Origin of the sequence: Conyzicola nivalis (assembly GCF_040548875.1) — a bacterium.
GTDB lineage: Bacteria > Actinomycetota > Actinomycetes > Actinomycetales > Microbacteriaceae > Conyzicola > Conyzicola nivalis_A.
In genome coordinates this window covers 1-92,039 of sequence record NZ_JBEPSJ010000006.1, presented here as the reverse complement: position 1 = coordinate 92,039, position 92,039 = coordinate 1, and the positions used below count along the sequence as shown (strand labels likewise).

At 68.1% G+C, this 92,039-nt stretch carries 93 protein-coding genes and 1 tRNA gene; 39 read left to right on the top strand and 55 right to left on the bottom strand.

Annotated features, from left to right (window positions below; genetic code table 11):
• The 4 genes from ABIE21_RS18330 to ABIE21_RS18315 form a co-directional block, all read right to left on the bottom strand.
• Window positions 1–291 (bottom strand): hypothetical protein (locus ABIE21_RS18330; protein ID WP_354026299.1); only part of this gene is annotated, 291 nt, incomplete at its 3' end.
• 122 nt (window positions 292–413) lie between these two features.
• Window positions 414–1,454: a hemolysin family protein gene (locus tag ABIE21_RS18325; protein WP_354026298.1), complete on the bottom strand. Its 1,041-nt coding sequence runs from the start codon at window positions 1,452–1,454 to the stop codon at window positions 414–416.
• Window positions 1,451–2,809, bottom strand: coding sequence for a hemolysin family protein (locus ABIE21_RS18320; RefSeq protein ID WP_354026297.1), 1,359 nt, complete (start codon window positions 2,807–2,809; stop codon window positions 1,451–1,453). The genes ABIE21_RS18325 and ABIE21_RS18320 overlap by 4 nt, the downstream gene beginning before the upstream one ends.
• A 185-nt stretch (window positions 2,810–2,994) precedes the next feature.
• Complete coding sequence (locus ABIE21_RS18315) at window positions 2,995–3,651, bottom strand: response regulator transcription factor (protein ID WP_354026296.1); 657 nt, start codon at window positions 3,649–3,651, stop codon at window positions 2,995–2,997.
• Between the two features lie 146 nt (window positions 3,652–3,797).
• On the opposite strand from ABIE21_RS18315, the gene ABIE21_RS18310 reads away from it, so the two are divergent.
• Window positions 3,798–4,076 (top strand): GlsB/YeaQ/YmgE family stress response membrane protein, encoded by a 279-nt coding sequence (locus ABIE21_RS18310; RefSeq protein WP_354026295.1) that lies wholly within the window; start codon window positions 3,798–3,800, stop codon window positions 4,074–4,076.
• Between the two features lie 93 nt (window positions 4,077–4,169).
• Here the strand turns inward: ABIE21_RS18310 and ABIE21_RS18305 are convergent, their stop codons facing one another.
• The 4 genes from ABIE21_RS18305 to ABIE21_RS18290 form a co-directional block, all read right to left on the bottom strand.
• Window positions 4,170–5,348, bottom strand: coding sequence for an ROK family transcriptional regulator (locus ABIE21_RS18305; protein WP_354026294.1), 1,179 nt, complete (start codon window positions 5,346–5,348; stop codon window positions 4,170–4,172).
• An 8-nt stretch (window positions 5,349–5,356) separates the two neighbouring features.
• Window positions 5,357–6,268: a carbohydrate ABC transporter permease gene (locus ABIE21_RS18300; RefSeq protein ID WP_354026293.1), complete on the bottom strand. Its 912-nt coding sequence runs from the start codon at window positions 6,266–6,268 to the stop codon at window positions 5,357–5,359.
• The gene (locus ABIE21_RS18295) at window positions 6,265–7,152 is read right to left on the bottom strand and encodes a carbohydrate ABC transporter permease (RefSeq protein WP_354026292.1); all 888 of its coding nucleotides are present in this window, start codon (window positions 7,150–7,152) and stop codon (window positions 6,265–6,267) included. Before ABIE21_RS18295 ends, ABIE21_RS18300 begins: the two co-directional genes overlap by 4 nt.
• Window positions 7,153–7,292: 140 nt before the next feature.
• On the bottom strand, window positions 7,293–8,687 hold the full coding sequence (locus ABIE21_RS18290) for an ABC transporter substrate-binding protein (RefSeq protein WP_354026291.1): 1,395 nt from the start codon (window positions 8,685–8,687) through the stop codon (window positions 7,293–7,295).
• A 316-nt stretch (window positions 8,688–9,003) separates the two neighbouring features.
• On the opposite strand from ABIE21_RS18290, the gene ABIE21_RS18285 reads away from it, so the two are divergent.
• The 5 genes from ABIE21_RS18285 (at window position 9,004) to ABIE21_RS18265 (ending at window position 13,663) form a co-directional block, all read left to right on the top strand.
• Window positions 9,004–10,005 (top strand): zinc-binding dehydrogenase, encoded by a 1,002-nt coding sequence (locus tag ABIE21_RS18285; RefSeq protein ID WP_354026290.1) that lies wholly within the window; start codon window positions 9,004–9,006, stop codon window positions 10,003–10,005.
• Window positions 10,005–10,811 carry a sugar phosphate isomerase/epimerase family protein gene (locus ABIE21_RS18280; protein ID WP_354026289.1) on the top strand — a complete coding sequence of 269 codons (807 nt, stop codon included), beginning with the start codon at window positions 10,005–10,007 and terminating at the stop codon, window positions 10,809–10,811. Before ABIE21_RS18285 ends, ABIE21_RS18280 begins: the two co-directional genes overlap by 1 nt.
• A complete protein-coding gene (locus ABIE21_RS18275; RefSeq protein ID WP_354026288.1) occupies window positions 10,808–12,094 on the top strand; it encodes an MGH1-like glycoside hydrolase domain-containing protein in 1,287 nt (428 codons plus the stop codon). The genes ABIE21_RS18280 and ABIE21_RS18275 overlap by 4 nt, the downstream gene beginning before the upstream one ends.
• On the top strand, window positions 12,091–12,834 hold the full coding sequence (locus tag ABIE21_RS18270; RefSeq protein ID WP_354026287.1) for a ThuA domain-containing protein: 744 nt from the start codon (window positions 12,091–12,093) through the stop codon (window positions 12,832–12,834). Before ABIE21_RS18275 ends, ABIE21_RS18270 begins: the two co-directional genes overlap by 4 nt.
• A gap of 70 nt (window positions 12,835–12,904) precedes the next feature.
• On the top strand, window positions 12,905–13,663 hold the full coding sequence (locus ABIE21_RS18265) for a hypothetical protein (RefSeq protein WP_354026286.1): 759 nt from the start codon (window positions 12,905–12,907) through the stop codon (window positions 13,661–13,663).
• Window positions 13,664–13,719: 56 nt separating this feature from the next.
• Here the strand turns inward: ABIE21_RS18265 and ABIE21_RS18260 are convergent, their stop codons facing one another.
• Window positions 13,720–14,337, bottom strand: coding sequence for a TetR/AcrR family transcriptional regulator (locus tag ABIE21_RS18260; protein ID WP_354026285.1), 618 nt, complete (start codon window positions 14,335–14,337; stop codon window positions 13,720–13,722).
• A gap of 142 nt (window positions 14,338–14,479) precedes the next feature.
• Between ABIE21_RS18260 and ABIE21_RS18255 the strand changes: the two genes are divergently transcribed.
• The 3 genes from ABIE21_RS18255 to ABIE21_RS18245 all read left to right on the top strand — a co-directional run bounded on the left by ABIE21_RS18255 (window position 14,480) and on the right by ABIE21_RS18245 (window position 17,530).
• A complete protein-coding gene (locus ABIE21_RS18255; protein WP_354026284.1) occupies window positions 14,480–15,370 on the top strand; it encodes an SDR family NAD(P)-dependent oxidoreductase in 891 nt (296 codons plus the stop codon).
• 185 nt (window positions 15,371–15,555) lie between these two features.
• On the top strand, window positions 15,556–15,828 hold the full coding sequence (locus tag ABIE21_RS18250) for a hypothetical protein (RefSeq protein WP_354026283.1): 273 nt from the start codon (window positions 15,556–15,558) through the stop codon (window positions 15,826–15,828).
• A gap of 805 nt (window positions 15,829–16,633) precedes the next feature.
• The gene (locus ABIE21_RS18245; protein ID WP_354026282.1) at window positions 16,634–17,530 is read left to right on the top strand and encodes a helix-turn-helix transcriptional regulator; all 897 of its coding nucleotides are present in this window, start codon (window positions 16,634–16,636) and stop codon (window positions 17,528–17,530) included.
• 21 nt (window positions 17,531–17,551) lie between these two features.
• Here ABIE21_RS18245 and ABIE21_RS18240 read toward each other — a convergent pair whose 3' ends face one another.
• The 6 genes from ABIE21_RS18240 to ABIE21_RS18215 form a co-directional block, all read right to left on the bottom strand.
• On the bottom strand, window positions 17,552–18,502 hold the full coding sequence (locus ABIE21_RS18240; RefSeq protein WP_354026281.1) for a helix-turn-helix transcriptional regulator: 951 nt from the start codon (window positions 18,500–18,502) through the stop codon (window positions 17,552–17,554).
• 123 nt (window positions 18,503–18,625) lie between these two features.
• A complete protein-coding gene (locus tag ABIE21_RS18235) occupies window positions 18,626–21,463 on the bottom strand; it encodes a helix-turn-helix transcriptional regulator (RefSeq protein WP_354026280.1) in 2,838 nt (945 codons plus the stop codon).
• Between the two features lie 185 nt (window positions 21,464–21,648).
• On the bottom strand, window positions 21,649–22,008 hold the full coding sequence (locus tag ABIE21_RS18230; RefSeq protein WP_354026279.1) for a UBP-type zinc finger domain-containing protein: 360 nt from the start codon (window positions 22,006–22,008) through the stop codon (window positions 21,649–21,651).
• 65 nt (window positions 22,009–22,073) lie between these two features.
• On the bottom strand, window positions 22,074–23,036 hold the full coding sequence (locus ABIE21_RS18225) for an alpha/beta hydrolase (protein ID WP_354026278.1): 963 nt from the start codon (window positions 23,034–23,036) through the stop codon (window positions 22,074–22,076).
• A 37-nt stretch (window positions 23,037–23,073) separates the two neighbouring features.
• Window positions 23,074–23,790 carry an alpha/beta fold hydrolase gene (locus tag ABIE21_RS18220; RefSeq protein ID WP_354026277.1) on the bottom strand — a complete coding sequence of 239 codons (717 nt, stop codon included), beginning with the start codon at window positions 23,788–23,790 and terminating at the stop codon, window positions 23,074–23,076.
• A 251-nt stretch (window positions 23,791–24,041) separates the two neighbouring features.
• Window positions 24,042–25,265 carry a helix-turn-helix domain-containing protein gene (locus ABIE21_RS18215; RefSeq protein WP_354026276.1) on the bottom strand — a complete coding sequence of 408 codons (1,224 nt, stop codon included), beginning with the start codon at window positions 25,263–25,265 and terminating at the stop codon, window positions 24,042–24,044.
• A gap of 153 nt (window positions 25,266–25,418) precedes the next feature.
• Here ABIE21_RS18215 and ABIE21_RS18210 point away from each other — a divergent pair, with 153 nt between their 5' ends.
• The 5 genes from ABIE21_RS18210 to ABIE21_RS18190 all read left to right on the top strand — a co-directional run bounded on the left by ABIE21_RS18210 (window position 25,419) and on the right by ABIE21_RS18190 (window position 30,079).
• Window positions 25,419–25,979, top strand: coding sequence for an MmyB family transcriptional regulator (locus ABIE21_RS18210; RefSeq protein WP_354026275.1), 561 nt, complete (start codon window positions 25,419–25,421; stop codon window positions 25,977–25,979).
• Between the two features lie 187 nt (window positions 25,980–26,166).
• On the top strand, window positions 26,167–27,618 hold the full coding sequence (fumC, locus tag ABIE21_RS18205; RefSeq protein WP_354026274.1) for a class II fumarate hydratase: 1,452 nt from the start codon (window positions 26,167–26,169) through the stop codon (window positions 27,616–27,618).
• Window positions 27,618–28,901 carry a threonine/serine ThrE exporter family protein gene (locus ABIE21_RS18200; protein ID WP_354026273.1) on the top strand — a complete coding sequence of 428 codons (1,284 nt, stop codon included), beginning with the start codon at window positions 27,618–27,620 and terminating at the stop codon, window positions 28,899–28,901. Before fumC ends, ABIE21_RS18200 begins: the two co-directional genes overlap by 1 nt.
• Complete coding sequence (locus ABIE21_RS18195; protein WP_354026272.1) at window positions 28,894–29,610, top strand: YoaK family protein; 717 nt, start codon at window positions 28,894–28,896, stop codon at window positions 29,608–29,610. Before ABIE21_RS18200 ends, ABIE21_RS18195 begins: the two co-directional genes overlap by 8 nt.
• Window positions 29,611–29,626: 16 nt before the next feature.
• Window positions 29,627–30,079, top strand: coding sequence for a lipocalin-like domain-containing protein (locus ABIE21_RS18190; RefSeq protein ID WP_354026271.1), 453 nt, complete (start codon window positions 29,627–29,629; stop codon window positions 30,077–30,079).
• Between the two features lie 205 nt (window positions 30,080–30,284).
• Here the strand turns inward: ABIE21_RS18190 and ABIE21_RS18185 are convergent, their stop codons facing one another.
• The 4 genes from ABIE21_RS18185 to ABIE21_RS18170 all read right to left on the bottom strand — a co-directional run bounded on the left by ABIE21_RS18185 (window position 30,285) and on the right by ABIE21_RS18170 (window position 33,009).
• The gene (locus tag ABIE21_RS18185; RefSeq protein ID WP_354026270.1) at window positions 30,285–30,644 is read right to left on the bottom strand and encodes an acetolactate decarboxylase; all 360 of its coding nucleotides are present in this window, start codon (window positions 30,642–30,644) and stop codon (window positions 30,285–30,287) included.
• The gene (locus tag ABIE21_RS18180; protein WP_354026301.1) at window positions 30,641–32,296 is read right to left on the bottom strand and encodes an MFS transporter; all 1,656 of its coding nucleotides are present in this window, start codon (window positions 32,294–32,296) and stop codon (window positions 30,641–30,643) included. The genes ABIE21_RS18185 and ABIE21_RS18180 overlap by 4 nt, the downstream gene beginning before the upstream one ends.
• 6 nt (window positions 32,297–32,302) lie before the next feature.
• The gene (locus tag ABIE21_RS18175) at window positions 32,303–32,440 is read right to left on the bottom strand and encodes a hypothetical protein (protein ID WP_354026269.1); all 138 of its coding nucleotides are present in this window, start codon (window positions 32,438–32,440) and stop codon (window positions 32,303–32,305) included.
• A gap of 68 nt (window positions 32,441–32,508) precedes the next feature.
• Window positions 32,509–33,009 carry a MaoC family dehydratase gene (locus tag ABIE21_RS18170; RefSeq protein ID WP_354026268.1) on the bottom strand — a complete coding sequence of 167 codons (501 nt, stop codon included), beginning with the start codon at window positions 33,007–33,009 and terminating at the stop codon, window positions 32,509–32,511.
• 300 nt (window positions 33,010–33,309) lie between these two features.
• Between ABIE21_RS18170 and ABIE21_RS18165 the strand changes: the two genes are divergently transcribed.
• The gene (locus tag ABIE21_RS18165; RefSeq protein ID WP_354026267.1) at window positions 33,310–34,017 is read left to right on the top strand and encodes a hypothetical protein; all 708 of its coding nucleotides are present in this window, start codon (window positions 33,310–33,312) and stop codon (window positions 34,015–34,017) included.
• 69 nt (window positions 34,018–34,086) lie between these two features.
• Here ABIE21_RS18165 and ABIE21_RS18160 read toward each other — a convergent pair whose 3' ends face one another.
• Both ABIE21_RS18160 and ABIE21_RS18155 read right to left on the bottom strand, forming a co-directional pair.
• Entirely contained in the window at window positions 34,087–35,070 is a 984-nt protein-coding gene (locus ABIE21_RS18160; RefSeq protein WP_354026266.1) for a zinc-binding dehydrogenase, read from the bottom strand.
• Window positions 35,067–35,510 (bottom strand): MarR family winged helix-turn-helix transcriptional regulator, encoded by a 444-nt coding sequence (locus tag ABIE21_RS18155; protein WP_354026265.1) that lies wholly within the window; start codon window positions 35,508–35,510, stop codon window positions 35,067–35,069. The genes ABIE21_RS18160 and ABIE21_RS18155 overlap by 4 nt, the downstream gene beginning before the upstream one ends.
• 155 nt (window positions 35,511–35,665) lie before the next feature.
• Between ABIE21_RS18155 and ABIE21_RS18150 the strand changes: the two genes are divergently transcribed.
• A complete protein-coding gene (locus ABIE21_RS18150; protein WP_354026264.1) occupies window positions 35,666–36,265 on the top strand; it encodes an isochorismatase family cysteine hydrolase in 600 nt (199 codons plus the stop codon).
• 312 nt (window positions 36,266–36,577) lie between these two features.
• Here the strand turns inward: ABIE21_RS18150 and ABIE21_RS18145 are convergent.
• The 5 genes from ABIE21_RS18145 to ABIE21_RS18125 form a co-directional block, all read right to left on the bottom strand.
• Window positions 36,578–36,649 (bottom strand) — tRNA-Gln (locus tag ABIE21_RS18145).
• A 67-nt stretch (window positions 36,650–36,716) separates the two neighbouring features.
• Window positions 36,717–37,562, bottom strand: coding sequence for an NAD(P)/FAD-dependent oxidoreductase (locus ABIE21_RS18140; protein ID WP_436232363.1), 846 nt, complete (start codon window positions 37,560–37,562; stop codon window positions 36,717–36,719).
• Window positions 37,563–37,654: 92 nt separating this feature from the next.
• Complete coding sequence (gltX, locus tag ABIE21_RS18135; RefSeq protein WP_354026262.1) at window positions 37,655–39,130, bottom strand: glutamate--tRNA ligase; 1,476 nt, start codon at window positions 39,128–39,130, stop codon at window positions 37,655–37,657.
• A 49-nt stretch (window positions 39,131–39,179) separates the two neighbouring features.
• Window positions 39,180–40,412, bottom strand: coding sequence for an MFS transporter (locus tag ABIE21_RS18130; RefSeq protein WP_354026261.1), 1,233 nt, complete (start codon window positions 40,410–40,412; stop codon window positions 39,180–39,182).
• Window positions 40,409–41,176 carry a fumarylacetoacetate hydrolase family protein gene (locus tag ABIE21_RS18125; protein WP_354026260.1) on the bottom strand — a complete coding sequence of 256 codons (768 nt, stop codon included), beginning with the start codon at window positions 41,174–41,176 and terminating at the stop codon, window positions 40,409–40,411. The genes ABIE21_RS18130 and ABIE21_RS18125 overlap by 4 nt, the downstream gene beginning before the upstream one ends.
• 66 nt (window positions 41,177–41,242) lie before the next feature.
• Between ABIE21_RS18125 and ABIE21_RS18120 the strand changes: the two genes are divergently transcribed.
• Window positions 41,243–42,253: an aldo/keto reductase family protein gene (locus ABIE21_RS18120; protein WP_354026259.1), complete on the top strand. Its 1,011-nt coding sequence runs from the start codon at window positions 41,243–41,245 to the stop codon at window positions 42,251–42,253.
• A gap of 34 nt (window positions 42,254–42,287) precedes the next feature.
• Here the strand turns inward: ABIE21_RS18120 and ABIE21_RS18115 are convergent, their stop codons facing one another.
• A complete protein-coding gene (locus ABIE21_RS18115; RefSeq protein ID WP_354026258.1) occupies window positions 42,288–43,400 on the bottom strand; it encodes a branched-chain amino acid aminotransferase in 1,113 nt (370 codons plus the stop codon).
• Between the two features lie 26 nt (window positions 43,401–43,426).
• Complete coding sequence (locus tag ABIE21_RS18110) at window positions 43,427–44,482, bottom strand: 3-isopropylmalate dehydrogenase (protein ID WP_354026257.1); 1,056 nt, start codon at window positions 44,480–44,482, stop codon at window positions 43,427–43,429.
• 113 nt (window positions 44,483–44,595) lie between these two features.
• Here ABIE21_RS18110 and ABIE21_RS18105 point away from each other — a divergent pair, with 113 nt between their 5' ends.
• Window positions 44,596–44,853, top strand: coding sequence for a DUF6458 family protein (locus tag ABIE21_RS18105; RefSeq protein ID WP_354026256.1), 258 nt, complete (start codon window positions 44,596–44,598; stop codon window positions 44,851–44,853).
• An 80-nt stretch (window positions 44,854–44,933) separates the two neighbouring features.
• On the opposite strand, the gene ABIE21_RS18100 is transcribed toward ABIE21_RS18105, so the two are convergent.
• Window positions 44,934–46,451 (bottom strand): MFS transporter, encoded by a 1,518-nt coding sequence (locus ABIE21_RS18100; protein ID WP_354026255.1) that lies wholly within the window; start codon window positions 46,449–46,451, stop codon window positions 44,934–44,936.
• A gap of 37 nt (window positions 46,452–46,488) precedes the next feature.
• Between ABIE21_RS18100 and ABIE21_RS18095 the strand changes: the two genes are divergently transcribed.
• Window positions 46,489–47,040 (top strand): TetR/AcrR family transcriptional regulator, encoded by a 552-nt coding sequence (locus ABIE21_RS18095; RefSeq protein ID WP_354026254.1) that lies wholly within the window; start codon window positions 46,489–46,491, stop codon window positions 47,038–47,040.
• Window positions 47,041–47,139: 99 nt separating this feature from the next.
• Here the strand turns inward: ABIE21_RS18095 and serA are convergent, their stop codons facing one another.
• Window positions 47,140–48,729 carry a phosphoglycerate dehydrogenase gene (gene serA, locus ABIE21_RS18090; protein ID WP_354026253.1) on the bottom strand — a complete coding sequence of 530 codons (1,590 nt, stop codon included), beginning with the start codon at window positions 48,727–48,729 and terminating at the stop codon, window positions 47,140–47,142.
• A gap of 80 nt (window positions 48,730–48,809) precedes the next feature.
• Between serA and ABIE21_RS18085 the strand changes: the two genes are divergently transcribed.
• The 4 genes from ABIE21_RS18085 to ABIE21_RS18070 all read left to right on the top strand — a co-directional run bounded on the left by ABIE21_RS18085 (window position 48,810) and on the right by ABIE21_RS18070 (window position 52,665).
• Window positions 48,810–49,205, top strand: a complete 396-nt coding sequence (locus tag ABIE21_RS18085; RefSeq protein WP_354026252.1) for a DoxX family protein — start codon at window positions 48,810–48,812, stop codon at window positions 49,203–49,205.
• A gap of 295 nt (window positions 49,206–49,500) precedes the next feature.
• A complete protein-coding gene (locus tag ABIE21_RS18080; RefSeq protein WP_354026300.1) occupies window positions 49,501–50,724 on the top strand; it encodes a quaternary amine ABC transporter ATP-binding protein in 1,224 nt (407 codons plus the stop codon).
• Window positions 50,721–51,662 (top strand): ABC transporter permease, encoded by a 942-nt coding sequence (locus tag ABIE21_RS18075; protein WP_354026251.1) that lies wholly within the window; start codon window positions 50,721–50,723, stop codon window positions 51,660–51,662. The genes ABIE21_RS18080 and ABIE21_RS18075 overlap by 4 nt, the downstream gene beginning before the upstream one ends.
• Before the next feature lie 106 nt (window positions 51,663–51,768).
• Window positions 51,769–52,665 carry a glycine betaine ABC transporter substrate-binding protein gene (locus tag ABIE21_RS18070; protein ID WP_354026250.1) on the top strand — a complete coding sequence of 299 codons (897 nt, stop codon included), beginning with the start codon at window positions 51,769–51,771 and terminating at the stop codon, window positions 52,663–52,665.
• Between the two features lie 102 nt (window positions 52,666–52,767).
• On the opposite strand, the gene ABIE21_RS18065 is transcribed toward ABIE21_RS18070, so the two are convergent.
• The 3 genes from ABIE21_RS18065 to ABIE21_RS18055 all read right to left on the bottom strand — a co-directional run bounded on the left by ABIE21_RS18065 (window position 52,768) and on the right by ABIE21_RS18055 (window position 57,045).
• Complete coding sequence (locus ABIE21_RS18065) at window positions 52,768–53,124, bottom strand: hypothetical protein (protein ID WP_354026249.1); 357 nt, start codon at window positions 53,122–53,124, stop codon at window positions 52,768–52,770.
• 2 nt (window positions 53,125–53,126) lie between these two features.
• Window positions 53,127–53,627 carry a hypothetical protein gene (locus tag ABIE21_RS18060; protein ID WP_354026248.1) on the bottom strand — a complete coding sequence of 167 codons (501 nt, stop codon included), beginning with the start codon at window positions 53,625–53,627 and terminating at the stop codon, window positions 53,127–53,129.
• A 61-nt stretch (window positions 53,628–53,688) separates the two neighbouring features.
• On the bottom strand, window positions 53,689–57,045 hold the full coding sequence (locus ABIE21_RS18055; protein WP_354026247.1) for a lamin tail domain-containing protein: 3,357 nt from the start codon (window positions 57,043–57,045) through the stop codon (window positions 53,689–53,691).
• Between the two features lie 199 nt (window positions 57,046–57,244).
• Here ABIE21_RS18055 and ABIE21_RS18050 point away from each other — a divergent pair, with 199 nt between their 5' ends.
• The 3 genes from ABIE21_RS18050 (at window position 57,245) to ABIE21_RS18040 (ending at window position 61,398) form a co-directional block, all read left to right on the top strand.
• Window positions 57,245–57,664 carry a VOC family protein gene (locus ABIE21_RS18050; RefSeq protein WP_354026246.1) on the top strand — a complete coding sequence of 140 codons (420 nt, stop codon included), beginning with the start codon at window positions 57,245–57,247 and terminating at the stop codon, window positions 57,662–57,664.
• 198 nt (window positions 57,665–57,862) lie between these two features.
• On the top strand, window positions 57,863–58,678 hold the full coding sequence (locus ABIE21_RS18045; protein ID WP_354026245.1) for an FAD binding domain-containing protein: 816 nt from the start codon (window positions 57,863–57,865) through the stop codon (window positions 58,676–58,678).
• Window positions 58,675–61,398 (top strand): molybdopterin-dependent oxidoreductase, encoded by a 2,724-nt coding sequence (locus ABIE21_RS18040; RefSeq protein WP_354026244.1) that lies wholly within the window; start codon window positions 58,675–58,677, stop codon window positions 61,396–61,398. The genes ABIE21_RS18045 and ABIE21_RS18040 overlap by 4 nt, the downstream gene beginning before the upstream one ends.
• On the opposite strand, the gene ABIE21_RS18035 is transcribed toward ABIE21_RS18040, so the two are convergent.
• The 5 genes from ABIE21_RS18035 to ABIE21_RS18015 form a co-directional block, all read right to left on the bottom strand.
• Complete coding sequence (locus ABIE21_RS18035) at window positions 61,395–61,724, bottom strand: DUF3467 domain-containing protein (RefSeq protein WP_354026243.1); 330 nt, start codon at window positions 61,722–61,724, stop codon at window positions 61,395–61,397. The genes ABIE21_RS18040 and ABIE21_RS18035 overlap by 4 nt on opposite strands.
• A gap of 5 nt (window positions 61,725–61,729) precedes the next feature.
• Complete coding sequence (locus ABIE21_RS18030) at window positions 61,730–62,764, bottom strand: XdhC family protein (protein ID WP_354026242.1); 1,035 nt, start codon at window positions 62,762–62,764, stop codon at window positions 61,730–61,732.
• A 62-nt stretch (window positions 62,765–62,826) separates the two neighbouring features.
• The gene (locus ABIE21_RS18025) at window positions 62,827–63,570 is read right to left on the bottom strand and encodes a phosphotransferase (protein ID WP_354026241.1); all 744 of its coding nucleotides are present in this window, start codon (window positions 63,568–63,570) and stop codon (window positions 62,827–62,829) included.
• 9 nt (window positions 63,571–63,579) lie between these two features.
• The gene (locus tag ABIE21_RS18020; protein ID WP_354026240.1) at window positions 63,580–64,407 is read right to left on the bottom strand and encodes an SDR family NAD(P)-dependent oxidoreductase; all 828 of its coding nucleotides are present in this window, start codon (window positions 64,405–64,407) and stop codon (window positions 63,580–63,582) included.
• Between the two features lie 69 nt (window positions 64,408–64,476).
• Window positions 64,477–65,319: an alpha/beta fold hydrolase gene (locus ABIE21_RS18015; protein ID WP_354026239.1), complete on the bottom strand. Its 843-nt coding sequence runs from the start codon at window positions 65,317–65,319 to the stop codon at window positions 64,477–64,479.
• 96 nt (window positions 65,320–65,415) lie between these two features.
• Here ABIE21_RS18015 and ABIE21_RS18010 point away from each other — a divergent pair, with 96 nt between their 5' ends.
• The 5 genes from ABIE21_RS18010 to ABIE21_RS17990 all read left to right on the top strand — a co-directional run bounded on the left by ABIE21_RS18010 (window position 65,416) and on the right by ABIE21_RS17990 (window position 70,268).
• Window positions 65,416–65,979, top strand: a complete 564-nt coding sequence (locus ABIE21_RS18010) for a TetR/AcrR family transcriptional regulator (protein ID WP_354026238.1) — start codon at window positions 65,416–65,418, stop codon at window positions 65,977–65,979.
• The gene (locus ABIE21_RS18005) at window positions 65,976–67,289 is read left to right on the top strand and encodes an MFS transporter (RefSeq protein ID WP_354026237.1); all 1,314 of its coding nucleotides are present in this window, start codon (window positions 65,976–65,978) and stop codon (window positions 67,287–67,289) included. Before ABIE21_RS18010 ends, ABIE21_RS18005 begins: the two co-directional genes overlap by 4 nt.
• Window positions 67,290–67,299: 10 nt before the next feature.
• Entirely contained in the window at window positions 67,300–68,631 is a 1,332-nt protein-coding gene (gene allB, locus ABIE21_RS18000) for an allantoinase AllB (protein ID WP_354026236.1), read from the top strand.
• 237 nt (window positions 68,632–68,868) lie between these two features.
• Complete coding sequence (pucL, locus tag ABIE21_RS17995) at window positions 68,869–69,762, top strand: factor-independent urate hydroxylase (RefSeq protein ID WP_354026235.1); 894 nt, start codon at window positions 68,869–68,871, stop codon at window positions 69,760–69,762.
• On the top strand, window positions 69,759–70,268 hold the full coding sequence (locus tag ABIE21_RS17990) for a nucleoside deaminase (protein WP_354026234.1): 510 nt from the start codon (window positions 69,759–69,761) through the stop codon (window positions 70,266–70,268). The genes pucL and ABIE21_RS17990 overlap by 4 nt, the downstream gene beginning before the upstream one ends.
• 302 nt (window positions 70,269–70,570) lie before the next feature.
• On the opposite strand, the gene ABIE21_RS17985 is transcribed toward ABIE21_RS17990, so the two are convergent.
• Genes ABIE21_RS17985 through uraD form a run of 5 tightly spaced genes read right to left on the bottom strand, consistent with a single transcriptional unit; the run spans window position 70,571 to window position 74,643 of the window.
• Window positions 70,571–71,032, bottom strand: a complete 462-nt coding sequence (locus ABIE21_RS17985; RefSeq protein WP_354026233.1) for a hypothetical protein — start codon at window positions 71,030–71,032, stop codon at window positions 70,571–70,573.
• Window positions 71,029–72,438, bottom strand: a complete 1,410-nt coding sequence (locus ABIE21_RS17980; RefSeq protein WP_354026232.1) for a serine/threonine-protein kinase — start codon at window positions 72,436–72,438, stop codon at window positions 71,029–71,031. Before ABIE21_RS17980 ends, ABIE21_RS17985 begins: the two co-directional genes overlap by 4 nt.
• Window positions 72,439–72,490: 52 nt before the next feature.
• Window positions 72,491–73,825, bottom strand: a complete 1,335-nt coding sequence (locus ABIE21_RS17975) for an MFS transporter (RefSeq protein WP_354026231.1) — start codon at window positions 73,823–73,825, stop codon at window positions 72,491–72,493.
• 6 nt (window positions 73,826–73,831) lie between these two features.
• Entirely contained in the window at window positions 73,832–74,158 is a 327-nt protein-coding gene (gene uraH / locus ABIE21_RS17970; RefSeq protein ID WP_354026230.1) for a hydroxyisourate hydrolase, read from the bottom strand.
• Window positions 74,155–74,643: a 2-oxo-4-hydroxy-4-carboxy-5-ureidoimidazoline decarboxylase gene (gene uraD / locus ABIE21_RS17965; protein WP_354026229.1), complete on the bottom strand. Its 489-nt coding sequence runs from the start codon at window positions 74,641–74,643 to the stop codon at window positions 74,155–74,157. Before uraD ends, uraH begins: the two co-directional genes overlap by 4 nt.
• A 19-nt stretch (window positions 74,644–74,662) precedes the next feature.
• Between uraD and ABIE21_RS17960 the strand changes: the two genes are divergently transcribed.
• Window positions 74,663–75,196 carry a nucleotidyltransferase family protein gene (locus ABIE21_RS17960; RefSeq protein ID WP_354026228.1) on the top strand — a complete coding sequence of 178 codons (534 nt, stop codon included), beginning with the start codon at window positions 74,663–74,665 and terminating at the stop codon, window positions 75,194–75,196.
• A gap of 16 nt (window positions 75,197–75,212) precedes the next feature.
• On the opposite strand, the gene ABIE21_RS17955 is transcribed toward ABIE21_RS17960, so the two are convergent.
• The gene (locus ABIE21_RS17955) at window positions 75,213–75,671 is read right to left on the bottom strand and encodes a MerR family transcriptional regulator (protein WP_354026227.1); all 459 of its coding nucleotides are present in this window, start codon (window positions 75,669–75,671) and stop codon (window positions 75,213–75,215) included.
• Window positions 75,672–75,792: 121 nt separating this feature from the next.
• On the opposite strand from ABIE21_RS17955, the gene ABIE21_RS17950 reads away from it, so the two are divergent.
• Window positions 75,793–76,512 carry an SDR family oxidoreductase gene (locus ABIE21_RS17950; RefSeq protein WP_354026226.1) on the top strand — a complete coding sequence of 240 codons (720 nt, stop codon included), beginning with the start codon at window positions 75,793–75,795 and terminating at the stop codon, window positions 76,510–76,512.
• 49 nt (window positions 76,513–76,561) lie between these two features.
• On the opposite strand, the gene ABIE21_RS17945 is transcribed toward ABIE21_RS17950, so the two are convergent.
• The 7 genes from ABIE21_RS17945 to ABIE21_RS17915 form a co-directional block, all read right to left on the bottom strand.
• Window positions 76,562–77,146 (bottom strand): DinB family protein, encoded by a 585-nt coding sequence (locus ABIE21_RS17945; RefSeq protein WP_354026225.1) that lies wholly within the window; start codon window positions 77,144–77,146, stop codon window positions 76,562–76,564.
• Window positions 77,147–77,272: 126 nt separating this feature from the next.
• The gene (locus tag ABIE21_RS17940) at window positions 77,273–77,824 is read right to left on the bottom strand and encodes a hypothetical protein (protein ID WP_354026224.1); all 552 of its coding nucleotides are present in this window, start codon (window positions 77,822–77,824) and stop codon (window positions 77,273–77,275) included.
• A 25-nt stretch (window positions 77,825–77,849) separates the two neighbouring features.
• Window positions 77,850–78,716, bottom strand: a complete 867-nt coding sequence (locus ABIE21_RS17935; RefSeq protein WP_354026223.1) for a MurR/RpiR family transcriptional regulator — start codon at window positions 78,714–78,716, stop codon at window positions 77,850–77,852.
• Entirely contained in the window at window positions 78,713–79,963 is a 1,251-nt protein-coding gene (locus tag ABIE21_RS17930) for an allantoate amidohydrolase (protein ID WP_354026222.1), read from the bottom strand. The genes ABIE21_RS17935 and ABIE21_RS17930 overlap by 4 nt, the downstream gene beginning before the upstream one ends.
• A 10-nt stretch (window positions 79,964–79,973) precedes the next feature.
• On the bottom strand, window positions 79,974–81,194 hold the full coding sequence (locus ABIE21_RS17925; RefSeq protein ID WP_354026221.1) for a pyridoxal-phosphate-dependent aminotransferase family protein: 1,221 nt from the start codon (window positions 81,192–81,194) through the stop codon (window positions 79,974–79,976).
• 72 nt (window positions 81,195–81,266) lie between these two features.
• A complete protein-coding gene (locus ABIE21_RS17920; RefSeq protein ID WP_354026220.1) occupies window positions 81,267–82,793 on the bottom strand; it encodes an AtzH-like domain-containing protein in 1,527 nt (508 codons plus the stop codon).
• A complete protein-coding gene (locus tag ABIE21_RS17915) occupies window positions 82,790–83,872 on the bottom strand; it encodes an acetamidase/formamidase family protein (protein ID WP_354026219.1) in 1,083 nt (360 codons plus the stop codon). Before ABIE21_RS17915 ends, ABIE21_RS17920 begins: the two co-directional genes overlap by 4 nt.
• A 104-nt stretch (window positions 83,873–83,976) precedes the next feature.
• Here ABIE21_RS17915 and ABIE21_RS17910 point away from each other — a divergent pair, with 104 nt between their 5' ends.
• On the top strand, window positions 83,977–84,657 hold the full coding sequence (locus ABIE21_RS17910) for a YoaK family protein (protein WP_354026218.1): 681 nt from the start codon (window positions 83,977–83,979) through the stop codon (window positions 84,655–84,657).
• Between the two features lie 54 nt (window positions 84,658–84,711).
• Here the strand turns inward: ABIE21_RS17910 and ABIE21_RS17905 are convergent, their stop codons facing one another.
• The 4 genes from ABIE21_RS17905 to ABIE21_RS17890 are packed head-to-tail and all read right to left on the bottom strand — an operon-like array spanning window position 84,712 to window position 87,572.
• Window positions 84,712–85,491 carry a sulfate/molybdate ABC transporter ATP-binding protein gene (locus ABIE21_RS17905; RefSeq protein ID WP_354026217.1) on the bottom strand — a complete coding sequence of 260 codons (780 nt, stop codon included), beginning with the start codon at window positions 85,489–85,491 and terminating at the stop codon, window positions 84,712–84,714.
• Window positions 85,488–86,306: an ABC transporter permease gene (locus ABIE21_RS17900; RefSeq protein WP_354026216.1), complete on the bottom strand. Its 819-nt coding sequence runs from the start codon at window positions 86,304–86,306 to the stop codon at window positions 85,488–85,490. The genes ABIE21_RS17905 and ABIE21_RS17900 overlap by 4 nt, the downstream gene beginning before the upstream one ends.
• Window positions 86,293–87,102: a molybdate ABC transporter substrate-binding protein gene (gene modA / locus ABIE21_RS17895; RefSeq protein ID WP_354026215.1), complete on the bottom strand. Its 810-nt coding sequence runs from the start codon at window positions 87,100–87,102 to the stop codon at window positions 86,293–86,295. Before modA ends, ABIE21_RS17900 begins: the two co-directional genes overlap by 14 nt.
• Before the next feature lie 5 nt (window positions 87,103–87,107).
• Complete coding sequence (locus ABIE21_RS17890; protein WP_354026214.1) at window positions 87,108–87,572, bottom strand: TOBE domain-containing protein; 465 nt, start codon at window positions 87,570–87,572, stop codon at window positions 87,108–87,110.
• A 79-nt stretch (window positions 87,573–87,651) separates the two neighbouring features.
• Here ABIE21_RS17890 and ABIE21_RS17885 point away from each other — a divergent pair, with 79 nt between their 5' ends.
• From ABIE21_RS17885 to ABIE21_RS17865, 5 genes are all read left to right on the top strand, one after another.
• Complete coding sequence (locus ABIE21_RS17885) at window positions 87,652–88,827, top strand: ThiF family adenylyltransferase (RefSeq protein ID WP_354026213.1); 1,176 nt, start codon at window positions 87,652–87,654, stop codon at window positions 88,825–88,827.
• Window positions 88,827–90,017, top strand: a complete 1,191-nt coding sequence (locus ABIE21_RS17880) for a molybdopterin molybdotransferase MoeA (protein WP_354026212.1) — start codon at window positions 88,827–88,829, stop codon at window positions 90,015–90,017. Before ABIE21_RS17885 ends, ABIE21_RS17880 begins: the two co-directional genes overlap by 1 nt.
• Window positions 90,014–91,024: a bifunctional molybdenum cofactor biosynthesis protein MoaC/MoaB gene (moaCB, locus tag ABIE21_RS17875; protein WP_354026211.1), complete on the top strand. Its 1,011-nt coding sequence runs from the start codon at window positions 90,014–90,016 to the stop codon at window positions 91,022–91,024. Before ABIE21_RS17880 ends, moaCB begins: the two co-directional genes overlap by 4 nt.
• Window positions 91,017–91,556 carry a molybdenum cofactor biosynthesis protein MoaE gene (locus ABIE21_RS17870; RefSeq protein WP_354026210.1) on the top strand — a complete coding sequence of 180 codons (540 nt, stop codon included), beginning with the start codon at window positions 91,017–91,019 and terminating at the stop codon, window positions 91,554–91,556. The genes moaCB and ABIE21_RS17870 overlap by 8 nt, the downstream gene beginning before the upstream one ends.
• 147 nt (window positions 91,557–91,703) lie before the next feature.
• Window positions 91,704–92,039: hypothetical protein (locus ABIE21_RS17865; protein WP_354026209.1), on the top strand; the 336-nt coding region annotated here is incomplete at its 3' end.

Sequence of the window (92,039 nt, the reverse complement as noted above, 5' to 3'; positions counted from 1 at the left end):
ACGCGCCGCCGACACCGCCAGCTGCCGGTCCGCGACCTCGGCGTCGTCGAGGAACCTCCCCAGCAGCAGCTGCCTCTGCACATGCGGAGACAGGGTGCGCGGGTCGGGCATCGACTCCCACTCCGGCGGCGGCTCAAACAATGGCGACCCGAAGGACGACGATGCGAAGGACGACGGTGCGGAGAAGGACCCGGGAGCCAGGTCGTCGGGCGGCGGCCCGAACGTCGGATCGTCCTGCAGCACCGGCGCCGGCACCGGCCCCGTGTCATCCGCGATATCGGTGATTGTCATACCCACATTTTCCCACATTAGAACACGTGTTCGAGTGAATGAGGCCGAAATTGTGGAGAAAACCGGGTGCCTGTGGACAACTACGAGCCACCGTGAACTTGGTGCACCGCCCGTCGCACCGGTCAGGCGCTGGTGGCGTCTTCGATCTTCCCGACGAGCTCCTCGATGATGTCCTCGAGGAACAGCACACCGGTGGTGGAGCCGTCCGCGTCGAGGGTGCGGGCGACGTGCGACCCGGCTCGACGCATCGCCGCGAGGGCGTCTTCGAGGTCGGAGCTCGCCAGCACCGACGTCAGCCGGCGGATCCGCTTAGCAGGCACGGGAATTCTGAACGCGACCTGGTCGGTGAGGTCCATCACGTCCTTCAGGTGCAGGTATCCGGTGGGTTCGGAAGCGCCGTCGGTGAGGATGTACCGCGAGTAGCCGTGAACGGCGACCGCCTTCTGGATGTCGGCAGGGGTCGACGTCGGGGGCAGAAGCACCATGTCCGCAATCGGCACCTGCACGTCGGCGACCTTCTTGGTGGTGAACTCGAACGCGTTGGTCAGTGCACCGGATGCATCGTTGAGCACGCCCTCGCGGGTGGACTGCTCGACGATGTCCGCCACCTCGTCCAGCGTGTAGGTGCTCGTCGCCTCGTCTTTGGGCTGCACACGGAAGGCGAGCAGGATGAGATTCGCGAGCCAGTTCAGCGTGCCGATCACCGGTCGGAACACCTTCGACACGAACACCAGCGGCGGGGCCAGCAGCAGGGCCGCACGGTCGGGGACGGAGAACGCGAGGTTCTTCGGCACCATCTCGCCGATGACGACGTGCAGGAAGGTGACCAGCAGCAGGGCGACGATGAAGCCGATCACGCCGATCGCCTCACCCGACAGGGCCGTGAGGCCGAGGGGGATTTCGATGAGGTGGTGGATGGCGGGCTCGGACACGTTGAGGATCACGAGCGAGCACACGGTGATGCCGAGCTGGCTCGTCGCGAGCATGAGCGTGGCGTTCTCCATCGCCCACAGGGTGGTCTTGGCCGCCTTGTTGCCGGCTTCGGCTTTCGGTTCGATCTGCGACCGACGGGCGGAGATGACGGCGAACTCGGCGCCGACGAAGAAGGCGTTGACGACCAGCAGCACGACCAGCCAGATGATTCCGGGGAGATACTCGCTCATGTGAGGTCCTTCTTCAGCTCGTCGACGATCTGGTCGTGTGTGCTCACGGGGTCGTGGTCAGTCGCGGTGTCCGAGGGTGTGAAGCTCAGCCGCAGCACGCGCGCTCTGTCTACCCGTTCGACCCGCAGCATCCCCGTGTCCAGTGCGACCTCGTCGCCGACTTCGGGAATCCTGTCGAGTTCGTCGGTGACGAACCCGGCGATGGTCTCGTGCTCGGACTCCGGCACCGCGATCGCGGCGCGTTCCAGCAGTTCGTCCGGGCGCCATCCGGCGTCGAAGGTGATGGTCTTGCCCGCGCGGATGATGCCGGTTTTGTGCCGGTCGTGTTCGTCTTCCAGTTCGCCGACGATCTCCTCGACCAGATCCTCGAGGGTGGCGATTCCGGCCGTTCCCCCATATTCGTCGGTGACGATGGCGATCTGGAAGCCGCTGCGGCGCAGCAGCACGAGCAGTGTCTCGACCTCCATCGACTCGGGGACCCGTGTCGGCTCCACCATCAGGTCTCGTGCCGTCACCGTGGCGCGGTCGACGAGCTCAACGGCGAATGCCTGTTTGACGTGGACGACGCCGAGGATGTCGTCCGTGTTCTCGCCCGTCACGGGGAAGCGCGAGTAGCCGGTCTGGTGCGACAGTTCGACGATGTGCTCAGCGGTGTGGTCGGCGGCGATCCAGGCCACCTGCACACGCGGGGTCATGACCTCCCCTGCCGAATGGGTGGAGAACCTCAGCGTCCGGTCGAGCAGGGTCGCATGATCCTGGTCGAGCAAGCCCTCCAACGCCGAGCGGCGCACGAGTGATCCGAGCTCCTCGGCCGAGCGGGCACCGGAGAGCTCCTCTTTCGGTTCGATGCCGAAGCCGCGGATGATCGCGTTCGCGGTGTTGTTGAACCCCACGATGATCGGCTTGAAGACCATCGTGAACAGCGTCATGAACGGGATGACGACCTTCGCCGTCGCCAGCGGAAGGGCGAGCGCGAAGTTCTTCGGCACCAGTTCGCCAATCACCATGGAGAACAGTGTCGCCAGCAGGATGCCGACGATAGTACCGACCGCTGGGACGATAGCCTCGGGGACGCCGACGCCGGTCAGCGGGCCTTCGAGCATCGAGCTGACGGCCGGCTCGAACGTGTACCCGGTGAGAAGCGTGGTGATCGTGATGCCGAGCTGCGCGCCGGAGAGGTGCGTCGACGTGATCTTCAACGCCCGGATGGTCGGGCCGAGACGTTTCTCGCCGCGAGCCTGCCGGTTCTCCAGGTCGTTGCGGTCGAGGTTGACCAACGCGAACTCGGAGGCCACGAAGAGACCGGTGCCGACGGTCAGGAGCAGGCCGATACCGACCATGATCCACTCATTCATCTCTCGCCCCTTCCTGAACTCGAGCCACGAGGGTCAACGGGTTAAGGGGCTGGGATCTGTGATGGGGAGGGTCGTCCATATCCGAGCAGTGTATCCAGACTGGCCCGGCAGAAGCTGAGCGCCGGCGGATCGGGAGCCGGGTTCATCCGCCAAGACGTGGTGCCGCTGGCCGTCGTGGCGGAGGGTCAGGGGCCTCCGAGCCAGTGGTCGATGCGATGGTGGTCGGGCGTGAAGCCGTGACTGACGCCCCACAGCACTGCCTGGGTGCGTGAGGTGGCGCCGATCTTGGCGTAGACATTGCGGATGTAGAGCTTCACCGTGTTCGGGCTCAGGTAGGTGAGCGACGCGACCTCGGCGTTGCTCTTGCCCTGCGTGATCAGCGCGAGAACCTCAGCCTCCCGGTCGGTGATGCCCTCGTGCCGCCCCGGCCATTCGATTCCGGGCGCATTGCCGGCCCGCCGGGGAGGGTCGCTCACCACGACCTCGCCGTCGCGGACGGCTTCCAGCGCTGCGACCAGTTCGCGGGCGGTGAGCGATTTCGCCAGGTAGCCGCGAACGCCCTGCTCGAGGGCCTGGGCGACCAGGTCCGGGTGGAAGTTCCAGGTGTAAACGACGACATGGGACGCACGCGGACTGCGGACGAGGGAGGCGATCTCGTCGTGATCGGACTCGGGCTGCGCGAAGGAGTCGTACAGCACGATGTCGACCGTGTCCTTGAGGTCGAAATTCGCGTCGATCTCGGCGACCACGACGCGGTGACGGTAGTGGTCGAACATGTGGGCCAGACCCGCGAGCACGACGTCGTAGTCGTCGACCAGCGCGACGGTGAGGGGTTCGGCCATGCCTCGACGATACGCCCGATAGCACGAGAGGACTACACCCTTTGGGGTGTACCGGCCATTCGACCGCTCTGGCTGAATTGCTCTCGGCTCGGCATCCGCTGGGCCGTCAGGCACGGTCAGACGTGCAGAAGAAAGGATGACCCATCATGATCGGTCTCATCATCAGCCTCATCGTCATCGGCCTCATCGCCGGGGCACTCGCCCGACTCGTCGTTCCGGGGAGGCAGAACATCAGCATCCCGATGACCATCCTGCTCGGCATCGTCGGCTCGTTCGTCGGGGGCTTCCTCGGCTTCCTGATCTTCCAGCGCGACCCGATGGACGGCTTCTTCCAGCCCGCCGGAATCATCGGATCGGTGATCGGCGCGATCATCGTGCTGTTCCTCTACACGCGCTTCGCGGGCCGCAGCGCCGTCCGGCGCTAGTCGGTGGCGTCCCGTCCGGTGGTGCTGGCGCACACCGGACGGGGCCTTCCTCCGAAGCGGGATGTGTCGGGGTTCAGCGGCCGCGTCCGGGCGTCATCCGACCGCGGCCAGGCGCCCGTCGACGGCTTCGGCAGAGAACGTCTGCTCGATCACCATGTGCCGGGCCCCGTGCACTGCGGCGTCGGAACCGAGGCCGCTCGTCGTGATGACGAGCTCCCTCGTGGCCAGCGGAACCGTGCGCGCGAAGATGCTGTCGCGAACCGCGTTCAAAAAGTAGTCGCCGGTCGCGGTGATAGCACCGCCGAGCACGAGCACCTCGGGGTTGAGCAGCGCGACGGAGGTGGCGAGCACATCGCCGAGCAACCGGCCCGCCCGCGTCACGGTCTCGATAGCGTGGGCGTCGCCGGCGGCGAGCAATCGTGCCACGTCGCTGGTCGACTCGACGCTCGTGCCCGATTCTTTGAGCGTGCGCGCGATGGCGCCGCCGCTGGCCTCGGTCGCGAGGCATCCGATCGCTCCGCACGTGCACTGTCTGGTGTATTCGTCGCCCACCATGCGGATGTGCCCGATGTCACCCGCGCCGCCGGAGATGCCCCGCTCGGGCTCGCCACGGAGGATGACGCCGGCGCCGATTCCGGTGCCGACCTTCACGAACAGCACGCTCGGCGACGAGGGGTGCCGCTCGCGCATCTCGCCGAGCCCCATGAGGTTCGCGTCGTTGTCGACGAAGACCGGCACGCCGAGGGAGTCGCTCAGCCTCTCGGCCACCGGGTGGTCGTGCCAGCCGGGCATGAGCGGGGGCTGGTTGGGGCGCTGGGTGGAGAACCGCACCGGTCCGGGGATTCCGACGCCGACGCCCGCGACCTCGGAGAGGTGGCGGTTCGACCGGGAGAGCAGCTCGAACAGGCGCTTGGTGACGTTGCGCAGCACCTCGTCGGGGCCGGCGTCGATCTTGATCTCCGACGAGGCCTCGGCGATGATCTGGCCGCCCGCGTCGATCACCGCGAGGTGCGCGTGCGTCGCCCCGAGGTCGACGGCGAGCACGAGCTGGCCCGCCTCGTCGAACGACAGGATGCGTGCAGGGCGGCCGGTGGCACCCGCGACCTGCCCCGCCTCGCGCAGATAGCCGGCGCCCACCAGCTGCGACATGCGCAGCGACAGGGTCGAGCGGGAGATGCCCGTCAGGTCTTGGAGTTCGCGCCGGGTGCGCACCTGGCCCGACCGGACCAGCTCGAGGATCGCGCCCGCCGACGTTCCCTGGGTGAGTGCCATGTGTACGACTATCCCTTCTCGGCGCCGGCGGTGAGGCCGCCCGTGAGCAGTCGTTCGGTGAGGAAGAACAGGACGAGGATCGGCAGCGTCAGCACGACCGAGCCCGCCATCAGAATCGTAGTGGGAACTTCGATGCTGCCGGACAACTGCGAGAGCCCCAGCGACACGGTCCACTGCGGCCGCTTGTCGACCAGGAACAGCAGCGCGAAGAGAAACTCGTTCCACGCGATCATGAACACGAACAGGCCCGTGGCGACGACGGAGGGCATGGCGAGCGGCAGGGTGATGCGACGCAGGATCCCGATGCGGGTGAGACCGTCCATCAGCCCGGCCTCCTCGACGGCGACGGGCACCGTCTCGAAGTAGTTGCGCAGCATGTAGATCGCCACAGGCACCGTCTGGGCCGTGTAGACGAGGATCAGGCCGCCGAGCGAGCCGCGCAGCCCGAGCCGCGTGAACAGCACGAAGAGCGGGATCGCGATCACGATCGCCGGAAAGAGGTACGACGCGAGGAACAGCGCGCTGACCTGACGGTGCCCGAAGAACGGCAGGCGGGAGATCGCGTAGGCGCCGGGGATGGCGATCGCGAGCGCGAGCACGACCGAGGACACGGCGACGATCGCGCTGTTGGCGAGGAGGGTGCCGAAGCCCTGCCCGCCGTCGGCGACCGGCGCGAGCACCCGGGCGTAGGTGTCGAGGGTGAGCTCGTCGAAGGCGACGAACAGCGAGCCGGGGTCGCGCAGGAGGCTCTCGATCGGCTTAACCGACAGCACCAGCATGTAGTAGAACGGCAGCAGCACGGCTCCCAGGAATCCGGCCATGACCACCCAGCGCAGGATGCCGAAGACCTTGCGTTCGACGCGGTCGCGACTCCAGCCCCGACGGGGGCGGGTCGATGTGCGTACTCCGGTGGCGGTCATACTTTTTCTCCTCTGCGACGCAGGACGAGCAGGTAGATCGAGAGCATGATCACGAGCACGACGGCGAGGATCACCGACTGGGCGGCGGCTCCTCCGACGTTGCGCTGGATCGTGAGCAGCTCGTAGATGCGCACACTGGCGACGCCCGTTCCCGCGGCGCCTCCGGTGAGCAGGAAGATGTCGTCGAACTCGTTGAACGTCCAGATGGTGCGGAGGATCGCGAGCAGTCCGATGACGGGGAGCAGTTGCGGGAGGACGATGTAGCGGAACGACTGCGACGGGGTCGCGCCGTCGACCATGGCGGCTTCCTCCGGCTCGGTGGAGAGCGCTTCGAGCCTGGCCATGATGAACAGGAACGCGAAGGGGAAGTACCGCCAGCCCTCGAAGGCGATCACGGTGAGCAGCGCGGTGGGCACGGGGATCTCTGCGCCGAGGAACTCCCAGGTGCCGCGCGCCTCGGAGAGGAACGGGATGGGATCGGCCCAGCCGAGCACGTTCTGGCCGAATTCGTTGACGATGCCGAACTCGGGGTTGAGCATGATGCGCCAGATGAAGGTCACGGCCACGACGGGGGCGATGTAGGGCAGCAGCATGGCCGCGCGCACGAACGTGCGTCCGCGGAACGGCTTGCGCACCACGAGCGCTGCGATCAGCCCTAGCGAGATGGCGAGCACGACAGACCCGAAGGTGTAGACGAAAGTGGTGCCGAGGCTCGTCCACAGCGACTTCGAGGTGAGCACGCGCTCGAAGTTGCTCAGAGTGAAATTGCCGAACACGTTCGCGGTACCGATGTTGATGAGCTTCAGTCGCTGGAACGAGATCAGGATCGACCAGATCAGCGGCACCACGACGACCGCGAGAACGATGACGAGGGTCGGGGACATCAGGAGGAAGCCCGTTCGGGCGTCCCTCTGGGTAAGGGTCCTACGCTTCGGCAGGCGGGGTGTTGACACGGTCACTACTTTCCGCGGGTCCCGGGCTGCGTTGCCGCTGCCCGGGACCCGCGTTGTTCGGCGGTGCGAGGTTAGAAGTCGAGGTCTTCCTGGATCGTTGTTGCCTGGGCCTGCGCTTCCGCCGCCGCATCCTGGGCAGAGACACCGGAGTCGAGCATCGACGCGATCGACTGCGGCACGACGAACTGTCCGCCGACGGCAGCGGCGAGTGCGCCCTGTCCCTCGGGGATGCCCCAGCGGTTGAAGCCGTCGGGCGCGGCGACGACGGCGTCGAGGATGTCGGCGCTGTAGACCGAGGAGAGCAGGGCCTTCGTGTCGACCCCGGCCTCGAGCTGCTGCCAGCCGTCGGAGAACTCGGTGGGGTTCTCGGCGGTTCCGGCGCGCGTCGGCACCTTCCCCTCGGGTGCGACTGCGAGCCAGTCGTTGTAGCCGTCGCCCATCATGTACTCCACGAGGTCCTGCGCTTCGGGAGCCGCATCCTGCAGCACCGCCCAGGAGACGATCTCGCCGAAGGAGGCGGGCTCACTGCCGCTGGGGCCTTCGATCGCGCTCACGACGCCGGTGTTCTTCGCGAGGAACGTCGGGTCGGCGGCGCACTCGGCGCAGGTCGGAAGCGCATCGTTGCGGAGGCCGGCGAGCTCGTCGAGGAGGAACGACGACCAGACCACCATCGACGCGCCACCGGCGAAGTAGGTCGCCCGCGTGGTGTCGGCGTCCTGGTTGCCCTGCACCGAGCTGTCCTGGATGAGGTCGGCGTAGAACTGGAAGGCTTCCAAGCACTCGGGGCTGTCGAGGGTGATCGCGTCGTCGGAGTCGACGAGCTGGCAGTCGTTGGCCAGCGCGAAGTGCTCGAAGGTCTGCTGGGTGAACGAGTCGGCGGGTGCCGTGGACGCGACGATGCCGGCGAGGGAGTCGCTGTCGAGGGCAGCAGCCGCCGCGGCGATGTCGTCGTAGCTGGTGGGTGCATCGAGGCCGGCCGCCTCGAACAGGTCGGTGCGGTAGTACAGCAACTGCGCCCAGCCGTCGCTGGGAACGGCGAGCTGGGTGTCCCCGTCACTGGTGAGTTCGAGGGCCCGCTCGGAGAAGGTGTCGGCTCCGAGCTCGTCGATGATGGACGACGCGGCCTCGACATCGAGCAGGTCGTCTGTGGCGAGCTGGTTCACGCCGTTGAGCGACAGCGCCCCGATCATGTCGGGCAGTTCTCCCGCGGCGGCCGACGAGGTCAGCACCGTCGTCAGCTGGTCTTCCGCGACGGCGACGAGCTCGACCTTCACGCCCGTGGCCTTGGTGTACTCGGCGAAGATCGCCTCCTGGGCCGCGACGCGGTCGGCCACGTCCTCGACGGTCCACACCGTGAGAGTCTCGTCCGAGTCGTCCGAGTCGTCGGTGTCGCCGGCGGAGCATCCGCTCAGCGCGATAGCGCACGCGACGGCGACCGCCGTCAATGTCACTGCTTGCTTACGCATGGGTTCTCATTTCGTCTCGATGGATTTCGTTCCACCGTGTGGTGGCGCACTCTTCCGGGTCGTCGTTGACAGGGGATCCACGAGCCGCGGAGCACTTCGCCCATTGAACATGTATTTATGTCCGGCGACAAGACCTAACTCGTATTTCTTCAAATGACTCGCGTGCAAAATGGCACTGTCGTTTTGACCGGTCGATGGATTAATGGCTTGCACAGCGGCGACCGGCATGCGTAGTGTGTGGCGAACGACGCACACGAAGGAGTCTCGCCCGATGGGTTCACTAGTCAGTTTTTCAGCGCCCAGGGTGGCGGAGATCGTGCATGAAGCCGAAGCGCCGCTCTCGGCCGGCGAGGTGCGCGTGCGCACTCTCTTCTCGGGCATCTCCGCCGGCACGGAGCTCACCAGCTACCGGGGCAGCAACCCCAACCTCACGAAGACCTGGGACGCGACGAGCCGCCTGTTCGTTGAGGGCGACTCCGCCGTGTCGTTCCCGATGGCCGGCTTCGGCTACGAGGAGGTCGGTGAGGTGATCGAGGTCGCCGACGGCGTCACCGCGCCGGTCGTCGGCGACACCATCTGGGGCACGTGGGGGCACCGCACCACCGCGGTCCTCGACGCCGAGTTCGCCGCGGCCCGCGTCCTCGACGCCGACGCTGACCCGCGCGTCGGCATGTTCTCCCACATCGGCGCCATCGCTCTCAACGTGGTGCTCGACGCCGACATCCACATCGGCGAGACAGTCGTCGTCTTCGGCCTCGGGGTGCCAGGTCAGCTCGTCGCCCAGCTCGCCCGGCTCAACGGCGCCAGGGTCGTCGCCGTCGACGGCATCGAGGCGCGGCGCGACCTCGCCCTGCAGCTCGGTGCCGACGTCGTGCTCGACCCCGGCAGCGACAACGTCGCCGAGCGCGTGAAGGAGCTGACCGGGGGTCGCGGCGCGGACGTCGCCATCGAGATCACCGGCAACTACCGTGCGCTGCAGGAGGCGATCCGGTCTGTCGCGTACAACTCGCGGGTCTGTGTCGCCGGTTTCTTCCAAGGCGAGGGAGCCGGCCTCAGCCTCGGCGAGGAGTTCCATCACAACCGGGTGCAGATCGTCAGTTCGCAGATCTCGGGCGTCGGGGCCTCCCTTCAGCACCGCTGGGACCGCTACCGGCTCACCAGCACGGCGATCGCACTGGCCACCTCCGGACGGCTGCAGGTCATCCCCCTGATCACCCACACCGTCGAACTGGCGGATGCGGCCGGGGCCTATCAGATGCTCGACGAGCGCCCGCGAGAAGCACTCCAGGTCGTCCTCGACATGCGGGGCGACGCGTGATGGCTGCCGTCAACCCGATCTGCGTGCAGGAGCAGTACCTGCCCGGCGACACGATGAGCGAGAAGTGGGACGTCGCCCAGTCGTGGGGCTTCGATGGCATCGAGCTGCGCGGCAAGGGAGACGGCGTCTTCCTCGAGCGGCTGCCGGAGCTGCGCCGCGCGGCCGCCGCGGGCGTCGTGATGCCGACGGTCTGCGTGGAGATGCTGCACTTCATCGGGGCCTTCGACGAGGACCTGCGTCTGGACGCGGTCACGCAGATGCGCGACCAGCTGCTGGTGATCGCTGAGCTGGGCGGACGGGGCGCGATGACCCCCGCGTCGTACGGCATGTTCTCGCGTCGCCTCCCGCCGTTCGAACCCCCGCGCTCCGAGGAGGACGACACGGCCGTGCTCGTCGACACCCTCGGCGAGCTCGGCGAGTACGCCGCCGAGCTCGGCGTGACGGTGTTTCTCGAGCCCCTCAACCGCTACGAGGACCACATGATCAACCGGCTCGGCGACGCGGTCGCGCTGATCGAGCGGATCGGCCTCGACTCGATGCGGATCGGCGCCGACACCTACCACATGAACATCGAGGAAGCCGATCCCGCGGCGGCCCTGCTCGCCGCGGGCCCCTACATCGGCCACGTTCAGGCGAGCGACTCGAACCGGCTCGAGCCCGGCGCCGGCCACGTCGACTGGCCGCTGTTCGGGGCCACTCTCGCGGCCATCGGCTACGACGGTCCGATCGCGATCGAGAGCCGTCTGTCGGGGCCCGCCGACGAGGTACTGCGCTCGGTGCCGCCACTCCTGCGCAGATACCTGTGACCGCGACCATGCGGGCCGCCGCGACGCGGGTGCTCGAACGCAACTGGCGCGGCACGTACACGGTGCCCGCCGGCGGGCTCTACCCGCACCAGTGGAGCTGGGACTCCGCGTTCATCGCGGTGGGGCTGCGGCACATCTCGCCGCGGCGCGCGCAGATCGAGCTCGACTCGCTGCTGAGCGCGCAATGGCACGACGGGCGGCTTCCGCAGATCGTGTTCAACCGCGAGCGCGACGACGACTATTCGCCCGGGGGCGATTTCTGGCGCAGCGAGACCATCCCCGAGTCATCCGCGGTCTCGACGGCGGGCCTCGTGCAGCCGCCGAACCACGCGCTGGCCGTGCTGCTCGTGCACGAGGCAGACCCGGCAGAGTCGCGACGGAGGCGTTTTCTCCAGCGTGCCTACCCGCGCCTCGTCGCCTGGCACCACTACCTGCGATCCAGGCGGACCGGGCCGTCGGGTCTCGCCCGCATCGTGCACCCGTGGGAGAGCGGGATGGACAACTCGCCCTACTGGGACGCCCCGCTCGCGGCCATGACCGAGACCATCGTCGACGATGTGCCCCGGCCCGACCTGCAGCACGCCGACGCGAGCCACCGGCCGTCGAACGCGGAATACGGCAAGTACCTCTATCTGGCCGGCAGATACCGCGATCACGACTGCGACGACCTCGACGCCCTGTCTCCGTACCAGCTCGAGGACCCGGCCTTCAATGCGCTCTGGGCGCGGTCGGAACTGGCCCTGGCCGACATCGCCGCGGTGCTCGGCGACGACGCCTCCGCCGCCGAGCACCGCGAGAACGCCGAGCAGATCGCTCACGCTCTCGAGTCGCTGTGGGATGAGGGACTCGGATGCTTCGTGGCCCGCGACCTCCTCTCGGGGCGGCTGCAGCGTTTCCGCACCGTCTCCGGACTCGTGCCGCTGCTGCTGCCCGATCTGGCCCACACCGACGCGCTTCTGCAGACCCTGCGCGGTGAGCATTTCGCCCTCGGGCAGGTCGCACTCGTGCCGAGCCACGACCTGACCGCACCCACTTTCGACACAGCCCGCTACTGGCGGGGGCCGTCGTGGTTCAACACCGCCTGGCTCGTCGCGGAGGCGCTCGACGAACGCGGTCACGGCAGCGAGGCCCGGGCGCTCGCCGAGCAGATGTCCTCCCTGGCTCTGACCCACGATTTTCCCGAGTATGTCGACCCTCACACCGGTGCGCCGCGTGGCACGCTGGACTTCAGCTGGACCGCCGCACTGAGCCTCGACCTCTCCATACGACTAGGAGCACGATGACAGCCCCCACCCGCGTGACCGTGTGGAACGAGAACGTGCACGAGACCACACAGCCGGAGATCGCGGAGATCTACCCTCGCGGCATTCACGGTGCCGTCGCGGAGGGGCTCCTCGAACTGCTCGGCGACGACGTGATCGTGCGCACGGCCACCCTCGCCGACCCGGAGCACGGCCTCACGGAGGAGGTGCTCGCCGAGACGGACGTGCTCATCTGGTGGGGGCACACCGCCCACGACCGGGTCGCCGACGAGGTGGTCGACCGGGTGCACCGGCACGTGCTCGCCGGCATGGGCCTCGTCGTGCTGCACTCCGGTCACTTCTCGAAGCCGTTCATCCGGCTGATGGGAACCACCTGCTCGCTCGAGTGGCGCAACGACGGCGACCGCGAGGTGATCTGGACGGTCGCCCCGTCGCATCCGATCGCCGCTGGAATAGCCATGCCCCTCGTGATCGACCACCACGAGACCTACGGGGAGTTCTTCGACGTGCCGACACCCGACGAGGTGGTGTTCGTGAGCGCGTTCGAGGGCGGGGAGGCATTCCGTTCCGGGATGACCTTCACACGCGGCCGCGGACGGATCTTCTACTTCAGCCCCGGCGACCAGAACTACCCGATCTACCACCACCCCCAGATTTGCCGGGTGCTCGCCAATGCCGCCGGCTGGGCGCACAACCGGAGCGACCGTCGGGTACCGGAGGTCGCGAAGCGGCGCTCCGGATGGTTCCTCCCCGAGAGCTAGCGGTCTGGGCACACTCCCCCGTCGGTTGCGGCTCGCTGCGGCTCGCTGCGGCAGACGCTAGCCTCCGACCATGATGGCGAACAATTCTCGGGTCGTCTGCGGCATCGCGGTCGTGCTGGCTCTCGGCGCGGTCGCCGGGTGCGCGCATAGCGACGGCGCGATCGCGCCAGTAGCCGGCGTCTTGGCGGGATCTTCGTCAGCGGGGCCCGACCTCTTCGTGGCTGACACGGGGGTGGAGACCGCACCCCGGTTGCACTCTGAGGCGGACTGGAGCTTCAACACCGACGACCAGGCGGCATTGGCCGAGTTCTCGTCGGCGGTCGTCTCCGGCAAGGTCGTCGCGGTCGAACGTTCCTACGTCGACGACAACGGGCTCGTCGTCACCGCGTACTCCGTGCGGGTGGAGAAGGTCTACAAGGGTGAGGATATCCCCGACGTCATCTCCGTGACCCTCCCCGGCGGATCCGTTGCCCTGGGTGAGTACATCGCCGCCTTGGACACACTGGGCTTGTACGAGATGAAATTCGGCAGCAAGGATCCCGAGCTTCTGCCCACAGCCGGCATGGAAGCGGTACCGGACCAGGATCCGCGGTCCATGGACCCCTCGACACTCGTGACCGAGAACTGGGGTGTGAATCCGGCCAGCGAGTCGACGATCGCCGAGATCCGTCCCGACTCCTGGGTGTTCTACCTCGTGACCGACGACGACGTCTACTACGGTGCGGGTTTCGACCACGCTCTGAGCTATCTGAAAAACGGCCGGGTCTACAGCCTCAACGCCGAATCGGAGGGTTCGCCGGTTTCCGAAGACGAGCTCCTGGGGAGGTAGGCCCGGAGAGTGGCAAGACGGTGCGATCCACCCCCGCGCAACGTCGCCTGCGTCGGCTAGGCGCGGTCGTTCTCGTCTCCGATCATGGGGCGCAGTGCCGCCCCGACGGAAGTCAGGCGCGACAAGACATACTCGTCCATGGGCATCGTCGGATTCTCCGAACGCGCCCATTCGTGCGCACTCCAGTTGGCTGCTCCGTATAGCGCCGCTGCCGTCATGCCCAGCGCATCGCGATCCACCGAAGCGGGTGCGCGGGCGGCCGCGTAACGCTGGAGTCGGTCGATCATGTTCTTGTGCAGAGACGCCTCGGCAGCGAGAAGGTCCGGTTCCGACTCCACGATTCGCCACCGCGCGACCACTGTCGAATGCCCGACGACCCCATACCGTGCCGCGTCTGCAACTGCACGGACCATGACGTCCATCGCCGGGCCCTCTCCGTGCGACAGAGTCTGCTCGAGTCGCCGGAGAGCCGCCTCCATGTCGTACTCGAGTATCGCCCGCTTCGAACCGAAGTACGAGAAGAGGGTGCTTCTGCCGATTCCCACTTCTCGCGCAATCGCCTCCAGCGAGACATTTCGGTAGCCGCGCTCGTCGAACAGCTGCTCCGCGATCCTCCTGATCGCGGCACGACTTGTGTGCGGGGGTCGCCCCGCGCTTCTTGCATCTGCATTCACATGTAGAGCTTGTCAGCATCCCGACGCGAAAACGCATTACCGAACACTGTTCCGATATACTCCACCGAGCGGATAAATCAGTCGCCACCGTTCCGATCGAGGCGATCCCTCGCATGGCGCGAATATCACAAAGGAGTGGTCAATGACCAAAATCGACTTCACAGGGCAGGTCGCCATCGTCACTGGCGCGGGAGGAGGCCTCGGGCGATCCCATGCCGAACTGCTTGCGTCTCGGCATGCTCGCGTCGTTGTGAACGACATCGCGAACGCGGCCGAAGTCGTGGCCGAGATCAATGCCGCGGGCGGTGAGGCGATCGCGAGCGCGGACGACATCTCCACGCCAGACGGCGCGGCGAACCTGGTCCAGTGCGCCATCGATGAATGGGGCACACTCGACATCCTGATCAACAATGCCGGCCGCGCACGATGGACGACTTTTTCCGAGACGACGCCGGAGGAGTATGCGCTGGTGCGCGAGAGCCAGCTCGATGGAACGTATTTCGTCACGCGTGAAGCGTGGCCGATCATGAGGGCCAAGGGCTACGGGCGGATCGTCATCACCAGCTCTGGTCACGGAGCGCTGGGTGGCGCATCATCCATCAGCTACGCAACGAGCAAGGGCGGGCTCTACGGGATGATGCGAGCGGCGGCGATCGACGGGAAAGAGCTGGGCATCATGGTCAATGCGCTTGCCCCCGCCGCGTTCACTCCGATGGCGGTCGAGTACGTGACACCCGAATTCGCCAAGGTGATGGAGGAGAAGATGCCGGCGTCGCTCGTTTCGCCCATCGTCGCTGTTCTCGCGTCGAAGGAGTGCAACGTCACGGGCCAGTTCTTCGACGCCGGGGCCGGACGGGTCGGGACGAGTTACATGGTCTCAGCCCCGGGTTTCTACAGCCGTAATCTGACACCTGAAATGCTTCTCGAGAATTGGGAGCAGGTTGTGTCGACGGATGAAAGCCGCGTCTACTTCGCGTCAACCGAGTCCGGCGAGCTCATCGAGGTCGCCGCACGGATGAGTCAGTCGCGATGATATCAGCGCTGCAGGCCCTGTCTGCCGTCAGCGCCGCGCCACTCCCGACTGCGCCGATCCGCGCCTGCACGATGTGGCGTCGGCGTCGGATCGCCGTATGAGCGCACAAATCCCCGGTGCGAACCGTTGAATGGGACCGTCAATCGGGGATTGACACTCACGTTTCGTCAACCGAGTATTGACGCATGGAAACGAACCCGTTCTCTTTGGATAAGGTCATCTCGTACGTCGAGCACCGTCACCCCGATGGTGATGCGCTCGGAAGGCTGAGCGATGCTGCGCTCATCGGCGCCGACCTCAACGAGCAAGGTGATGCCCTGATCGGCTACTACGTTGATCAGGCCAGGAAGTCTGGTGCGTCCTGGAGCCAGATTGGACTCAGCCTGGGCGTAACCAAGCAGGCGGCCCAGCAACGCCATGTCAGCAAACCTTCCGCCTCAGGCACGAACGCGAACTAACGCTTATTCGCAGGCTGCCCTCGTCGCGCGCACGGAGAGCAGTCGGTGCCGCTGCGGGGTCGCGTCGAGTCACGGTCCTATGAATTGTGAGACGGGTCCCGGAGATGTCGAAGACAGCGAGCGCGTGTAGAAAATGTCTCGGACAGGTCCAAGTTTCATCGGACGCGCTTCGGGTTGTGTCATGGTCGCGAGCCTTGGGCTATCCACGTGCGAAGACGTTCGATGTCGCCCGACTTCCATGGCGTCACACGGCATGGAGCCATCCGCGAGCCGGTCCAAAATCGCATTCTGGAACTTCACGACGTCGTCGTAGTTCCACAGGTCGAAAGCCTTCCGCATGCTCTCGCGATTGCTTTCGCGGAAGAGCGGCTTTATATCGGAGGCGAATCCGACGGTAGTCGCAGCAGTCATCAGTGTCCGTCTTCCTCGAATCTCCGGCCCGCCCCGAACCATGCAACTGAGTCTGCAGCTCCACCGCGGTGACAGCTCTAACCAACTGCCGCTGGGTCAATCGGCAAATGTCGAAGGGCGAGGTCGGCGATGACTCGCGTCGAATCGCGGAACGACTCAATCGGGAATCGGGCAGCTCCTTCACGACCACAGCGCCGCGACCCGCCTCGTAGTTCCTTTTGTTCTGATTCGACCCGCGCCCGACCTCCCGCACCTCACCGCCTGTCCCCGAAAAGCGGATAATGAGGGATCTACATCCCCGCGATTTCAGTCGAAACGTCGACAGCTGCGGTTAGCGAGCGGTTCACGACGAGGCATTCAACGTCTGCACTCCGCACCAAGGATCGATTATCGAGTGAGAAGCGAAGGAGGCTACGTGTCGTCGAAACCGGAAGCTCTAGCTGAGTTCCTTCGCGCACGACGCGCTCAGCTGCGCCCCGAGGACGTAGGCCTGCCCGCCGAGCCCGGGCGACGAGTCCGCGGTCTGCGTCGGTCAGAGGTCTCACGACTAGCCCACATCAGTGAGCAGTATTACACCCGCTTGGAGCAAGGTAGAACCCTTCAGCCGTCCTATTCGGTGCTGTCGGGGCTCGTCACCGCCTTTGCTCTCGACGAATACGAGGCGGCCTACTTTTACAAGCTGGCCCTGCCGACCCCGCCGACAACCGAAGCGGCTCCGATTACACCGCCCGGTGATCTGATCGTGCAGCTCGTCGCACGTCGTTCCGATCTCCCGGTTGTAGTGACCGACCGTAACCAGGACGTACTCCTGATCAACGAACTAGGGTCCGCGCTTCTCCCTGCGCTCCGGCCTGGCATCAACGTGGTCGACATGGTTTTCGCCACCCCGGGCAAGCGGCGGGAATCTGCGAGCTGGAGAGCAGCGGCTCGGCAAGCCGTGGCAGCGCTGCGTTTCAACGCCGATCCTTCCGATCCCCGTCTGCAACAGATCGTGGGCGGGCTGTCCGTCCGGGATTCGGATTTCCGGGCATTGTGGGCTGACCAGCAAGCCCGGCCGTTGGAATCCGGACTTGCCCCGGTACTGGTAGTGGGATTCGGATCCGGCGATGTGGAATGGCAGACGTTAGAGATTCCTGGCGGATATTTCCTGATCGCCTATCTGCCGACTCCCGGGACCTTCTCGGGCGCCGTGATCGACTATCTGCGTCAGCGTCGCGCAAGTGCCCCGACTCCCGAGGCGGCGGCGCGCGAGGACATTACCAAGCCCGCCCCGGGACTCGACGTCGATTAGAAAGACACGACGGGCCAAGGACTACAGAGCCGGATCTACGGATTGATCTGGGTTTGTCACCAGCCGGATCGACTCGCGATGCTGGAGAGACAACCCACCGTTGTGGACACTTCCGGTGCTTGCGAGATTGTCCTCGTCGAAAGTCCTCTGGGGCCCATCGATAGGGGCTCGCAGTTTCACCCGGAGATGCTCGAGGACGGTGAAAGCGATCGTGCCAGGAGGCGCTGGCCATACCCCGATGAAGAGTCCGCCCGAAGAACGGAGGTTCTGCCATGGGAAGTCGACGACGCCGAACCCTTCGACGTAGGCCGGGACGGTTCCCGAAGTGAGTGGAACGGCTTCGTAGTCTGCCCAGATCGTGCGGAATATCGGCTCGTGCACGGAGAGCTCGCCGACGATCTCCTGCAATCGCGGATCGGCCGGATCGCCATGGAATCGCAGGGCAGCCACGACAGTGCGTGCCAACGCCTTCCACTGCGGTGTCTCACGCAATTCCAATGCCATGCTGAACGCGATCTGCACTGCATTTGATCCCGGGACTATCTTCGGAAACAGCGCTAAAGCCAAATCGTTGGCCATGATGACGTCTTGGTTGCGGTCATAAACGTAGACCGGGACGTCCGACCATTGTTCGATGATTTGCAGAACGGGTTCGGTTACCGTCGGCGCGGCGGGCTGCCTGTAGACCGACGGTTCCGGCAGGGCCAGTCGGTAGAAATAGGCCGCCGCGTCCGCGTCGAGTTTCAACGCTCTCGTCAGGCCTGCAAGGACTTGTTCCGACGGCCGATGGCCCAGACCCTGTTCCAGCCGCGTGTAGTACTCGGGGCTGATTCCGGCGAGTTCCGCGACTTCGGTGCGTTTGAGGCCGCGCAGCCGCCTTCCCGGGTCGGCTGGGAACCCGACCTGCTCGGGTTCCACCTGGGCGCGCCGCGCCTTGAGGTAACGCGCGAGACGGTTCGGATGCGGAGACACGGCGACACTCCAATAGGAGTTGGAAGAGAGTCAGATAACCCTCCGTGTCTCAGAATGTGCCAACGGGCGTCCGAAGTAATCCCTCGCCCGTCGACCCTTTATCCCCTGTTTGGGAGTTTCCGTCTATCCCGCCCGTCTGGCCACACGCTCGACCAACGCCCGACGCGTCGAGATGCCCCACTTCTCGTAGATGTGCCGGACATGCGACAGCACGGTGTGCTGCGATAGCGAGAGGTCTGAGGCGATCTGCTTTGTCGTCGAGCCGCTAGCGAGACGCTCGGCGACTTGCAGTTCCCGGGCGCTCAGCATGCCGGAATGCTGCTCTGATGCTTTCGCCCGTCGCCGGACACCCAGCCCGCGCAGATGGCGCAGGACACGATTGGCATCCCGCACGGCGCCATGCTTCTCCAGGATGTCGGCGGCTTCGTTCCACGACTGCTCTTGGCCACCGGTTTCGGCTTTCATTTCCGCGAGCCCGAGGTCCTCGAGGGCCAAGGCGAGCGCCAACGGCCTTTCCGTCGTGCGCAGCAGTTCCACGGCCACCCGCATCTCGTCGACACTGTCGCTGAGCAGCGCCCTGATGTGAGCGTCGATTCCCTTCACGAGAGCGTTCTCCGGATTGGTCTCCGCGCGGAAGCGCGACACTGCAGCCAGTCTCTCTAGACGCTCGGTGGCTCCGGCTTTGTGCCACATCCGCGCCAATAGTGCGTCATCGGCGGTGTCCGCAGGAGTCATGAGCGACGGTGTGGGGACCTCCAGCGTCTCGTAGGCGCCTGCGGTCCACGTCATCACGGACTCGGTGTCTCCGTCGGCGTCGGCGGTGAGAGCCAACAGCCAAGACCCTGTCAGGCGGAGCGCGGCGCTGTCAGCCATTGCGCGGACCTTTCCCGACTGCGCCTGACACGCCGCATAGTCGCCTTCGAGCAACGCCACCCGGTAGAGGACGACGCCGGCGGTCGCCTGGGCGAAGTCGCCGAGGTCGAGATCCGCGGCCATGGTCATGACGGTTTCGGCCTGAGCTCTTGCCTCTTCGAGATCGCCCAGGTCGAACAGTGTCCGGCACTTGACCATGGTCCAGAAGGCCAAGGCGATCGCGCTGCGGGTGCGCTGCGTCTCTTCAATCCGACCTTCGGTGATGCGGAGCGCTTCCCGGCCCTCTCCGGCGGCGTTCGCCAGGAATGCCGGCCACAGTCCCTCAGGTAGCCACTGCGCTGCTTCGAACCCGGGAAGCCTGCTCATGCTGGCTACCGCGGTTCCGATCAGGCGAGACGCATCGGCCCAACGGTGCTCATAGAAGCGAAGTACGGATTCAGTGGCATCGACCGTGGCCAACGCGGCGACATCGCCGGCGATCTGTGCTGCGACACGCGCTTCGACGACCGATTCGCCCAGCCGCGTGTAGTCTCCGATATTGGCCAGATTGAGGGTCTTCACCGCAAGCAGCTGCGCTCGGACGCCGAGAGGGACGCCATCCATAGCCAAAGCCTCGTCGGCCGTTGCGATCGCCGCGGCGAATGACGATTCGGTTTCGAGGCGTGCGATGGCCAGTTGGGTTCGGGCTCGATCCGCCGGTGAGAGCACAGTTTTCAGTCCGTGAGCAAGAGTCTTGGCAGCGTCTACACGGCCTCCCACCCAGAGCACCGGGATCAGGTCGGCGATAAGTCCGTATTGATCCGGCGAGGAGGCGAGTTCGACAGCCCTGTTGGCGAGGCCTGCCGCCCCGGTCGCGTCGACTGGGGCGAGTTGCAGGGCGGCGTCGTGGAGCAAGTCGACAGCTGCGGTGTCACCGCGTTCTGCGGAGTCGGCGACCGAGGCCGCGACTGCGAGCAGGGGTTCGCCGGAGCGCAAACGGATGTCGGCGGCACGGCGACGAAGGTGTGTCCTGATCGCGGGTCGGAGCATCAATTCCGCTGTTTCCCTGATGGCGTCGTGTCGGAACTTCAGTGGCGATCCGTTGACCAGGATGTCGGCTTGGATGGCAAGGTCGATGCCGTCTATGAGTTCGCTCGTGGACTCGCCCAGCAGTTCGGCGAGGTTGGAGACGGAGAAGTTTCGGCCGAGGATCGACGCCACCTGCACCAGATGACCTGCACGACGCGGCAGCCGGACGATCCGCTCTCGAATAGAGGCACCGAATCGTTCCGGAATCTGCGCATCCCGCACGGCCGCTACATCGTCGTCAACGGTGACGAGGTTCTCTTCGACGAGCCCTTGGACGAGTTCGCTGACCAGCAGCGGCAGATTCTCAGCACGGCGCAGCGTCGCCTCGAGCCCCGCATCGGGCACCCCTCCGAGTAGATCGGTGGCCATGTCGACTGTGGCGTCGTCCGACAGCGACTCGATCTCGATGACTGACCCTTCGGTCGCCCATTCCGACAATGCCGCTCTGACGTTCTCGTCGTGCTCGCCGGTGCGGGCGGCGAAAGCCCACAGAATCGGGAGGTCGCCCATGCTGCTCACCAAGGAACGGAGAATCGCGATGGACGCGGCGTCCGCCCACTGTAGGTCGTCGACGATGAAGACGAAGCTGTTTTCTTGCGCCGCTGCCTCGACAGCGTTTCGATACATCTGGATGAACCAGTATCGCGAATCGGGGCTCGTCGCAAGCGCTGCGACATCTGCGGCAGTCAGCAGAGGAGGCTCGGCCGCAAGCGCTGCGTCGATAAGAACCGCGGTCGGTACGAGGTGCGATTCGGGGTCGGGAACCGCAACCACCGCGCGCCATCCGGAGCGCGAAGTCGAGGTGAGAATCTCGCCGAGGAGGCGGGTCTTTCCAGACCCTGCGACTCCCCGCAGCAAGACGATCCGGGACTCGCCGGAGTCCACGTCGGAGATCGCGGCGGCGATGACTTCCGCCTCAGCGGAACGACCCCGAAGCGGGAAACGGAAGCGGTCGCTGCCGACGAGCGTTTTCCGGTCAAGGCCCTGGACTCGGCCGGCTGTAGCGGAGATGTTGTTCATCGGGTGCGGCTCCGGTCGTTCGAAGCAGCGGGGCGGTAGTTGATGATCACGACGCTCCTCTGCATTGTGTTTCGTATGCCGGGCGAGCGGCGTGCGCGTTCGGGTTCCATCATGTCAAATCTCCCTGCCTCGCAATGGTCAAGTCCGTCGACTGCGACGTCATCCGTCCCGCTGCGAGGTCGCGTTTATCTGCCGATCGCAGCACGTTCGAGTTGCTGTTGCCAGTCAGCGGGCACACGCTCGGACGGGCCCGGGACCGTCTGTTCTTCCGGGTGACTGGTCGGCGGCAGGAGCCGGGTACCGAGAATCGCCGAGCCGGTTCGCCAGTTGTAGAACCAGTCTTCCCCGGGCTCAAAGCTCTGAATCACCGCGTGGCCGCTGAGTTCGAAGTGTGCTCGAGCGTGCCGGTTGAGCGAATCGTCGCAGCATCCGATATGTCCGCATGCCGCACAGCGTCGGAGATGCAGCCACCAGCTGCCGGTCGCCTCGCACTCGAGGCAACCAGTTCCGGTCGGCGGTACGGTCGGGTCTATATCGGCGCTCATTGTGCTCTTCCGTTCGGGAGGCCGGACGGTCCTCGAGGTGGAGGACCGTCCGACGGGTCGGCCTGTTAGCCGTGCAGGGCGGCGGTCAGGAATGCGATCGCTTGGGCGATGGCAGCCTTCGAGGCGTTCGTGTCGTGCAGCGCGTTGAGCATCACGAAGTCGTGGATGGTCGCTGCATACCGCACCTGGGTGACGTCGACGCCGGCAGCGCGCAGCTTGCCTGCGAATGCTTCGCCTTCGTCTCGGAGAACGTCGTCCTCGCCGTTGATGACCAAGGCACGAGGAAGACCGGTGAGCTGTTCGATCTCTGCGCGAAGCGGGGAAACCGTGATGAGCGCGCGTTCTTCTTCATTCGTCGTGTACTGGTCCCAGAACCACTTCATGCCTTCGAGGGTCAGGTAGTAGCCGACGGCGTAGTCCTTGTACGACTGGGTGTCGAACGAGGCGTTGGTCACCGGGTAGAAGAGCAACTGGGCGACGAAGGACACGTCCTTGCGCTCTTTAGCGAGGAGGGTCAGCGCGATCGCCATGTTGCCGCCGACGGAGTCGCCCGAGATCGCGATCGTCGAGCTGTCGAGGCCCTTCTCGCTGCCTGACTTGGTGATCCACTGGGCTGCCGCGTACGACTGCTCGATCGCGACCGGGTAGCGCACATCAGGCGACCTGTCGTACTCCGGGAAGACGACCGCCGCGTTTGCGCCGATCGCTAGGTCGCGAACGAGACGGTCATGTGTGTGAGCGTCACCGAACACCCATCCTGCGCCGTGCACGTACAGGATCACCGGGAGGGTTTCGGTGGTGCCCTTGGGCTTGACGATACGCAGCTTCACCTTGCCGGTGGGGCCGCCGTCAATCGTGATCCACTCGTCGTCGACGTCGGGCTTGTCGATTGGCGAGTCCTGCACGCCGTCGACGGCCTTGCGGCCCTCCTCGGGAGTCAGGGTCCAGAGGAACGGGGGAACGGAGGTGGCGTCGACGAACTCCTGCGCCGCCTTTTCGAGCGAGACGTTGAGCGGGTTGCCTGTCATGGTCGTTGTCCTTTCTAGATCAGTGGGCGATCGGCGCTTAGCCGAGGTCCGCGATGGCGTCGGTGATGAACTTGGCGACCTCGGTGGGGTTGGTCTGCATGACCAGGTGCGGGGCGTCGATCTCGATGACCGTCTTGAGTCCGGCGCGCTTGTAGCCGAAACGCTCGACCTCGGGGTTGATGGTGTGGTCGGCGCTGGAGACGATGCCCCAGCCGGGCTTCGTCTTCCAAGCGGCGACGGAGGCCGGCTCGCCGAAGGCGATGGCCGAGAGCGGGCGCTGCGACACGGCGAACACTCGCGCGTCTTCTTCGGCCACTCCCGCGGCGAATACGGCGGGGAACGCGTCGATCTTCACCGAGACGTCAGTTCCGGGGTCGGCACCTTCGACGGGGTAGGGAGCGTAGACGAGGTTTGCGGCGAGGTCGGAGTCGGGGAAGCCGCCCTGCAGCTGGCCGAGGCTTTCGCCTTCGTCGAGTGCGTAGGCCGATACGTAGACGAGTCCGACGACGTTCTCGGCGACACCGGCGACGGTGATGACGGCGCCACCGTAGGAGTGGCCGGCGAGGATGACCGGTCCGTCGATCTGCTCGACGAACGACTTGATGTAGGCGGCGTCAGCGACGAGGCTGCGGTTGAACACGGGCGGGACGAAGACGGTGTGGCCGGTTTCGAGCAGGCGCAGCGTGACGGGCGCCCAGCTGCTGGCATCGGCGAATGCACCGTGGACGAGGACGATGGTGGGTTCTTTAGACATGGTCTCTTCTTTTCTGTTCGAAGGGTGAAGCGGTTGATGAATAGAGTGCCGCGACGCGTGTCTGCCGTTGTAAGACGCTCGTCAAGTCCTCACACGACGTTCGTTTAGTCGGACGACTAGACAAATGTCGAAACGTCGATCCCGCACCCGCGCGCCCTGAAATCAGCGCCTGAAGTGACAGCGCTGAGCGCCATCCCGGCCTTCTACGGCACACGATGAGAGGGATGCCTCACGGCCGAGCGCTCGCGCGATCAGATGCGCCCGGTGGATTCCCAGAGTCGGACGAGCTTCAAACACATGTGGAGTGCGCTGCGCTGCGCGCCGTCGTCGAGAGCTTCTTTCACGGCCTCAGGCATGCGGTCCAGACGGTAGTAGAGCGTTGCCCGATGGATGTGCAGCTGTTCGCAGACTGCCGTGACGTGGCATGCGCCGTCGAGATACGCCTCGATGGTCTGCCGTTGGACATCGTCCCCTTCGGCGCAGAGGACGAAGGCTGCGGGAGAGAAGACCTGCAGATAGGAGCGATCGCCGATGACGGAGGCGAGAAGCGCCCAGACGCCGAGGGAGCTGATGTCGCCGACGCCGCCGAGTTGGGGAACGGCAGCGACGATGCCAGCGGCCATTTCGGCCTGGTCTGCCGTCTCGTGCAGATCGGGCGCGATCCTGTTGTGGCGGGCGGTCCCGATCGCGTTCACCGCGATCGACCTAGTTTCCGCTTCTGCTCTGATAAACGCTTGGGTATCAACCGTGTCACTGCTGCGTCCGACGAAAAGCAGGAGGTCTTTACGCTCTCCGATGTAGGCGATCGAGCTCTTCCGCGACGCCGACAGCTGCCGGGCGAAGGAGAGCCGATCGAGAGCTCCGACTTCGATCGGTATGTCCACTGCGTAGACCACCGTTTGTTCTCCGCGCTCGAGCCTTCGACGCGCAATCGCCTCGTCGAAGGCGTGCCGACGTTCGGCCGTGTCAGATGACAGAAGCGCGCCCATGATGTCGTCGCTGGTGCCGGGTTCGCGTTCGCTGTCTTTGGGCCCGAGCAGCTTGCGAGTCACCGAGACGGCCGCATCGATAGCGGCATAGTCGTCACCTCGCAGCGGCGGAAGGTTTTCGACGATCAGCCAGAACGTGGCGAGGTGTTCGCGGCCGTCACGCACAGGGACCGCGAGCCTGTCTAAACCTCCGAGATGGTTGAGCGCGACGGTCACTGGTTGGTGGGCGTCGTTGAGTTTGATGCTCTCGAAGTACTGTTTCTGCTCGGCCGGGGCTTCTCGTTGGATGACGTTCATCGCCCGCATGTGGTCGATGTCTTTGCCTTGGCTGCTCGCGGCGATCAGACGATGACTGGGGTCGCCGATGAGCACAGAACGCCCCAGCGTTCTGGCGAGCTCGTCGACTACCTCTTGGAAATTTATCATCGTGGTCGACGGTAGATCGAACGTGAACCAGCTGGGTAACAACGCCAGTGATACCTTCACTTCATTTTCGTGGCGGAGAGGGCGAGAATTAGACATTTGTCTAACCAGCATTGAACGACGATAGGAGGAAAGCAGTGTCGAAGGTGTCTACTGTCGGAATCAGCAGACGCCCAGAAGTTCGTTCCTCTGCGATTACCGAAGGAGAGACGGCGAATGATGAACTTCAGTGGTCGCGATGACCGGACCCCGACATACATGGAGTCGGGGATGGTGTCGGGCGAGGGCGTCGTTGAGTTCTTGCATTCTTGGGATGGCGTCGCGGCCACCCTGATCGACCGGCATTTGAACGTTTCCGGATCGAGTCGGCTGGCAGAGGCTCTCTTCCCCAGTTTGCGGATGGGCACGAACCTCGCGCGAGAGATGTTTCTGGAAGTGATCCCCAGACGCGCTTACGCCAGCGCGGAGGACCTCAGCTACCAGGTCGTGGCAGCGCTTCACGCGTCCCTGGCGTGGCACGAGGACGACGCGGAGTTCGAGAAGATCGTCGGCGAACTCTCGGCGATGAGCCGCGCATTCTCGACGGCATGGGCGGCAGACCGGCAACAACTCCGTCCGCACGGAGTTTTGCAGGCCACACACCAGTCAGCAGGCGAGCTCACGATCAGATACCAGCTCCTCGAACTTGCCGGCGGATCGAACGCGATTCTCATCGTCTGGCGGGGCGCAGATCCCGAATCGGAGCATGCTCTCAAGCAGCTGGTGCTCGCGAGTTAGCCACGTCGCGTCCAAGCCCCGCCAACGCTGGAGGGTGGTCCGGCACCTGCGAATCCGGGATCGCACGACGAATGTCTAGGCAGGACTGAACATCGGCTCAGTGCCGTCACTCCTTCGACTTCCTAGGTTCATGAGCACGAACGATCATCCGGTCGTTCGAAGTTCAGAACCAGCCATGGAGGTTGCAATGACCACGACTACACCGACCATCATCGACGTTCCCATCGGCATCGACGCCACAGGCGAGCGCACCGAATTCGACAGCATGGGCAATGTGGATGTACCGGCCGGTCGTTATTGGGGAGCGCAGACCCAGCGCTCGCTCATCCACTTCTCGATCGGCAACGACCACATGCCCATCGAGGTCTACCGCGCCTACGGCATCGTAAAGAAGGCTGCCGCGATCGTGAACCAGAAAGCGGGCCGCCTCGCGGACTGGAAGGCAAAGGCGATCGTGCAGGCCGCCGACGAGACCATCGCCGGCAAGCTGGATACCGAGTTCCCCCTGTTCGTCTGGCAGACGGGATCGGGCACGCAGAGCAACATGAACATCAACGAGGTGCTCTCCAACCGTGCCATCCAGCTGCTCGGCGGCGAGCTCGGTTCGCAAGAGCCCGTCGGCCCGAACGACGATGTGAACATGGGCCAGTCGAGCAACGACTCCTTTCCGACCGCGATGCACATCGCTGCGATCACCGAGATTGACGAGCGCCTGCTGCCCAGCCTGAAGGCACTTCACGCCGAGATCGCCAAGAAGTCGAAACTGTGGATGGACGTAGTGAAGATCGGCCGCACCCACCTCGAGGACGCCGTCCCACTGACCGTGGGCCAAGAATGGTCGGGCTACGCCGCCATGATCGAAGGGGTCATCCGCGAGATCGAGCACAGCCGTATGGGCCTGTTGAAGCTCGCTCTCGGAGGAACCGCAGTCGGCACCGGCCTCAACGCGCCCGAGGGATTCTCGATCAAGGTCGCCGAGGAGATCGCCGCGCTCACCGGAAAGGACTTCATCACGGCGCCGAACAAGTTTGAGGCGCAGGGGTCGCTCGACGCCATGGTGCGCGCCCACGCCGCTCTCCGCGGAGCCGCCGTGTCGCTGATGAAGATCGCCAACGACATGCGGTGGCTTGCCTCCGGTCCGCGCACTGGATTCGCCGAACTTCTGCTCCCCGCCAACGAGCCGGGTTCGTCGATCATGCCCGGCAAGGTCAACCCCACCCAGTGCGAGGCGATCGTGATGATTGCCATCCAGGTCATCGGGGATGACACGGCCGTCGCGTTCGCCGGATCGCAAGGCAACTTCGAACTCAACGCGATGCGCCCGATCATCATCAACAACTACCTGCACTCGGCGCGCATCCTCGGCGACGGCGTCGCGAAGTTCCTCGAGTTCTCAGTCAAGGGAACCGAGCTCAACAAGGACAAGATCGCCCAGTACGTCGGCGACAGCGTCATGCTCGTCACCGCCCTCAGCCCCGTGATCGGCTACCAGAACTCCGCGCACATCGCCGAAGACGCCATCGCCAAGGGAACCACGCTGCGAGAGGCTGCGCTGGCCTTGGGCAAGGTCACCGCAGAGCAGTTCGACAAGATCGTCAACCCGCTCGACATGGTCGGCACCGGGGTCGGCGGCGCCTGATGACGACCACCGACCCCATCGTCGACGCGCGGGTGACCGAAGGCTCTGACCAAGCCCTCGTCGCCCGCGCGGCGGCGCTCCTGCACGCCAACGGCGAATCGACGGGAGTCACCCTCGACGCCGTCGACCGCCTCAACCGCGCCCTCGCCACCGACTTTCAACTCGTCCCCACCTGGACATCGATCAGTGTGCTCGACCAGGGCCGCGACCCGCTCACAGTCGTCGCACCGCCCGAAGGCGTGGCCATGCGGGCCGTCGCGATAGCGATGCGGGCCATCGACAAGATCGGCGAGAAGAACTCCAACCGGTCGGAATTGGCGGCCGAGCTGGACCGGGCGTCCAAAGCCGGCCAGTCCCCACTCTGGTTGTTCGTACTCGCCTGCGCCACCGGCACCGCAGCCCTTTCGACCATCTTCGGCGCGGACGACGCAACCGCAGTCCTGCTTATCGCGTTCAGCGGCGCGCTTGGCGGCCTCATCCGTCGGCTGCTCGGCAAAGCCCACATCGGATCGATCGGGCAGGTCTTCGCCGCCGCGTTCCTGGCCGGAATCATCGGGGGCATCGCCGTGAACGCCGACCTCAGCACCTCGCTGCGGTTGATCGCCGTGTGTCCGGCGATGATCTTGGTACCGGGACCCCACATCCTCAACGGCCTGCTCGACCTGTTCGCCCTACGGATCTCCCTCGGGTTCGCCCGTCTCGGCTACGCCGCGGTGCTCGTGCTCTCCATCGGAGCAGGACTCGCCCTCGCGCTCGCGGTCTTCGGCACGGACCTGCCCGTCGAGCCTGCCGGAAGGACCATCCCGCTGTGGCTCGACGTGGTCGCTGCCGCGGTAGCGGCCGCGTCCTATCCGATCTACTTCGCGATACCTTACCGGCTGATTGTCTGGCCGATCGCGGTCGGTGCAATCGCACACGGTCTCCGCACTTGGGTGATGAACGACCTCGGCTGGAACGTCGCGGTCGGCGCCACGGTCGCCTGCCTGGTTGTCGGAATCGTGCTGGCGCCGGTATCCCACCGTCTTCACATACCGTTCGCCGCCGTCTCCTTCGCAGCTGTAGTCGCCCTGATCCCCGGCGTCTACCTGTTCCGGGCAATCGACACCCTGGGCGAGCTGCAGTTCGGCGGCACCGAGTCGAGCCTGCTCGGAGCCATCTCCGACGGGACGACCGCCGCGCTGATCGTGGCTGGGATGGCCGTCGGCTTGGCGCTCCCCAAGTACCTCTACCAACAGATCGTCTCACACAGATCGTCTCACACCGGGAGAAGACAGCATGACTAACGCCAGCCTCATCGGAACTGAGTCGAGAGCCGACGTGAAGCTCCCGGGGGTGCTCGCCCTGCTCGCCGGCATCACCGACGTCACCAGCTGGATCCTCCTCGGCGGCCTGTTCACCGCGCACATCACCGGCAACCTCGTGCTCGTCGCAGCAGACGTCGTCACCGGCACCCGACCCCACCTCGCCGTTGTCCTCGCCCTGCCGGTCTTCGTCGTGACGGTCGTCGCCGCCACTGCCGTCGCGAGAAGACTTGCGGGCAGGGACGGCCGGATGCAACGGCTGCTGCTGGGCGCCCAAGCGTTGCTGCTCGCGGCTGCGGCAGTTCTGTCGTTCACCGGCACGGCGTCGGCAAGCCCGGAGGGCGGCTTGGCTCTCGCGATCGGATTGTGCGCGGTCTGCGCGATGGCGACCCAGAACGCCTACCTACATCTCGCCTTCCCGCACGCGCCGACGACTTCGGTCATGACCGGAAACCTGGCCGTCGCGACCATCGCGGTCTTCGACCTGATCGCCTCGCGCGGGAAGTCAGCGACGGCTCTGACGCATTGGAGAGACACGTGGCCGCTCCTCGCGGGCTTCATCGGAGGGTGTCTGGTCGGAGCGCTGGCGTCGACGTTGTTCGGAGATCATGCAGCTGTTGTCCCGGCCACGTTAGCCGTCGCCGTATTCGTCGGTATCGCCGTCAAGAACTACCAGACCTCCCATGCTTAGCGAAAGAGGAACGACCATGAGCCGAAAGATCAGCCGAGGCGCCATCATCGGGTCATGGCGGCTCCTCAGCGCCGTGCAGCATTTCGACGACGGAACGAAGGTCGCAGAGTTCGGACCCAACGCCTGCGGGTACCTCTTCTACACGGCGGATGGAACGGTAAGTGCAGTGCTCGGCGCGTCCGACCGCCCTGTGGTCTCAGCGTTGGATCCTCAGGACGCTACCCCCGACGAGTACGCCAGTTCGGCCCGCACCTTCGTCGCCTACGCCGGCACCTATCTGCTCGATGAGGAATCCGGCGAGGTGTTGCACAACATCGAACTCTCGCTCTACCCGAACTGGCAAGGACAGAGCCAACTACGGGTACTACAACTAGACGGAGACACCGTGAACATCATCGCGTCGCCGCGAATCGCGTCCGACGGCCGGGCGTTCCACTCCGAGCTCCGCTGGCGCCGAGTAGCCCGCTGATTACGGCCACGACGACCTCGGTGCCGTAAGCGCGCGTCTATTCGGGCAGATCGCTCCGGCAGGGTTTCGCGGGTTGGAGACGCATCGCGCGAGGTCTTGCGGTAGCGGTCGGGAGTGACGGTAACAGTTCTGGCTCAGCGCAGTCGCTCTTTCATCATCGCCGGGATGCTCCATCTCCCCAGCCTCGGGGAGCACCGCGCAGAGGCTAATCCCGAGCCTGAACCTGGGTGATTCCGGCGAGTTCGGCACGCCCGTGGAGTACTTCGAAATCCAAGACCCGACCGCCGCTCTGACGCCGCTCGTCCACGAAATGCAGACGCAGGGCATTCGATCCGTCGCCCTCTACGTCGACGTTCGGGAATCCGACGATGGTGCCCATGATGTCCGAGAACTGCCGAGTCTGCGGTCGAGCTGCGGGATCAGCTGCGACATGGACTGAGGCCGGCGGAACGCCAACCGCTGTTCCGGCCGGAACCGGGTGACCGCCGCGCTGCGTGCCCGATTCGGCGGCCGGTTCGGCTTCGGGCGCGTGACCTGTATGCGGTCGCCTGAGTAGGAGGGTCATGTCCCGGGCTCCGCGGGCGCTGCTGGATCGATCTGAGTGAGGTGACGCACTTCCGGCCGGGCACTGGCGAGTGCCCTGGCTTTCTCGAGCTCGACTTGGTCGAACCCTGTCGTCCGATCGTCGTGCTGGCTGAGATGCTCGCGCCACGACCCCACCGAGAACGCCTCGATGACTGTGTGCGTGTCTTCGCGGTCGTCATAGAGTTCCCATCGTCGCGCGCCGGTGCGCCTACGGGTCTGGCGCACGACCTGCATCTGCGCGACGAACGCGGCGCGATTCGCAGGCTCCACCGTGTATCGGATCAGTACGAGTGTCTCGGCGGTGTCGCTGATCGGCAACGGCGGGACGTCGTCGACAGGCGGCACGTCGGTCAATGGGATGGTCACGAGAGAACGTTCCTTGTCCGCGGTGGACAGCAGCGGCCAGAAGATTTGGCTCGCCGCGACGACGATGACGAGCACTCCCGCCCCGACACTGGTCTGCACCACGCCCGTGGCCTGAGCGAATACTCCGACGATCGCCGAACCGCCTGCTGTGCTGCCGAAGAGGACGAGCTGGTAGACAGACAAGCCGCGGGACCGCACCCAGGCAGGCAGGAACGCCTGCACCGAGCCGTTCAGCGACGCGATGACCGCGATCCAGCCAACGCCGCCGAACACCAGCGCGGCCAGCGTGAGCCAGAGCGACTGCGAGACGGCCGACACGACGATGACGATGCCGAACATGGCCGATGCGAGCATGACGGTCACGTTGGAGCCGAGTTTCTCGCGGGCCCTGGGAATGACGAACGCCCCGCCGACCGATCCAATGCCGACTGCGGCGAGCAGCAAGCCGTATCCGTTCGAGTCCAGTCCGAGCTGTTGCGAGGCGATCAGCGGCAGGAGCGCCCAGAGTGCGGAGGCGGGAACGATGAAGAGCGCCAAGCGCACCATCGTCCGGCGCACGACCCCGGCGTTCCAGACGTAGCGCAGTCCCGCCCGGGTCGCTTCGAGGAACGGTTCGGGACGGCGTACAGGCGGCTTGTACCCGCGCCAGGCGATCAGCACCACGAGGAACACGGCGAACGAAAGGGCGTTGAGGGCGAAGACGAACGGGATGCCGAGGGAGGCCACGACGAGGCCGGCGATCGCCGGCCCGATGGAACGGGCGATGTTGACGCCGATGGAGCTCAGGGCCGCGGCACTGGGGATGAGAGGTCGGGACACGATTTCCGGAACGAGCGCCTGATAGGCGGGGCCTTGAATGGCAGAGCCCGCGCCGAGCAGGAAGGTGAACGCGAGCAGCAGCCACGGCGTCATCCCGCCGATCCACGTCACGAAACTGAGGATCACGCCGATCGTGACTAAGGAGGACTGCACGACGATGAGCAGTTTGCGCCGGTTGACGAATTCCCCCAGAACGCCCGAGGGGATGCCCAGGATGAGGAACGGAGCGGCGGAGGCTGTCTGGATCAGCGCGACGAGAGCAGCGTCGCTGTGGCTTTCGACGAGGAACCATTGGGCGCCTACCGTCTGCATCCATCCGCCGATACTGCTGATCAGCGAGGCGGTCCATAGCGCCCGGAAGAGCTTCACCTTCAGGGGAGCGAAAGCTCCGACATTCGGGGTGGACGGTGCCGCCGGGGTTGCGGGAGAAACGGTCGTTTCAGTCATCATTGCCTAACTGGCGATCTTGTGGGCGATGTTTGTCGTTGTGAGGTCGAGGACATCGTCGGCCCCGACCCGGACCACGGTTCGTTCCTCGTGGAGGATGAAGTCCAAGGTGTGTTCCACGGTGATCGTGCGCACGAGGGTCACGTGATCGCTGGTAGTCCCTGCCGCGGGTACGCCGATAACCGTCATGGCCTGGTCCGGTCGGTCGACGGCTAGGCGGTCAGCTTCAGCGTGTACTGGTGCTCGCCACGGAGCACCACCTCGCCGCGCTGGTTATGGACGGTTACCGAGGTGGTGACGATGCCTTTGCCGTCTTTCGACTCGAGTTCGACGATGACCAGCTGCGAGTACAAGGTGTCTCCGCTGTGCACTTCGCCGGTGAACTCGACCGACAGGCCGGTGAAGGCGATGAAGACTTCGCCGATGATGTGCGGGAAGAGTGTCGCGCCGGGTGCGGTGAACGCGAGCACCTGCAGCCCGTGGACGACTGGGGCGCTGTGTCCGTGGGCCTTTGCCCAGACGGCGTCGTAGTGCACGGGATGGTTGTCGGCCGACACCGTCTGGAACGCCGAGCTGTGCGCGTCGGTGAGGGTGCGGCTGGGCGCCCGGAAGGTGTCGCCGACGACGAGGTCCTCGAAGGTCTTGTGTTGGACGATGGCGAAGTCGAGCGGGTCGAAGTCCGTGTTGGGGGTGGGGAGGTCAAGCGAGGTCATTTCGATACTCCATTACTTTCGGGCGGTGGACCGCGACAGAACCCAGGACCGCGGCACCCGACGGGGGAACCTGGTGCCGCGGAACGAGGCAGAGCGGCGTGATCTTCCGGCAGCTTTCAGGTCCCGTCCGATCGGTGGGATCAGCGTATGAGCGCGCCAGCCGGGAGGCGGTAGACGGCCGTCGAGCGTTGACTCGACAAATGTCCAGCACTTCGCCGCCCGCTTCCAAGTCGAATAGAGGAATCAAGATGGGCTTGCTCCGGCAAGTACCCTCAGCGGCCAGAGTCGGAAGGAGAAACCGTGGCGAATGGGAACCCGCTGCCGCGCCTTCCACACGCGTGGCAGGCAGCTGACGAGCTGGCGGACAGGCCGACCGCCTTCTACAATGCCCTTCTCACCGAGCACTTCGTCCTCGAATCCGCGCGCGGCATCACCGTCAGCGAGTCCTCGAGCAGGGCCTCCCTGTACCTTATGACCCTCTCGAGCTCGCTGGTCGCCTTCGGGTTCCTCGCGCAGACACCGATCGCGTTCGGCTTCCTCGGAGTCATCATCCCGGTCGTCTTCCTCCTCGGGATCTTCACCTACGAGCGGCTGGTTGAGACGTCTCTCGAAGACGTTGTCGCCCTCGCGTCTATCCAGCGCATCCGACGGTTCTATTCGACGCTGCTGCCGGGAGCCGACGAGTACTTCCCACGACCCGTCGAGGGGAGGGCGCCGAACGAACTGCTCGAGATAGGACGGAACGATTCGTGGCGCAACATCTTCTTCACGACGTCGACCGCAGTCGCCGTCGTGAATTCGATCGTCGCCGGCGCCGGAATCGCGCTCGCCTTAGACGTATTGGCATTCACAGGCCAGCAGGCGATCCTCACCGGCGTTGTCACCGCGGCGGTGATGTCCGTGCTCCACGGTGTTTACCAACGTCACCGCTACACGATCGTGAAGCGCCTCATATACACGCAAGATGCGGTGACTTTGCTGCGCTCAGCAGGTGACAACGATGACTGAGTCCATCATGACCGGAGGTACGGTGACGCCAGTGCTGAGTGTATTTATTCGAGATGTTGTCGAACTCGATCATCGGGCGAGCACGACGATCTTGCCGCCCGCTGTGCCGCTCTCCATGAGGGCGTGCGCCTGCACGATCTCGTCGAGCGTGAACGTGCGGCCGATCGGCACACGCGCATGGCCGGCGGCGACGGCGTCGACGAACCCCTGCAGCTCCGCCTGCGTCAAGTCGCTGGCCTCGCCCGAGTATGCGGTGAGGCGCACTCCGTTGGGCAGCCAGTCCATCGGGTAGAACTCGGAGATCGTCCACTGATCGGAGAGCATGCCGGTGAAGCACACGGTGCCGCCGGTGCGCACGGCGCGCAAAGTGTCGCGCATGACGTTGACGCCGACGAGTTCGACGGCGCCGTCGACGCCACCGGGCACGAGTTCGCGCACTCGGGCTGCGACCTCGCCCGAGTCTATGACGACGTGGGTGGCGCCCGCGGATTCGAGCAACCCGGCACTCGCCGGGTTGCGGGTCGTCGATATGACCGTCATTCCCCTCATCGAGCCCAGCGTCGCCAGGGCGAGACCGATCGAGGATGTGCCGCCCCGGATGAGGAGGCTCTGACCGTCGACGGCTTCGAGCCCGACTCGGAGCGAGCCTGCGGCGGTCTGCAGCATCTCAGGGACTCCCCCGAGCACGTCCCAGTCGAGCGAACTGGTGAACGGCAGCACGATGCCGGCGGGCACGGAGACGTATTCGGCGTAGCCGCCGTCGAACTCACGTCCCATGCCGCCCATCATCGCCGCGACCTTCGTGCCCACGGGAAACTCGCCGCCGGGCGCCTCGCCCACGGTGCCGACGGCTTCGATGCCGGGGATCCTCGGGAAGCTGCCGGTCGAGGCGACGCCGGAACGGAAGTGCAACTCGGAACGGTTCAACCCGAATGCCTCGACGCGGATGAGCACCCATCCCGGCGCGGGAACGGGAATCGGCACATCATTCACCTGCAGCACCTCGGGGCCGCCGGGCTGCTCGATTACGACCGCCCGCATCGTCGCGGTCACTTCGCCACCTCCACGCGCGACTGCGCCCTGAGCGAGACCAGATCGCCAAGGAGACGCCCCGCATCGTCATCGGACAGCACACCGCCCAACTCCTCGCGGAGATGACTCTCAGCCGCGTCATCCGCGATATTCAAGGCGGATGCGCCCTTGGAGGTCAGTGAGACGATCGACGAGCGGCGGTCGGTCGGATGCGCGCTGCGCAGGGCGAGACCGTCGCGCTCGAGCCGGTCGACGACCTTGCTCGTCGCGCCGACCGTGATCGCCATGCGCTGCGAGATGTCCTGCACCCGGGCCTGGCCAGAGTTCGCCCGGATGGCGTCGAGCGCCTGGAACTGCGGCAACGTGATGCCCGCAGTCGCCACCAGGTGGGCGTCGAGCCCGTTCCAGAGTTCGATCTCTACCCGCACCAATTCGGTGAACATGTCGGTGAAACGCGCCATCAGTTCCTCTGCTTTCTATTCAGTCGTGTCCGAGCTATGTAGGGCTCAACCCACACCGTCGAATTCCTATTCCCGGGAATATACTTCCCGCAAAGATAGTTGCCATCAAGGAATCCCGCAATCGGAGAATCGGAACAACGAAGAGAGATCTGAACATGACCACCACCCCCACATCTGCGGTCATCGTGATCGACATGCAGAACGACACCGTTCATCCCGAAGGCGCCTACGCCAGCTTCGGCGCGGCCGAGCACGCTAAGGCGCAGAACGTGATCGACAACGTCGGCACTCTGCTCGACGCGGCACGCGCGAGCGCGACGCCCGTGTTCTACAGCCGCATCGTCGTCTACCCGGTGCCCGGACTCGGCGGCGACAACGCCCCGATCTTCCAGATGCTCGCCCCCGACACCTTCAAGTTCGACAGCTGGGGCGCGGCCATCGTCGACGAACTCGCCCCGAAGGCAGGCGACGTCGTTCTCGACCGCACCCGCATGAGCGTCTTCAACGGCACCGAGATCAACACGCTGCTGCGCAACCTCGGCGTCACCGATCTGATCGTCGTCGGCGCCTGGACGAACATGGCCGTCGAGCACACCATCCGCGACGCCGCCGACCACGGCTACACCGTCAAGATCGTCGAAGACGCCACCTCGAGCCTAAGCGCGGAGTGGCAGCACGCCGCCGTCAGCTTCGCTCTGACGAACATCGCGGCGAACGTCGACACGGCGACGGCGTCCGCTTCACTCGCCAAGTAGGCATCTAGACCCGAGGCCGCTGGCCGCCTCGTCACTGCGGAAGCTGGCGAGGCGCGGCCCATAGGCCGTGACAGGTCCGTCCAGAGCGCTTCGGGCCCTCGGCGACACCTGGGTGACAGCGAGGGTGTCCCCAGCTCAACTCGAACCAAGAACCGCGCTCAGCTCGGCGCTTCAGCACTGAGTCGCGGAGAGACACCGCACTACCTACGCGCTAATCACGACATCTTGTTGCGAATATGGCCAAAAGTGCCAAACACAAGCATCAAAATGCATGAAGCTAACAGAAAATCCCCGCCTGAGCGGGGGCTACAGCTGGGGTACCTGGACTCGAACCAAGAACAAAAGAATCAGAATCTTCCGTGTTGCCAATTACACCATACCCCACAGTCCCAAACCGAAGCTCGGGCCGACGGTCTACTTTAGCCCATACCCGGCCAGAGTAAAAACCGAGTCAGATCAGCATGTCTCGATTGAGCGCCGCAGCCACCTTCGCGCCTGCCCCGGCCGCCACGATGAGCTGCTGCGGGCCGGGCGCCGTCGAGTCGCCCGCGGCGTAGACACCGGGGACACTGGTGCGTCCGCCGCCGTCGACCACGAGGTAGCCGTCTGCGTCGAACTCGAGGCCGAGTTCAGACACGTAGGCGAGGTTCGGGGCGTAGACGGGTCGCACGAACACGGCCGCCCGCGGCACGGTCTCGCCGTCGGCGAGCGCGACCCCGGTGATGCCGGAACGGTCCCCCGCGACATCCGCCAGCTCGCGCCGTTCGACGCGGATGCCCCGCTCCCCCAGCATCGCCTCGTCTTCGGGCGTCACGACACCCACGCCGTTGGTGAAGACGATCAGGTCGCGGCTCCACTGCGAGAGCACGAGTGCCCGCGCGGCGAGGTCGTCGGTCTCGCCGATGAGGGCGATCGGCTGGTCGGCGTACTCGTAGGCGTCGCATTCGACGCAGCTGTGGGCGCTCGTGCCGTAGAACTGGCGCAGGCTGGGCAGCGCCGGGAACTTCTCGGTGAGCCCCGTGCTGATGACGATGGTGCTGGTGGTGACGACGGATGCGCCATAGGCCACCGCGAAACCGCCGTCGATGCGCGTCACATTGCTCACGACCGCCTTCGCGAACGACGCCTCGGGGTAGGCCTCGAGCTCTTCGCGTCCGAGACGGCGTAGCTCGAGCGGCGAGATGCCGTCGCGGCTGACGTACCCGTGCGAGGCGAACGTCGCGGCGTTGCGCGGACGGTTGCTGTCGAGCACGAGGGTCGAACGACGGGCGCGCACCAGGTTGAGGGCGGCGCTCAGGCCGGCGGGGCCGGCGCCGACGACGACGACCTCGCGCTCGAGGGCCGCAGCACCCTCGAGGCTCGCAGAGCTCTCGAGGCCGCCCTCGAGGGTCACAGCCGGGCCCGCAGCTTCGCGAGACGGAACAGGCTGGAGTCCTTGCCCAGCAGCTCCATCGACTCGAACAGCGGCGGGCTGATGCGACGCCCGGAGATCGCGGAGCGCAGCGGCCCGAAGGCGACGCGCGGCTTGAGCTCGAGTCGCTCGATCAGGGCGACGCGCAGCGCGGCCTCGATGTGGTCGTGGTCCCATTTCAGCACGTGGCCGAGCGCCTCGATCGAGGCGTCCAGCACGACGTCGGCGCCGTCCTTCGGCATCGCGTCGGCCTCGACCTCGATGGCGTCGTCGTCGGTGAACAGGAAGCCGAGGAGGCCATGGGCCTCGCCGAGAAGTTGCATGCGTTCCTGCACGAGCGGCGTCGCGAGACGCAGCAGCTCGTGCTGCTCGGGCGTCGAGACGAGACCGTCGAGGTAGGGCACGAGGCGGTCGGCGAGGTCGTCGACCGTAAGCAGACGGATGTGGTCGCCGTTGAGCGACTCGGCCTTCTTGAGGTCGAAGCGCGCGGGGTTCGGATTCACGTCGACGACGTCGAACGCCGCGACCATCTCGTCGCTCGAGAACACGTCGCGGTCGTGCGACAGCGACCAGCCGAGCAGCGACAGGTAGTTCAGCAGCCCCTCGGGGATGAAGCCCCGCTCGCGGTGGTGGAACAGGTTCGACTCGGGGTCGCGCTTCGAGAGCTTCTTGTTGTTCTCGCCCATCACGTAGGGCAGGTGGCCGAAGCGCGGGATGAACTCGGTCACCCCGACCTCGATGAGTGCGGTGTAGAGGGCGATCTGGCGCGGGGTGCTCGACAGGAGGTCCTCGCCGCGCAGCACGTGCGTGATGCCCATCAACGCGTCATCCACGGGGTTCACGAACGTGTACAGCGGGGCGCCGTTGGGGCGCACGACGACGAAGTCGGTGAACGACCCGGCGGGGAAGGTGATCTCGCCGCGCACCAGGTCGTCGAAGCTCAGGTCGGTGTCGGGAACCCTGAGGCGCAGCGCCGGGCTGCGTCCCTCGGCCCTGCATGCGGCGATCTGCTCTGCGCCGAGGTCGCGCTCGAAGTTGTCGTAGCCCTGCTTGGGGTCGCGACCGGCGGCGACGTTGCGTGCCTCGATCTCCTCGCCGGTGGCGAAGCTCTCGTAGAGGTGTCCGCTGGCCTTGAGCTTCTCGATCACACCGAGGTAGATGTCGGTGCGCAGCGACTGCCGGTACGGCTCGTGCGGGCCGCCGGTCTCCACGCCCTCGTCCCAGTCGAGGTTCAGCCAGCGCAGCGCGTCGAGCAGCTGGAGATAGCTCTCCTCGCTGTCGCGGGCCGCGTCGGTGTCCTCGATGCGGAACACGAGCTTGCCGCCGGTGTGGCGGGCGTAGGCCCAGTTGAAGAGGGCGGTGCGGATGAGACCGACATGGGGGGTGCCGGTTGGCGACGGGCAGAACCGCACGCGAACATCGGCACCGGCAGCGGTGGAGAAGGGAGCAGACATTGCCTGTAATCCTATCGGCAGCGGATGCGCCGGCGGGCGGGGGTCTGCCTCACGCGGGCAGCGGCCGCGCGCCGTTGTACAGCCGCGCGGTCAGTCCGAGCACGACGGCCACCAGCACGCTGGCGACCACCGCGAGCCCGGAGTAGCCGAAGAGCACGAGCACGGGTCCGGCGAGCGCTCCGCCGAGCGCGCCCGCGCTGTTCATGGCGAGGTCGCTGCGGCCCTGGATCACCGCCCGGCGGTCGGCCCCGACCGACTCCGCGACGAGGGCCGAGCCGGCGACGGTCGACGCGCTCCAGCCGAGCCCGAGCAGGATCAGGCCGACGACGGCGCCCTGCTCGCTCTCCGCGCCGAGCGCGACGGTGGCGAGCGCTGCGACGAAGATGCCCTGTCCGATAAGGATGACCTGGATGCGGCCGATGCGGTCGGCGAGGGAACCGAAGACCGGCGACAGCGCGAACATGCCCGCGATGTGCAGGCTGATAACGAGGCCGATGATGGTGATGGATGCCCCGTGGCTGCTCAGGTGCACGGGAGTCATCGACATCACCGACACCATCACCGCGTGGCTGATGGCCGTAGCGGCGATCCCGTAGGTGGCGTACCGGGGTCGGCCGAGCACCGGTGCCTGCGACGAGGGGCCGGCGGGCGCGGCATCCAGAGTCTGTCGCGTCAGCAGCGGGTCGGGACGCAGGCCGACGACGTAGACGACGGCGGCCGCGATCTGGGCGACGACGGTGAAGACGAACGAGCCGGCGAGCGGCGGAAGACCTATGGAGCTTCCCAGCAGCTCTCCCGGTCCGACGAGGTTCGGTCCGACGACCGCGCCGATCGATGTGGCCCACACGACGATGGACAGGTCGCGGGCCCGGTGCCTGTCGCCGGCGAGGTCGGTGGCGGCGAACCGCGACTGGAGTCCGACCGCGGCGCCGCTGCCGAGCATGGCGAGCCCGACGAGCAGGAGCACGAAGGAGGCGACGACGACGCTGACGATGGTGAGCACCGCGCCGAGGGCGGCGACGAGCGCCCCCACCGTGAGGGCGACGCGGCGGCCGCGGCCGCGTGCCAGCCGCGCGAGCGGGATCGCCGCCGCTGCGGCGCCGAGGGTGCTCATCGTGGCGGCCATGCCGCTCCACGCCGGCGACCCGGAGAGCGATGCGGCGATTATCGCTCCGAGCGAGAGGCCGGCGCCGAGCCCGAGGCCGCCGAGCACCTGGCCGGTGCTGAGCAGAGCGACCGAGCGCCGCTGGATGGCGCGGAACTCGGGCTCGTCGAGGCTCACGACCGGGCGCGTGCCGGGTTGCTGAGCGTGCCGACTCCCTCGATCGTGATGTCGACGGTCTGGCCGGCGACGAAGCCGCCGAGGCCGCCCGGGGTTCCGGTCATGATGATGTCGCCGGGCAGCAGGGTCCACACGTCTGAGGCGAAGGCCACGATCTCGGCGACCGAGTGCAGCATCTGCGAGGTGTTGCCGTGGCGGCGCTGCTCGCCGTCGACGAAGGTCGTGATCTCGACGTTGCCGGGATCGAGCTCGGTCTCGATGACCGGGCCGATCGGGGCGAAGGTGTCATAGCCCTTGGCCCTCGCCCACTGGCCGTCGCTCACCATGAGGTCGCGCGCCGAGACGTCGTTTCCCACGGTGTATCCGAAGATGTAGTCGGCCGCGTTCTCGGCCTTCACCTGCTTGGCGATCTTGCCGATCACGATGACCAGCTCGCCCTCGTGCACGATCTTGCCGACGTTCGGCGGCAGCTGGATCGCGTCGCCGGGGCCGACGACGGCGGTGTTCGGCTTGAGGAACATCAGGGGCGTCGACGGTCCGACGTCGCCCATGTCGGCCTTGTGCTCGGCGTAGTTGAGCCCGATGCAGACGACCTTCGAGCGCGGGATCACCGGTGCGAGCAGGCGCACCTCGGCGAGCGGGATGCGCTCCTCGGTCGTGTCGAAGCCCGAGAACATCGGGTCGCCGGTCAGGACGACGATCTCGTCGCCGTCGACGATGCCGAACCTGGGGTCTCCACCGTTGCTGAAGCGCGCTATTTTCACGTTCTAACCCTAGGCCGGATGGCACGGCTCGGGTACTCCCCACCGCGCGGGTCTAGCGTTGACCACATGGAACATCGTTATCTCGGAAACAGCGGCCTCAAGGTCTCGGAAATCACCTACGGAAACTGGCTCACCCACGCCTCGCAAGTCGAGAACGAGGTGGCGACGAGCTGCGTGCACGCAGCCCTCGACGTCGGCATCAGCACGTTCGACACGGCGGACACCTACGCCAACACCGCCGCCGAGAAGGTTCTCGGCGACGCGCTCAAGGGCCAGCGGCGCGAGTCGCTGGAGATCTTCACCAAGGTCTACTTCCCGACCGGACCGAAGGGTCCGAACGACACCGGGCTCAGCCGCAAGCACATCCGCGAGTCGATCGACGCCTCGCTCGTGCGCCTCGGCATCGACTACGTCGACCTCTACCAGGCGCACCGGTTCGACTACGAGACCCCGCTCGAGGAGACGATGCAGGCGTTCGCGCAGGTTGTGAACCAGGGCAAGGCGCTGTACATCGGCGTCTCCGAGTGGTCGGCCGACCAGCTGCGCGCGGGCCACAAGCTCGCCACCGAGCTCGGCATCCAGCTCATCTCGAACCAGCCGCAGTACTCCGCGCTCTGGCGCGTCATCGAGCCCGAGGTCGTTCCGGCATCGCGCGAGCTCGGCATCAGCCAGATCGTCTGGTCGCCCGTCGCACAGGGAGTGCTCACCGGAAAGTACAAGCCCGGCGCCGAGCTGCCCGCCGGATCGAGGGCGACGGATGCCTCGGGCGGGGCCGACATGATCGGATCCTGGCTGCGCGACGAGGTGCTGACCGGCGTGCAGAAGCTCGAGCCGATCGCTGCCGAGAACGGTCTCACCATGGCGCAGCTCGCGCTGGCCTGGGTGCTGCAGAACGACAACGTCGCCTCGGCGATCATCGGCGCTTCACGCCCCGAGCAGGTCGTCGACAACGTGAAGGCGTCGGGCGTGACGCTGTCGTCGGAGACGCTCGCGGCCATCGACGCGGCCATCGGCGGAGTCGCGGAGAGCGACCCGTCGCTCACCGTGGGTCGCGCGCCGAAGCGCCGTCTGTCGTAACCCGGTAGACCGCGGGTCTGCCCGAGAGCTCGCGCTACGCGTCGAGCCGCATCATCCAGCCGTGCACGTCCTCGCGGCGGCCGTACTGGATGTCGGTCAGTTCCTCGCGCAGTGACAGCGTCAGGGGGCCGGCGGGCGCATCCGCGGAGCCGATCTCGAACTCGTCGCTCTTGACCAGCGCGATCGGCGTGACGACGGCGGCGGTGCCGCAGGCGAAGGCCTCGACGATCTCGCCGGAGGCAGCACCCTCGCGCCACTCGTCGAGCGTGACGCGGCGGCGTTCGACCTTCAGCCCGCGGTCTTCGGCCAGCTCGAGGATCGAGTCGCGCGTGATCCCCTCGAGGATCGAGTCGGACTGCGGGGTGACGAGCGTGCCGTCCTTGTAGACCAGCACGATGTTCATGCCGCCGAGCTCTTCGAGGTACTTGCCCTCTTCGCTGTCGAGGAAGAGCACCTGGTCGCAGCCGTTGTCGTAGGCCTCGGCCTGGGCGACGAGCGACGAGGCGTAATTGCCGCCGGTCTTGGCGGCGCCCGTTCCGCCCTTGCCTGCACGGGAGTACTTGGTCGACAGCCAGATCGAGATCGGCACGACGCCGCCGCCCGCGAAGTACGGGCCGGCGGGACTGGCGATCACGTAGTAGTTGACCTTCTCGGCCGGCCGCACGCCGAGAAACGCCTCCTTCGCGAACATGAACGGGCGCAGGTAGAGGCTCGTCTCGGGCGCCGACGGAACCCAGTCGCCGTCGACGGCGATGATCTCCTTGAGCGAGTCGATGAAGTACTCGGTCGGCAGCTCGGGCATCGCCATGCGACGGGCCGAGCGCTGCATGCGGGCCGCGTTGGCCTCGGGACGGAAGCTCCAGATCGAGCCGTCGGCGTGACGGTAGGCCTTGAGGCCCTCGAAGATCTCCTGCCCGTAGTGCAGCACGGCCGCGGCGGGGTCGAGCGCTATCGGGCCGTAGGGCTGCACGCGCGGACGGTGCCAGCTGCCCTTGGCCGACCAGCAGATGTCGACCATGTGGTCGGTGAAGTGCTTGCCGAAACCGGGGTCGGCGAGGATCTCCATCCGCTCCATCTCCGCCTTGGCCTCGGGGTTCTTGGAGCGGAGGAACTGCAGTGTCGTGGGTGCGAGGAGGTTCTTGATCATGCTGTTCCTAAGGTCGGTTCGGTGAGCTAATTCTTGTCGAGCGAGGCCGCGATGGCATCCCCGATGTGCGCGGTGCTGCGGAACTCGGTGCCCCTGGCCGCGAGGTCGGCGGAGACCGCTGCCGAGACGCGAGCCGAGGCATCCGTCTGTCCGAGGTGATCGAGCAGCAGCGCCACGGAGAGGATCGCGGCGGTGGGATCGGCTTTCTGCTGGCCGGCGATGTCGGGCGCGGATCCGTGCACCGGCTCGAACATGCTGGGGAACTCTCCGGTCGGGTTGATGTTGCCGGAGGCTGCCAGTCCGATTCCGCCGCTGATAGCGGCAGCAAGATCGGTGATGATGTCGCCGAAGAGGTTGTCCGTGACGATGGTGTCAAACCTACCCGGATTCGTGACCATGAATATAGTCACCGCGTCGATGTGCAGGTAGTCGACCGCGATATCGGGAAATTCGAGGGCGACGCGGTCGACGGTGCGCTGCCAGAGCGAGCCGGCGAAGACGAGCACGTTGGTCTTGTGCACGAGGGTGAGCTTCTTGGCCGGTCGGGATGCAGCGACGGCGAATCCGTGGCGCACGAGGCGTTCGACGCCGAAGGCCGTGTTGACCGAGACCTCGTTCGCGACCTCGCCCGGGGTGCCGACGCGGATCGCGCCGCCGTTGCCCACGTACGGGCCCTCTGTACCCTCGCGCACCACGACGAAGTCGACGACGCCGGGGGCGGCGAGCGGCGAGTCGATGCCGGGGAAGAGCGTCGTCGGCCGCAGGTTCACGTAGTGGTCGAGGGCGAAACGCAGTTTGAGCAGCAGGCCGCGCTCGATGATCCCGCCCTTGAGCCGTGCGTCGCGCGGGTCTCCCCCGACGGCGCCGAGCAGGATCGCGTCGTGCTTCTTCAGCTCGTCGAGGTCGGAGTCGTCGAGGATCTTGCCGGTCTCGAGAAAGTGACCCGCACCGAAGGGGAACTGCGTCGTCGCGAGCTCGACGTCGTCGCCGAGCGCCGCGCGCAGCACCTTGAGCGCTTCGGCGATGACTTCGGGTCCGATTCCGTCTCCGGGAATGACGGCGAGATTGAGGGCTGTGGGCATGTCTTTAGCGTACTGCCCGGCATGCCCGGCCACCCGGCGGCGGCCCGTATGCAGGATTGCGGACTCAAGTCAATGCCACCACCGCGGTACGACCAGTCGCTAATGTGATGCCCATGAGTATTGGAAGCGGAATCGCCCTGTTCGTCATCGGTGCTATCTTGGCCTTCGCCGTCAACGTGCAGCTGGACTGGATCGAACTGAGCACCATCGGCTACCTGCTGATGGGCGCAGGAGTCATCATCTTCATCATCGGAATCGTGCTGGCCGTACGCAAGCGCGAGTCGGTCACCACCGTTCGCTCGAACGTAGACCCGGCGAGCGGCGAGAGCGTGCAGCAGCGCTCTACCAAGTCCCCCAACGACCTCGTCTGAGCCAGACCCCCTAGCTCGTCGAGACGCACGGCCCGTCAACGTCGACGGACCGTGCGTTTCGACGTGTCCCACCTGTCTCGCTAGCCTCGCACCTTGCGCAGCGTGATCAACGTCACGGCGATCGCGACGGCCATGAGCGCGACGGCGACCCACGATGTCGCAACCACACCCGAGTCGAATGCGGCGCGCGCCGACTCGAGCAGCCGGTCGCCGAGGGCGGCAGGAAGCCCCTCCGACACCTCGACGGCGCCGCCGAGCGTCTCGCGTGCGGCCGCCGCGTCTGACGAGCCGACCCCGTCGGGGATCACGATCGACGTGCGGTAGGAGGCGGCGAGGATGCTGCCGAGAACCGCGGTTCCGAGAACGGCGCCGACCTCGTAGGCGGTCTCGGAGACGGCGGATGCTGCTCCCGCTTTCGCGGGCGGAACGCTCGAGATGATGAGGTCGTTCGAGAGCGTCTCCGCGGCACCGATCCCCGCGCCGAGCACGCAGAACGCGATCACCAGGCTGAGCACGGTCGAGTCCGACCCGATGATCGCGATCGACGCGTAGGCGACGAGCGACAGCGTGAGTCCGAACGCCATGATGAACCCGGGGCGCACGAAGCGCACCACCGGCACGACGAGCAGGCCGGCGGCGATGATCACCACTGTTCCCGGCAGTAGCTGCAGCGCAGCCTCGAGCGGATCGAGCCCGAGCACCAGCTGGAGGTGCTGGGTGAGGAAGAACAGCAGACCGACGAGCGAGATCACGCTCACCAGGTTGACGATGACCGCTCCGCTGAACGCGGGCGCCCGGAAGAGCTGCATGTCGAGCATGGGGTTCGCCTGTCGCGACAGCCGGCGCACGAACAGGGTTCCCGCGGTCAAGCCGACCAGGGTGAGCGCGATAGGCAGCACGCCGAACCCCTCGGTGGCGACCTCCTTGATCGCGTAGACGATGGGGGCGAGCGTCGCCATCGACAGCAGGATGCTCGGAAGGTCGAACGGGCCGGGCGAGGGGTCTTTCGAGTCCTTGATGAGGATGGGCGCGAGCACGAGCAGCGGGAGGAGTACGGGAATGGCGATGAGGAACGTCGAGCCCCACCAGTAGTGCTCGAGCAGCACCCCGCCCACGATCGGACCGATCGCGGAGCCGGCCGAGAAGCCCGTGGCCCAGATCGCGATGGCGAGGCGGCGCTGCCGGCGGTCGAGGAAGAGGCTGCGCAGGAGCGACAGGGTGGCAGGCATGATCATGGCACCGAACACGCCGAGGAGTACCCTGGCCGCGATGAGCGAGGTCGCATCCGGGGCGAACGCGGCGAACAGGGAGACGACCCCGAAGCCGCTCGCGCCGATCATGAGCAGGCGGCGGCGGCCGTAGCGGTCGCCGAGGTTGCCCATGGCGACGAGCAGTCCGGCGAGGGCGAGCGGGTAGGCGTCGACGATCCAGAGCTGGGCGGCCGCGCTCGGCAGCAGGTCGCGGGCGATGTGCGGCAGGGCGAAGCTCAGCACGGTGTTGTCGATCGAGACGAGCAGCACCGGCAGCATGAGCACGGCGAGGCCGGCCCACTGCCGAGGTGTGGCCCGGACCCGGGTGGTGGTGTCTGTGGTGCTCATTCTGGCAACTGTACCGTCTGGACGGTACAGTTGCCAGATGACGCAGAAACAGTCGGCGAAGGAACCCGTGCTCGACGCGTTCGAGCGGGTGGTCATCGAGCGCGGCGAACGGGCCGCGACGCTCGAGGCGGTCGCGGTCGAGGCCGGCGTCTCCAAGGGCGGGCTGCTCTACCACTTCGGATCGAAGAAAGACCTGGTCGACGGCGTGATCGAGCGCATCTCCGCCAGCGCGACCGACTACTCCGATCTGCTGCGGGCCTCGCCCGAGGGGGTGGTGAGCACGTTCATCCGCACCTCGGTGACGGCGGGGACCGACTTCGACAACTCGTACATCGCCCTCACCCGGCTCGCCCAGTCGGGCATCTACCCCGAGGCGCGGGCGGCGCTCGCCCGCATCGAGACGGAGTGGTTCGACCTCGTCGAGTCCGAGGTCGGCGATCCCGGGGTCGCGCGGCTGGTGCTGCTCGTCAGCGACGGCCTCTACTACAGCTCGGCGCTCTTCCCCGATGCGACGACCCGCACCGACGCCGGTTCGCTCGACGAGGTCATCGCCGTGGTCGCCGACCTGGTGCGCGCGCGACGGGGCTGACCCCATAGACCGGACACCGAAGGGCGCCACTTCGGGCGTCGGGCTGCAGCGCGCGCTGTAGCCGTCCGCCCGAATTGGCGCCCTGAGGAGGGAGCTGGTCTACTCCGTGATGTCGATCTCGCGCAGCACGTCGGCGTCGATCGCCACGCGCACGGTCTCGAGCAGCTCGTCGGGAGCGGGCGAGTCGACGGTCAGCACGCTGAGCGCCTGGCCGCCGGCCTCGTGACGGGCGATCTGCATGCCCGCGATATTGATGGATGCGTCGCCGAACTCCTTGCCGTAGACGGCGACGATGCCGGGCCGGTCGGTGTAGATCATCACGATGAGGTGCTTGGCGAACGGCACCTCGACGTCGTAGCCGTTGATCTCGACGATCTTCTCGGTCTGCTTGGTTCCGGTGAGCGTGCCGGAGACCGACACCTGCGAGCCGTCGCTCAGCGCGCCGCGGATCGTGAGCAGGTTGCGGTACTCCTCGCTCTCGGTCTCGGTGATGAGACGCACGGTGACACCGCGCTGCTCGGCGAGGAGCGGCGCGTTGACGTAGCTGACCGACTCGCTGACGATGTTCGAGAAGATGCCCTTGAGCGCGGCGAGCTTGAGCACGCTCACGTCGAAGTCGGCGATCTCGCCGCGCACCTCGACGTCGATGCTCGTGACCGGGCTGCTGGCGAGTCCGGAGAAGACCTGGCCGAGCTTCTCCATCAGCGGGATGCCGGGGCGCACGCTCGGATCGATGACGCCGCCCGCGACGTTGACCGCGTCGGGAACCAGTTCGCCGCCGAGCGCGAGGCGCACCGACTTCGCGACCGAGACGCCGGCCTTCTCCTGGGCCTCGTCGGTCGACGCACCGAGGTGCGGCGTGAGGATGATGTTGTCGAGCGTCAGCAACGGCGACTCGAGCGGCGGCTCGCTGACGAAGACGTCGAGGCCGGCGCCGGCGATGCGCTGCGACTTGAGGGCCGCGTAGAGCGCGTCCTCGTCGATGAGACCGCCGCGCGCGACGTTGACGATGAACGCGGTGGGCTTCATGGTCGCGAACTGCTCGGTCGAGATCATGCCCGTGGTCTCGGGCGTCTTCGGCATGTGGATCGTGATGAAGTCGCTCTGCGCGAGCAGCTCGTCGAGGGTGAGCAGCGTGACGCCGAGCTGCTGGGCGCGGGCCGAGGTGACGTAGGGGTCGTAGGCGACGACGTTCATGCCGAAGGCCTGCAGGCGCGCGGTGATGAGCGCGCCGATGCGGCCGAGTCCGATGATGCCGACGGTCTTCTCGTACAGCTCGGTGCCGGTGTACTTAGAGCGCTTCCAGGTGCCGGCGGCGAGGCTGGCGTGGGCCGCGGGGATGAACCGGGAGAGGCTGATGATGTGGCCGACGGTGAGCTCGGCCGCCGAGATGATGTTGGAGGTCGGCGCGTTGACGACCATGACGCCGGCGGTCGTCGCCGCCTTGATGTCGACGTTGTCGAGCCCGACACCGGCCCGCGCGATGACCTTGAGGTGCGGCGCGGCCGCGATGGCCTCCTCGTCGACCTTGGTCGCGGAGCGGATGAGGATCGCGCTCGCGTCGGAGAGCGCCGACAGCAGCGCCGGACGGTCGGTGCCGTCTACGGTGCGCACGTCGAAGTCGGGGCCGAGGGCCTCGACAGTCGCGGGTGAAAGTTCTTCTGCAATCAGCACGATCGGCTTAGCCACGAACGATTCCTTCGGGGGTGAGGGGGAGATTGGCGCTGGCCGCGCAACCCGATGAGTCTACTGCGCGGCAGAATGACTCCATGATGGAAGCCGCGCTGGACGTAACACGGACGATCGTGCTCGTGCTGCTGGTCGTTCTCTTCGTCGGCATGGGGGTAGGTCACTTCCGCGAGCGGCCCGCGCGCACGATGGCGGCGATGATCCCTCCGTCGATGCGGCGCAGCGGCGTGCTCCGCCCCATGAACCTCGTCTACCTCACGGGCGTGTGCGAGGTCGCGGGCGGGGTCGGTCTCGCCGTCCCTGCGACCCGGATCGTGGCATCCGTCGCCCTCATCGTCTTTCTCGTGGCCGTGTTTCCGGCCAATGCGTACGCATCGAAGCATCCCGAGCGATTCGGCAGGGCGGCCATCCCGTTCTGGCCGAGACTTGCCGGTCAGGCCGCACTTATCGCCCTGCTGGTGTTCGTCGCGGTGTAGCCGAATGGATGCGCCCCAGCGGTGCCCGCCCGGCGCTCGGCGCGACCGCGTGCTACGGTCGAGGCAGGAAATATTGTTTTTCCGGTCATCTTGGACGCGTTACCTGCGGCCACCCTCGGGGTGGGACCGCCTGTGCGTACGGTGAGACTCTGAAGGCTGCGATCCCGTGATCGCGCCGGCACACGCCCTTCGGCGGTGAAGCGATCAGAGCTACCCGTCCACAAGCACAAGCACCCACAGTCGGGGCCGCATTGCGGCCTTATTCGGGGTGCGCTCGGGAGTACATGTGAGTGACATCTCACCACCGCAGACGATTCTTACGGCCGACGGACTCGGCAAGACCTTCGGAAAGACCCACGCGGTCGTCGACGCCAGTTTCGAGGTGAACCGCGGCGAGATCTTCGTCGTCATGGGGCTCTCGGGCTCCGGCAAGTCGACGCTGATCCGCATGCTCAACGGACTGCTCGAGCCCAGCTCGGGCAGCGTGAGCGTCGCAGGCACCAAGATCTCCGGCCTGCCGGCCGCAAAACTGCGCGAGGTGCGCAAGCGCAGCGTGTCGATGGTGTTCCAGCACTTCGCGCTGCTGCCGCACCGCACCGTGATCGACAACGTGGCCTACGGCCTCGAGATCCAGGGCGTCGCCAAGGCCGAGCGGCTCGAGCGAGCCAACACGATCATCCGCCTCGTCGGGCTCGACGGGCGCCAGAACAGCCTCCCGTCGCAGCTCTCGGGCGGAATGCAGCAGCGCGTCGGCCTCGGCCGGGCGCTCGCCAGCGACACCGACATCCTGCTGATGGACGAGGCCTTCTCGGCGCTCGACCCGCTCATCCGCCGCGAGATGCAGGAGCAGCTCATCGAGCTGCAGAGCGAGCTCGGCAAGACCATCATCTTCATCACGCACGACCTGAACGAGGCCATGTTCCTCGGCGACCGCATCGCCGTCATGCGCGACGGCAAGATCGTGCAGATCGGCACCCCGGAGGAGATCCTCACGGATCCCGCCAACGACTACGTCGCCCAGTTCGTGCAGGACGTCGACCGGGCACGCGTGCTCACCGCCGCCAGCGTCATGGAGCCGGCCCGCTCGGTCGTCACCGTCACCGCCGGCCCCCGTGCCGCGCTGCGAACGATGCGCGACCTGCAGTCGCAGGCCACCTTCGTGCTCGGCCGCGACCGCACCTTCGCCGGCATCGTGCGCGACCGCGACGTTCTGCGCCAGGTCAAGCGCGGCGAGACCGACCTGCGCAGCATCCTGCTCGACGACGCCACGACCGTCACCTCCGACGTCGTGATCAGCGAGCTCGTCGAGCTCTCGGTCGGCAGCGACCTGCCGATCGCCGTGCTCGACGACAAGAAGCGGCTGATCGGCGTGATCCCCCGGGTCACCCTGCTCGCCGCCCTGGGCAACGTGAGCACGACCACCGGTGAGATCCCCGTCACCGAGACCATCGCCACCATCACGGTGAGCGAGATGACCGACACTCTGCTCGATCCCACTCTCGAAGGAGCAGGACGTTGAACGACTTCCGCATTCCCCTTGGCCGCTGGGTCGAGGACATCATCGACTTCATCACCGACACGTTCGGCTTCCTCTTCGACTTCGTGGCCACGGTCGTCTCCGGCGCCTACGAGATCGTCGACGCCGTGTTCTCCACGCCGCCGTTCTGGGCCGTCATCATCGTGCTGGCCGCCCTCGGCTTCGCCGCTCGCGGCTGGAAGTTCGCGATCGGAACCGTGCTCGGGCTGACGCTCATCCTCGGCGTCGACCAGTGGGACAACGCGATGGACACGCTCGCTCTCGTGCTCGTCGCCAGCGTGATCGCGATCCTCATCGCCATACCGCTCGGGATCGCAGCGGCGAAGAGCCGCGCGACGTCGAACCTCCTGCGCCCCGTGCTCGACCTCACGCAGACGATGCCCGCCTTCGTCTACCTGATCCCTGCCCTCATCCTGTTCGGCATCGGCGTCGTGCCCGGCGTCGTCGCGACGATCATCTTCGCCGTGGCTCCCGGAGTGCGGCTGACCGAGCTCGGCATCCGCGGCGTCGACACCGAGGTCGTCGAGGCCGGCCAGGCCTTCGGCGCCTCGCCGTGGCGGATCCTCCGCCAGATCCAGCTGCCGCTCGCGATGCCGAGCATCATGGCCGGCGTCAACCAGGTCATCATGCTCTCGCTCTCCATGGTCGTCATCGCGGGCATGGTCGGCGCGGGCGGCCTCGGCCAGCCCGTCGTCGCGAGCCTGAACCGTATCGATGTCGCCCTCGGCTTCGAGGCAGGCCTCTCGGTCGTCATCCTGGCCATCTTCCTCGACCGGCTCACCGCCGCGCTCGGCGGAGGAGACACGCCTCTCGGTCGCGTGCTGGGCCGCCGCGGCGCCGCCCGTCTCGAACGCGAGTCCGCCGCGAAGGCGGCGAACCCCGGCCAGGCCCCCGCCGAGCGCGAGCTCGTCGACGCCTGACCCACCCTCTTGCCGGCGCCTACGCGTCGGCGAACCGGAGCTTCCTGCTCCTGCAATCTCCAATCACGGCCGGCCACAGCAGTCGACCAACGAAAGGCAGAACACCGTGAAGAACCGTTACACCTCATTCATCGCCCTGGGCGCCGTGAGCATGCTCGCCCTCGCGGGTTGCGCAGCCGCCGGCCCCGCAGAGACCGTCGGCGACGGCAACAAGGACACCAAGGCGCTCGACCTCGCCGTGTTCAACGGCTGGGACGAGGGCATCGCCGCGTCCGAGCTGTGGAAGGCCATCCTCGACGAGAAGGGCTACGACGTCACCCTCTCGTACGCCGACGCGGCCCCCGTCTTCCTCGGCCTCTCGAAGGGCGACTACGACCTGACGCTCGACGTCTGGCTGCCCGACACCCACGCCGCCTACTTCGACAAGTACGGCGACGACATCACAGACCTCGGCGCGTGGAACGAGGAGTCGAAGCTCACGGTCGCCGTGAACGCCGACGCCCCGATCGACTCGCTCGCCGAGCTCGCGGAGAACGCCGACCTGTTCGGCAACGAGATCGTCGGCATCGAGCCGGGCGCCGGCCTCACCGCCGCGATGGAAGAGCGGGTCATCCCGGGTTACGGCCTCGAGGACATGGAGTTCACCACCTCCTCGACCGCCGCCATGCTGACGGCGCTGACCGCCGCGACCGACTCCGGCGAGAACATCGTCGTGACCCTCTGGGAGCCGCACTGGGCGAACTCCGCCTTCCCGATCAAGACGCTCGAAGACCCCGAGGGCACCCTCGCCGACCTCGAGAGCCTGCACGCGTTCGGCAAGGCCGACTTCGAGGACGAGTACCCGCAGGTCACCGAGTGGATGGACAACTTCGAGATGGACCTCGACACGCTCTACTCGCTCGAGCAGGCCATGTTCGTCGACTACGACGGCTCGGACTACGCGCCCATCGTCGCCAAGTGGATCACCGAGAACCAGGAGTACGTCGACTCGCTCACGAGCTAGTCACCAGCCGCCAGACCAGAGGGGCAATGAATCGACCTTCGCAGCCATGCGGAGAGTCGATTCATTGCCCCTCTGTTCGTCAGGCGGGGCGGATGCCGCGACTCAGGCTATGGCGATGATGTCGAGGGTCAGCACCGCGACGAGGGCCAGGCCGAGCGTGAATAGCACGACCTTGCCGAAGAGCGCTCGGCGAAGGCCCATGACGAACGCGAGCAGGTAGACGCCCACCGGGACGAGCATGTTCGCGATGATCAGGGTCCACGGCACCTCGCCGACCGCGACGCCGAGCACCTCGAGGGCGGCGTACTGCCTCGGCAGCTCGATGGCGTTGTTGACCGCCTCCCACAGGTCGTAGGCGTAGAGCAGGCCGAACGCGATCGAGACGGTCACGGCCTGCCAGCCGAGGCGGGTGCGGGCCGGTGCTCGGCTGTCGTCTTCGAGAATGTCTTCGTCGGTCATGCCTACATCCCCAGTACGAATGGAATCGGAATCAGCAGCACGAGACCGGCGATGAGCCAGGCCAGGCGCACGACCGGCCTGCTGCCGCGGGTGAGGTAGAAGGCCGAGGCGAACCAGAGCGGTGCCGATGAGATGGCGAGGAACTCGCCGAACTGGAACATGACCTCGCCGAGGATCGTCGACATGGTGCCGCCGCCGCGGAGCACCGTGGTGATCCAGCCGACCGTGTAGAGGCCGTAGACCCCGGCGACGATGCCGTAGGTCACGAGCAGGAACGAGCTTGTGGGTGAGTCGGTCGCTGAGCCGTCGGTCGCTGAGCCTGTCGAAGCGCGCCCGCCGGTCGCTGAGCCTGTCGAAGCGCCGGCCCGCGACTTCCTCTGCCGCACCGGCTTCGCACCGACGGGCTCAGGCCCGGCCACGTGGCTCGCGTCGCGCTCCCCATCCCAGCTGAGGGCCTCCTCTGATTCGAGGTCGGCGTCGTCTCTCGGCGGGTCAACGGTCATGCGAAAACCCTACCGCCGCCGCCTGTGCCGACCCTGCCCGGCTCGAGCCGCCGTGCGCGCGTCAGGCGCCGTCGGTGCGGGTCCAGCCCCAGTCGGCGCTCGAGTGTGCGACGGGCGCGTCGACCCGCGGCGCGACGGTGATCGCGGTCGTCGCCACCCGCTTCGCGTACTGGAAACCCGCGGATGCCGCGAACTCGTCGTCTGCCGCGGTGTACCTGTTCTGCACACCCGCCTCGACGATGCGCCACGGGCGTCCGTTCGCCAGGGTATTCGACTGCCCGTTCTCGGGCCGGAACTGCCGGTAGTCGTAGTCGAAGCTCGCGCTCGCGTCGAGCCGCACCGAGAACGTGTCGACGGCGATCGTCGAGCTGGCCAGGTCGACCTGCAGCAGCCGCTGGAAGCCTGTCGCCCGCTCCCCCGTGTGCGTGCGGAACTCCTGGTAGTCGGCGAGCAGCTCGACCACGTCGTGCCCCTCGATGCCGCCCGCGTTCTCGGTGACGATCTGCCCGATCCCGTGGAAGTGCCCCGAGAGCACGACGACGACGTTGCGGTTCGGGGCGATGACCCGCTCCCACAGCTTCTGGCCGTTCGACACCCAGCGCGAGTTGGCCGAGCGGTGAGCCCCCTCGAGCTCGGACTTCGGGGTCACGTGCTCGTGCGTCGAGACGACGACATTGAATTGCGGATGACTCGTGACGATGCCCTCGGCCCAGGCGATCTCGCGCTCCCCGTAGGCGTACGGCAACGACAGCATCAGGAAGCGGGCTCCCGCCTGTTCGAACGTCGAGTAGCTGGCGCTGTTGTCACCCTCGGCGATCGAGCCGCCGTAGCTCGGAGCGTCCGCGTAGCGCGACGGAGGGAAGTACTCGTTGTACAGGTCGTTGTCGATGCCGCGCTTGTTGTCGTGGTTGCCGGGCAGCACGCTGTTCGGAACGCCGGCCGAGTCGAGGATCCCCTGCACCGCGCTCGCCCGTTCGAATTCGCGGCGCGCCCGGGTATCGTCTTGGTTCGGGTCGACCCAGTTCTGCACGAGGTCGCCGGTGTGCGTGGCGAACGCGATCTTGCGCTCGTCGGCGCTGTCGGCGATCCAGCTGACGAGCTCGGCGTAGACGGCGGGGTAGGTCTCGGTGAGGTACTGCGTGTCGGTGATGTGCGAGATCGCGAGGTCGTAGTCGTCCGGGTCTTCGAGAGCGCCGTCGGCCGTCTCCGCCAGCGTCGCCGCGGTGCGCGGCCCGTTCTGGGCGAGCAAGGTGACGGTGCCGTCGTCGAGGTCGCCCTCGGCGAGCACGCCCTCGAGCCGGGACGTTCCGGCAGCCAGCATCCGCCAGGCAGAGGCCGCTGCATCCCACACACTGAACTGGATCTCGTTCCGGCCGGTCGACTCGCCCGCCCAGGCGACGGTCGACCCCGCGGCCAGGCCGTCTGCGTCGACCACGAACCGCTGGTACGGGTAGCCCCACGCGTCGTCGAGGGCGGCGGCGGGTGCGAGCGGGTCGAGCTTCCGTTCGGCGTCGCCGACCTTTTCGGCGAGCGGGGCCGGGCTGACGCCGGCGTAGGCCTCGAGCACGGTGACGGGGGTGCCTGCGGCGGCCACTCGCGGTGCGGCCGCGGGCGCGACGGCCGGCTCCTGCGGCGCGGCGCCGGCCGCCACCCGCAACGTCGGGTCGACCCACTCGTGCCGGTCGATGCGTCCGGGCGTCGCCGGCGCCGTCACGAAGTCGTCGTCGTCGACGCCGGTGAAGCGGGTGCGTTGAAACGTCTCGCCGCGCATCCGGTCGAGCGCGAAGGTCGCGAGTGCGACGCCTTTGGTGCACGGGCTGGGGGTGACGAGGCTCTCGTCCATCTCGTTCAGCGCGTAGACGCCGGCGCTGTCGACACGTCGGCCCGAGGCATCCGCTATCCAGACGCCGCCGCCCAGGAAGTTGATCGACGTGTCGTAGCCGATGTCGGCGTCGGTCGCGGTTCCGACACGGGCGGCGACGAAGGTGGCGCCCGGCCGCAGCACGGTGCCCGCGGGCACGGTGGCCTGCACGGCGCGGCTGCGGATGCCGCTCTCCTCGCAGCGGCGGATCGTGTAGCCGCCGATGTCCACCCGCGTGGTGCCGAAGTTGGCGAGCTCGACGAAGTTGCTCGGCTCGATCCCGTTCGGCATCTGGTCGCGCGCGGGGTCGTTGGCGAATTCGCTGATGGCGACGGCGGGCTGCGCGCCCGACCCGGCCGTCCCATACGCGAACGGCTCGGCGAACACGCTCGACTCGCGCCTCGCGTTGGCGCGCCCCGGTGTGCGCGGCGCGACGATGAACCCGGATTCGGTCAGCTGGTACGACTCGTCGGCGACGAAGTCGAGCACGGCCGGCAGTTTGTCGTTCTGGCAGGCGCTGTCGGCGTAGTTCGACGTGGCGATGCGGTCGACGAGCCGGCCGTCGGAGGTCTGCAGCAGGACTCCGGATGTCACGTCCGCCAGCTCTCTGGAGTAGCGGGCGTCGGCGGTGCCGGTGAAGCCCGGGCCGCCGAGCACCCAGCGGTCGCCGGGTGCCAGCACGCTCGATTCCTCGAGCGTGAGCTGCAGCGTGTCGGGGCGGAGCCGCCCGCTCGCGGTGCAGCGGTAGAGCTGCCAGCCGCCGAGGTCGACGCTCTGGCTCGAGGTGTTGAGCAGCTCGACGAACTCGTCGTCGACGGCTGCGGCGCCCGACGGCGCGTACTCGGAGATGACAACGCCGGTGTCGGCGCGGGCCGTGGCCTTGACGGAGTTGGCGGCGCCGATCGTGGCGGGCGCCGCGAGGAAGTCGTTGGTCGTGTCGCCGGTGTTCGCGATGCGCTGCCAGCTCTCGCCGAGCGCGAAGTTCAGCGTGTTGGGCAGGTTGGCGTCGTCGGTGCACTCGCTCTCGGTGGGCCATGGTTCGTTCGGGTAGACGCCTACGGCGTCCGCCCGCCGCGAATCGGGCGACTCGAGATAGAGCCCGAACCCGAGGATCGAGTACGGCTGGCCGACGTGCGCGTCGCCCGGCATGCCGATCTTGCTGACGGTGAAGATGTCTCCCGGCTGCAGCACGACGCCGCTCAGGTCGGCCTCGGGGCGTCCGACGTTGGCGCGCAGGCCCTGGATGCTGCACCGGTAGACGTTCCAGCCGGAGAGGTCGACGGCCGTGTCTCCCCAATTGCGGAGCTCGAAGAAGCCGTCGGCGTCGGAGCGGGGTCCGCCGTTGGCCACCTCGTTGAACAGCACGGTTCCGGTGCTCGAGGCGGCGGGCTTGTTCGCGACTGCGGTGCTCGTCGCGACTGCGGTGTTGGTCGCGACTGAGGTGTTGGTCGTGCCGGTGACCGGCGTCTGTGCGACCGCCGCTGCCGGCGGGGCGATCACCACGCCGGCGGTCGTGAACGAGGTGACGAGCAGGGCGGCGATCATTTGCTGGCGCACGCCTACAGCGTGGGCGTGCGCCGTGTACCGTCCGTGGCGCGCAGGTGTGCCCGCGGTGAACGCTCCCCTACCGCTCTGCGCATCCGGTCCCCTCTCCCAAAACGAAGGAGTACCGGCCAGTCGCGAGTGCGAAACGGCGTTTCGCCGCGTAATCGACACCGAAGTCCTTCGTTTGGGTCGCCGTCGTAGGGTGTGGAGCATGAGCGAAGACACCGACCCCGCGCCCGTGCGCCAGCTGCGCCTCGTCATCCAGGCCGACGACTTCGAGGCCGCCGTCGCCTTCTACCGCGATGCGCTCGGCCTCACCGAGGAGGCCGCGTTCGAGGGAGAGGGCGACGCGCGCGTCATGATCCTCGACGCGGGCCGCGCCACCCTTGAGATCGCCAACCCGGCGCAGGTGAAGATGATCGACGGCATCGAAGCCGAAGGACTACCGAGCGCCCGGATGCGCGTCGCCTTCGAGGTGGCCGACGCCCAGACGGCGACCGACGGCCTCGTCGACGCCGGCGCCACGCTCATCGCGTCGCCGCGGGAGACGCCGTGGCGTTCGCTCAACTCCCGGCTCGACGCGCCGGGCGGCCTCCAGATCACCCTCTTCCAAGAGCTTGACGCCGAGTAGAGCTCGCGCCGTCGCTCTCTCCGAAAACGAAGGAGAATCGCCCGGCTACGGGTGCGAAACACAGTTTCGCACGCCGATCCGCGCCGAAGTCCTTCGTTTTCAGCAGGGGCGGCGCGCGTTCTTCAGTCACGGGCCACGCGTCAAGGGCCGCGCGGCGTTACACGCGCGTCACACGAATGATGTTGACTCGATAGGACAATGGACCTCATCACCGTGCGCGACACCCGGGTCGCGCGATCCCGCGACGACATCGTGCTCGCGCCCGGAGAGCAGCCGCTCGGCGGCGGCACCTGGCTCTTCTCCGAGGAGCAGCCGGGGCTGACCGGTCTCGTCGACCTCACGGCGCTCGGCTGGCAGCCGCTGGTCGAGTCGGACGCCGGCCTGAGCATCGCGGCCACGTGCACGATCGCAGAGCTCGCGCGTATCCCCGAGCACGAGGGCTGGTGGGCGCATCCGCTGTTCTCGCAGGCGGCCAATTCGCTGCTCGCCAGCTTCAAGATCTGGAACATCGCGACCGTCGGCGGCAACATCTGCACGTCGCTGCCCGCCGGTCCGATGATCTCCCTCGCTGCGGCGACGGATGCCTCGGCCCTGATCTGGTCGCCCGACGGCACCGATCGCCGGCTCGACGTCGCCGACCTCGTCACCGGGTCGCAGCAGAACCTGCTGTCGCACGGCGAGGTGCTGCGCGCCATCGACATCCCGCTGAGGAGCCTCCAGTCGCGCACGGCCTTCCGCCGCATCGCGCTCTCGCCGCTCGGCCGCACCGGCACCCTGCTCATCGCCCGCGTCGACCCCAGCGGCGAGTGCGTTTTCACCGTGAGCGGCGGCACCACCCGCCCGGTCGCGCTCCGCTTCGACGAGCTGCCGTCGGAGGCCGCACTGCGCCAGCGCGTCGAGGGCATCACCGAGTGGTTCACCGACGCGCACGGCGCCGCAGACTGGCGCCGTGCGATGAGCGTGCTGTTCGCCGAGGAGCTGCGCACCGAACTGGGCGAGGAGACGAGCGCATGAGGTTCGAGATCAACGGTGAGAGCGTCGAGGCCCAGCCGCAGCCCGGCCAGGTGCTGCGCACCCTGCTGCGCGACCTCGACCACTTCGAGGTCAAGAAGGGCTGTGACGCGGGCGACTGCGGCGCGTGCTCGGTGCTGCTCGAGGGCGAGCCGATCCACTCCTGCATCTACCCCGCACACCGGCTGGAGGGCGCCCACGTCACCACCGTCGCGGGGCTCGGCACACCCGAGCATCCGCACCCGATGCAGCAGAGCTTCGTCGACGCCGCGGGTTTCCAGTGCGGGTTCTGCACCGCCGGCATGGTCGTCACCGCGTCGACCTTCACCGAGGACGACAAGGACGACCTGCCCCGGCTGCTCAAGGGCAACCTATGCCGCTGCACCGGCTACCGCTCGATCAAGGACGCGATCTGCGGCACGAGCAACACCGAGCACGCCCCGGCGGGCGACGCCGCTGGACGTTCGGTCCGGGCACCGGCTGGCATGCGCGTCGCGACCGGCCGCGAGGAGTACACCCTCGACGCGCCGACTCATGACGTCCCGGCCCCCGACGGAACCCCGACCGCGGTGCTGCACCTGGCAGTGCTGAAGAGCCCGCACGCCCACGCGCGCATCCTGTCGATCGACACCTCCCGCGCCGAGGCCGCAGGCGGCGTGCACGCCGTGCTCACCCACCGAGACTCCCCCTCCACCCTGTTCTCCACCGGACGCCACGAGATGCGCACCGACGACCCCGACGACACGCTCGTATTCGACACGGTGCTGCGGTTCCGCGGCCAGCGCGTCGCGGCGGTCGTCGCCGACACGGTCGCGATCGCCCAGCGCGCGCTAGAGCTGATCGACGTCGAGTACGAGCTGCTTCCGGCGGTGTTCGACCCGGATGCGGCCCGCTCCCCCGGCGCACCCCTGTTGCACCCGGAGAAGGGCCCGGAGTCGCGCATCGACGATCCCGCACGAAACGTGCTCGCGCAGATGCACAGCGAGATGGGCGACGTCGACACCGCCCTGGCGAACGCGCACGCCGTCGTGAGCGGAACCTGGCAGACCCAGCGGGTGAGCCATGCCGCCCTCGAGACCCACGCCACCCGCGGGTGGATCTCCGGCGACGGCCGGCTCGTGCTGCGCACCAGCTCGCAGGTGCCGTTCCTCGTGCGCGACGAGCTGTGCCACATCTTCGGCCTCGATCCCGAACGGGTGCGCGTGTTCACCGCGAGGGTCGGCGGCGGCTTCGGCGGCAAGCAGGAGCTCATCACCGAAGACCTCGTCACCCTCGCCGTGCTCACCACCCAGCGCCCCGTGCAGTACGAGTTCACCCGCGGCGACGAGTTCACCGTCGCCTCGCCACGGCACCCGATGCGCATCGAGGTGAAACTCGGCGCGACCGCCGACGGGCAGCTCACCGCGATGTCGGTCGACGAGCTCATGGACACCGGCGCCTACGGCAACCACGGCGTCGGCGTGATGTTCCACAGCGTGCACGAGTCGGTGGCGATCTACCGCTGTGCGAACAAGCGGGTGGATGCCGAGTCGGTGTACACGAACAATCTGCCCTCCGGGGCCTTCCGCGGCTACGGCCTGGGCCAGGTCATCTTCGCGATCGAGTCGGCCATGGACGAGCTGGCCCGCACCCTGGGCATCGACCCGTTCGAGCTGCGCCGCCGCAACGTGATCGTGCCCGGCGACGCCATGGTCGTCACGAATCCGCACGAGGAGTCCGACCTCGTCGTCGGCAGCTACGGACTCGACCAGTGCATCGACCTCGCCGAGGCGGCGCTTCTGCGCGGCAACGGCGTCGCGGCTCCCACCGGACCCACCTGGTCGGTCGGCACGGGCCTCGGCGTCGCGATGATCGCCACCGTGCCTCCGCGCGGCCACTTCGCAGACACCTCGATCGCGCTGCTCGCCGACGGCAGCTACGAGCTCGGTGTCGGCACCGCGGAGTTCGGCAACGGCACGACGACCGTGCACACCCAGCTCGTCGCGACGGCGCTGAACACCACGGTCGACCGGGTGCGCATCCGCCAGTCCGACACCGACGTGGCGCGCTACGACACCGGAGCCTTCGGCTCGGCAGGCGTCGTCGTAGCCGGCAAGGCACTGCTCGCGGCGTCGCTGAAGCTGTCGGCGATGATGATCGAGCGTGCCGCGCAGGTGACCGGTGCCGAGGGCGCCCGCACGGTGGTGGCGGGCGGGGTTCTCGTCGGAGATACCCTCGTCGAGGCATCCGCCATTCTCGAAACGGGCCCGCTCATCGCCGACGGCAGCCACGACGGCACCCCGCGCTCGGTGGCGTTCAACGTGCACGCCTTCAGGGTGGCGGTCGACACGGCGACGGGCGAGGTGCGGATTCTGCAGTCGATCCAGACGGCGGATGCCGGAACGGTGCTGAATCCGGAGCAACTCCGCGGGCAGATCGAGGGCGGAACGGCGCAGGCGATCGGCACGGCGCTCTACGAGGAGATGCTGCTCGACGGCGAGGGCCGCGTCACCACGACGGCGTTCCGCAACTACCACGTGCCGCAGTTCGCCGACATCCCCGAGACCGAGGTGTACTTCGCCGCGACGCACGACGGCATGGGGCCGCTCGGCGCGAAGTCGATGAGTGAGGCGCCCTACAACCCCGTGGCGCCGGCGCTGGCGAACGCGATCCGTGACGCGATCGGGGTGCGGCCGTTCGAACTGCCGATGTCGCGTGACCGCCTCTGGCGCATGCTGAACTAGCGAATGTCGCCGAACAGCGGCTTCTCCGGCGCCTTCTTGCCGGTCTCGCGCTCCCACGCCTCGAGCTGCTGGGCGAGCGCCTTCGCGAGCTCGAACACCTGCTCCGGGGGGATGCGGATGCGGCTCACGACCTGCCCGGGCACGAGGATCGACTCCGCGCCGGTCTCGCTGTCGGTGGTCGGCTGTGGAGGCTGGGTGAGCGCGACGAAGTCCATCACGAACACGTTCGGGGTGTGCCAGACACTGGCGAAATCGGCGAACAGGCCGGCGACGGCGGTCGGCGGGAGGTCGATCTTGAACGTGCGCGGGGTCTCGATGTCTGACATAAAGGTCAGTGTAGGGGTGCGACGGGCACACCGAGCTCGTGAATCCTCCCGCTCGTCTCCCGCAGTGCCGTGGCCGTCGCGCCGGTGCGTGCCGAGATCACCTCGGCGAGAATCGACACCGCCGTCTCCTCGGGTGTGCTCGCCCCGAGGTCGAGCCCGATCGGCGAGTGCAGGCGGGCGATGGCCTCCTCGGCCACTCCGCGGTCGCGCAGCGAGGCCACGCGACGCTCGTGGGTGCGCCGCGAGCCCATCGCGCCGACGAACGCGACCGGCAGGGCGAGCGACTGCGCGATGATCTCGGCGTCGAACCTGTCGTCGTGCGCGAGCACGCAGATCACCGTGCGCTCGTCGACGGCCGTGCCCGCGAGCCAGGTCGTCGGCCACTGCACGACGACCTCGGCCGTGGGAAAACGGGCGGCGGTCGCGAACAGTCCGCGCGGGTCGCACACGCTCACCCGGTACCCGAGCGCGCTGCCGGCCGCGGCGAGCGCGACGGAGAACTCCATCGCGCCGAAGATGATGAGGCGCGCGGGCGGGGTGGCGACTTCGAAGAACACGTCGACGAGCTCGCCGTCGCAGTCGATCGTGCCGAGCGCGGTCTCGCCGAGGGCGATGCGGGCGTCGAGCTCCGCCGCGATGCGGGACGCGAACCGGCCGTCGGTGTCGCCGAGCACCGTGGCGAGACCGGTCGGCTCTCCGGCTGCCGCGGCGCGCAGGGCGGCCTCGACACGCGCGGTGACGGGCGTCACGCGGATGCGCAGCTCGCCGCCGCACGTCAGCCCGACCGAGAACGCTGTCTCGTCGCTGACCCCGTATTCGACCGTGCGGGCGACACCGTCGGCGAGCACGAGTTCGCACACATCCACCACGGCGCCCTCGACGCAACCGCCCGCGATCGAACCGATCACCGACTCGCCGTCGAAGGCCATCGACGTGCCGACTGTGCGTGGGGCACTGCCCTCGATCGACACCGCGGTGGCGATAGCGAGCGTGCGGCCCGCATCGATCGCGGCCACGAGGCGGTCGGCTATCTCGAACATGCTTCCAGCCTCGCACACCCGTGTTTCGCGGGGGTCACCACTTGCCGGATCGGCCCTGGAGGTCAGCGAAGACCAGAGAGGAACTCTGCGTCCCGCTCGTAGTCGGCGGCCTCGTCAAGCAGGTGCGGTTTGTCAAGCTCGACCGCCTTTTCGCGCGACATTTCGGCGAGGTCGTGCAGGCGGATGATCGCCAGGCGCAACACGTCGGAGTACGAAGCATCCGAACCGTACGCCCTCAGGATCGTCTCGACGCGCTCGCGGGCGACGTCCATGCCGGGCGCACCGTCGGGCGTCGTCGCGGTGAGCGGCACGGCGCGAGTCGCGAAGTAGGCGATGTCCCAGAGCCGCGGCCCCGGCGAGCACATGTCGAAGTCGATGGCGCCGACGATCTCACCGTCGACGAACGCGAGGTTGTGCGGGGCGAAGTCGTTGTGGCAGATCACCTCGGCGGGCACCTTCGCGCGCGACTGCCAGATCGCGTCGTCGAGGGCGAATCCGATACTGGCGTCGTGCAGCTGACGCAGCCGCGCGGCCCCGTCCTCCAAGACAGAATCGCTCCACACCCATTGCGGCAGCGGGTAGAGCGGCACCTCGCCGTGCACGAACGACAGCCGCTCGCGAGCGCCCTCGATCGCGATCGGACGCGGTGCCCAGGTCACCCCCGCCAGCCCCAGATATCGGAGGTATCGGTGCACCGTCGGCGTCCACGGCCCGCTCGTGCGCAGCACCGTGTCGCCCTCACGTTCGACGTCGTTCATGTTGCCGCCGGTGAGCGGCCCGTCGACTGAGTAAGCCCGGGATTCCATGGGCTAAGACTAGGCGGGCACACCCACGAGGGCCGCGCTGCGCTCCCAGAGCGCGCTGGCCAGAGCCGCGTCATCTGCCTGGGGGTTGGTGGTGAAGTCCAGCTTTCGCTTCGTGTAGAAGCCGCCGGCCTTCCAGTCTGTTCCGGGAGTCGTCGTCGCGAGCCAGACGAGCGTGTCCGCCCCTTTGGCGGGCCGCAGCAGGAAGAAGCCGAAGGCGTTGTAGAAGAATCGCATCGGGCTGGTCGACTCGGTGGCGAAGCCGGTACGCACCACACCGGGGTGGAACGAGACCGACGCTATGCCCGAGTCGCCGAAGCGGCGGTCGAGTTCGCGGGCGAAGAGGATGTTCGCGAGCTTGGCATCACCGTATGCCTTGTTGGGCGAGTAGGCGCGTTCGTTTCCGAGGTCGTCGAGGTCGAGGTTGCCGTAGAGCCGGTTCGCCACGCTCGCGGTGGCGATGACCGTCGCTCTGCTGCTCACCAGCCGTTCGCTCAGCAGCGACGTGAGCAGGAACGGGGCGAGGTGGTTGACCTGGAAGGTCTTCTCGAAGCCGTCGACGGTCAGCTCGCGGTCGCCCATGATGCCGCCGGCGTTGTTGGCCAGCACGTCGATGCGCGGGTAGCGCTCGAGCAGTGCGGCGGCCAGCGCGCGCACGTCGTCGAGCCTGGAGAAGTCGGCGATCAGGTGGTCGACGCCGAGCTCGTCGGCGACCGCGGCCGTCTTCTGCGGCGAGCGCCCGACCACGACGACGGTGTCTCCGCGGGCCGAGAGTGCGCGGGCAGCGGCGGCCCCGATCCCGTCGCTCGCTCCGGTGATGATGATGGTCCTGCCGGACATGGTGCCTTCCCCCTGCGTCGCTACCAGCGTATGCGGCGCAGGGGGACGGCGTGTGCGTGGCGAGAGGCCCTACTTGGCGAGGAAGGCGAGCAGCACCTCGTTTACCTCGTCGGCGTGGGTCCAGAGGAACCCGTGCGGGGCGCCCTCGATCTCGACGTACTCGCTCTCGGGGAAGGCCTCGTGGAAGACGCGGCCGGTCGAGTCGATCGGCAGGATGCGGTCTTCGGTGCCCTGCACGATGATGCTCGTGACGCCGGAGGCGCGCACCTTGGCGACGTCGCCCCGGAAGTCCTCGATCCAGCTGGACACCACCGCGTACGAGGCGATCGGCGCGCTCGAGGTCGCCGTGTTCCAGCTCGCGGTGACGGCCTCCTGGCTGATGCGGCTGCCGAGGTTCTGGTCGAGGTTGTAGAAGTCCTGGTAGAAGCCGGTGAACCAGGCGAAGCGGTCGGCCTTGGCCGTGGCCTCGATGCCGTCGAAGACGCTCTGCGGAACGCCGGTCGGGTTGTCGTCGGTGTGCACGAGGAAGGGCTCGAGCGGGGCGAGGAAGGCGACCTTGGCGACGCGGTCGGTGCCGTAGGTGGAGACGTAACGGCCGACCTCGCCGGTTCCCATCGAGAAGCCGACGAGAACGACGTCGGTTAGGTCGAGGGTGGTGAGCACGGTGTCGAGGTCGGCGGCGAAGGTGTCGTAGTCGTAGCCGACGGTGGGCTGGCTCGACTTGCCGAAGCCGCGACGGTCGTAGGTGATGACCCGGTAGCCGGCGGCGAGAAGCTCGCGCTGCTGGCGCTCCCACGACGTGCCGTCGAGCGGGTAGCCGTGGATCAGCACGACGGGCTGGCCCGATCCGTGGTCCTCGTAGTGGAGTTCGATGCTGGTGGAGTTTTCCTGGCCGACGGTAATCACTGACATGGTGAGTCCTTCCTCGAAACGGCTGAGAACGGTCGTTCTCAGGTCGTGATGCCTATACTAGAGAACGTTGGTTCTCAATGCAAGGTGGGTATTCGAATGGATGATGCAACAGCGCGTGAACTGGTCGTGAACGCCGCAGACCGGCTGTTCTACGGCAAGGGCATCCAGGCGGTCGGCATGGACGAGATCCGCTCAGAGGCGGGAATCTCGCTCAAGCGCATGTACCAGCTGTTCCCCTCGAAGGAGACGATCCTCGCCGAGGTGCTGCGACGACGCAACGAGGCGTGGACGGCCGGCGTGCTGCTCGCCGCCGAGAACGCCGCCGATCCCCGCGAGAAGGTGCTGTCGCTCTACGACTTCCTCGCCGACTGGTTCGCCGAAGACGACTTCCGTGGCTGCGCATTCATCAACTCCTTCGGCGAGCTCGGTGCCACCGCTCCCCTCGTCGCCGACGCGGCGCGGGCCCACAAGCTCGGTTTCCAGGACTATGTCGCCGACCTCGTGCGCGACGCCGGCTGGCCCGCAACGCTCGCACCTCAGCTCGCGCTGCTGGCCGAGGGCGCCCAGACCACCGCGGCCATTTCAGGCACACCGGATGCCGCGGCCGACGCCCGCGCCGCCGCCGCGACCCTCCTCGACGCAGCCGTGGCTCGCGCGTGAGCGCTCCGGTCGCCCGCCGCAGCCACCTCGTCGACCTCACCCCGTTCCGCAGCAGCCCCGCGTTCTTCCGCCTCTGGCTCGGCACCGGCATCGCCGGAGTCGGCGGCCAGATGACCGTCGTCGCGGTCAGCCTGCACATCTACGACCTCACCGGCTCGACCGGGGCGGTCGCGCTCGTCGGCGTCGTCGGGCTTCTGCCGATGATCATTGCCGGGCTCTACGGCGGCGTGCTCGCCGACCGCTTCGACCGCCGCATCGTCGCGATCGCCGCCGAGTCGGTCGCCTGGGTCTCGGTGCTGTGCCTCGCCGGACTGGCCTGGTTCCACATCGACGTGCTCTGGTTCTACTACGTGCTCACGACGCTCACCGCCGTCGCGACCACCATCGTGAGCGCCACCCGCATGGCGATCGTGCCGCGTCTGGTCGACAAGGAACTGCTGCCAGCGGCATCCGCTCTCGGTGGAATCAGCATGGGAATCGCCATCACGGTCGGTCCCGCCCTCGCCGGCGTTCTCGTGGCCACCATCGGAATCCAGTGGACCTACACGATCGACGCCGTGCTCTTCCTCGCCGCGTTCACCGGCGTGCTGACTCTGCCCGCGATCGTCCCGGAGGGCGGCTCCAGCACCCGCGGCGTGAGAGCGTTGCGCGAGGGGCTCGGCTTCCTGCGGCGGGCGCCGAACATCCGCCTCGGCTTCCTGATCGACATCGTCGCCATGACCTTCGGCATGGCGCGCGTGCTCTACCCGGCCGTCGGCGCGCTCGTCATCGGCGGAGGCGCCATCACGGTGGGCATCCTTTTCGCCGCAGGGGCTACCGGCACGCTGCTCAGCTCGCTCCTCTCGGGCCGCCTCGGCCAGGTGCGCCGTCAGGGTCTCGCCATCCGCAACTCGGTCATGGCCTACGGCGGTTTTATGCTCGCCTTCGGGCTGGTGCTGCTGCCGCTCGGCACAGATCGGAGCGGTTCGATCACCGACTCGCTCTCGACCGCCAACATCCCCGCGCTGGCCCTCGCGGCGCTCGCCCTCGCCGGTGCGGGAGCCGCCGACAACGTGAGCTCGGTGTTCCGCACCACGATGCTGCAGTCGGCGGTGCCCGACTCCATGCGCGGCCGCACCCAGGGCATCTACATCGTGGTCGTGACCGGCGGGCCGCGTCTGGGCGACGCCTTCGTCGGACTGGTCGTCGCGACGACGCTGCTCTGGCTGCCGTCGGTGCTCGGCGGGCTGCTCATCGTGTCGCTCGTGGGTGTTCTCGTGCGGCTCAACCCGTCGTTCCGCGATTACGACGCCCTCGACCCGAAGGCCTAACGTTGAGCGCATGACAACCTTCGACCTCGTCGTGCGCGGCGCCTTCGTTCTCATCGGCGGCAACTGGCGGGCGGCCGAGGTCGGGGTGACGGGCGGCGTCATCCGGGCGGTCAGCGCCACACCGCTTGAGGGCGACAGGGTCATCACCCTCGCCGATGACGAGGTGCTCGTACCGGGCATCGTCGACACACACGTGCACGTCAACGAGCCCGGGCGCACCGAGTGGGAGGGATTCGCCAGCGCCACCCGGGCCGCGGCCGCCGGCGGGGTCACCACCCTCATCGACATGCCGTTGAACAGCATCCCCGCGACCACGACCGTCGCCGCCCTCGACGCCAAGCGGGCCGTCGCCGCCGAGAAGGCCATGGTGAATGTGGGCTTCTGGGGCGGCGCCGTTCCCGAGAACCTCGGCACCCTGCGCGAGCTGCACGAGGCGGGCGTCTTCGGCTTCAAGGCGTTTCTCGCCCCGAGCGGCGTCGACGAGTTCGGCCACCTCGACGCCGAACAGCTCGACCTCGCGCTCGAGGAGATCGCGACCTTCGACGGGCTGCTGATCGTGCACGCCGAAGACCCCGGCGTGCTCGACGCGAGCGCGAACGAGGGCGGCGTCGACTACCACCGGTTCGTCGAGTCGCGTCCGGATGCGGCGGAGACCACCGCGATCGACCGCGTCATCGCCGGGGTGCGGCGCACGGGCGCCCGCGCGCACATCCTGCACCTCTCATCGGCCGCCGCCCTGCCCGCCCTGCGCGCCGCCCGCGCCGAGGGGCTGAAGATCACGGTCGAGACCTGCCCGCACTACCTGACCATCAGCGAGGAGCAGATCGCCGACGGCGCGACGCAGTTCAAGTGCTGCCCGCCGATCCGCGACGAGGCCAACCGCGACGCGCTCTGGCAGGCGCTGCTCGACGGCGACATCGACATCGTCGTCACCGACCACTCCCCCTCCACCCCCGAGCTCAAGTTCGCGCACGGCGGCGACTTCGGACTCGCCTGGGGCGGCATCGCCGGCCTGCAGCTCGGCCTCGCCGCCGTCTGGACCGAGGCCGCGCGCCGCGACATCCCGCTCGAGCGCGTGCTCGGCTGGATGTCGAGCGCCACGGCCCGCTTCGCCGGACTCGAGTCGAAGGGCCGCATCGCGGTCGGCGCCGACGCCGATCTCGTCGTCTTCGCCCCCGACGAGGCGTTCACCGTGCACGCCGACCGGCTGCTGCACAAGAACCCGGTGAGCGCCTTCGACGGGCGGGAGCTGCGCGGCGTCGTGCGCCAGACCCTGCTCGCCGGCCAGCCGGTGGATGTCGCGCCCGACGCCGAGCCGCGCGGCCTGCTGCTCGACCGCTGACGCTCGCCGAGGCATCCGCCACCCAGACCCGAGGGGCAAACTTCCGCTGCCCAACCGGCCACTGAAAGTCGATTCCTTGCCCCTCAGCACCGGGGCCGGCCTCCCCAAGACCCGCGGGGCAAACTTCCGCTGCTGAACCGGCCGCTGAAAGTCGATTCTTTGCCCCTCGGCTCCCGGGCCGAAGCATCCGCCCGCCCCTGTAACACCCCGGTCACATGGCAGTGGCAGAATCGCGGGATGGCAATCATCCTGGGCGACCACCAATACGGCAAAGCCGAGAACCGCGTGGTGCGCATCTACCGCGACGCGAAGCGGCACGAGATCCGCGACCTCAACGTGAGCACCGCCCTGCGCGGACCGTTCGACCCGGCCTACCTCTCCGGCGACCAGACGAACGTGCTTCCCACCGACACCCAGAAGAACACGGCCTTCGCGTTCGCGAAGTCGAAGGGCGTCGAGTCGATCGAGGACTTCGGCCTCGACCTGGCACGCCACTTCGTGCACGACGTCGCCCCCGTCGAGGGCGCCCGCATCGAGGTCGAGGAGTATGCCTGGGAGCGCGCCGTCGTCGACGGCGTGGAACACGACCACACCTGGCTGCGCAAGGGTCAGGAGATCCGCACGGCAGCCGTCACGGTGGACGCCACCGGTGAGCACGTCATCGGCGGGTTCAAGAACCTCGTGCTGCTCAAGTCGACCGGCAGCGAGTTCGCCGGCTTCCTGAGCGACGAGTACACGACCCTGCAGGAGACCCACGACCGCGTCATGGCCACCTCGCTCGTGGCGCAGTGGCGGTTCACCTCGGTCGAGGTCGACTGGGAGAAGATCTATGCCGGCATCAAGCAGATCATGGTGAGGGAGTTCGCCACCCTGCAGTCGCTCGCCCTGCAGCAGACCCTCTGGCACATGGGACGATCGGTGCTCGAGGCCTACCCGTTCGTCGCCGAGGTGCGGCTGAAGGCGCCGAACAAGCACCACTTCGCCGTCGACCTGTCGCCGTTCGAACTCGAGAACCCCGGCGAGGTGTTCATCGCCGCCGACCGCCCGTACGGGCTCATCGAGGCGACGGTGCTGCGTGACGACGCCCCCGACGCCGGCGATGCCTGGCGGATCTCGGCGGGACTCGCATGAGCGACACGATCGAATCGGCGGATGCCGCGGCTCAGGCCGAGACCGATGCGAAGTGGCTCGCCAGGGCCATCGAGCTGGCGACCCTGAACGTGGCGAACGGCGGGGGGCCCTTCGGCGCCGTCGTCGTGCGTGACGGCGAGCTCATCGCCGAGGGGCAGAACCGCGTCACCGCGAACCTCGACCCGACGGCCCACGCCGAGGTCACCGCGATCCGCGCCGCCTGCCAGGCGGTCGGGCAGTTCTGGCTCGCAGGAATGACGCTGTACACGTCGTGCGAACCGTGCCCGCTGTGTCTCGCGGCGTCGCTCTGGGCGCGGCTCGACCGCGTGGTGTTCGCCGCCGACCGCGACGACGCGGCGCGCGGAGGCTTCGACGACCGGGAGTTCTACGAGCTCTTCGCCCGCGACCGCGCGACGTGGGGCATGGCGGTCGACAGCGTGCGCACGGAGAACGCGCCGGAACCGTTCGACGCGTGGCTGGAGCAGGACGCCCGCACCGACTACTGAGCCACGCTGGCTTCCGGCCGCGTTCTCGGCCTCGTGCCGCGTTCGCGGCGCCCGGGCACCGAGTGCAGCGCGTGAGGGTGGCTGGGTGGCCACTTGCGCACGTTTGGCCCGCCGGCATCCCGCCACAAGTGGCCAGTCAGTGCGGCTTTGGCGTCCGCGTCCGGGCCTCGCCGCCTCGAGAGTGCACTTGTGCGCCGTTTCATCACGCGATCCGGCACACAAGTGCACTATTGCGACGGTGAGCATCGTCGTCCGCCAGCGACGCGCCGTAGACGGCGTTACTCGACCAACGGGCGCGACCGCTAGTCCTCGTCGTCCCTGTCGTTGCCCTTGCCGGGCCCGCCCTTGCCCTTGTCCCTCTCCGCCTGCTCGGCGGCGGCCTTTTCCTCGGCCAGCTTGTCCGCAGCGGCCTGCTCGTCGGCCAACCGCTTCTCCTCGGCGAGCTTCGCCGCCGCGGCCTCCGCCGCCGCTACCCGCTCGGCCAGGTCGGCGCGCACGAGGTCTATCGCCGCCTGGATCTTCTCCGAGCGCTCGTCGCTGACGTCGCCGCTCCCCTTCGCGCCGTCGAGACGCGCCTGGAGTGCGTCGAGCTCTGAAACGGCGCGTGCCAGATCGTTCGCGGCCGCGCTCTCCGCGACCACCAGCACAGAGGCCTGCAGGCCCTCCGCGGCCTCGTCGCTCACTGCGGGCTGGGGCGCGCAGGCCGTGAGCGCCGCGCCCGAGACCAGCACGATCAGCATTGCGGTTGTCAGTCGTCGGCTCACGGTGTCACGCTCTCCATCAGTTCGTCGAGGTGCACGCCGAGGGCTCCCCCGTTGTCCGGCAGCGCCGGCGGTGCGACCTCACTGGATCCGCCCGAGGCCACGGCGTTCCACGCGAATCCGCCGACCGTCAACGCGACGAGGACGGCAGCCACCGCGAGGATCACCCGGCGCGGGTGGGCGATGCGGCGCTTCGAGGGTTCCGGGGCCGCGGCGGCGGTCCCAGAGGCGGCGGGCGCGGTCAACACGACCGTCTCGCCCTCGGATGGCGCCGGCAGCACACGCGTGGGCTGGTCGAGGGCGCGCGTGGGTTCGAGAGGTCCGGTCGGCTCGAGCGCCGCGGTCGAACCGAGCGCTTCGGTCACCCCGAGCGCCGCAGTCGCGCCGAGGGGTGCCGTGGAACCGAGCGCCGCCGTCGCCCCGAGCGCCGCAGTCGCGCCGAGGGCCTCGGTCGCACCGGGCTGCTCCTTCGCCCCGAGCGGCCGGGTGGCCTCGAGCAGGTCGGCCGCGCCGAAGGGCTGCGTCTCCTGCGTGCCGAGTCCGTCGGTCGCCGCGTATATCTCGCGTTCGATGCGGCGTGCGATCTCGGCGACCTCGAGCGCGGTCGGCCGGGCCCCGGCGTCGCGGTCGGTCATCCGGCCGAGCAGCGCCCGCCACTCCGCGCCGAGGGTTCCCGGGATCACCGGGTCGCCCACCAGCCGGGCCGAGAGCGATTCGATCATCGAGCCCTCGAAGGCGCGCACGCCGGTGAGCGCCTCGAGCGTGACAAGGCCGAGCGAGTATATGTCCGACGGCGAGCCGGGAGCGACGCCTCGCGCCTGCTCGGGGCTGAGGTACGCGGCGGTGCCGATGATCGTGCCCGGCATCGTGAGCCGGGTGCTGTCGATGAGGTAGGCGATCCCGAAGTCGCTCAGCTTGGCGCGAAACTCGATCGAGCTCTGCACCGAGGGGTTGAGCAGGATATTCGCCGGCTTCACGTCGCGATGCACGACTCCGTTGCCGTGCACCACGTGCAGGGCCTCGGCGAGGTCGACGACCATCTGGGCGACGTCGAGCTCGGCGATCGGGCCGCTCTCGATGCGCTCCTTGAGCGTGGGCCCCTCGACGAGTTCCATCACCAGGAACGAGTGGTCGACGCCGTCGCCGGTGTCGACGTTCGCGTCGAAGAGCGTGACGAGGGCGTGGTGGTTGAGAGAGGCGAGCAGCTGGATCTCGGATGACTCGCGCCCGAGTCCCGCGGCGCCCTCGGTGTCGATCGTGAACACCTTGACGGCGACGCTACGTCCGAGCGGAACGTCGATCGCGCGGTAGACCGAGGCCATCCCGCCGCGGCCGAGCAGCGACTCGACCGTGTAGCGACCGCCGATGACGGTGCCCGCGGCGAGGCCGGGCGCGCGAGAGGAGTCCATTTGTCAACGGTAACCCACGCGGAACGCGGTCAGCACTAGTGCTAGTGCGGGGTCAGTCCTCGAGCGCCTTCCCGCGCAGGTCGGGCAGGGTCAACGCGGTGATCGCAGCGATGGCGAACACCGCCGCGAACACCCCGAACGGCAGCGCGACGCCGCCGGCGAGGAGCAGCAGCGGCACGCACAGCGGCGCGATGATCGAGGCGAGGCGGCCGAATCCGGCAGCCCAGCCCGCGCCGGTTCCGCGCACCCGGGTCGGGTACAGCTCGGGCGTCACGGCGTAGAGCGCGCCCCACGCTCCGAGGTTGAAGAACGACATCATGGAGCCGAAGACGAGGATCGCGGTCACGTCGCCCGCAGTGCCGAACAGCCCGGCGGAGACGGCCGATCCGGCGAGGAACACCGCGAGAGTGACCCGGCGGCCCCACTTCTCGACGAGCCACGCCGAGACCGCGTAGCCGGGCAGCTGAGCGAGGGTGATGAGCAGTGTGTACTCGAACGACCGCACGAGCGAGAAGCCCTGCGCGACGAGCACCGTCGGCAGCCAGATGAACGCGCCGTAGTACGCGAAGTTGACGCAGAACCACACGATCCACAGCGAGATGGTGCGACGACGCAGACGGGCACCGAACAGCGTGGCGACGGGACGTTCTGCGGTGACCGCCGGCGGGGGCGGCTCGACAGCCACGGGCGGGGAGCTCACGCCCGCGGCATCCTCGAACTCGGCCACTATCTTCTCGGCCTCGCCGTGACGGCCCTTCGCCTCGAGGAAGCGCACCGACTCCGGCAGCCTCAAGCGCACGAAGATCGCCCACACGGCGGGCACGGCGCCGAGCGCAAGCGCCCACCGCCAGCCGTCGTCACTCGTCGGAACGATGAAATAGCCGATGAGGGCGGCCGCGGTCCAGCCGACGGCCCAGAACGACTCGAGGATCACGATGATGCGTCCGCGGATGCGCGCCGGCGCGAACTCGCTCACGAGCGTCGACGCGACGGGAAGCTCCGCGCCGAGACCGAGCCCCACGAGGAAGCGCAGCGCGATGAGCGCGCCGATCGACCACGACAGTGCCGACAGCCCGGTGAAGACGCCGTAGACGAGGAGGGTGAGCGCGAACACCTGGCGGCGGCCGAGGCGGTCGGCGAGCAGCCCGCCGAGGCTCGCGCCGATCGCCATCCCGAGGAATCCGGCCGAGGCGACCCAGGACAGCTCGGAGGGTTCGACCTTCCAGACGACGACGAGCTGGGCGATGACGAAGGAGATGAGCCCGACGTCCATCGCGTCGAGCGCCCAGCCGATTCCGCTGCCGCCGAGCAGGCGGGTGTGCTTGCGCGTCCACGGGAGCGCGTCGAGGCGTTGCGACCGCGTGCGGCCGGTGGTGGTCTGTGTCACTGAGGCTCAGCTTCCGCGGTAGGTGGAGTAGGCGAACGGGCTGAGGAGCAGAGGCACGTGGTAGTGCGCCGTGGCATCCGTCAGCTCGAAATCGATAGTGACCCGCGGGTAGAAGCCGTCGACGCCCGACGCGGCGAAGTACACGCCCGTCTCGAACACGATGCGGTACTCGCCGGCCGGCAGGGCGTCGGGTCCGAGGTCGGACACGCGCCCGTCGTCGTCGGTCGCGCCGTCGGCGACGAGCGCGCCGTCGGTGTCGTACAGGGCGACGGCGACGCCGACTGCGGGGCGGCCGAGCGCGGCGTCGAGCACGTGAGTGGTGACGTGGCTCACAGTTCTTCTCCGAACAGCTTCTCGAGGCGCAGCAGGGCGATCTCGCGCAGCTGCTCGCCGACGATCGCGAGCTCGGTGGCGTTCGGCAGCTCGAGGCGACGGGTCAGCTCGTCGAGGATCTCGGCACGCGTGCGCCCCGCGGCGCGGATGATGAACACGCGTCCGAACCGTTCCTCGTAGGCCTCGTTGCCTGCCGCGATCTGCGCCGCGATGTCTGCGTCGGCGTCGCCGAGTCCCGCCTGCTCGCTGCGGCTGAGGCTCTGCGACGTGCCGTCGCCGACCGGCTTCTCGCCGATGCGCGGATGATGCGCGATAGCCTCGTCGATCTCGTAGGGGCTGAGCGGCGTCGCGGCGTCTTCGGCTACGGCGAGCAGCTGCGCCACCGACTCGTACGGATAGCGCGCGGCCACCTCGTCGATCCAGCGGTTCACGGACAGGCTGGCGGCGAGGCCCTCGCGGAGGGCGTCTTTGCTGACGTTCATCATTGTCTGCCTAACATTACTCATGAGCATCACGGGGGTCGTATTGGCGGCGGGTGCCGGCGCCCGCATGGGCAGACCGAAGGCGCTGCTCTCCACGCCAGACGGCGCATCGTGGGTCAGGGTCGCGAGCGAGCTTCTTCTCGACGCGGGGTGCGAACGGGTCGTGGTCGTGCTGGGCGCATCCGCCTCGTCGGTCATCATGCCGACGGATGCCTCGATCACGTCGGTCGTGAACGCCGACTGGGCGAGCGGCATGGCCTCGTCGCTGCGCGTGGGCCTTGCAGCGGCGACGGGCCAGTCGGCGCTGGTCACCGTTGTGGACATGCCCGAGCTGCCGGTCGCCGTCGTGCGGCGCGTGATCGCGTCGGGAGCGCCGCTGGCGCGCGCGGTGTTCGACGGGCGGCCGGGGCATCCCGTGCTGATCGCTGCGGAGCACTGGGCGCCGATCGCCGCCTCGGTGTCGGGCGACTACGGGGCGCGCACGTATCTCGACGCCCACGGCGTTCTCGACGTGGAGTGCGGCGACCTCTACGACGGTCACGACATCGACCGGTAGTCGCGGGTCCCGAGTATCAGGTCTGCGCGCCGGTCAACACTCCGGTCTGCGCACCGGTCTGCGCACCGGCCGAGGATCCCGCGCCCTCGAACGGCGCCCAGGCCGGCTCGCGCAGTGCCGGGCAGTGTTCGGCGCTCGGGTTCTGGGCGATGTGGATCATGCGGTCGAGGGCATCGCGCGCCGCGGCCAAGTCGTCCATGGCGGCGGTGATGCGGGCGCGCTCGGCCTCCAGCAACGCGAGCGCCTCGGCTGACGCCTCTCCCGAGTCGACGCACGGGAGCACTCGCTGGATCGTGCGACTGGGAAGTCCCGCGGTGAAGAACTGCTGGATGAGCCGCACGCGTTCGACAGCCGACTCGGCGTACGTGCGCTGACCGGTGGAGGTGCGTTCCGAGGAGAGCAGACCCTGCTCCTCGTAGTAACGCAGAGACCTGGTGCTCACGCCCGCCCGCTGTGCGATGTCGCCGATTCTCATTGTGCGCCGCCTCCCGACCAATTTCGCCCGATTCCTTGCCCTTGACGTCAATGTCAAGGATTAGCGTAGCCGACGTCGGGTCGCCACCGGCCCGATTCACGCCGAGAGAAAGTACCGCCCCATGAACATCGCCAACCAGATCGCCCTCGTCACCGGAGCCAACCGCGGCATCGGCGAGAAGTACGTTCTCGAACTGCTCGACCGCGGAGCCGCCAAGGTGTACGCCACCGCTCGCCGCCCCGAGCTGCTGAACTTCGATGACAGCCGTGTGGTACCGCTGCATCTCGACCTGCTGGACGACGAGTCCGTCCTGGCCGCCGCGGCGACCGCGAGCGACGTGACGCTGCTCGTCAACAATGCCGGAATCTCCACCGGCGCCCTCCTCGTCACGGGCGACCTCGCCGACGTGCGCCGCGAGATGGACACCCATTTCTGGGGCACGCTGGGCACCATCCGTGCGTTCGCACCGGTGCTCAAGGCGAACGGCGGCGGCGCGATCGTCAACGTGCTGTCGGCGCTGTCCTGGTTCACCGCCCCCGGCGCCGGGGCATACGCCGCGGCGAAGGCCGCCGAGTGGAACATGACCAACGGCGTGCGCCTCGAGCTCGCGCCCCAGGGCACGCTCGTCCAAGGGGTCCACCTCGGAGCCGCCGACACCGACATCATGGCTGAGTACGACGGGCCGAAGATCGACCCCCGGGACGTGGCGCGCGCAACTCTCGACGGCCTGGCCTCGGGTGCAATCGAGGTCGTCGTCGACGACTGGAGCGCCATGGTGAAGGCATCGCTGGCGAGCGACCCGGCGGTCTTCTACAAGCAGATGTCCGAGATCCTCGGCTAGGCGCACGCGGCGTGCAGACCACTGCACGCCGCCGCCGTCAGAGCGTGCCCTAGCGCGCCTCGCGCGCGACAGCCTCGAGCCGGTCGCGGTAGCCGTCCCACCACTCCTGCTCTGCCTCAGGGAGGTTGCTGTTGTCGGCCCGCAGGCCCGCGGCGCCGTCGACGAGCTCGCGCACGATGTCTGCGTGCCCGGCGTGACGGTGCGTCTCGGCGATCATGTGCACGAGGATCTGCTGCAGGGTCACGTCCCGCGTCTCCGCGCGCCACCACGGCACGACTCCCGGCGCGTCGAGGCCGAGGGCCGCGACCGTCGCGTCCGAGCTCGCCCACACACGGCGGTACAGCTCGACGATGTCCTGCCGCGACTCGCCGGCGGTCGCCCACATGTCGGCGTTGGGCTCGGCGGCGTCATCGAGCCAGGGCAACGGCTCGGGAAAGGGCCGCCCGAACACGTCGCCGAGGTACCCGGCCTCCGTGCTGGCCACGTGCTTCACCAGGCCGAGCAGGTTGGTGCCCGTCGGCACGAGCGGGCGGCGCAGGTCGTACTCCGACAGCCCGTCGAGTTTCCAGAGCAGAGCGTCGCGGCCCTCCTGCAGGTAGCGCAGCAGCACGGTCTTCTGGGCGTCTTCGGTCATGCCTTCACCCTCGCAGATCACCGACATCGCGACAACACGGGCGGCCGCCCTGTGGTGACTTGCGAGTTCCGCGTCTCTCCACGGGCGCGGAAGGGGCGGAACTCGCAGATCGTCCGGCTCGTGGGGCTACGACGCCGCGCGCCGCCCCTTCTTACCCGCGAGGAGTGGCACCAGCTGGGAGATGAACACCGCGCCCGCCACCAGCCCGGGCAGCCCGCCCGCGAGCCCCGGCTCGGTGATCGGTTCGCCGATGACGGCCGCGACGATCCCGCCGGCGGTCAGCGCGAGCGAGCCCGCGATCAGCGCGAGCGCCAGCACCGCGACGGTGTGGGCAGCCTTGCGCCGTGCCTGGCGCACGGCGACGGTGTGCGCGCCGGGGCGGAGCGCCCGGTTCATCGCGAAGGCTACGACTGCCCCGATGACCCCGACGACGAGCACGATCGTCGAGACGACCGCCGCGGGATACGCGTCGATCACGACGCTGACACCCCCCACACCGTTCTTGCCCGCGAGGAAGAAGACGATGTCGCGGTCGATCGTCGGGAAGACGACGAACAGGTAGACGAGGTGCACGATCACCGCGAGCGCCGCCCAGACGAGCACCCACACGACGACACCGCTCGTGTTCCACCCGCTGATGTCACTTGCGGACCGATGGCTAATCCGACTGGAACTCATCTCGGCAGTCTAAACGCGCTGTCGCTCACTCCAGTTCGTGAAGCCCGCGGTACGCGTCGCCGATGGCCGCGATGCGCGACCTGCCCGCGGCAAGGTCCACGCCGAGAACGGCACCGGCCAGCAGGCTGATCACGCTCGCCGCGGCCGCGTAACTGTCGAAGGCGGTCACGCTCTCGACCGGGCAGGCGATGACGATGTCGCCGCGAAGCCGCGCCTGGTCCGTGAGCAGGATGCTGCGAGCGGCGGATGCCTCGACCAGCGCCAGCACCCGTGCGAAGCCCTCGGGACGACGCCGGAATCCCACCAGCACGACCACGTCGTCGGGCGTGAGCACGGCCAGCTCCTCGCCGATCGACTGGCCGGGGAGCGGCGCCAGCACGACACCGTCGCGCGCCTGCGCGAGCTGCTGGCGCAGGTGCAGCGCGATCGGGTAGCTGCTGCGGAAGCCGACCACGGTCACCCGGCGCGCGCCCGCGATGAGCTGTGCGGCGGGCGCGAGGTCGAGGCCCGAGAGAGCCGCGCGCAGGTTCGCGAGCTCACGGTCGAGATGCTCGGCGAAGTTCGCGGGGGTCTCGCTCGCTACCGGGGTGCCGCTCGCGCGCAGAGCGCGCACGTGGTCGCGCAGGGCGTCGGCGTTCTCGAAACCGAGCCTGCGATAGAGCCTGCTGACGGTCGCCTTCGAGACCCCGCTGAGGCGGGCGACCTCGGTCGCGTTGTAGAGGGCGAGGTCGCCGAGATGGTCGCGCATGAAATCGGCGGCGCGCTGCTCCTGCGGCGAGAGCTCGCGGTAGGCGTTCTCGATGCGGGCGGCGAGCGCTTCGACAGGCTCAGCGACCGTGGGCCCTGAGCCTGTCGAAGGGCCGGTCCCTGAGCCTGTCGAAGGGCGCGTCACGTCGACAGGCTCAGCGACCGCGACGCGACCAGGTCGCGCACCGTCGCCTCGTACGCATCGAGGGCGGCCGCGACATCCGCCTTCTTCACGGCCTCGTCGGGATGATGGCTGACCCCGCCCCGGCAGCGCAGGAAGAGCATCGCGATGGGCGTGACCGCCACGACCGCGACACCGTCGTGCCCGGCACGGCTCCAGAACGCCATCGGATTCTCATCGCCCGTGGCCCTGATGCCGGCGGTCACCGCGTCGCGCAGGCCCAAGTCGCAGCGCACGGCGTCGGCGCGGTAGATCTCGGTCGAGTGGAAGGCCAGACCGCGGCGTTCCGCGATCTCGTGTGCGGCCTCGAAGAGCAGGCGGAGGCAGTCGTCGCGGTCGTCGTCGAACTCGGCGCGCAGGTCGAGGCTGAACTCGACGCGCCCCGGGATCACGTTCACCCCGCCCGGGAAGGCCTGCAGCCGGCCGACGGTGCCGATGACGCCGCGCTCCTTCGAGATGCGCTCCACCTCGATCACGAGCTCGCTCGCAGCCACGAGCGCGTCACGTCGCCGGTCGAACGGAGTGCCACCCGCGTGCCCGGCCTTGCCGACCATGCTGAGCGCGAATCGCCGCGCACCGGCGATGGATGTCACCACGGCGAGACGGCGGTCGGCATCCTCGAGAAAGGGTCCCTGCTCGATGTGCGCCTCGAGGTAGCCGACGAGGTTCTCCGGGCGGCGGAACGCGCTCGGCAGGCGTGCGGGGTCGAGGCCGAAGTCCTGGAAGGCCTCGAAGAGGGTGATGCCGTCAGTGTCGGTGAGGTTCCACCACTCGTCGTCCCAGGTCCCCGCGAGCGCGCGACTGCCGAGCAGGGCGGTGCCGAAGCGGGTGCCCTCCTCGTCGCTGAACGCGACGACCTCTATCGCGAAGGGCAGGTCGAGACGAGAATCGCGGATGCGGCCGACGACCGCGATCGCGAGCAACACCCCGAGCATGCCGTCGTAGCGCCCGGCATCGGGCACCGTGTCGATGTGGCTCCCGAGCAGCAGCGCGGGGAGTCCCGGCTCCCGCCCCTCGAGGCGGCCGCACTGGTTGCCGGCCGCGTCCTGCCAGGTGGAGAGGCCGGCCTCGCGCATCCATCCGGCGACGAGGTCGTTCGCGGCCCGGTGCTCGGGCGAGAGGTGCACGCGCTCGAGGAACTCGGGGTTGCTCGAGATCGCGGCGAGCTCGTCGCAGCGGTCGAGCAGCAGTTGGGCGGCGGTCTCGCTCATGGTGCCTCCTCTACTCCGACGCGTACATGTCGAGTGCTGCCCCGGTACCGCTGCCCGCGGTGACCGAGACGCCGCCGCGGCGCAGCACCTGTTCGAGCGCGGCGAGGGTGAGCAGCACCGTGTCGCGGCGCGCGTTGTAGCCCATCGTGCCGATGCGCCACACCCTGCCGTGCAGCGGCCCGAACGATGTGCCGATCTCGATGCCGTAGTCGCCCAGCATCGCCGCGCGCGCGCCGTCGCCGTCGATGCCGTCGGGGATCTCCACACCGACGACGTTGTTCATCTTGTGCTTCTGGTCGCCGAACAGGGTCAGCCCCATGGCCGAGAGCCCGGTGGCCATCGCCGCCCCGTGCACGCGGTGCCGCTCGACCGCCTCGGGGAGGCCCTCGTTCACGAGCAGCCGTGCGCACTCCCGCGCCCCGTAGAGCGCGGTGGTCGCCTCGGTGTGGTGGTTGAGCCTCTTCGGGCCCCAGTAGTCGAGGATCTGGCTCAGGTCGAAGTAGTTGCTGCGGATCGGGCTCGCCGACACCGCGTCTGACTCGACGCGGATGCCCGCCTCGATGCTCTTGCGCTTCTCGACCAGCTCGACGGCCTTCGCCGACAGGGTGATCGGGGCGCTGCCGGAGGGGCCGCCGAGGCATTTCTGCAGACCGGCGGTCGCCACGTCGACGCCCCACGCGTCGGCCTCGAACCGGTTTCCGCCGAGGGAGGCCGTGGCGTCCGTGTAGAAGATCACGTCGTTCGCGGCGCACAGGGCGCCGATCTCCTCGAGCGGCTGCGCGAGGGTCGTCGACGTGTCGCCGTGCACGATGGCGAGGATCTTGGGCCGCACCTCGGCGATCGCGGCGGCGATCTGCTCGGGGGTGAAGACGGTGCCCCACTCTGTCTCGATCACGTGCACCTCGGCGCCGCAGCGCTCGGCGATCTCGCGCAGGAGGTGCCCGAAGCGGCCGAAGACCGGCACCAGCACGCGGTCGCCTGGCTCGATGAGCGAGACGAGGGCGGACTCGATGCCGGCGCGGCTGGTGCCGTCGACGAGCAGCGTGGCGTGGTTGCGGGTGCGGAACACCTCGCGATACAGCTCCATCGTCTCGTTCATGTAGGCGGTCATCGCCGGATCGTACTGTCCGACGAGCTGTGCGCTCATGGCCCGCAGCACGCGGGGGTCGGCATTGATCGGACCGGGGCCCATGAGCAGTCGCTGCGGCGGGTTGATCGGTTCGAAGGTCATGCGCGCTCCCGGTGAATCAGCTGTTCCAGAAGTTCAGGCTACTGGAACAGGTGTTTCACGGGGGTTAATTTCTCAACCAGCGAGCGCCGCGTGGAACTTCGCGCCCGTCGTGATCACCCCGATGTCGCCGAACCTCGGTCCGACGACGCAGAGCCCCACGGGCGCGCCGTCGACGGTGAGCGCTGGCACCGAGAGCGCGGGGCGTCCGGTGATGCCGGCGACACAGGTGAGCCGCAGAGTGCTCCCCCGCGTCTGCTCGATGGTCGCGGCATCCGCCGTCGTCGACGGAGCGATCGACGACGCAGACGGCAGCAGCAGGATGCGCCCGTCGAGTGCGCGCTCGATCGCGATGCGCGCCGCGGCGAGCGCCACGCGCGCCTCGGCCTCCTCGTGCTCGGTGATCCTCGAGGCGACGGCGAAGCGGGCGGCGATGTCGTCGCCGAGCGCGCCGGGGTGCGCCTCGATCCAGTCGCCGTGTGTCGCCCAGGCCTCGGCGGCCTGAACAGAGCGGAAGATCTCGAACAGCTCGTCCGCGTCGCCGAGCTCGACCTCGGCGAGGTCGGGCAGCAGCTCTGCCCTGTCGAGCGTTCCGATCGCCGCGTCGAACGCGGCTCGCACGCCCGGTGCGGCCTGCGCGTTCAATCCGGGCGCGACCGCGTACCGCCGCGTCGGCGGCAGCACCTGCTTCGCAAGATCGAGTGACGCGGTGGCCGCCGCGCGCATCGTCCACGCCTCGCGGGTGAGCCAGCCGACCGTGTCGAAGCTCGGCGAGAGGGGCAGCAGCCCCTCGGAGCTGACCGCGCCGTGGGTCGTGCGCAGTCCCCACAGCCCCTGGTACGAGGCGGGAACCCGCAGCGACCCGCCGGTGTCGGTGCCGAGTCCGATCGACGCCTGCCCGAGGGAGACCGCCGAGGCCGGACCGCTCGACGAGCCGCCCGGGATGGCACCGGGCACGGCGCCGTTAGGCGGGGTGCCGTAGTGCGGGTTCTTGCCCGCGACGCTGTAAGCGAACTCGTCGGTGCGGGCGATGCCGGTGACGCTGGCGCCCGTGTCGAGCAGGTTCTGCACGGCCACGGCGTTCCTCGCCGCAGGGGTCGACTCGGCGAGGTAGGCGGGCACGCCGCCGCCGACGGCGAAGCCTGCGACGTCGAAGAGGTCTTTCACGGCGACGGTCTGGCTCGCGAGCTCCGGGGTGTCCGCACCGGCGACGAGAGGGGTGCCGACGATGCGCCAGACCGTGGAGTTGACCGCCGGGGCGGGCAGGCTCACGTGGGCGACAGACACGACCCACTCACCGTCGATGCGACGCCATAGCTGGGTCTGCTGGCCGCGTCCGCCGGTGATGGGTGCCGTGACCGCGACGACCATGGCGGCATCCGCGTCGATCTCCCGCACGTCGACCGACACGATCTCCCGCTTCGGGGCTCCCCCGCGCCCCTTGCGGAACGCGCTGATCGCGTCGTGCCCGCGCAGGATGCCGGCGGCGTCGCCACGCAGCGTGTCGGGGCCGGGGGCGAACAGCCGGTCGAGGGTCTCGAGGTCGTTGGCCATCAGCGCGCCCTCGTAGCGCCAGAAGGCGGCGAGCAGGTCGTCGCTCATTCGAAGTCCGCCACTCGGATGCGGGCGTGCACGCCCTTCACGAGGTCGACGACCTGGGAGATGTCGAAGTCGGTCGCGGCGCTCAGGTATGCGTAGGCGTGGGCCGCATCCATGCCGAACCGCGCCTGCAGCAGTCCGATCGCCGCCCGCACGCAGTTCTGCACGGCCTCGTCGAGGTCGGGGCTCATCCCTGTGGGGATCAGGTACTCGTGCGTCTCGGCTAGCGGTCCGACGATGGCGCCGAACGCAGCGACCGCGTGTGCCTCGGCGACGATCTCGAAACGCAGAGTCACCCGGAGCGACGCCTCCATGGCGGTGAGCGCCACCTCGCCGTCGCCCTGTGCGAAGTGCGGGTCCCCCACGTAGGCGAGCGCGCCGGCGACCTGCACCGGCAGGTAGAGCGTCGAGCCGACGGTGAGCAGGTTGATGTCGATGTTGCCGCCGTGCGCACCCGGCGGCACGGAGTGCGGGCGTTCGTCGCCCGCCACGGCGACGCCCATGATGCCGAGGAACGGCGCGAGCGGGAAGCGCACGGTGTGCTCGCCGCCGAGCACCCGGGGCATGGTGCCGTGCTGGGGCGACCCGTGCTCGCCGTCGACGGCGGCGAAGACGCTGACGCTGTGCAGGCCCTCGGGATACTCGCCGGGGAGCGCGCCCCGGCCGTGCCGGTTCGAGATCACGCCGTACGGCACACGCGGCACCGCCTCGAGCACAGTCACCTTGAGCAGGTCGCCCGGCTCGGCGCCCTCGACGAAGATCGGCCCGGTGACGACGTGCGGGCCGTCGGTGGTCGGGTTGCGGGAACGCGTGGCGGTCAGCAGGATCGCGTCGTCGAGAACGGCGTCGGATGCCACGCCGAAGCCACCGAAGAACGCGACGGGGTCGCTCCCCTGGTCTTCGAGCAGGCCCTCGTGGCTCAGCGTGTCGATGGTCACCTCGGTGCCAGGCGCGATCGTCAGCACCGGGGTGTCGGTCGAGCAGGGTAGACGGCCCCAGAAGACGGAGGCGGGATCGGCCGGGAGGTACGTGCCCGCGCGGATGGCCCCCTCGCCCGGTTGCAGTGCAGCGGTGCGTGCCATGTGGCCCCTGTCGTCTGTCGGATATCTGTCATCTGTTGGATATCTGGCTCCAGTATTCTCAAAACCCTAGCGACTCTCTGAGTGCGCACGATTCAGGGAGATGTATGAAGAAGCGACTGCAGGCGAACCCGGCCGGACTGCACCTCGGGCTGATGCTCGCCCTCACGTTCTCGACCGGCGTGATCGACGCGGTCGGCTACCTCGGCCTCGACCGCGTCTTCACCGGCAACATGACGGGCAACGTCGTCATCCTCGGCATGGCCCTCGCCGGCGCCGACGACCTGCCCATCGTCGGGCCGGTCATCGCGCTCCTGCTGTTTATGCTCGGTGCGCTCGTCGCGGGCCGCACGCTGCGCCCCGTCGCGGCCGGCTGGTCGGGCCGCAGCACCGTGCTCTTCGCACTGGTCGGGGTCGTGATCCTGCTCGCCGCGGTTCCCATGCTGGTGCTCGACGACCCAGCCGAGCCGATCAAGCTCGCCGTGACCGGCGCGCTCGGCCTCGCGATGGGCCTGCAGGCGGGAGCCGCGCGTCACATCGGTGTGAAAGACGTCACCACCGTCGTCGTCACGTCGACGATCGTCGGGCTCGCCTTCGACTCGAAGTTCGGCGGCGCGTCCGGACAGCAGTGGAAGCGGCGTCTCGGCGCCGTGGTGCTCATCGGTCTCGGCGCGCTCGTCGGCGCCCTGCTGCTCAACGTGCACATCGGGCTCGGCATGGCGGTCGCCGCCGTGATCACGCTCGTCGTGGCGGTGCTCGGCCACATCGGTCGTCCGCACACCCCGTAGTCGCGCCCCCGTGGTCGAGCCTGTCGAGACCCGCTCTCCCGTCGCGGGACCCGCTTAGTCGTCCGACCAGCTCGCGACCAGACGGTCCACATACGGCGTCGCCGGGCTCCGCACCAGCTCGCGCACTGGAGCGCTCTGCGTCACCGCCCCGCGTTCGAGCACCACGACGTCACGAGCCAGGGCGACGACGTCTTCGAGGCTGTGCGTCACCACGATCGTGATTCCGTCGAACTGCTCGAGGTGCGACGCGAGCTCCTCGCGCACATCGTCGCGCACCTCCACGTCGAGCGCCGAGAGCGGCTCGTCGAGCAGCAGCACCTCGGGCGCCACGGCGAGGGCCCGCGCGAGGGCCACGCGCTGCGCCTGCCCGCCGGAGAGCTGCGCTGGCCGCCGGTCGGCCAGGTCGTGCACACCGAACCGTCGCAGCAGGTCGTCGGCGACGTCGCGTGAGCCTGCCCGCCCGAGACCCATGGCCCGCGGCCCGAAAGCCACGTTGTCGCGCACCGTCAGGTGCGGAAACAGCAGGTAGTCCTGGAACACCACGCCGATGCGCCGGTCGGCGACCTCGACGTGGGACGCGTCGTCGTCGAGCACACGACCGGCCACCGAGATGGCTCCCGCGTCGATGGCAATGGTGCCGGCGAGGCATCCGATGGTCGTCGACTTGCCCGACCCGTTCGGTCCGAGCAGTGCCAGGGTTCGGCCCGGCCCCACGTCGAGCGCGAGGTCGAGCGTGAACGCGCCGCGGCGCACGGTAAAGGCGGCACTCAGGCCCGTCGCGTCGCTCAGGCCCGTCGCGGCGCCTTGCCCCGTCGCGTCGCCCGGCCCCGTCACGACGTCAGCCCCGGAACCCAGCGGTCGCGCAGGCTCACCAGCACGGCCACGGAGACGATCATCAGAACGAGCGACAGCGCGATCGCGGCATCCGGGTCTCGCTGCAGCTCGAGGTAGGTGGCGATGGGCAGCGTCTGCGTGACCCCGGGAAAGCTGCCCGCGAAGGTGATCGTGGCGCCGAACTCGCCGAGGGCGCGGGTGAAGCAGAGCAGTGCCCCCGCGCTCACTCCGGGCGCGACGAGCGGGAGGGTGACGCGGCGGAAGACCGTCCATCGGGAGGCGCCGAGGGTGGCTGCCGCGATCTCGAAACGGCGGTCGGATGCCCGCACCGCGCCCTCTACCGCGAGCACCAGGAAGGGCATCGCCACGAAGACCTGCGCGATGACCACGGCTGTGGTGGAGAACGGGATCGTGAGCCCGAACCAGGCGTCGAGCCACTCGCCGACGAGGCCCCGGCGTCCGAGCAGAAGCAGCAGCGCGACGCCGCCCACGACGGGCGGCAGCACGAGCGGCACGGTCACGAGGGCGCGCAGCAGTCGCCGCGGTACGGCGCTCCACTCCGCGGAGCGGGCGAGCACGAGGGCCAGCGGCACGCCGAGCGCGAGCGAGACGGCGGTGGCGATCGCGGCCGTGCCGAGCGACAGGGCGAGCGCCTGCAGCACCTCGCCGCGGGCGAGCAGTTGCGGCAGGTCCGCCCACGGCGCCCGCACGACGAGCGCCACGAGAGGCAGGGCGAGCAGCGCGAGGGCGATGCCGGCCGGGATCCAGAGCGCCGGGGCGAGAAAGCCCGCCCGGCGCGGCCTACGGGGCGCCAAAACCGGCCTCGTCCAGCAGCGCCTGGCCTCTGGCGGACACCACGAACGCCACGAAAGCAGCCGCCGCTCGCGGGTTCGGCGAGTCCGTGATCGCCGCGATGGGATACTCGGTCACCGCGGCATCCGCCCCGGCGAAGCGGATGCCCTCGACGGCGTCGCCCGCCGCGAGCACATCGGTGCGGTAGACCAGACCGGCATCGACCTCGCCCAGCTCGACCTTGGTCAGCACCGCCTTGACGTCTTGCTCGTAGGTGTCGACGCTCGCGCCGAGTCCCGCGGCGGCGAGCGCCTTCGCCGAGGCCGCGCCGCACGGCACCTCCACCGCGCACAGCGCCACGGCGAGCTCGGGCCGTTCCAGGTCGGCGAGCCCGTCGACCGTTCCCGGATTTCCGGCGGGCACCACCAGCTCGAGCGTGTTGCTGGCGAATACGGTCGGGTCGGCGGCGAGGCCGGCGTCGGCCACAGTGGTCATCGTCGCCGGGCTCGCCGCGGCGAAGACGTCGGCGGGCGCCCCCTGCACGATCTGCTCGGCGAGGCCCGAGCTGCCTCCGTAGTTGACGACGACGGTGACGCCGGGGTGCGCCGCCGTGAACTCCTCCTCGATCGCCGCGAACACGTCGCCGAGCGAGGCGGCCGCGAACACGGCGACCGTGCCGGAGATCGGGCCGGAGGCGGCGCCCGAGCCGGGACCGGGGGCGGATGGCGCGGCCGAGTCCGGCCCGGACGCGGGTCCGGCCGCGCAGCCGACGAGGGCGAGCACGGCGAGGCCCGCGAGCACGGCGAGAGCCTTCGACACCCGCACTACTCCCCCTGAAGCTCGACGACGACGGTGGTCGCCTTGGCGCTCGCTACCGCGAGGGTGCCGGGCTCCAGGCCGAGTTCGTCCGCCGCCTCACGGCTCATCAGCGACACGATGCGAAACGGTCCGGCCTGAAGCTCGACCTGCGCCATCACTCCGTCTCGCGTCACCTTCGTCACGATGCCGGTGAGCCGGTTGCGCGCCGAGGCCTTGCTCGTCGGGAAGGCGGTGGCGAGCGCGGACTCCGCCGCGAGCTCCTGTGCGAGCGCCGCGATCTCGACCCCGTCGATGACCGCCGGCCCGCTGTCTGCGCGCCGGAGCGTGAGCCGGCCGGCATCCGCCCATCGACGAACCGTGTCGTCGCTGACGCCCAGCAGGGCCGCCGTCTCGCTCACCCGGAAGCTGCTCGTCGCCAATTTCCCGCCGATCTCCGTGAATTCGTGTAATTGTCCCCAGAATACCCGCATCTGCGCACGATTGCGGGTGCGTGATCGACGAGCGAGCGCGGGTCGGCGCGAAGGCCGAGCACCTGACACAATCGAGAGCATGCAGCTCACCCCGGCAGGCTCCGGCACGACGGACATCGGCACCACAGACACCGGCAGATACTCGCGCCAGCTGTCGCTGCCCGGGTTCGGGCTCCGCGCCCAGAGGTCGCTCGCCGAGGCCCGCGTGCTCGTGATCGGAGCGGGCGGACTCGGCAGCTCCGTCATCCCCGCCCTCGCTGCGGCGGGCGTCGGAACGATCGGGATCGTCGACGACGACTCCGTCGAGCTCAGCAACCTGCACCGCCAGTACGTGCACGGACAGGCCGACGTGGGCACGGCCAAGGTGGATTCCGCCGCGGCATCCGTCGCCACCATCAACCCCGCGACAACCGTCACCGCGATCGCGGAGCGGCTGACCTCGGCGACCGCGCTCGAGCTGTTCGCCGGCTACGACCTCGTGCTCGACGGCAGCGACAACTTCCCCACCCGCTACCTCGCCAACGACGCCGCGGCGATCACCGGCATCCCGCTCGTCTGGGGCGCCGTCTCCCAGTACGCGGGGCAGGTCGGCCTGGCCTGGGCCGCCCGCGGCCCCCAGTACCGCGACCTCTTTCCCAGCCCGCCGCCGCCGGGCTCGGTGCTGTCGTGCGAGCAGGGCGGCGTCTTCCCGACGGTCGTCGCCGTCATCGGCTCGATCATGGCCGGCGAGGCGCTCAAGGTGCTCACCGGCGTCGGCCAGCCCCTTCTCGGCCGGGTCACCACCTTCGACGCCCTCACCGGCGGATTCCGGGAGCTCGGCTACGACCGCGACCCGTCTGCAGCCCCCCTTACCGAACTGATTGACTACGACGCCTTCTGCGGCGTGGTCGGAAGCGAGACACCCATGACCGACTCTGCCACTCCCGATTCAGGCACCCCCACCTCCGTCACGGCCACCGAGCTGGCCGCCTCGCTCGCCGCCGGCGACGACGTGGTTCTGCTCGACGTGCGCGAGCCCTGGGAGGCCGAGATCGCGAGCCTCCCCGGCGCTCTGCTCGTGCCGCTCGGCTCGCTCGAGAGCGTGATCGACAAGCTCGACCCCGCCGAGGACTTCGTCGTCTACTGCCACCACGGCGTGCGCTCCGAGTCGGGGCTGCGCATCCTGCAGCAGCACGGCTTCGAGCACGCGAAGCATCTGACCGGCGGCATCGAGGCCTGGTCGCGCGAGGTCGACCCCGCCGTGGCGCGCTACTGATGGCCCACACCTCCGTCGACGCGCACGCGGCGCGGGTGCGGTCGATCCTCGCGCGCGCGATGGCCACCGGCACCGAGCGCGTGACGCTCGGCGATGCGCTCGGTCGCGTGACGGCATCCGCCGTGCTCTCCCCCGTCGACCTGCCGCTGTTCCGCAACTCGCAGATGGACGGCTTCGCCGTGCGCGCCGCCGATCTCGAAACGGGCGAGACGACGCTGCCCGTCGTGGGCGAGATCCCCGCGCAACGCGGCACGCCCGCCATGCTCGCCCCGCACACGACGGTGCGCATCATGACCGGGGCCGTCGTGCCGGAGGGGGCGGATGCCGTCGTGCCGGTCGAAGACGCCACCGTCGTCGACGACGTGGTCACCATCCACCGGCCACGCTCCGTGGGCGAATACGTGCGCGAACGTGGCAGCGACGTCACCGCCGGAACCGAACTGCTTCCCGCGTCGCTGCACCTCGCGTCCCGTCACCTCGCCGTGCTCGCCGCCGCGGGGATCTCCGACGTGGAGGTGCGCTCGCGCGTGCGCGTCGTGATCGTCACGACGGGCGCCGAGCTGATCGAGCCTGGCCAGACCGCCGATGCCGGACAGGTCTACGACGCGAACGGCGTCGCCCTCGACGCCGCAGTGCGTGCCTGCGGGGCCGAGGTGGTCGCCGCGATCCGCAACGACACCGACGACGCAGACCAGCTGCACGACTCCCTGGTCGCGGTCGCGGCGGGGGCGGACATCATCCTCACCTCGGGCGGAATCTCGATGGGGCAGCACGAGGTCGTGCGCGACCTGCTCACCCCGCTCGGCGGGCGCATCGGTCACATCGCGATGCAGCCCGGTGGACCGCAGGCGACCGGGTCGTTCGAGGGCGTTCCCGTGATCAGCTTCCCCGGCAATCCGGTGAGCACCCAGATCTCGTTCGAGATATTCGTCGCACCGCTGCTTCGCCGCGTGGCCGGGCTGCCGGCCGCGATCCGCACGTCGCGCACGCTCGTCGCCGACGTGGCATCCATCCCGGGCAAACGTCAGTTTCTCCGCGGCCGCACAGTCGAGGGTGGCAGAGTGGAGGTCGTAGCCGGGCCGGGCTCGCATCTCGTAGCCGGGCTGGCCGCATCCGATGTCCTCATCGACATCCCAGAATCCACCACCGATCTGAAAGCGGGCGACGCCGTGGAAACCCTGCAGCTATGAGCGAGCGCAGTCTCACCCATCTCGATTCCGACGGGCGTGCCCGCATGGTCGACGTCGGCGACAAGATCGTCACCAAGCGCACGGCCACCGCGACCGGTCGGCTCGTCACCCGCCCCGACGTGATCGCGCTCGTTCGCGCCGACGACCTGCCGAAGGCCGACGTTCTCGCGACCGCGCGGATCGCCGGAATCTCGGGAGCGAAGAAGACGAGCGAGCTCATCCCGCTCTGCCACCAGATCCCACTGTCGTCGGTCAAGGTCGACTTCGATTTCACCTCCGACTCCATCCTGATCTCCGCCACGGCGAAGACCACCGGCCAGACCGGCGTCGAGATGGAGGCGCTCACGGCCGTCACGATCGCCGCACTCACCCTGCACGACATGATCAAGGCGGTGGATGCCGCGGCCACGATGACCGACATCCAGTTGCGTGACAAGACGGGGGGCAAACACGGTCACTGGACGCGGCCTGCGGGCGCCGAGCCCGTCGAAGGGCGTCCGACCCCGTCGAAGCGACCTCGTCGCTCGAAGCCGCGCGCGAACACGGCGGCGGTCATCGTCGCCTCGACCGCCGGCGCCGCCGGAACGCGCGAAGACACCACGGGGCCCGTGATCGCCGAGTGGCTGACCGCCGCCGGCTACGCCGCAGAGCTCACCGTGGTCTCCGACGCCGAGATCGCTCGCGAGATGGCGCGGGTGCTCAAGACGGCGCCCGCCGTGATCCTCACCACGGGAGGCACCGGCGTGAGCCCCACCGACCGCACTCCCGAGGCGACGCTCGCGGTGCTCGACCGCGAGCTGCCCGGCGTCGCCGAGGCGATCCGCTCGCACGGACTCGCTGCGACCCCCATGGCCGCGCTCAGCCGCGCCGTCGCCGGCACCGCGCGCGACACCGTGATCATCAACCTTCCCGGCTCGCCCGGCGGAGTGAACGACGGGCTCGCAGTGCTCGACGACCTGCTGCCGCACCTCGTCGCACAGGTCTCCGGCGGAGGCCCGCATGCCTGAGGTCGACCCCGCGGCGGTCGCTGAGCCGGTCTCTGTCGCTGAGCCGGTCTCGGTCGCTGAGCCTGGTACGGTCGCTGAGCCTGTCGAAGCGCCCGCCGAAGCGCCCGCCGCGAGCACCGAGCCCGCCACCTACTCCTACGTCGCCGAGTCGACTATCGAGGCTGGCCCGCTCGAGGACTTCGTCCTCACTCCTCAGAACGGCGCGCTGGTGACCTTCCGCGGAATCGTACGCGACCACGACCATGGCGAAAGCGTCTCTGCACTCGACTACCAGGCGCATCCGGAAGCCGCCCGTTTCCTCGAGGAGGCGTGCGCGACCGTGGCCGCCGAGACCGGACTCCGGATCGCGGCCGCGCACCGGGTCGGCGCTCTGGCCATCGGCGACACGGCACTGGTCGCCGCCTCCGCCGCACCGCACCGCGCCGAGGCCTTCGCCGCTTGCGAACGCGTGGTCGAGATCATCAAGCAGACCGTACCCATCTGGAAGCGGCAGCACCTCACCGACGGCGTGACCGAATGGGTCGGGCTCTAAGAACGCCCGATACGCATCCGGCGTGACCGGAGACCCCGACGGCGTTTCCAAAGACACCTCTCCCACGGTTGTCCACAGGCGGGGTTGTTTTCCCCAGTTTCCGCTCCTTTTCGTCGAACACGTGTTCGAATGTGGGAAAATGTGGGTATGACAATCACCGATATTGCGGATGACCCGAGGCCGGTGCCGGTGCCGCCGGACTATCCTGCGTTCGAGCCGCACTTTGAACCTCCGCCCGACGAGTGGTCCTTCGACCCGTCGTCCTTCGACCCGTCGTCCTTCCACCCATCGTTTTTCGGCGCTGCGACCGTCGATCCGTCGTCTGGTTCGTCGTCTGGTTCGTCGTTCGAGCCGCCGCCGGAGTGGGAGTCGATGCCCGACCCGCGCACCCTGTCCCCGCACGTGCGGCGGCAGCTGCTGTTGGGGAGGTTCCTCGACGACGCCGAGGTCGCGGACCGGCAGCTGGCGGTCTCGGCGGCGCGG

Excerpts from the sequence above, each read along its gene's own strand:
- uraD (WP_354026229.1), bottom strand. The coding sequence starts at position 74,643 with ATGATGAACGTCAGCAAAGACGCCCTCCGCGAGGGCCTCGCCGCCAGC.
- ABIE21_RS18310 (WP_354026295.1), top strand. The coding sequence starts at position 3,798 with ATGATCGGTCTCATCATCAGCCTCATCGTCATCGGCCTCATCGCCGGG.
- ABIE21_RS17920 (WP_354026220.1), bottom strand. The coding sequence starts at position 82,793 with ATGAGCGACGACCTGCTCGCCGCCTTCTGGCGCTACGAGGGCGCGCTG.
- ABIE21_RS18225 (WP_354026278.1), bottom strand. The coding sequence starts at position 23,036 with ATGACAGGCAACCCGCTCAACGTCTCGCTCGAAAAGGCGGCGCAGGAG.
- ABIE21_RS17980 (WP_354026232.1), bottom strand. The coding sequence starts at position 72,438 with ATGGACTCCTCTCGCGCGCCCGGCCTCGCCGCGGGCACCGTCATCGGC.
- ABIE21_RS18095 (WP_354026254.1), top strand. The coding sequence starts at position 46,489 with ATGACGCAGAAACAGTCGGCGAAGGAACCCGTGCTCGACGCGTTCGAG.
- allB (WP_354026236.1), top strand. The coding sequence starts at position 67,300 with ATGACAACCTTCGACCTCGTCGTGCGCGGCGCCTTCGTTCTCATCGGC.
- ABIE21_RS18295 (WP_354026292.1), bottom strand. The coding sequence starts at position 7,152 with ATGTCCCCGACCCTCGTCATCGTTCTCGCGGTCGTCGTGGTGCCGCTG.
- fumC (WP_354026274.1), top strand. The coding sequence starts at position 26,167 with ATGACCACGACTACACCGACCATCATCGACGTTCCCATCGGCATCGAC.
- ABIE21_RS17885 (WP_354026213.1), top strand. The coding sequence starts at position 87,652 with ATGCAGCTCACCCCGGCAGGCTCCGGCACGACGGACATCGGCACCACA.
- ABIE21_RS18195 (WP_354026272.1), top strand. The coding sequence starts at position 28,894 with ATGACTAACGCCAGCCTCATCGGAACTGAGTCGAGAGCCGACGTGAAG.
- ABIE21_RS18030 (WP_354026242.1), bottom strand. The coding sequence starts at position 62,764 with ATGTTCGAGATAGCCGACCGCCTCGTGGCCGCGATCGATGCGGGCCGC.
- ABIE21_RS18115 (WP_354026258.1), bottom strand. The coding sequence starts at position 43,400 with ATGATCAAGAACCTCCTCGCACCCACGACACTGCAGTTCCTCCGCTCC.
- ABIE21_RS18015 (WP_354026239.1), bottom strand. The coding sequence starts at position 65,319 with ATGTCAGTGATTACCGTCGGCCAGGAAAACTCCACCAGCATCGAACTC.
- ABIE21_RS17870 (WP_354026210.1), top strand. The coding sequence starts at position 91,017 with ATGCCTGAGGTCGACCCCGCGGCGGTCGCTGAGCCGGTCTCTGTCGCT.
- ABIE21_RS17930 (WP_354026222.1), bottom strand. The coding sequence starts at position 79,963 with ATGAGCGAGACCGCCGCCCAACTGCTGCTCGACCGCTGCGACGAGCTC.
- ABIE21_RS18305 (WP_354026294.1), bottom strand. The coding sequence starts at position 5,348 with ATGGCACTCACCCAGGGAACGTCGGCGGGCGCGATCCTCGAGCTGGTC.
- ABIE21_RS18170 (WP_354026268.1), bottom strand. The coding sequence starts at position 33,009 with ATGACCTCGCTTGACCTCCCCACCCCCAACACGGACTTCGACCCGCTC.
- ABIE21_RS17915 (WP_354026219.1), bottom strand. The coding sequence starts at position 83,872 with ATGGCACGCACCGCTGCACTGCAACCGGGCGAGGGGGCCATCCGCGCG.
- ABIE21_RS18290 (WP_354026291.1), bottom strand. The coding sequence starts at position 8,687 with ATGCGTAAGCAAGCAGTGACATTGACGGCGGTCGCCGTCGCGTGCGCT.
- ABIE21_RS18020 (WP_354026240.1), bottom strand. The coding sequence starts at position 64,407 with ATGTCCGGCAGGACCATCATCATCACCGGAGCGAGCGACGGGATCGGG.
- ABIE21_RS18180 (WP_354026301.1), bottom strand. The coding sequence starts at position 32,296 with ATGACTGAAACGACCGTTTCTCCCGCAACCCCGGCGGCACCGTCCACC.
- ABIE21_RS17880 (WP_354026212.1), top strand. The coding sequence starts at position 88,827 with ATGGCCCACACCTCCGTCGACGCGCACGCGGCGCGGGTGCGGTCGATC.
- ABIE21_RS18300 (WP_354026293.1), bottom strand. The coding sequence starts at position 6,268 with ATGACCGCCACCGGAGTACGCACATCGACCCGCCCCCGTCGGGGCTGG.
- ABIE21_RS18155 (WP_354026265.1), bottom strand. The coding sequence starts at position 35,510 with ATGGCGCGTTTCACCGACATGTTCACCGAATTGGTGCGGGTAGAGATC.
- ABIE21_RS17925 (WP_354026221.1), bottom strand. The coding sequence starts at position 81,194 with ATGACCTTCGAACCGATCAACCCGCCGCAGCGACTGCTCATGGGCCCC.
- ABIE21_RS18120 (WP_354026259.1), top strand. The coding sequence starts at position 41,243 with ATGGAACATCGTTATCTCGGAAACAGCGGCCTCAAGGTCTCGGAAATC.
- ABIE21_RS17910 (WP_354026218.1), top strand. The coding sequence starts at position 83,977 with ATGAAGAAGCGACTGCAGGCGAACCCGGCCGGACTGCACCTCGGGCTG.
- ABIE21_RS18100 (WP_354026255.1), bottom strand. The coding sequence starts at position 46,451 with ATGAGCACCACAGACACCACCACCCGGGTCCGGGCCACACCTCGGCAG.
- ABIE21_RS18025 (WP_354026241.1), bottom strand. The coding sequence starts at position 63,570 with ATGGAATCCCGGGCTTACTCAGTCGACGGGCCGCTCACCGGCGGCAAC.
- ABIE21_RS18060 (WP_354026248.1), bottom strand. The coding sequence starts at position 53,627 with ATGACCGTTGACCCGCCGAGAGACGACGCCGACCTCGAATCAGAGGAG.
- ABIE21_RS18325 (WP_354026298.1), bottom strand. The coding sequence starts at position 1,454 with ATGAGCGAGTATCTCCCCGGAATCATCTGGCTGGTCGTGCTGCTGGTC.
- ABIE21_RS18255 (WP_354026284.1), top strand. The coding sequence starts at position 14,480 with ATGACCAAAATCGACTTCACAGGGCAGGTCGCCATCGTCACTGGCGCG.
- ABIE21_RS17960 (WP_354026228.1), top strand. The coding sequence starts at position 74,663 with ATGAGCATCACGGGGGTCGTATTGGCGGCGGGTGCCGGCGCCCGCATG.
- ABIE21_RS18200 (WP_354026273.1), top strand. The coding sequence starts at position 27,618 with ATGACGACCACCGACCCCATCGTCGACGCGCGGGTGACCGAAGGCTCT.
- ABIE21_RS18110 (WP_354026257.1), bottom strand. The coding sequence starts at position 44,482 with ATGCCCACAGCCCTCAATCTCGCCGTCATTCCCGGAGACGGAATCGGA.
- ABIE21_RS18280 (WP_354026289.1), top strand. The coding sequence starts at position 10,005 with ATGGCTGCCGTCAACCCGATCTGCGTGCAGGAGCAGTACCTGCCCGGC.
- ABIE21_RS18230 (WP_354026279.1), bottom strand. The coding sequence starts at position 22,008 with ATGAGCGCCGATATAGACCCGACCGTACCGCCGACCGGAACTGGTTGC.
- ABIE21_RS18250 (WP_354026283.1), top strand. The coding sequence starts at position 15,556 with ATGGAAACGAACCCGTTCTCTTTGGATAAGGTCATCTCGTACGTCGAG.
- ABIE21_RS17955 (WP_354026227.1), bottom strand. The coding sequence starts at position 75,671 with ATGAGAATCGGCGACATCGCACAGCGGGCGGGCGTGAGCACCAGGTCT.
- ABIE21_RS18265 (WP_354026286.1), top strand. The coding sequence starts at position 12,905 with ATGATGGCGAACAATTCTCGGGTCGTCTGCGGCATCGCGGTCGTGCTG.
- ABIE21_RS17990 (WP_354026234.1), top strand. The coding sequence starts at position 69,759 with ATGAGCGACACGATCGAATCGGCGGATGCCGCGGCTCAGGCCGAGACC.
- ABIE21_RS18220 (WP_354026277.1), bottom strand. The coding sequence starts at position 23,790 with ATGTCTAAAGAACCCACCATCGTCCTCGTCCACGGTGCATTCGCCGAT.
- ABIE21_RS18035 (WP_354026243.1), bottom strand. The coding sequence starts at position 61,724 with ATGTCAGACATCGAGACCCCGCGCACGTTCAAGATCGACCTCCCGCCG.
- ABIE21_RS17950 (WP_354026226.1), top strand. The coding sequence starts at position 75,793 with ATGAACATCGCCAACCAGATCGCCCTCGTCACCGGAGCCAACCGCGGC.
- pucL (WP_354026235.1), top strand. The coding sequence starts at position 68,869 with ATGGCAATCATCCTGGGCGACCACCAATACGGCAAAGCCGAGAACCGC.
- ABIE21_RS18185 (WP_354026270.1), bottom strand. The coding sequence starts at position 30,644 with ATGACCCTCCTACTCAGGCGACCGCATACAGGTCACGCGCCCGAAGCC.
- ABIE21_RS18050 (WP_354026246.1), top strand. The coding sequence starts at position 57,245 with ATGAGCGAAGACACCGACCCCGCGCCCGTGCGCCAGCTGCGCCTCGTC.
- ABIE21_RS18270 (WP_354026287.1), top strand. The coding sequence starts at position 12,091 with ATGACAGCCCCCACCCGCGTGACCGTGTGGAACGAGAACGTGCACGAG.
- ABIE21_RS18045 (WP_354026245.1), top strand. The coding sequence starts at position 57,863 with ATGGACCTCATCACCGTGCGCGACACCCGGGTCGCGCGATCCCGCGAC.
- ABIE21_RS18210 (WP_354026275.1), top strand. The coding sequence starts at position 25,419 with ATGATGAACTTCAGTGGTCGCGATGACCGGACCCCGACATACATGGAG.
- ABIE21_RS18190 (WP_354026271.1), top strand. The coding sequence starts at position 29,627 with ATGAGCCGAAAGATCAGCCGAGGCGCCATCATCGGGTCATGGCGGCTC.
- ABIE21_RS18010 (WP_354026238.1), top strand. The coding sequence starts at position 65,416 with ATGGATGATGCAACAGCGCGTGAACTGGTCGTGAACGCCGCAGACCGG.
- ABIE21_RS17890 (WP_354026214.1), bottom strand. The coding sequence starts at position 87,572 with ATGCGGGTATTCTGGGGACAATTACACGAATTCACGGAGATCGGCGGG.
- ABIE21_RS18065 (WP_354026249.1), bottom strand. The coding sequence starts at position 53,124 with ATGACCGACGAAGACATTCTCGAAGACGACAGCCGAGCACCGGCCCGC.
- ABIE21_RS18085 (WP_354026252.1), top strand. The coding sequence starts at position 48,810 with ATGATGGAAGCCGCGCTGGACGTAACACGGACGATCGTGCTCGTGCTG.
- moaCB (WP_354026211.1), top strand. The coding sequence starts at position 90,014 with ATGAGCGAGCGCAGTCTCACCCATCTCGATTCCGACGGGCGTGCCCGC.
- ABIE21_RS18315 (WP_354026296.1), bottom strand. The coding sequence starts at position 3,651 with ATGGCCGAACCCCTCACCGTCGCGCTGGTCGACGACTACGACGTCGTG.
- gltX (WP_354026262.1), bottom strand. The coding sequence starts at position 39,130 with ATGTCTGCTCCCTTCTCCACCGCTGCCGGTGCCGATGTTCGCGTGCGG.
- ABIE21_RS18040 (WP_354026244.1), top strand. The coding sequence starts at position 58,675 with ATGAGGTTCGAGATCAACGGTGAGAGCGTCGAGGCCCAGCCGCAGCCC.
- ABIE21_RS17945 (WP_354026225.1), bottom strand. The coding sequence starts at position 77,146 with ATGACCGAAGACGCCCAGAAGACCGTGCTGCTGCGCTACCTGCAGGAG.
- ABIE21_RS18150 (WP_354026264.1), top strand. The coding sequence starts at position 35,666 with ATGACCACCACCCCCACATCTGCGGTCATCGTGATCGACATGCAGAAC.
- ABIE21_RS18235 (WP_354026280.1), bottom strand. The coding sequence starts at position 21,463 with ATGAACAACATCTCCGCTACAGCCGGCCGAGTCCAGGGCCTTGACCGG.
- ABIE21_RS18105 (WP_354026256.1), top strand. The coding sequence starts at position 44,596 with ATGAGTATTGGAAGCGGAATCGCCCTGTTCGTCATCGGTGCTATCTTG.
- ABIE21_RS17940 (WP_354026224.1), bottom strand. The coding sequence starts at position 77,824 with ATGAGTTCCAGTCGGATTAGCCATCGGTCCGCAAGTGACATCAGCGGG.
- ABIE21_RS18320 (WP_354026297.1), bottom strand. The coding sequence starts at position 2,809 with ATGAATGAGTGGATCATGGTCGGTATCGGCCTGCTCCTGACCGTCGGC.